The organism is Streptomyces sp. NPDC057900 (assembly GCF_042887885.1).
GTDB lineage: Bacteria > Actinomycetota > Actinomycetes > Streptomycetales > Streptomycetaceae > Streptomyces.
Genome location: NZ_JBHVOI010000007.1, coordinates 1 through 115,343, shown reverse-complemented (window position 1 = coordinate 115,343; position 115,343 = coordinate 1). Strand labels below are relative to the sequence as shown.

Genomic DNA, 115,343 nt, shown 5'->3' with positions numbered 1-115,343 from the left:
GGCCAACCCCGGCCCCGGCGACCTGTTCGACGAGCTCGCCCCGGTCGAACTCCCGGAGGACTGAGGCCGGTTACGCGGGCCGGCAGACGCTGCGCTGCCGGCCCAGGCCTGAGATCTCGACCTCCATCACATCGTCCGGGCCCAGGTAGGGGAAGCGGCCGGACAGCGCCACGCCCTGCGGCGTACCGGTGTTGATGATGTCTCCGGGCTCCAGCACCAGGTACTGCGACAGGTGGTGCACCAGATGCGCCACGCTGAAGATCATGTCCGCGGTGGAGGAGTCCTGCCGGGGCTCCCCGTTGACGTGGCTGGTCAGCCGCAGCCGCTGCGGGTCACCGACCTCGTCGGCCGTCACCAGCACCGGGCCCAGCGGGTTGAACGTGGCGCAGCTCTTGCCCTTGGACCACTGGCCGCCCGACTCCTCCAGCTGGAAGGCGCGCTCCGAGACGTCGTTGCTGACCGCGTAGCCCGCGATGTGCGCGGCCGCGTCGGCGGGGGAGTCCAGGTAGGAGGCGCGGCGGCCGATGACGACGGCCAGCTCCACCTCCCAGTCGGTCTTCTTCGAACCGCGCGGGATGAGCACGTCGTCGTACGGGCCGACGACCGTGTTCGGGGACTTGTAGAACAGGATCGGCTGCTCGGGCGGCTCGGCCCCGGACTCCGCCGCGTGGGCCGCGTAGTTCTGCCCGATGCACAGGAGCGCGGAGGGCCGGGCCACCGGGGCGCCGATCCGCTGCCCGGTGATGTCGGTCTCCGGGAGCTTGGGCTCCGCGGGGATCAGGTGCGGGTTGTCGGCCAGCGCGGTGAGGAACGCGCCGTCGATGTCGTCGGTGACGCCCGACAGGTCGTAGTGGCGGCCCTCGGGACAGACGACGACCGGGCGCTCGTGGCCCGGCTCGCCTATGCGCATCAGTCGCATGACGGGTGGATCTCCTGACGGTACGAATACGGGTACGGGACGGCTTTCGGTACGGGTGGCGGTCAGCGCAGCCGGACGAGCGCCTCGGCGGTGACGGCGTGGACCGGCGGGCGCCCGGCGAGCAGCCGCAGCACCTCGTTGACGGCACTGGTGCCCAGCCGCTGCCGGCACTCGACGCTGCCGGCCGCCTGGTGCGGGGTGAGCAGCACGTTCGGCAGGGCGCGGAAGGGGTGGCCGACGGGCAGCGGCTCGGCGTCGTAGACGTCGATCGCCGCGTCCAGCCGGCCGGTGGACAGCTCGGCCAGCAGCGCGTCCTCGTCGACCAGCCACGAGCGGGCGGTGTTCACCAGGCCCGCCCCGTCCGGCATCAGCGCCAGCTGCTCCGCGCCGATCATCCGGTGGGTCTCCTCGGTGACCGGTGCGTGCACGGCCACGATCCGGCTGCCGGAGAGGAGTGTCTCCAGCGGTACGGACTTCACGCCGAGCGCCTCCGCGTCGGCCTCGGAGAGGAACGGGTCCGTGACGCTGACCCGTGCGCCCATCGCCCGCACCATCCGGATGTAGGCCCGTCCGGTGCGGGAGGCGCCGATCACCCCGATGTCGCTGCCGTGGATCTCGTGGCGCGGCGGTGCCGTGCTCGCCGCCGCCCAGTCCTGCCCGCCGCGCAGGGCGTGGTCGAAGCGCTGGACGCGGTGGAGCAGCGAGAGGGTGAAGGCGAGGGCCACCTCTGCGACCGGGCGGGCCATCTCGTCGCCTGCCTGGGTGACCAGGATGCCCCGCCGGAACACGTCCTCCGTCACATAGGGCGCGACCGCGGAGCCGGTGTGCGCCACCAGCTCAAGCCGGTCCGCGTGGGCGAGGAGTCCGGCGTCCACCTTCGGCGCCCGCCAGGACAGGATCAGCGCGCGGGCGCCGGGCAGCGCCGCCTTGAGCGCTTCCCGGTCGCTGTGGTCGTCGAGGACGGTGAGCGCGGCGGCCCGCTCCAGCTCCTGCCACACCTCCGGGGTGAAGAACTGCTCGCGCAGGTGCGGGGGTACGGCGACGACCACCCGGGAGGAGGAGCGGTCGGCGGTTTCAGGAGAGCCAGGCATCGAGGTGCTCCGCAACGAAGGCGTCATCGGTCAGCCAAGGGTAGGCCGAGGCCACCCGGGTGATCTCCTCGGCTTGTCCGGGGGAGAGCGTCTCGGCCGGGTCCAGGCAGCGGATGTTCGCCAACAGGCCCTGGCGGCGCAGCACTTCGTGCACCCCGGCGATGCAGCCGCGGAACGCGTTGCGTACGTCGAAGACCGCGCTGTTGGCGTCGGTCAGCTCGGAGCGGCGGGCCAGGCAGCGGACCATCGCTCCGTGGTCTCCGGCGCGGGCCAGCCGGACGTCTTCGAGGAGGGTGACCGCGGAGCTCGTCCACACCGCCCACTGGCCGAGCAGCCCGCCCGCGAACCAGCGCCGGGGGCCGTCCGCCGCGCCGTACGGGGTGAGCAGGTCACCGATGATGTCGTCGTCGTTGCCGGTGTACAGCGCCACCTCGCCGGCCCGGTCGGCGGCGGACACCGCCCGTACGACGTCGGCGGTGCGGTAGCGGTCGAAGGGGGCGATCTTGACGGCGGCGGTGTTCGGCAGGTCGGTGAACGCGGACCAGAAGCCGGGCGACAAGTACCGTCCGCCGACGGCCTCCTGGAGGTAGAACCCGATCACCGGAAGGACCTCGCCGACCGCCCGCGCCCGTTCCAGCAGCCCCTTCTCGTCGGCGCCGGGCACGGCCGGGGAGAGCAGCACCGCGTCGTAGCCGAGCTCTGCGGCGGTGGTGGCCTCGGCGACGGCCTGCGCGGTGTAGCCGCAGGCACCGGCGACCTTGACGAACGGGCGGCCGGCCTCGGCGTCGATCGTCTCGGCCGCGAGCTCCAGGACGGGCCGCAGGAGACCGACGCCGGGCTCGCGGATCTCGAACTGCGTGGTGTGTACGGCGACGGCGGCGCCGCCCGCCCCGGACGCCAGGTAGTAGCGGGTCAGCGCGCGCTGGCGGCGCTCGTCGAACGTGCCGTCCGCGTGCAGCGCCAGCGGATGGGCGGGTATCGCCGCACCCCGGGCGAGCAGATCCAGAGCGGGGGTGGCTTGGGGGGAAGTCGGGGTGGACGGGCGGGGGGAAGCGGACATGGAGTGGATCAGAACCTTCCGTCACGTACCTGGAACTTGGTGGGCTTGCCGGACAGCGGGAGTCCGCGCCGCAGCCAGTCGGCCTGCCACTCGACGAGGGTGCGCAGTGCCACGTCCGGGTAGCCGAAGAGGGCGTGGCAGCGGCTCGCGTCGGAGAGCAGCGCGGTGGGCGCCTCGGCCCCGGCGAGGACCGGCTCCTTGGAGAACTCCTCGCCGAACCACTGCGCGATGCGGCGCACCGAAGCGGTCTCGGGGCCGGTGAGGTTGAGGGTGAACGGCTCGCCGTCGGTGGCGTGCAGCAGTGAGCGCAGGGCGACCTCGTTGGCGTACCCCTGCCAGACGACGTTGGCGTGACCGGTCGTCACATCGACGGGTTCGCCCGCCTGTACCCGGTACGCGATGTCGGCGAGGACGCCGTAGCGCAGGTCGACCGCGTAGTTGAGGCGGATGTTGGCGACCCTGGTGCCGAGGGTCAGCGCGGCGTGGCCGAAGATCCGCTCCCGGCCGAGGCACGACATGGCGTACTCCCCGACCGGGCCGACCGGGTCGGTCTCGGTGCAGCCGCCGGAGGAGACCGGCACCAGCGGGTACACGTTGCCGGTGGAGAACGCGGCGATCCGCGATCCGGACCAGCGGCGGGCCACCCGGTCCGGCATCGCGGCGTTCACCGCCCAGGCGAGCGAGGGCGCCCCGGCGGAGCCGAATTTGGCGCCGACCATGAAGACGACGTTACCGGCGTCGGGCAGTTCGGCCAGGTCCGCGGCCGGGTCCATCAGGTCGAAGGCGACCGTACGGACCCCGGCGGCCTCCAGCTCGTCCGCGGCGGCCTTGTCCGACCAGCGGGAGACGGCGTACACGGTCACGTCCGTGCGGCCCGCGGCGTCCAGTGCCCGGCGGGCCAGCCGGCACAGGCTGGGGCCCATCTTGCCGCCCGCGCCGAGGACCAGCAGGTCGCCTTCGAGGCGGCCGAGGTCGGCGACGAGCGCGGGGGAGGGGGTGGCGAGCCGCTCTTCGAGTGCGGCCTCATCGGTGAACATATGGCTGGCTATCCCTTGATTCCGGACGCGGTGACGCCCTCGGTGAAGTAGCGCTGGCCCACCATGTACGCGGCGAAGATGGGCACGAACGCGATGACGGAGCCGGACAGCACCACGTTGAGCGGCACGTTCTGCTGCTGGAGCGAGGCGATGCCGACGGTGAGGGTGCGCATGTCGGTGGACTGGCCGATGACCAGCGGCCACAGGAAGTCGTTCCAGTGCCACAGGAAGACGAAGACCCCGAGCGTGGCGAGGATCGGCTTCAGCAGTGGCAGCACGATCCGGTAGAAGATCTGCCACTCGCTGCACCCGTCGAGCCTGGCGGCCTCGAAGAGTTCGTCGGGCAGTCCCTGGATGAACTGCCGCATCAGGAAAACCGCCTGGGCGTTGGCCAGGGTCGGGATGATCAGTCCCCAGTACGTGTCGACGCCGCCGAGCTTCGCGATCATCGCGAACGTCGGGATCATCGTGACGTGGTACGGGACCATCACCATCGACAGGAACGACCAGAACATGGCCTCCCGGCCGGGGAACCGCTTCTTGGCGAACGCGTATCCGGCGAGCGAGGCGAGCAGCAGCACGCCGACGACCGAGACGACCGAGTACAGCAGCGTGTTCAGCAGCCAGCGCGGCACGTCCTGGGCGCCCATGACGGTGTCGTACGCCTCGCCGGTCAGCGGCCAGGGCAGCAGACTGCCGGGGAAGTCGACCGCGGCGGACGGCTTCAGCGAGAGCACGACCATCGCGTAGAACGGGAAGACCGTCACGAGCGCGGCGACCGTCAGCAGCGCGCCGCGGGCTATCCGGCCGGCCCTGGTCGGGCGCATCCCGTACGGGACGGTGTCCTGCTCGGAGAGCTTGCGCAGCTTGCGTTCGGCCCGGCGCGCGGCCCGGTCGGGGGGAGCCGGGGCCGCCTTGCGGACGGGCGGGGCCTTCGTCTCCTCGGGTGCGGTTGTCATGGTCACTGGTCCTTCCCGATCACGAGCCGCTGGATCACCGCGACGACCACGGTCAGCACGAAGAGCGCGACACCGATGGCGGAGGCGTAACCCAGGTCGAAGTACTTGAAGCCCGCGTCGTAGAGCTGGAAGACGAGCGTGTAGCTGGCGTTGGCGGGTCCGCCGCCCGTCATGGTGTAGACGGCGTCGAACACCTGGAAGGAGGCCGTCGTCTCGATCACGGCGAGGAAGAACAGGGCGGGCTTGAGCTGCGGCAGCACGATGTACCGGAACCGCTGCCAGGGCCCCGCCCCGTCGGTGAGCGCGGCCTCCTCCAGCTCGCGCGGGATGTCCTGCATCCGGGCGAGCAGGATGAGCATCCCGTAGCCGAAGCGGGACCAGATGCCGACGATCGCGAGCGCGGGCAGCACCAGCACGTCGTCGGAGAGCCAGGAGCCTTCCGACAGCCCGAACCAGCCCATCAGGGTGGACCACGGGCCGCCGGTCGAGAAGATCCAGACGAAGACGGTGGCGGCCAGCACCAGTGAGGTGACGACCGGCAGGAAGAACACCGAACGGAAGAACTTGGCGCCGCGGAACGCGCGGCGGGTGATCAGCGCCAGGCACACGGAGGCGGCGAGCGTGCCGGGTACGGCGATCACGGTGTACAGGACGGTGACCTTGAGGGCCTGCCAGAACAGCGGATCGGCCCAGAGGCGGGTGAAGTTGTCGAGCCCGATGAAGCTGCCGCCGCCGGTGAGGGAGTAGTCGGTGAAGCTCATCAGCACACCGGCGACGCCCGGACCGAACCGGAAGGCGAGGAACAGCAGGAAACACGGGAGGACGAAGAGCAGGCCGATCCGGGCCTCGCGGCGCGCCTGCGGCCCGCTGCGACGGCCCCGGCGGGTGGGTTCCGCGACGACTGCCACGGGGATCTCCTTGCGGTACGGGGGAATTGCGGGGGGTTCCGGGGTGCCATCCCCCGGTGGGATCGTGGGGGCCGGAGACCGGCCCCCACGACCGTTGATCAGCGGCCGAGCATCGCCTGCGCGGCCTTCTGCGCGGCGTCCAGCGCGTCCTGCGGGCTCTTCTTGCCGAGCAGCGCGGCCTGGATCTCCGGGGCGAGCACGCCCTGGACCTCACGCGCCTTGTCCTGGAGCGGGCCCACGTCCATGCTCGGCAGCGTGGCGCCGACGGCGGTCTGGAGCTTGTCGTCCGGGTACAGGTCGCCACCGGACTTGCGGGCCGGGAAGTAGCCGGCGGCCTTCTGGAGTCCGGCCGAGTTCTTCGACTCGGCGACGAAGTTCAGCCAGTCGCCGGTGTTCTTCTTGTCGGCGCCCTTCAGCATCGCCAGCGCGCCGACGGTGCCGTAACCGACCGACGCGGTGTCCTTCAGCGGCGGCTGGACGACGATGTTCTCCTTGCCCCAGAAGGGTTCGACGTCCGCCGGGGTGTTCTGCCAGGTGCAGGCCACCTTGCCCTTGGCGGTCGGGGTCTGCTCCAGCTTGGGCGTGGTCGTGACCAGGTCCTTGTCGGTGTAGCCGCCGTCGACCAGCTTCTTGAGGTACGTCAGGGCCTTGACGCCGGCCGCGTCGTTGAAGGTGACGTTCTTGCCGTCCTCGGAGAAGACGTCGCCGCCGGCCTGCCAGAGCAGCGGGTAGAAGGTCATGTTCAGGGTCTGCTGGGTGTCACCGCTGTAGCTGGTGGCGTAGTAGCCCTTCTTCTTCAGCTTCGGTGCCAGCGCGTCGAGGTCCGCCCAGCTTGACGGGTAGCTCTTCTCGCCGATCGCGTCGAACACCCGCTTGTCGCAGATCAGCGGGTTGGCGCTGGTCAGGATCGGGGTGGCGAGCGGCTTGCCGTCCACGGTGACGGACTTCAGCGCGAAGTCGGTGTAGTCCGACTTGGCGGAGGCCGGCATGTAGTCGTCGGCCGGGATGATGCTCTTGGTGTACTTCGGCAGCTGGTCCGGGATCAGGTAGACCGCGTCGGGGCCCTTGCCGGAGGCGATCGCGGTGGCCAGGGCGGTGTCGCGGTTGGCCCAGGGGAAGGTCTCCACCTTCACCTTGACGCCGTCGTGCTTCTTCTCGAACGCCTTGACCAGGCCGTCCCAGTACGCCTTGTTCTTGGCCTCGTCGAAGATGACCGGGTAGGTCCACATGGTCACGGTGTTGCCGTCGTCGCCGCTGCCGGAACAGCCGGCCAGCACTCCGGCGGCGAGCGCGGTGGCCAGGACGGGCGCGGCGAGGGCGCGGACTCTGGAACGGCGGGTGAGGAGACGGGACATGAGGTGGTCCTCCGGGAACCTGAGGGCGGGAAGAGGGGAAGTCACTGCGCCGGGACCGTCTGGACGGTGCCGGTGTGCCGGGCGCGTTCGGCGGCGAACGCCGCGAGGTGGCTGCCGAGCGAGGTGGCGGGACCGGAGCGGACGGCCCCGGAGTCGCCGGTGGCGACGGCGGTGACGAACGCCTCGACGAGTGCGGCGTCCCCGCCGCCGTGCCCGTCGGCCGCGTTCGAACCGGACGCGCCGAGTTCGTGGACGGTGGACTCGCCGGTCCGGAAGTCCTGCACCGTGACCCGCTCACCGTCACCGATGAGCCAGCCGTGAGAGCCGAAGATCCGGGTCTGGCGGTGGGTCTGCTCGGTGAACGCGACCATCTGGAAGGTCGCGGTCACCCCGTCCGTCAACTGCATGGCGAGGACCTGGTGGTCCACCACGTCGTTGTCGCTCCGGTACGCGCAGACCCCGTACGGGCCCTCACGCAGCGCCTGCACGAGTCCGGCTTCGTCGGTCGCCTCTGTGACATGGGTGACCGGCCAGACCGCGCCCTTCTCGCGCAGCGTCGGCATGTACAGCTTCAGCGCGCTGTACGGGCAGTCCGCCTCGACCGCGCAGTCCAGGCACCGCTCGGCGGACCCGGCCGGGGCGTTCTCTGGCCGGAAGTGCTTCAGCCCGCCGAAGCCGGTGACCTGCTCGATCCGGCCGCCCATGATGTACGTGATCCAGTCCAGGTCGTGGCAGGACTTGGCCAGCAGCATCGGGGAGGAGTCCTTCTCACTGCGCCAGGGGCCGCGTACGTAACTGTGCGCGTAGTGCCACCAGCCGACCGGCTCCAGATGGTCGAGCGAGACCAGCTGACCGAGCACTCCGGAGTCCACGACCTCCTTCACCAGGTCGGTGTACGGGGTGTACCGCATGACGTGGCAGACGGCGAACAGCACTCCGGCCCGCTCCACCCCCTCGACGATCCGCCGGGTCTCCTCCTCTGTCGGGGCGAGCGGCTTCTCCGCGAGGATCGCGTAACCGGCCCCGGCCAGGGCCAGCACCGGCTCCACGTGGAAGCGGTCCTGGGTGGCGACGATGACGGCGTCCGCGATGCGGTTCTCCACCAGCGGCCGCCAGTCGTCGAACTCGACGGGTGCGCCCGCGGCCGCCCGCGCCGCGGGGCGCGGATCCGCGACGGCGACGAGTTCGGCGCGCTCCGGGTGCGCCTTGATCCACTCGGCGTACGTCAGACCGCGGTTGCCGGCGCCGACGAGTGCGACGCGTACGGGCCGGCCGGTGATCGGGGTATGCGTGGACACGGGGAATCCCTGGTGCTCGATGGGCGCGGGGGCCCAGATGGTCAGAAGCGCAGCGTGGCCGAGGTGTGGGCGACGCGGTCGCCCTCGTCCGGGAGCGCGGTGCGCTCTGTGCCGTCCTCGACGCAGCCGGTGTGCAGCAGATGGCTGGAGCCGCCGAACGCCGCGGGCCGCAGTTCGAGCCGGCCACCGGTGAAGGTGGATCCGGTGGCCCGGTAGCGGTTGGGCCCCTCGGTGAGCAGCACATGGGCGGTGTCCCCGGACGCGGCCGAGTCGAGTCCGCCGAGCTGCCAGTCGACGGTGCGTCCGGAGCCGGTACGGGCGAGCAGGGCGCCGTCCTTGTTGGTGCCGGACAGCCGCGTGCCGTCGATGCGCAGGCCCTGGTCCTTCGCCGAGGTCAGCTTCAGCCCGGTGTCGCGGAGTTCGCCGCCCAGGACGGTGACGTCGGTGTGGGCGAGCGAGACCGGGGCGGTGTCCTTGGATCCGGTCAGCGTGCACTGGTCGAGGACGAGCGGCCCGGTGCCGTTGAACAGCGCGCCGTCGACGCCCTTCAGGGTGGTGCGCTGGACGGTGAGCGGCGCGGTGACATTGGCCTGGGTGATCTCCGCGCCCGCCGCGAAGGCGAAGGAGGAGTCCGCGATCACGTTGGGGCGGGCGGACAGGTCGGAGGCCCGGGAGACGATCAGCGGGCCCGTCGCCGTACAGCCGCGCATCTGCACGCCGTCCGCGTTGACCCAGAGCATTCCGGAGCCGTCCAGCGACTTCTTGCCGATGACCAGGACGTCCTCAAGGGTCAGATCGGTGATCTTGACGCGGGCCACGAACCAGGAGCAGGCGTGCCGGCGCACGGTGATCCGCTTGGCCCGGCCGCCCCAGGCCGCGCCCGAGTTGGCGAAGGTCATCAGCCCCGAGTTGCCGGTGTACGTGAGGTCGTGCTCGAACTGGCCGTGCGTCACGAACGGGCCTTCGTCGTCACCGTCGCCGTGGCAGTTGGTGACGTAGCAGTAGGCGGAGGCCGTGAAGTCGTTCAGATGGCGGGCGTTGGAGGTGTGGCAGTCCTCCACGTGCCCGTACAGGCAGTAGATCTGCTGGGTGAGGTAGCCCGCGCCGCCGTAGGTGACGGACTTCGGGTTGGTCAGTGAGCACTGCTCCGTGCGGTAGTACGTGCACCAGCGGCGCATCACCACGGGCCAGAACGTGCCGATGGCCTCGATGCCGGAGACGTCGCAGCGCACGGCGTACTCGTAGGCGACCGGGTGCGAGCCGGTCATCTCGTCCTCGCCCCAGCCCTCGAAGACCATGTTGCGCACGTGGGCGCGGTCGACGGGTTCGATCCGGGTCCAGGTCAGGGTGCGTCCGGCGGCCAGGTCCCAGCCGATCTGGTAGTTGACCCGGATGTGCGTGGCGTCGACGACATCCGTGACCTGGACGAGCCGCTGGATCTCCTTCTCGTACTGCCCGGACAGGGCGTTGATCTCCACGGCCCACCACTGGCCGACCGCGAACTTCGCGGAGTCACCGACCTCGAAGAGGTCCGAGAGGTCCGGCATCGCCGAGCTCAGTGTGTGCTTGAGGGTGGTGTCGGTGACGGTGCCGCGGAAGGAGAGGACGGCGCCGAAGGGGTTGTCGTGGGTGTTCTTCTCGATGCCTTCGGTGTGGATGTGGTGTCCGCCGAAGTCGAGTTCGATGTCGGAGCGGTCGAAGAGGTGGCGTTTGGTGAACAGGAGGTCGGTGTGGGCCTCGATGCGGTGGACGCTGGTGTCGTTGACCATGGCGTCGAGTGCGGTGTCGGCGGGGGTCTTGGCGTCGAAGTGGCCGAAGGTGCGGAAGTCGAGCGTTCCGGTGTGGAGCTGGTGCCAGCGGCCGGTCTTCACACCGTCGGGGGCGATGACGGTGCCGCCGTTGTGGGCGGCGGTGGACTTCCTGTCCCAGCGCAGGGCCATCGCGCCGCCGTCACCGGGGGTGCGGTAGCCGGCCAGCAGGATCTGGGCGCCGTCGGCCAGCGGCTTGGTGTTCAGGGCCCGCAGCGCGGCGACCGAGTCCAGACTCAGGACATCACCGGTATGGGCGGGTGCGGCCTGCGCGGACCCGGCGGCCACGGCCGAACCGGCCATGACCAGACCGGCGAGACCCGAAGCCCGCAGCACATTGCGACGGGACGAAGCAGGGGTGGAGTGGTGCGGAACGCTCATGCGGACTTCGCCTTCCAAGAAGCGCGACAAGTGAGGGAGCGTTCCTGCGGTGGACTGCCATGGGGCGGATGGCTGAAAAGGGTCCGGCCGTTGGATGTTCACGACGCGGTGGGCAGGCGTCGGAATCGGACCGGGAGGGGTAAATCGGCGGTGACGGATGAGCGTCACCGGGGTTGGCAGGGAACCTACGGCGGGTTATGCCGATCGGTCAAGGCCTGATTTCGTCGGAATGCGACGTCGCGGTGTCCGAAACGCCGTCCTCCGGGTCGTCGACCCAGCCCAGCGAGACGCTGATCCGGCGCGCCGAGTCCCGCACCTGGCCGCCCAGCTCCTGGTAGCGCCAGGCCGGCAGCCCGGTCTTCAGTCCGGTGATGGAGACGGCCCCGGCGCACACCGAACGGTCGTCGAAGACCGGTGCGCCGATGCAGATGATGCCCTCGGCGTCCTCCTCGTCGTCCAGGGCGTAGCCGACCCTGGCGATGTCGCGGAGGTGGGAAAGGAAGGTCGCCGGGTCGGTGATCGTGCGGGACGTGCGCCGGGGCAGCCCGAACCGCTCGACGACCGAGGCGGCCTCGCTCTGCGGCACGGCGGAGAGCAGCGCCTTGCCCAGGCCCGTGCAGTGCGGCAGCTCGCGCTGGCCCATCCGCAGATCGAGCCGGACGCGCTGGTCGAGCTCGACCTGGTCCACCACGACCGCGTGGCCGTCCTCGGGGACGGCGAGCCTGGAGGCCATGCCGGTGGTGCGGCTGAGCTCGCGCAGGACGGGGTGGGCGACCCCGCGCAGCGAGACCTGGGACCTGGCCCGGTCGCCGAGCCTGGCCAGGCTCATGCCGAGCCGGTAGCGGCGGTTCATGCCCTCGCCGTCGTCCGAGACCAGTCCGTAGGCGCGCAGGGTCTGGAGCATGCCGAACGCGGCGCTCTTGGAGATGGAGCAGACCTGGCCGACCTCGGTGACGCTCAGGCCGTTCCCCTGGGAGGGGGCGGCGAGAGCTTCGAGGATGTCGGCTGCCCTGGCCACGCTCTTGACCCAGTATTTCGGTTCCTCAGGGGCAGCACTGTTCGTCATAGCAGAACAGCCTAGTGCCTATGGGGTCCTGCGGCGTACGCGCAAACCAAGAAAACCCGGAAATCGGGGCCTTGAGTGGCTGGAAGGGGGTTGACCGGCCTCAGGGGCGGACGTAATATCCAGGCACTGTTCTGCTCTACAGAACAGCGTTCTGAAAAAGCGAAACGCAGTACCGAGCACCACGGATCACCTCTTCCTGCGGCGACTGCCGGGCGGATGGCGCCAGGGACTCACGGGCCGGGCAGGGCCCGCGAAAACCGACGACTCTCGACGCAAGGAGCAAGCACCATGAGTTCAGGCCCGGTAGGCAACGAATCCGGAGCCCGACTCGCCGAACGCGCCCGCCAGGTCGTACCCGGCGGCGTGAACAGCGGTCAGCGCAGCGTTCCCGGACTGACCGACCTGGTCGTCACCGGGACCGACGGCGCACGGTTCCGTACCGCCGACGGACGCGAGTACACCGACTTCCACTCGGCGTTCGGCCCGCCGCTGCTCGGCCACAACGACCCCGACGTGGCCGCCGCCACCGCCGAGGCCGGCGCCACCCTCGGCCACATGGGCGTCGGCGTCACCGAGGGCGAGATCCTCCTCGCCGAACAGCTCACCGAGCTGATCCCCTCGATCGAGAAGGTGCTGCTCACCAGCACCGGCAGCGAGGCCACGTTCCACGCGCTGCGCGTCTCCCGCGCCGCGACCGGCCGCCGACTGGTCGTCAAGTTCCAGGGCTGCTACCACGGCTGGCACGACTCGGTCAGCCTCAACGTCATCTCCGCGCCCGAGAAGGTCGGCGGCCACGACCCGATCTCGACCGGCATCCTGCCCGAGGTCCTCGAAGCCACCCTCGTCCTGCCGTTCAACGACAGCGAGGCCGTCCGCCGCACCTTCGCCGAGCACGGCTCCGACATCGCCGCCGTCATCGTCGAACCCGTCCCGCACAACGTCGGCGCGCTCCTGCCCTACCAGGAGTTCCTCACCACGCTGCGCGAGGAGACCACGAAGGCCGGCAGCGTCCTGATCTTCGACGAGGTCATCACCGGCTTCCGCCACGCGCTGGGCGGCTGGCAGCAGATCTCCGGCGTCACCCCCGACCTCACCACCCTCGGCAAGGCCATCGCCAACGGCGCCCCCGTCGGCGCGATCGGCGGCCGCGCCGACCTGATGGACCTCTTCTCCACCAGCCCCGGCGCCCCGGCCTTCTTCGCCGGCACGTACAACGGACACCCGTCCGTCGTCGCCGCCGCCCTCGCCACGCTGCGCAAGCTCCGCGAGGAGCCGGTCCACGACCACGTCTTCCGGCTCGGCGGCCGCGTCCGCACCGAACTGACCGGACTGTACGAGCGCCTCGGCGTCCCCGCCGTCGTCACCGGCTACGGCTCCGTCTTCGTCAGCTACTTCATGCCCGGTGAGGCCCCCCGCACCTATGCGGACCTGCTGAACAACGACGCCTCGCTGTTCGTCGGCTACCGCCGCAAGCTGCTGGAGCACGGCCTGTTCGAGCTGCCGCTCAACCTCAAGCGCAGCCACATCAGCTACGCGCACACCGACGCCGACGTGGACCGCCTGATCGCGGGCACGGAGGCCGCGGTCAAGGCCGTCCTCGCGGACGGCGGCGCCCGAGACCTGGAGAACACCTCGACCATGGGTGGAGCGACCCGCTGATGCTGACCGTCAACCGCACCCGCCCCGTCGGCCCCGCCGGACGGATCACCCGTGTCGAGACCCTGATGCTCGGCACCTCCTGGCGCGACTTCGGCTACGTCCGGGTCCACACCGACGAGGGCCTGTCCGGCATCGGCGAGATCACCCACCCCTACCGGGTCGGCGAGGTCTGCGCGCTCACCGAGGCCATCGCCGGGCGCCACCTGATCGGCGCCGACCCCTTCGACGTCGAGGAAGTCTGGCTCCGCGTCTACCAGGGCGACTTCCTGCGCGGCGGCGACATGGGCGGCGTCGCCCTGTCCGGCCTCGACCAGGCGATGTACGACCTGATGGGCAAGGCGCTCGGCGTCCCCGCCTACCGGCTGACCGGCGGCGCCTGCCGCGACGACGTACGCGTCTACGCCAACGGCTGGTACACCGGGGAACGCGAGCCCGAGACCTTCGCGGCCAAGGCGAAGGAGACCGTCGCCAAGGGCTTCACCGCCCTCAAGTTCGACCCCTTCGGCCCCGGACTGCACGAGCTGGAGCGCGCCGAACTGCGCCGCTCCATCGACCTCGTGGCCGCCGTGCGCGAGGCCATCGGCCCGGACATCGACCTCTTCATCGAGGGCCACGCCCGCTTCGCCATGCCGACCGCCGCCCGCCTGGTGCGCGAGCTGGAACCGTTCGACATCGGCTGGTTCGAGGAGCCGATGCCCTGGACCCACATCGAGCGGTACGCCGAACTGCGCCAGCGCGCCGCCTTCCCCATCTCCGGCGGCGAGCACTTCCACAACCGCTACGAGTACAAGCAGCTCTTCGCGACGAACGCGGTCGACATCATTCAGCCCGACCTGTCCATGGCCGGCGGCTTCACCGAGGTCAGGAAGCTGGCCGCGATCGCCGACACCCACGGCATGCTGGTCGCCCCGCACAACTCCAACTCCCCGCTCTGCACCACCGTCTCGGTGCACGCGGCGCTCGGAATCCCCAACTTCAAGATCCTCGAAACCTTCGACGGGCTCCTGGAGCCGTTCGTCTTCGACGCCCTCAAGGGCACCCTCCCGATGAAGGACGGCCGCATCGGACTGCCGACCGCGCCCGGCCTCGGCGTCGAACTCGTCGACGAGGTCTTCGAGGAGCACCCGCCCAGCCACCGCTTCTGGAACATGTTCGCGGACGGCTGGGAGAAGCGGAACCGCACATGATCACCGACGTCCACTCCCATCTCTTCCGGCACAGCCACGACTTCACCGACCCGTTCAGCTCCGACTCCGCCCGCGCCCACGCGGGCGAGGTCGACCTCACGGTGAAGTGGGAGGAGTACGCCGCCACCGCGCCCGACTCCACCCGCACGATCGTCGTCGGCGGCAAGGCGCGCCGCAGCGGCCTCTGGGTCGACGACGCCGCCGTGGCCGCGTACGTCGGGAAACACCCCGACCGGCTGATCGGCTACCTGGCGCTCGACCCCACCCAGCCCGGCTGGCAGGAGGAACTGCGCTACGGCCACCAGGAGCTCGGCCTGCGCGGCATCAAGCTGATGCCGATGTACGCGGGCTTCGACCCGGCCGCCGAGGAGTACGACGAGCTGTACACGTACGCCGAACGGCACGGTCTTCCGCTCCTGGTGCACACCGGCACGACGTTCGTCTCCCGCGCGCCGCTGGAGTGGGCGATGCCCCGCCACCTGGACGCCGTCGCCATCCGCCATCCCGAGCTGCGGATGGTACTGGCCCACCTCGGCCACCCCTTCGAGGGCGAGTGCATCGCGGTCATCCGCAAGCACCCGCACGTGTACGCCGACCTCAGCGCCCTGCACTACCGGCCCTTCCAGCTCTGGCACAGCCTCCGGCTGGTCCAGGACTACGGGGTCTTCCACAAGGTGCTGTTCGGCAGCGACTACCCGTTCACGACGGTCGACGACTCGGTGAAGGGGCTCCGGGAGATCGCCCGTATCCCCGGCATCCCCGGGCTGCCGCCGCTGGACGCGGACGCGATCGAGGAGATCATCCACCGGCCCTCGCTCGATCTGCTGGGCCTGAACGGCTGAGCCGCCGTTCCCCCCGAACTACCGGTACGGCGCCCCGGTTCATCCCCCTGTCCGGGGGTGCCGGCCGGTAGCAGGGCCGCCGCGCACTCACCCATGTGTCCCCCGCGCGGCGGCCCGCCCCAGCCAGAGGGCAGGGCCCTGTTCCGTATCTCTCCGCATCTCTCCGCCTGGAGGAGCCCCGCCATGACCGCAGCCGTCCCGCCCCGCGGCACCGACCGCTTCGACCTGACCGGCCGCACCGCGCTCGTGACCGGGGCCGCCCGGGGCCTCGGCCGCTCCTTCGCCGTGGGACTGGCGGAGGCGGGTGCCGATCTGGTGCTCGTCGACCTGCCGGGCGCCGAGGGCATCGAGCGGACCCGAGCGGAGGTCGAGGCGCTCGGGCGGCGCTGCCGGGTGTACGGGCAGGACCTCGCGGACATCGAGGCGCTGGCCGGCTTCGCCGACGCGGTGCGCGCAGAGAACGGCCCGCTGCACATCCTGGTCAACAACGCGGGCACGGCGGCGCTGGAACGCTTCAACGAGATCACCCCGGCCGGCTGGTCGCACATCATGCGGGTCAACGTGGACGCGGTGTTCTTCCTCAGCCAGCGCGTCGCCGAACACATGACGGCGGACTCCGTGGCCGGCCGCATCATCACCATCACCTCGAAGAACGCCCTGGTGGCCGAAGCGGGCCTGGCCCACTACAACGCCTCCAAGGCCGCCGCCCAGCTGCTCACCGAGACCCTGGCGGTCGAGCTCGCCCCGCACGGCATCACCGCCAACACGCTTGCGCCCGGCATGGTCGAGACGCCCATCGACGGCGAGTTCCCCTTCGACCGGGAGGCCTTCGAGTCCGCGTACCGCGAGCGCATCCCGCTCGGCCGGTACGCGCGGCCCGACGAGTGTGTGGGCGCGCTGCTGCTGCTCGCCTCGGACGCGGGTGCCTACCTCACCGGGGCGCGGATCGTGGTGGACGGCGGGGTACTGGCCGACCAGATGCCGCGGATGCGCTTCATGCCGCCGTACCGCAACACGATCTGACCGCCGCGCCCTGCGACCCGCAGAGCACGCACGCACCGAGCACGCACGCACCGAGCACGCACGCACCGAGCACGCACGCATCGAGTACGCACCGACAAGCACTGACAACGCGAGGAGCACCTCCGTCATGTCCGCCAACGCTTCGTCCCGCCGGAATCTGCTGCGGGCTTCGGGTCTCGCCGGTCTGGTCATGGCCGGTTCGGCCGTGGCCGCCGGGTCCGCGCAGGCCGCACCCGCCCATACCGGTGATGTCCTGAGTCTGGACTCGGTCGCCGCGCTGCGGGCCCTGAACACCAAGCCGCTGGCCGACGGCGCCCAGATCCTGCTGGCCGGCTACCGCACCCCCGGTGACGGCGGCGCGATGGCCCTGCGCTGGGACAGGAAGTCCACCGCCGCCCACAACGGCGGCACCGTCATCGCCCCCGACGGTGTGAAGACCGGCCGCTGGCACCAGCTCCACACCGGAACGCTCGACTTCCGCACCTTCGGCCACTTCGACGCCAAGACCCCCGCCGACACCGCACTCGACTCCATGGTCAACGACACCGGCGTCCACCGCATCGAGGCCCACACCGACCTCCTGTTCACCAAACGCCACCTCTTCGACCGCTCCGACATCGAACTCGACTTCGGCGGCCACCACATCCACACCGAAGGCATCGAGAAGAACACCCACGACAACCCCTTCGGCGCCGTCCTCTCCTTCCGCGGCACCGTCACCGACACCACCGTCAAGCACCAGCTCTCCGCCAAGGTCATCGAACTCACCGACACCTTCCCGGTTCCCGACGCGAAGGCCTTCGCGGTCGGCCAGTGGTGGTCGGTACAGGTCGACCCGGTCGAGGGCGGCGGCGGTGACGAGCGGGAACTGCAGAAGCTCGTCGAGATCACCGAGATCGTCGACGCGGGCCACATCCGGATCGGCTACCTCAACGGCTGGGAACTCGCCGCCGGCCGCGCCCTGACCTGGACCCGGATCGAGCCGGTCCGCAACGCCCACATCCGCAACATGCTCTTCGAGGGCGCGGGACCCGACGAGTACACCGGCTCGCACCCCGTCAGCTTCGAGTACGCCGTCGGCTGCGACGTCTCCGGCATCCACGCCACCGGCACCTTCTGGCCGGTCGTCATGCGCCGCTGGTGCACCCGCTTCCGTACCGAGAGCTGCTCGCTGAAGAACCCGCCCACCGTCGAGTACGGCGGCGCGGGCTACCTCACCCAGCAGATCTACTGCCTGTACGGACGGGTGGCCGACTGCACCACCAGCAACGTGCGCCACCTCAACGACCTCACCGCCTCCGCCTACTGCACCGTCGTGAACTGCCACGGCGACGGCGACGACGCCGGCGGCAACCCCTTCACCACCCACGGCCAGTACGAGCACGATCTGCTGTTCGACGGCAACTCCGGACTCATGGACATCGCCAACTCAGGTGCCCAGTGGGGTATTTCCGCCAAGCGGATCACCGTACGCAGACACGTCTGCTCCTGGTTCACCGCCAACACGAAGATCACCGATCTGACCCTTGAGGACATCACGATGATCGCCCGCCCCACCTTCGACCAGGCCGGCACCCTCACGGTGAACGCCGACGGGGCCCAGGTGCGCGGCTGCACCGCGAAGACCTTCGCCGTCGCCCAGCGCTCCGAGCGCTCCACCCGGCCGACCACCATCAGTGACTGCTCCTTCGAACCGCCCGCCGGAGCCGTCCTCGTCCAGACCCCCGTCACCGCCCCCGTCCACTTCGTGCGCTGCACGTTCAAGGGCGTCGACGGCGTCGTCCTGCGCGGTGCGGGCCCCGTCTACCTCACCGACTGCACCGTCACCGGCACAGAGGACGCGGCCCCCCTCTCGGTGGGCTCGGCCGATCTGCGGCTGGACGGCGGCACGTTCCACAACACCGGCATCGAACTCAGCGGCGTGCGCGACCAGCGGATCACCGTTACCGGCGGCGCCAGGATCACCGGCGGCAACAAGGCGGGGGCGCTGCTCGGCCGGGCGGCCGGCTCCGGGAGCACCACCTGGGACCTCACCGGCCTCAGCAGCACCGCCGCCGGGGCGGACACCGCGCACATCCGCATCGCCGACGGCGCGAACCACTACGCGGCGACCGGCAGCCGCTTCACCGGCGGCGTCCTCCACCTCGCCCCGGAAGCCATGGACTCGGTCCTGCACACGGGGTGCGTGGAGGACGGCACCCGGCGCGGCGCGATGCCGCAGGACGGCGAACGGGTGCGTACGGGCGGGAACCTGATCCTGTGAGCGCCACCGTCAGCACCGCCACCCCGGCCGACGAGCCGGCTCTGGCCGCCCTGTGGAAGAGGTGCTTCGACTCCCCGCACCTCGCCGCCCTCCACGCGCTCGACCCGGACCGCCACCGGCACACCTTCGTCGCGCGGAACGACGAGGGGGAGGGGATCGACGCGGTCGTCGTCTACGTACCGAGGCTGATCCGGGACGCGGACGGCACCCCGCGCCGGGTCGGCGGCATCGGCAGCGTCGCGACCCGCCCAGAGGCCAGGGGGCAGGGGCTGGTGCGACGGCTGCTGGTGGCGGCCGAGCGCACCATGACCGCCGAACAGTGCGCCTGGTCCCTGCTGTTCACGGGGACGCCCGGCGTCTACCGGAGCTCGGGGTGGCAGGAGTTCGCGAGCGGTTACACCGAGGGGACGCTCGCCACCTCGTCCGCTCCGGAGGCCTTCCCGGTCCGGGCTGCCACGGCCCGTGACGCCGTGGAGGTGGCCGCGCTGCACCACGCGTACAACGCGCGGCGGCCGCTCAGCTCGCTGCGGGCTCCCGAGGACTGGGCGGTGCGGGTGCCCGCCTGGTACGGCGCGCTCGAAGAGTCGCTCGTGGCGCGTGACCCGGTCTCCGGCGCGCTCACCGGCTGGATCGTGGCGCGGCACGCGGGGGACTGCGTGGAGGTCCGCGAGTTCGCGGGCGCGGAGGCGTGTCTGGGGGCGCTGTTCGCCGCCGTCGGCTCGCGGGCCGCCGCGGCGGGGCTGAACCGGGCCCGGGTCAGGATTCCCGTCACCCCCGGGGTTCGGGCCGCGCTGCCGGTCCTGCTGGCGGACGCCGGGCAGGTCACGGAGCACGTGGGGATGGCACGGCCGCTGCACGCCACGGCCGAGTCGGTGCGCGCCACGGTCACGGCGCCCGGCGCGGTCCACTGGTACGGCGACTGCTTCTGAGCCCCGGCGGGGGCCCGTAGGGCGCCCCTTTTCGGCCGCGACGGCGGGAGAGGTCCGAGGCGGCTGCCGACCGCACGGAACCGGCCGGATTGATGTGCGCTTTCCGGCCTTCGGCTGAGGAATTCCAGCCACTCGGAAGAGTTATTGAAAATTCGTGCGGCGGTATGTTCTTCACCAGATCGCGTGTGGAATGCGGCAACACCGCTGAACGTCTGGCGGTTGCATGGTGTGAGTAAAGAATGGGCAAGGGATAACGATCATTTTAGGCGACGTCAGCTTGATTCTTTCGTATCTTGACAGGGGGCGTGGCCGACGCGGTACGATAATGTACTGAGCACTGCACGCATGGACGCCCGGCGTGTCTCATTCTCTCTCATGTTTCTACAGGAAAAGTCGGCCTGAAGGAATTGTGAAGTGTTGATGAATATCGGAGTGTTAGGTCCTCTGTGCGTCTCTCTCGATGACACGGTGAACCAGGTGGAACTGGCGCCGAAACCCCGCACCGTGTTCGCTGTTCTCCTGGCCAATGCCGGCCGGGTCGTCCCTGTCTCGTCCTTGGTGCGCGAGGTCTGGGAGGACGATCCACCGGTGAGCGCGCTGCGCAATATCCAGACCTATATCTTCCAGTCCCGCAAGGTGCTCCAGAGATTCACCGGTCTGTCTGCGCGGTCGGTGGCACGTGAGTTGCTGATGACCAGGCCGGGCGGATACGTATTCAGCGGCAGGCTGGCGCAGTTCGACTACGGCGCCTACCGGAGCATGGTCGTAGACGGTCGCGGGATGATCCGGCAGGGGGACGACCCGAAGGGGTTGACCATTCTCAGCCGTGCCCTCGCGATCTGGCGCGGCCCCGCTTTCGTGGACGTGACGACGAGGGCCGCGCTGGAGGCGCAGCGGCGTGAACTGGAGGAATCGAGACTCGGAGTGATCGAAGATCTCTCCGACGTCAAGATCAGGCTGGGGATGTACCACGAGGCCATAGCCGATCTCGCCGTTCCGGTTTTCGAGCATCCGCTGCATGAAGGGTTGCACTGTCAATACATGCGTGCCCTCAGTATGTCGGGGGACCGGGTCCGCGCGCTCGATGTGTTCGGCAGGCTGCGTCTAAATCTCGTATCGGATCTGGGGATCGAACCTGGTATTCCTGTTCAGGAATTACAGTACGCAATTCTCAATTCAGGATAGCTCCTGCCTGAAGGGCCTGAAGAGCCTTAAGAGTTTGAAGAGGGTGCCGGGAGGCGCTTCTCTCCCGGGAATCGTGGAGGGAATCGCGCGGGACTGTGTATTCCGCTTCAAACGGCACCGTATCCACCGTCGACCGGGAGGATGGCGCCGGTGGTGTAGGAGGCCAGTGGTTCGGCGAAGTTGGCAATCCACCAGGCGACCTCCTCCGCGCTCCCCAGCCGGGCCAGCGGGAGCAGCTCGTGCAGCCGGTGGATGGCGGTCACGGCCCGGTCATCCAGCGCGTTGTTCTCCAGGATCGGTGTCTCGACCGGACCGGGCGCCACGGACACGACGCGGATCCCGCGATCGGCGAGTTCGCCCGCCCATGTTCGGGTGAAGGAGTCGAGGCCGGCCTTGGCGGCGCCGTACAGCGACAGCCCCGGCCATCCGCGCTGCCCGAAGGACGCACTGATGTTGACGACGGTGCCGCGCGACCGGGTCAGCGGCGCTATCGCGGCCTGGGTGAGCAGCAGCGGGGCGCGCAGGTTGACGGCCATGAAGCGGTCGAAGTCGTCGGCGCAGATCGTCCCCAGCGGTGTCTGCCGCAGGCTCCCCGCGCTGTGCACCAGGACATCGATACCGCCGAACGTCTCCAGCGCGGTTTCGATGATGGCGGTGGGCGACGTCTTCCCCGTGACATCCGCGCTCAGCGGCACGATGGAGGACCTGCTGCCGGCCGTGGCGACCAGCTTCTCCCGGGTCCGGCCGACGGCCAGGACGTTGGCGCCGCGGTCGGCGAAGGCGTGTGCGGTCGCCCGCCCGATGCCGCTGCCGGCCCCGGTGACGATCGCTGTCATCCCCGCCAGAGTGTGGGTCAACGCGACGTCTCCTTCTAAGAGGTGAACGAACCCTGCTGCCTGGAAGAACACCTGTCGCGCCATTCGGTTGCATCGCCCGCTCCCCGCTTCCTGCCCGGCCCGCGAGCGGCCGCTTCCCGGTCAGTCGGCGGGTGTCCCGCTGCGGGTGAGCGAGCGGGACGCCGCCCGGTCCGAGAGCAGGACGTGGTCGATGCCGCGCGTCAACTCGCGCCGGTCGGCCGGCGGATCGATGCGGTCCATGATGCGCAGCGCACCGCTGGAGGGATCGCGGACCGCCCGGTCCCGGGTGCAGAACCAGCCCGGTCCGTCTGGATCGCCGTCGGGCAGGAACCGGGCGGGCGTCTCCTGAGGCCCCAGGTACGGGGTGCCCGCCAGGCGGACCTGGAGCTCACCCTCGACGATCCTGATCCGTACCCCTGGAGCGACCATGCCCACCGACCCCGGGGCGAACCAGCCGGTGGGGTCGGCGGCGACGATGCCGGTCTCCGTGGTGCCGTACGCCTGGCCGATGCGTACCCCGAAGCGTTCGGTGAACCGGGCGTGAACGCGTCCGTCCATCCGGTCCCCTCCGGAGACGGCACACCGCAGCGCGGGCAGCCGCACCGAGCGGTCCCCCCGGGCCAGGGCGGCGAAGTGGTCCGGGCGGCCCAGCACGGTGTCCACGGCGGCCCTGATCGCGGTCCGCAGCAGCGCGGGCCGCGAGGACCGGGTCGGGAAGACGCTGACCGCCCCGGCGTCCATGTTGTGCAGGACGCCACCGACGAGGTTGAAGGAGTGGGCGACAGGGCCCAGCAGCATGACGTTCGACCCCGCGCCCGGCATACCGCCCATCCTCCGGAAGGCGGCGAGTTCGGCGAGCAGCGATTGAGGGGTGCGGGCGACCGCCTTGGCGAAGCCGGTGCTGCCGGAGGTGAAGTGGATGAGGCAGGCGTCGGTCACCGCCCGCTGTCCGCCGCGCAGTTTGCGGACGAGGAGTTCGGCCTCGTCATGGAAGATCCGGCCCCGGGGGCCGCTGTCGCCGAAGGCGACGTAGAACTGCGGCCGGCAGTGGTCCAGGAGCCGCTCCAGCTCCCTGCCGCGGATCTCCGGGCCCATGAGCAGGACCTGGGCCCCCCGCGACCACAGCGCGAGGAGCGACCAGAGCTGGGTGAAGCTCTGCGCGCCCTGGATCGCCACGGTGGCTCCGGGGCGCACGCCGTACGCCTCGAAGAGCCGTCGCAGTGAGGAGACCTGTGCACGCAGCCGTTCGTAGGTGACCTCGGAGTCGGCCCGCGCCCACAGCGCGTCGGCGGGATGACGCGCCAGCAGTTCGGAGCCCCACCAGCGTGGCTCGTCGTCGAGTTCGTCGCGCATGTCGGATGTCCCTTCCCGTGCGTCGTGCCGGGCGGTGGGCGACCGCTCTCACCGCACACAGAGCGGAACACCGGCGCGCCGGGAAGGGTTGCCCCTGCGCCGTGTTCCCGCCGTGTTCCCGCCGCACGGCGCGTCGTACCGCCACTGTGCTCACCCGGAGACCGGCCGACAGCTCCGGCAGGCGCGGTAACCGGCGCCCCTGGCCTCGGCCGCGGTGCGGAAGGGCCGCTGGTGGGGAGGGGTGATCCGGCGGGCGTGGGCACAGGTCGGATGGCAGTAGATGTAGGTGGTGTCGCTGCCGAGCAGGACGCCGCCGCGCCTGGACAGCTCCGCCAGCCGCAGCATGTCGATCCCCTCCGCGGATCGCAGCGCCCTGCCGGTGGCCGGGGTGTACGCGCCGTCGCACGGGGTGCCGTCCTCGTAGGTGACCCGGTGGCAGGGGATCAGCAGTGTCAGCGGATTCCGCGCCAGCGTCCTGGCGACGAAGCCGTTGACGTCCGGCATGTCCACGACGTCCGCCTCCCGCGCGATCCAGCCGACCGGACGCAACTGGCCCTTCGGTACGGTTCTGACGGCCTTGAGTACGGCGCGCTCATGGGCGTCGAGGCCGGTGAGGTCGACGGGCAGCGACTTGGCGCGGCCGGTCCGCAGGGCGGGGCGCAGCCCGGGGAAGGGCATGGTGGAGCGGATGGCGGCGCGTCCGGTCCGCTGCCAGTGGATCTCCTCGAACATCTCGGGGCTGACCACCATCGAGTCCAGTGCGGAGCCGGTGACAGCGGTCGGGCTGTACGCCGCGTACAGGCCGCCCGCGCCGGTCTCCAGCAGGACGTAGGCGTCGTAGCGCTCGTGGGAGATCCCGACGTGCCGCAGGATGCGCAGCGCCAGATCCACCGGGCCGGGGGACGTGAGCCCGGCCAGGGCGTCCTCCAGGGAGCTGCCCCGGGGCGCGGGGCCCGTGTTGTCGTTCTGGCTCACTTCAGCGCCTCCCTTGAGGGTGGATCGCCGGCTTTCAGCAGCTCTCGCAGATTACCGACCCCGCGGGAGACCTGCGCCTTGACGGTACCCACTGGACATCCCTGGACCTCGGCGATCTCCCCGTAGCTCATCCCGACGACGTGCCGCAGGACCACCGCGACCCGGGCCTTCTCGGGGAGTTCGGTCAGCGCCGAGACCAGCCGGCCCCGGTCGTCGGCGGTGGAGGCCCGTTCCTCCGGGCCCGGGCTCTCGTCCGCCCAGGTCTCGGCGGTGTTCTCGACCGGGGCCGGCGACACCGGGTGGCGGACGTTGGTGCGGATCTGGTTGCGCCAGACGTTGGCCGCGATGGTCATCAGCCAGGCGCGGCACCGTAAATCCCGGCGACGGGACGGGGAGTAGCCCCGCAGGGCCGTGTAGGCGCGCAGGAAGGTGTCCTGTCCCAGGTCCTCCGCTTCGACGGCTGACCCCGTGACCCGGAACAGGAACGCGTGGACCGCCCTGGCGTGGAGGCGTACCAGCTCCGTGAAGCCGTCGTCGAGATCCACTGCCAGCCGCTCCGTCAGGTGTTCGGCCGTTTCGTCCATCGTCGTTCAGAACACCGGACGGGCGCGGAGGGTTGCGCGGGCTCTCGTCGCCGCCGATCGTGCCGTCACTCCCGCCCCCTCGCCGTCGGGTGCTCCGGAGCGTCGTCACACCGCGCTCCAGGTTCGGCCGCAAGTTCCGGAGTGTCCGGCATCGGTCGAGCTCCTACTTTTGGCACAACCGACGCTTGCCCAGAACGGCGCCGGACAGGCCAGGAAACCGGACATGCCAACGAAGGAGACCGATGAGCCCGCAGGACGCCGTACTCACCAAGTTCCGTGAATACACCCTGGGTCCGCTCAGGTTCATGAACCTGCTCAGCTGTTTCGAACTGGGAATCGTCGATTCACTCAAGGAGGACAGGAGCGGCGGGCTGACCGCGGCCCGGATCGCGGAGAAGGCCGGCGTGACCCCCGCCGCCGCCGAACAGCTGCTGCACCTGATGGTGAAGGAGGACTTCGTCTCCTTCGACGAGACAGCGTCCACCTACACGCTGGACGGCCTGCGGGATCTGACGGACGAGGACCTCGCGCGGGTCATCCCGTGGATGAACATGGTCAAGGAGGTCTGCCTGCGACAGCTCTACCACCTGTCCGACAGCGTCCGGACCGGTACCGTCGTCGGCCTCAAGGAACTCTTCGACTTCGACGGCAACTTCTACGAGGCGAGCACGCGGCACCCCGAACTCCAGTCGTCCTGGGGCGCCATGATGGACCAGGTCACCGACTTCATCGACCCCTGGTTCTACGACCAGCTGGACGTCGCCGAGGACGCGAAGATCCTGGACCTGGCCGGGAACACCGGTCTCGGCGCGATCCTCGCCTACCGCCACAAGGGCGCCAAGGGTGCCAAGAACCTCCAGGTGACGTGCTTCGACTTCCCGGAGAAGGAGGCCGAGGCCCGGGAGAACTTCCGCAAGCACGGCGTGGAGGAGAACTGCTCGTTCATCGGTGGTGACGTGTTCCAGGGTCTTCCCAAGGGATTCGACACCGTCATGATCAAGCACTTCCTGGACATGTTCGACAAGGAGAACGTCTACCGCATCTTCCAGAGCGCCCATGACGCGCTGGAGGTCGGCGGACAGGTCTACGTCCTGGTGCCCATCCATCCCGAGGACGTGAAGGCCTCGTACTCGGTGGACTTCTTCCCGTCGTACATGCTCGGCTGCACCATGGCCCAGGGCGGACCGCAGAAGATCTCCACGTACGAGCAGTGGATGGAAGCCTGCGGCTTCAAGGTCACCAAGGCGATCTCGCAGGACATCAGCACCATGCCGCCGGACGTGATCCCCGTCCACGGGATCATCTGCGGCACCAAGATGGCCTCCTGACCCCCTCGGTCCGGTGGACGCGGACGGGACACGGGAACACCGGGCCCGGTGTTCCCACCGTGCACAACGCAGCGAGGAGAGGGAACATGGCCGTAAGCGCCGGTGAGGTCTACTACAACCCCCCGTGCCGTCAGAAGATCGTCGTCCGTACGGCCGCCGCCGACACCGGCGGTGCCCGGTCGGTACTCGACCTGTACGTCGCCCCCGGTGGCTTCGCCGCCGACTACCACCTCCACCCGGCGAGCGAGGAGCGGTTCACGCTCGTCCGCGGCCGGCTCCGGGTCAGCATGGCCGACCGGGACGTCATCCTGGAGAAGACCGGGCAGACGGTGGCGGTCCCGCCGGGCACGTCGCACCGTTTCTACAGCGCGAGCGACGACGCAGAGACCCTGGCGATAGTCGAGTTCACCAACCGGGCGGAACGGTTCGAGGTCCTGCTGCTCCGCGAGCTCTTCGGCTTGGCGGAGGAGGGCCTGAGCGACGGCCAGGGGAAGCCGAACCTGATGCAGACCTCCCTGACCCTGCGGGAGTTCTCCGACGTGCTGCGGTTCACCGGTCGCCCCTGGCCGCTACAGCGCACCCTGTACGGCGCGGTCGCTCCGCTCGCGCGGCTGCGGGGCTACCACGCCTGCTCGCCCGTCGAGGGGTGGAAGCCCGCACAGCGGGCGGAGCTGGAGGAGCTGCCGCCGGAGGTGGAGCGCCAGGTGGCGGAGCGCCTGCGCGCCGGCCTGCGGCCGCAGGTCTGAGAGCGCCAGGACGTACGCCTCCGCGCCACCGGATCCGGTGGCGCGGAGGCGTACGTCCTGGCAGTGGCGGTCAACGGCGCAGGGCCGGATCGGGGCGTGGCTCGTCGCTCGGTGCGGGGGCCACCGGCCGCGACGGGCGCAGCGCCCACTGCGCGACCACCGCGGCGACGACTGCAGTGGCCGCCAGCGAGGCGGCGACGATGGTGAACGCCGAGACCGCGTCGGCGCGGCCGGCGTGCGGGGCGATGTCCAGGTAGACCGTGCCGAACACGGCGACGCCGAGCGAACCGCCCACCTGGATGGTGGTGTTGAACAACCCGCTGACCTCAGCGGCGTACTCGTCGGTGACGCTGCTGGTCAGCCCGGTCAGGGTGCCGCTGAAGGCCGCGCCGTACCCGAGGCCGCCGATGCCCAGCAGGGCGATCAGCACGGCGTCGTTACCGGCCTGTCCGGCGGCCAGGGTCAGCGCGATACCGGTGAAGGCTGCGCCCAGTACCAGCCGCCCGGCCGGAGCTGCGAGCCGCTTCGCACGCGGTCCGCAGCGGCCCAGGAGCGGTCCCGCGACACCGAACGCGGCGACCCAGGACACCAGGGACAGCCCCGAGAATCCGGCGCTCCTGCCCAGCCCCTGCTGAAGGTAGAGGGCGAGGACGAAGAGCAGCCCGAAGTAGGTGGCCACCGTGGCCGCCTGCGAGATCAGCGCCAGGGCCACCGGCCGCCTGGTCAGCAGCGAGAGGGTGACCAGCGGGTTGCCGCCGCGGGCGGCCTGGCGGCGCTCCACCCGGACGAACAGCACGAAAGCCACCACCGAGACCGCCAGGCTGGCCCAGGTCCACAGCGGCCAGCCGGCCTCCCGGCCCAGCACGATCGGCACCACGAGCAGCAGCATCGCCGCCGACAGGGCCAGCGCGCCCGGGACGTCGAGCCGTTTGCTGCGCTTCGGCGCCACCGCGGGCAGGCAGAACCACGCGACCGCGATCAGTGCGATGCCGACCGGCACGTTGATGAGGAAGGCGGGTCGCCAGGCGGTGCCGAACAGGTCGGCCGAGACCAGCACCCCGCCCAGCACCTGGCCGAGGACGGCGCTGGTGGAGAGCACCGCCGTGTAGAGGCCGAGGGCCCGGGCCCGTTGCCGTCCCTCGAAGTGCAGCTGGATCCCGGTCAGCACCTGCGAGGTGGTCATCGCCGCGCCTGCGCCCTGGACGATCCTCGCCCCGATGAGCACCCCCGCCGTCGGTGCGAGGCCACAGGCGGCCGAGGCGGCGGTGAACACCACGAGCCCGATCAGGTACACCGCGCGGTAGCCGTGCCGGTCCCCCAGCCGGGCGCTGGTGATCAGCAGCATCGCGTAGGTCAGTGTGTAGCCCGAGACGATCAGCTCCAGCTGCCCGCCGGAGGCGCCGAGATGATCCCGGATCGACGGTGTCGCGATATTGACGATCGCGATGTCCACGCTGCCGAGGAACATCCCGCCGAGCAGCGAGACCAGGAGCCGGCCCGAGTGCCGGGCGGGCGGTCGTTCTTCCATGACGCATCTCCGGATGGGTTGCCGTGGGTGTCAGCCGGTGGCGGCATTCGGCCGCCTGCAGGTGAACCCCGTCGGGGCGGGGTCCGTTGCAACGGCCGGACCTTCGGCGGTGTTGTTCCTTCGAAAGGGAGGGTCACCCGGCGGGTGTCCCTCGGCACTTCCAAGGAACGAGACGGAGACATCGACGTGAGTGACCTCGAGAAGACCGGGATCGCGGTGCTGACCACCCGGAGCATCAGCCTGGCCGGTGCGCAGCGGGTCATCGGCGCGGCCCTGGCCAGCGCGGAGGAATCGGACTCCCGGGTCTCGCTCGTGGTGATCGACGCCGGGGGCAACGTGACGGCGATGGCCAGGAGGGACGGTACGGCGGACACCGCCACCACGGTCGCGCTGAACAAGGCCAACACCGCACTGACCATGCGCACGGCCACCGATGTCTTCAGCAGGGCCATCGAGGACAACACCACGCTGGTGAGCAGCCTGGGCAGCCAGCCCGGTATCGCGTTGATCGCCGGCGGGCTGCCGATCACTGAGGGCGACGAGGTGATCGGGGCGATCGGTGTCAGCGGATCGCGCGACGGCAAGGACCTGACCATCGCCCACGCCGGGGCGGACGCGCTGCGGTCGGCGCCCTGAGACCGGCGCATCGGCCGGGCGGCCGTCGGCTCAGCCGGCGCCCGTCACCTGCGCCAGCAGGCGGGCGGCGTCGCGCGGGAGGCGGTCGCCGCGCCACGCCAGGTGCTGGTCGGGCCGGACCAGGGCCAGATCGCGGCCGTACAGCTCACGTCCGACGGGTCCGGGCACGTCCAGCACCGTCAGCGGGACACCACGGTCGGCGGCGGCGGCGCACAGCGCGGCGCCGTCCGGCGGTGCCGCCCCGAGGCGCAGCAGCGTGAAGCCGGCACCGAGCCGGTCGTACAGCGAACTGCCGACGCCGCGCCCGCCGTCCAGCCACAGATGCGGGGCGCGGCCGCCCGGGACGCCGCTCGGCGTGTACGTGGTGAGTGAGTCGGGCGGTGGGGTGTCGGAGTCCTCTGCGCGGATCACGGGGGAGCCGTCGTACCGGGCCCCGAGCTGGACCCCGATGGACGAGAACTGTTCGCCGAGGGTGCCGAGCAGGGCCGCGGCGGCGGCCCGCGCGCTCCGGCCGGCCGCTGAATCGTCCTCCAGGGCGGCCGGACGTTCGATGGCCCCCAGATTCCGGTTGAGGGCCCGTGCCGCAGCGGTGTTGCGGAGTGCGACCGGACGCCGTTCCGCGCTGTAGGAATCCAGCAGCCGCGCGCCGCCCCAGCCCCGCGTCCCGGCGGCCAGCTTCCACGCCAGGTTCGCGACGTCGTCGATCCCGGTGTTCATCCCGAACCCGCCGGTGGGCGTGAACAGGTGGGCCGCGTCCCCGGCGAGGAACACCCGGCCGGTACCGAAGCTCCCGGCCACCAGCGCCACCCCGGGCTTCCACGCCCGGTGGCCGAGCACCTCCACCGGCAGGTCGGTGCCTGCCGCGGACCGCACGATCCGTACGAGCTGCTCCGCGTCGAAGGCGTCCGGGTCCAGGGAACTGGTCAGCAGACAGAACTCGTCCGCGCCGTCCAGGGCGATGAGGTTGACCACCACATCGGCGTTGACGGCCCAGTAGCTCCAGGCGTCCCGCCCGCGGAGCAGGTCCCGGCGCAGGGTGGGCAGCCGCAGATACGCGGCGGTGGCCTTCCGGCCGAGGACGTCCTGGTCGAGCGCCTGCTCCCCGGTGTACTCGATGCCCGCCGAGCGCCGGACGAGGCTGCGCCCGCCGTCGCAGCCGACGACGTAACGCGCCCTGGTCCGGCGGCCCCGGTGGTCCCGGACGGTCACCCCGTCCGCGTCCGGCAGGATCTCGTCGATCCGCACCCCGTACCGCAGGGTGATGTTCGGCCGGGTCCGTGCGTGCCGGACGAGGAACCGCTCCACGTACATCTGGTTGGCGCGGTGCAGCGGCTCGGGGACCTGGCAGTCGGCGGCCGCCGAGGCGACGGCGTTCCGCTTCTGCGTACCGGACGGCATCGGCAGCCGGGCCAGCTCGTGTCCGCTGTAGCGGGTGAAGTAGACGACGTCCGTCGCCTGGTGCTCCGGCAGCCCCAGGGCGCGGACCCGCTCGGCGATGCCCAGCCGCCGGTAGTGCTCCATGGTGCGTGCGTTGTGGGTGTTGCCCCGTGGGTGGTCGAAGGAGGCGTCCCCCTCGTCGTACACCACGCACGCCACGTTCTGGGCGTCCAGCAGGAGGGCGAGGGCCAGACCCACCGGGCCCCCGCCCACGACGACGACGGGGGTCCGTGCGGCGAAGTCTTGTTCCGGCATGCCGACCGTCCTCGAACCGAGTCTGGAAACGCTGACCGGGGCAGGCTACGGACCTCCCCAGCCCGCCACGCTCCGGTTGTTGCGGTCGAATCACCGCTGTCACGTCCATGCAGGTCAGCAGGGTGTGCTGGAGGCTTCCGGGCGGCCGGAGACCGCCGAGCTCCACGTCTGATTCCCGCTAGTGCCGGTCCCGTCCACCGAGCACAGTGGGAAGCGTGACCGGGTCCGGCGTGACCGGGGGCACGGGGGACCGCGAAGCGCCGTGCAACCGATGCGGCGTGGCCGGTGTTCTGTCATCACCGGCTCACACCTGCCAGGACCTCCGGCAGGGGTTTCAAGCAGGAGAAGGGATCGTGGCATGCAGGTGCGGACTACGGCCGGCGCGGACGCTTCGGCGGCCGTGACGGACACGACAGCCGGCGAGGCGGGAACCCGTTGGGCGGGAATCGGGCTCGCGCTCATGCTGTGCGCCCAGTTCATGGTCATGCTCGACGGCTCGATCGTGACCGTCGCCATCCCGGACATCCAGCGGGAGCTCGGCTTCTCGCAGGCGGGGGTGCAGGGCGTCATCACCGCGTACAACGTGGCCTTCGGCGGCGCGCTCATCCTGTGCGGACGCATCGGCGACCTGCTGGGCCGGCGCCGGGTCTTCGTGATTGGCATGGTCGGCTTCGCGCTCACCTCACTGATGTGCGGTCTGGCGCAGAGCGCGGTGATGCTGGTGGCCGGACGTGCTCTCCAGGGCTTCTCGGCCGCGCTGATCGCGCCGACCGCCCTGGCGCTGCTGACCACCTCCGTCCCCGAAGGGCCTCAGCGGGTCAAGGCGATGAGCAAGTTCGGCATCGCGACCGTACTGGGATTCGTCAGCGGACTGGTCCTGAGCGGGGTCCTGGTACGCGAGTGGGGCTGGCAGGGCGTGTTCTACGCGACCGTGCCCGTCGGGTTCCTGGTGGCCGTGCTCGCGCCGAAGTTCATCGCGCGCGCCTCCCGGCAGCCGCACCGCATCGACGTGGTCGGAGCGATCCTGATCACCGTCGGGGTCTCCCTGGTGGTCGCGGCGCCCGCGCAGGGCGTGGCGTCCGGATGGACGTCGGCCGCCTTCCTCATTCCCCTTCTGGCCGGTGCCGCGCTGCTCGCGGTATTTCTCTGGTACGAGACCCGGCACCCCGAGCCGCTTGTCCGGCTCGGGCTCTTCCGTTCCCGGTCGCTGCGTGCGGCCAACGTCGTATCGGTATTCTCCGGTGTCAGTTCCGGTTCCGCCTATCTGCTGACGACCATGTATCTCCAGCAGGTGCTGAATTACTCGCCGTTGAAGGCCGGGCTCATTGTCGCGCCGGTCGGGATCCTGAACATCACCTTCGGTCTCTTCATCGGGCGCCTGATCGGCCGCATCGGGCTGCGCGGCTCCATCACGGCCGCGACGGTGCTCTCCGGCCTGCTCATCGCGCTGGTCGCCTCCCAGGTGTCCGTCGAGCCCCGCATCGTGGTCTTCGCCGTGGTGCTGCTCCCCATGGGGATGGCGTTCATGGCGACCACGATCACCTCCACCCTCGCCGCCACCTCGGGTGTGGTCAACCATGAGCAGGGGCTCGCGGCGGGTGTGCGCCAGACGTCCTTCCAGCTCGGCATCGCCCTGGGTGTGGCCGTACTGGTGCCCATCGCCTCCAGCCGGGCGCACGGCGCGGCCCCGGGCAACGCGGCCGACCTGGCCGACGGGATCCAGCTGACGCTCTATCTGCTCGGCGCCCTGGTGGTGGCGGCCGGACTCTTCGCCTTCCACGGCTTCCGGCCGGCCCGGGAGAAGGCAACGCGCTGACCCGGCCCCGGCCCGGTACGCTGCCCGGCCCCGGCCCGAACGAATTCATTTCAGTCGGCAATTAACGGTTCAACCATTTTGGCGGAGAGGCGGCACGGACCCCAAACCGGGTCCGCGCCGCCTCTCCGCTTTTCGTCATTCCCTGGACCTGATTATTCCGCTTGTCTGTAGCGGCGCTGTGCAATTCCTGGTGTTCTCGGTCGCATGCTATTCGCATGACACGAAGACCTCCTCGGAAAGAGTCTTCCGCCCGATTGGGTGCCACCGAGGTTCCGGAATCGTCGTCCAGCCCCAGGGCGTGTTCGCACGAAGGCCCGGGGCCGCCGTCCTCCAGAACGTGCTGCACAAGGGAGCGCCGATGATGAGAACGACCTCCACGGGAAAACTGCTGCGTCTTACCAGACTGTGCGGACACGGGGACGGCCGGTACCTGTTCGTGCCGCTCGACCACTCCGTCTCGGACGGACCGATCGCCACTGCCGACCGGTTCGAGCAACTGATCCGGGACGTGGCGGCCGGCGGCGCCGACGGCATCGTCGTGCACAAGGGCCGGGCCCGCGTCGTCGACCCCGAACTGCTCGCGGACTGCTCGCTGATCGTTCACCTGAGCGCCAGCACCCCGCACAGCCCGGACGCCGACGCCAAGGTCCTGGTCGGCGACGTCGAGGAAGCCCTTCGGCTCGGCGCCGACGCGGTGAGCGTGCATGTGAACATCGGCTCCGACACCGAGGCGGCCCAACTCGCCGACCTGGGAGCGGTCGCCGCCGCCTGCGACCGCTGGGGTATGCCCCTGCTCGCCATGATCTACCCGCGAGGTCCCCGGGTCACCGACCCCACCGACCCCGTCCTGTTGTCCCATGTCGTCAACATCGCCGCCGACCTCGGGGTCGACATCGTCAAGACGGTGTTCGCCTCCCCGGCCGAGCGGATGGCCGAAGTGATCGACAGCTCACCGCTCCCGATCATCGTGGCGGGCGGCGACCGCGCCGACAGCCTGACCGAATTCGCCACCTCGGCACTGGCCGTCGGGTGCAGCGGGCTCGCTGTCGGACGGCGGGTCTTCGGTGCCGCCGCGCCGCGCGCCACCGTCTTCGAGCTGGCCGGAATCGTCCACGGACACCCCGGCACCCTCCTCTCTTCCCCTTCCCCGCGAATGGCAGGTGCTCTGTGAAGCTCAGCTGGATAGACGTGCGTTCCATCGGATCGGCGAAAGACGCCATCGTCGAAGAGGCGATCCACGCCCGGATCGACGGGATCCTCGCCGCCGACCCGGCGGACTTCGCCGCACTGCCGCCGACCGTGAAGAAGATCCTCTTCCCGCAGGGGGAGAAGCTCCCCGAGGACTTCGGAGCCGCCGACATCGTCATCGTCGAGCCCGCCAAGCACGGTGAGCCCGCCGAACTGGTGCTGCGCCACCCCGAGGTGGAATTCGGCCGCTACGTCGAGATCGTGGACGCCGAGTCGCTGGAGGAGGCGTGCCGCTCCGGCCGTACCGAGAAGTGGAGCGTGCTGGACTTCCGCGACCCCACGAAGATCCCGCTGGAGATCGTGATCGCGGCCGCCGCCAAGGCGGAGGGCAGCCTCATCACCATCGCCCACGACGTCGAGGAGGCGGAGATCATCTACGGCGTCCTCGAACTCGGCTCCGACGGTGTGCTCATGGCGCCGTCCGCAGTGGGTGACGCCACCGGCCTCAAGCGGGCCGGCGAAGGCGGCGTGCCGGACCTGGAGCTGGTCGAGCTGGAGATCACCGCGACCGCGCACGTCGGCATGGGCGACCGGGCCTGCGTGGACACCGCCGCCTACTTCGGCAAGGACGAGGGCATCCTCGTCGGCTCGTCCTCCAAGGGCATGATCCTGTGCGTCAGCGAGACCCATCCGCTGCCGTACATGCCCACCCGCCCCTTCCGGGTCAACGCCGGGGCCATCCACTCGTACACCCTCGGTCAGAACGAGCGCACCAACTACCTGAGTGAGCTGAAGGCGGGCAGCAAGGTCACGGCCGTGGACATCCACGGCAAGACCCGGCTGGTGGTCGTGGGCCGGGTCAAGATCGAGAGCCGCCCGCTCATCTCCGTCGACGCTGCGGGCCCGGACGGCCGCACCGCCAACCTGATCCTCCAGGACGACTGGCACGTGCGGGTGCTCGGCCCCGGCGGCGTCGTGCTCAACAGCACGGAGCTCAAGCCGGGCGACAAGGTGCTCGGGTACCTGCCCGTAGCGGACCGTCATGTCGGCTACCCGATCAACGAGTTCTGCCTGGAGACGTGACACATGCGGGAGCGAGTGTCCGACCCGACGCGCAGAACACGGCCGGCCGGCCGCTCGCGCCCGCCCCAGGGGGGCGTGGCTGCGGGGCCGCCCCGGACCAGGGAGTACCCCGACGACGACGCCCGCTGGCGGGCCGTACTGCGGCGTGACCGGCGGGCGGACGAGGCGTTCTGCTACTCGGTGGTGACGACCGGCACCTACAGTCGGCCGTCCTGCGGGTCACGGCACGCCCGCCGTGCCAACACCGTCTTCTTCCCGGACCCCGAGGCCGCCGAACGCGCGGGCTTCCGGCCCTGCCGGCGCTGCCGGCCCGACCAGGCGGTGTACGACCCGCACACCACCGCGGTCGTCCGGTCGTGCCGGCTGATGGAGGCACCCGGCCCGGCCCCCTCGCTCGGCGAGCTCGCCGAAGCGACCGGCTTCAGCCGATTCCACTTCCACCGGCTGTTCACCGCGCTGACCGGCGTCACCCCCAAGGCGTACGCCGCCGCCTGCCGCGCCGACCGGCTGCGGCAGGAGATCCCCAGGACCGGGACCATCACGGAAGCCATCTACGAGGCCGGGTTCAATTCGAGCGGCAACTTCTACGCACTGGCGCAGAACCTGCTGGGCATGACGCCGAGCAGCTTCAAGAACAGCGGACGCGGCGAGCGGATCAGCTACGCGCTCGCCGAGTGCGAACTGGGCCTGCTCCTGGTCGGCACGGCGTCCGCCGGTATCTGCTCGATCCAGATCGGCAGCGACGCCGAAACCCTCGTCGGGCGCCTGCGCAGCCGGTTCGCCGAATCCGGGCTGACCGCCGCCGACCCCGGCTTCGGCCGCCGGCTGGCCACGGCCCTGCGCGGCGCGGCGCCCCTCACGGGACCCGGCGACCTCCCCTGCGATATCCGCGTCAGGGCGCTGGGGGAGTGGCTGCGGACCGCGCTCAAAGAGCCACGGCCCGGGTCCCCCGCACGGCGGGCAGAACCCGCGCTCCCCCCACCGATGGCACGAGTAGGAGAGGCACACGCATGAACATCCTGGGGACCCACCGGTCCGTCACCCAGCGCCTGCGCCTGACGGCCGACCGGCAGCTCGGCGCCGGCGACTTCTTCTGGCACACCTGGCGGACGGCGCGGGACCGGGACCGGCCGGTCCTGTTCCACCCCGACACCACGTCACCCGACTGGGACGAGGGCGAGATGACGGGGACGTCCCTCAACGACATCCGGATCGCCGCGATCCGGTACGCCCACTGGTACCGCACCCACGGAGTGCGTCCGTCGACCCATGTCGGGGTCTTCACCCGCGACGGGCTGTACGGTCTGATTCACCACATAGCGATCACCGCCCTCGGCGCGGTCGCGGTGCACTGCAATCCCCACATGGCCATCGGCACCGCAGCCGAGTACTTCCGCCGCACCCGCACGACGGTCCTGGTGGGCGACACGGACCTGCTGGCGGGCTGCGCCGAGTCCTGGTCGCTGCCCGAAGCGGCCCCGGACCGGCCGCTCCTGACCAAGGACATCGCGCGGCTCGACGAGACGGCGCCGCTGCCGCCCGCGCCGCTGACCGGGTTCCCCTACCGCCACCGGCCCGACGACCTGGTGATGATCTCGCACTCCTCGGGGACCACCGGGCGGCCCAAGGCCCCGGTCTTCACCCACGCGTCGTTCTTCAACGGCAAGCGCGAACGCCTGTGGACCTTCCCCTCGCTGCGCTCGGACCGGATGCTGACCGCGCTGCCGCACAGCCACTCGGCCGGCATCAGCTATCTCAGCATGGCCCTCATGCTCGGCATCCCGACGCTGCTGCTGGACGCGGCGGACGGCGCCTCGGCCGCGCGGGCCGTCAACCGGTTCCACCCCACCTTCGTCCTGGGGTTCCCGCTGACCCTGGCGGAGATCGACCCCTCCCTGATCACTCCGGAGGCAGCCCGGCACATCCACACCTGGAACGGCATGGGAGACGCCTCCCACGAACGCCACATCCGCCCGCTGACCGCGCTGGGCAGCCGTCGGGACGGCGGAAAGGAACTGGCCGGTTCGGCGTACGTCGACGGGCTGGGCTCCTCCGAGATGGGGATGGTCCTGTTCAAGCAGGTCTTCACCCCGCAGTCGGCGGGCTTCGGACGGCTCATCGGCCGGCCCGTCAAGGCCGTTCAGGACGCCGCGGTCCTCGACGAGCGGGGCCTGCCGCTGCCCGACGGCGAAGCCGGTCTGCTCGGCGTCCGCACGCCCAGCATCACCCCCGGCTACTGGGACGACCCGGCGCTCGGAAAGGAGTCGCTGCGTGGCGGCTACTTCCTGACCGGCGACGTCGTCCGGCGCGAGAGCGACGGCCTGTGGTACCACCTCGACCGCACCCCCGACGTGATCCGCGCCGCCGACGGGCCGGTGTACAGCCTCCCCCTGGAGGAGGTCGTGCTGCTCACCACCGGGGCGCTGGACGCCGCGGTCGTCGCCGTGGACGACCCCGGAGCCCCCGGGGCCCAGCAGCCGGCCGCCGTCGTGCTCTTCGGAGGAGACTCCGGCGCGGCCCCCGGCCACGGTGGCGCCTCCCCGCAGGAGCTGCTGGACCGCTGCAACGACGCGCTGGCCGGACACGGACTCGCACCGCTGAGCGCCCTAGTCATCGCCGCGGACCGCGGCGGCCTGCCGGTCGGACCGACCGGCAAGGTCCTCAAGCGGCAGCTGCGCGAAGCGCACCAGGACCTGCTCGGCCGGCCGGCGGAAGCGGGCACAGCCCATCGCGGGCAGCGGCTGCCCTCGGCGTAGACCGCGCCCGGCAGCGACGCTCCTACAGCGGCCCTCGCGGCCTCACCCACGACGGACGGCGGCGCCGCGGCGCTCCCTGACCCGCCGCGGTCGCGGGTGAGGCCGTAGGCAAGGGCTCGTCCGGCAACTTGGCAGGAAGCCCCACACACCGAAAGGCTCGACGACATGGCCCACGGGCAACCCGCACGCCGCGTGGTGGACCTCCTCACCGGCGCTTGGCAGGCCCAAGCGCTCTACGCGGTCGCGGCACTCGACCTCCCCGACCACATCGCCGCCGGGCACACCAGCGCGGCGAAGATGGCCGCGGCGACCGGCTCCGACCAGGACGGCATCGAACGCCTGCTGCGGCTGGCGACCGCCATGGGCGTCTTCGAGGACACCGCGGACGGCTACCGGCTCACCCCGGTCGGCGAACTGCTGCGCTCGGACGACGAACGGTCGATGCGCGACATGGCGGTGATCTACGGCGAGGAGTTCCACCGGGCCTGGGGAGAGGTGGTCCCCGCTCTGCGCACCGGCACCTCCGGCTTCGCCCTCGCCTTCGGCACCCCGCTGCGCGGCTACCTGGAGACGGAACCGGGCGCGGGGGAGAAGTTCCAGCGGGCGATGAACGCCGGCAACGTGTTCTTCCCCGATGTCCTGGAGGCCTACGACTTCTCAGCCTGCCGCACCGTCGTCGACGTCGCCGGGGGCAGCGGGACGCTGCTGGCCACCGTCCTGCGGGAACACCCGGAACTGCACGGCGTGCTGTTCGACCTGCCGCACGTGGTTCCCGTCGCGCAGGAACACCTGCGGAGCACGGTGGAAACCGGCCGCTGGCGGACGGTCGGCGGCGACGCCTTCCAGCAGGTCCCCGCGGGAGCGGACGTCTACCTCCTCTCCCGGATCCTCCAGGACTGGGACGACCAACGGTGTGTACAACTGCTCTCCGTCATCCGCGAGGCGATGCCCGACACCGGCCGGCTGCTGGTCGTGGAGCGGGTCATCCCCACGGACGGCTCCGGAGTCCTGGCCCTGCTGTGGGACCTGCACCTGCTCGTGGCAGCCGGCGGCCGGGAACGCACCCTCGACGGCTACCGGGACGTCCTGGCCGCCGCCGGGCTGCGGTTGGAATCCGTCACACCGATGGCCCTCGAAACGAGCCTGCTGGTCGCCTCACCGGCCTAGGCCGTGCCCGCGAACCGCCATCTGTCCCGCGTGGTCCGGCCGGCCCGCGACAACGTGAACCGAAGGAAGCGTGATGAACTCATCCCGTCGACCCGATCCGGCCGACCGGAACGTCCCCGTACTCATCGTGGGTGGCGGCGGGTCGGGGCTCACCGCCTCCCTGGCCCTGTCAGGACTGGGAGTCGACTCCCTGCTCGTCGAACGCCACCCCGGCACCTCGACGCTGCCCAAGGCGCACATCCTCAACGCCCGCACCATGGAGGTCTTCGGACAACTGGGCGTGGCCGGTGACATCTACCGCGAAGGCGCGCCGCAGGAGAACTGCGGGGCGATGGTGTGGCTCTCCAGCCTCGGCGGTGACGAGCCCTACGACCGCAAGGTGCTCTACCGGGCCAGCGCGTACGGCGGCGGCGAACTGGCCGAACGCTACGCCCGCGCCTCCGCCTACCCGCACGCCAACCTCGGCCAGCGGTGGCTGGAGCCCCTGCTGCGCCGGCACGCCGAGGAACGGGCCCCCGGGCAGCTGCTCTTCCACCACGAGCTGGTAGGACTCCGGGAGGACGAGGACGGGGTCACGGCCACCGTGCTGGACCGCACGGCCGACCGGACCCTGCGGGTGCGGGCCCGGTACGTCGTCGCGGCCGACGGCGGCAAGACCGTCAGCAGGCTGCGCGGCATCCGCATGGCGGGCACGCCGACGTTCCTGGAGTGGATCAACCTCCATGTGCGCGCCGACTTCTCGGAGTTCATCCCGTACGACGACGCCGTCGTCAACCGCGTGTCGAGCCTGTCGGACGACGGGGCGCTGGAGCACTGCGGAGTGGTGCCCATGGGACCGAAACGCTGGGGGAGGCACTCCGAGGAGTGGACGCTGATGTTCTCCCGGCCGCCGTCCGCCGCCGCACTCGACGACGACACGATCGTCACAATGGTGCGCCGCACCCTGAAACTCCCCGACGACCACGCCATGGACGTCCGCAACGTCAGCCGCTGGCCGGTGGAGGGCACGGTCGCCGAGCACTTCCGCTCCGGCCGGGTCTTCCTCGTGGGGGACGCCGCCCACCGCCACCCGCCGTCCGGCGCCCTCGGCCTCAACACCGGTGTCCAGGACGCCCACAACCTCGCCTGGAAACTCGCCCTCGTCCTGGGCGGGCAGGCCGGCCCCGCGCTGCTCGACAGCTACGAGGCGGAGCGCCGACCGGTGGCCGAACGGGTCGTCGAGCGGGCGCTGTACTCGCTGTTCAACCAGATCGCGTTCACCTCGGGCACCGGGGTGGTGCAGGGAGCCCGGCCGGAGTGGAATCGCGCTCAGCTGACGGCACTGTTCTCCGACACCCCGGACGGCGCGACCCGGCGGGCCGTGCAGCGCGAGTACTTCGCCACCAACCGGATCACCACCGAGCACCTCGGTCTTGAGATGGGGTACGACTACGCCGACGCCGGCTTCGTCGGGGACGACGGCACCGAGCGCCCCGGACAGGACCCGCTCGGCCTCGACCACGTACAGGACGCCCGGCCAGGGTCGCGGCTGCCGCACGCCTGGCTGCGGCACGGCGGGCAGCGCGTCTCCACCCACCATCTGCACGCCGGCTGCGGCTCGTTCCTGCTGCTCTCCGGCGCCGCGGGCGAGCCCTGGCTCGCGGCCGCCGACGAACTGGCGCAGACCCGCGGTGTTCAGGTCACCGCGTACGCCGTCGGGACCGGTGACGGACCCCGGGACGACAACGGCGCCTGGACGGAGCTGCGCGGCCACGACGACGCGGGAGCGGTCCTGGTCCGCCCGGACGGCTATGTCGCGATGCGCTGGCTGACGGGCCGGCCGCGGCCTGCCGAGGCGCTGGGGGCGGCGCTCGACGTCGCGCTGGCGCGCGACGCGTTACGAGCGGGAGGGCGGGACTAGATGTGTGAACCGCTGCGGACCCCCGTCGCCATCGCGGGCGGCGGACCGGTCGCCCTGATGCTCGCCCTCTTCCTCGACCACCACGGCATCCCCTGCACCGTCTTCGGCTCCGGTCGGCCCCGGCGCGACGAGCCGCGCGGCACCACCCACGACGCGCGGACGATGGAGCACTACCGGCGGCTGGGCGTCTCCGGCCCGGTCCGGCGGCTCGGACCGGCCGCCGGCCACCCCACGGACATCGCCTACTTCACCCGGTACAACCGCCCCGAACTGTCCCGGCTGCCACAGCCCGCCCGGACCCAGCGGCTGCGGCAGGTCGCGGCGGCTCCCCGCACCGACCAACTCCCCGAACCCGCCCACCGCGCCGACCAGACGTCCGTCGGGGACCTCCTGTGCGAACACGCCATGACCCGCCCCAACATCACCCTGCTCCGCGGCCGGCAGATCACCGGGCTCGACCAGGACGCCGGGCAGGTGCGCGTCCGCGCCGGGCACCCGGGCCGCCCCGACGAGGAATGGACCGCGCGGTACGCCGTCGTCAGCGACGCGGAACCCGGCTTCGTCCAGAAGGAGCTGGGCATCCGCTACGAAGGACCCGGCACCGGGCCTGCCGGCCGGGCGGACACCGGGCACCGGGCGACAGCCGCGCACCTGCGCCTGCCCACCTTCCGCCGCGAGGTGCTCGGCGGACAGCCCGCCTGGAGCTACTGGGCGGTGAACGCCGACCTCGTGGTGAACCTGATCGCGCTCAACGGCGAGGACGAGTTCTTCCTGCTGACCCGCTCGCTGGACCCCGGCACCGCCGACGCGGCCCGGCTCACCGACCTCGTCCGGCGCGCGGCGGGCACCGATCTGCCCGTCGAGGTGCTCAGCCACAGCTCCCGGGCGCCGGGCGCGGAACGGGTGGCGGAGCGCTTCGTCAAGGGGCGGGTCCTGCTGGCGGGCGACTGCGCCCATCTGTTCACCCCGGACAGCGGGTTCGGCCTGAACACCGGGGTCGACGACGCCGCCAACCTCGCCTGGAAGCTCGCCGCCGTCCTCCGGGGCTGGGGCGGCCCCTCCCTGCTGGCGACGTACGGCGGCGAACGCCGGCCGATCGCCCTGCGCAACACCGCGGCCGCACGCGAACTCCACGCCGCGATGGCGCAGATCGAGCGCCCCGCGGCCCTGGACGCCGACACCCCGGAGGGCGTCGAGGCCCGCGACCGGGTGGGGGGCCTCCTGCGCTGCCACGGCCAGCGCACCGAATCGATCGGGGTCCAACTCGGCGCCCGCTACGACGGATCACCGATCGTCGTCCCCGACGCGGACGCCGAGATCCCGGGCGACCCCTGGGGCATGTACCTCCCGACGAGCGTCCCCGGCGGCCGCGCCCCCCACCTCTGGCTGGACGACTGGCACGGCCCGGGCAGCTCCCTGTTCGACCGCCTCACCCCAGGCTTCACCCTGCTGCGGCTGGGCCCGGAACCACCGAGCGGCAAACCGCTGCTCGCGGCGGCCCAGGCGCACGGCATGCCCCTCCAGATCCTGGACGTCGAGGACCGGCCCGCCCGTGACCTCTACGAACGCGATCTGGTCCTCATCCGGCCGGACCAGCACGTGGCCTGGCGCGGAAACCAACTGCCCACCGACCCGGGCGACCTGGTGGCACGGGTGACCGGGGCCGGACGGGCCCTCACCGGGAGACGGATATGACCGCACAAGACCTGGAAATCTGTGTGGTGGGCGCAGGGCCGCGCGGACTGTCGGTCCTGGAACGCCTCTGTGCCAACGAACGCGCCCGCCCGTCCCACCGGTCCGTCGTCATCCACGTCGTCGACCCCTTCCCACCCGGCCCCGGACGGGTCTGGCGGACCACGCAGTCCGCGCTGCTGCTGATGAACACCGTCGCCTCGCAGGTCACCGCCTTCACGGACGACAGCGTCGAGATGAACGGGCCGGTGGAACACGGACCCAGCCTGTACGAGTGGGCCAAGTCCGCCGTCCTGGGCGGCAGTACGGCCCCGTACGACGACCGCACCCGGGCCGAGGCCCGCGACCTCGCCCCCGACTCCTACCCCACCCGGGCCTTCTACGGCCGCTACCTCGCGGACGTCTACCGGCAGGTGCGGGACCGGGCACCGGACCACTGCACCGTGCGCGAACACCGCACGCGGGCCGTGGCGCTGGAGGACACCGACGGTGTCCACGGCGGCCCGCAGACCCTCACCCTGGCCGACGGCACCCGGCTGCCGCGCCTGGACGCCGTCGTCCTCGCCCAGGGACACCTGCCGTCCCGCCCCACCGCACGCGAGGAGGAGTGGGCCCGCGCCGCCTCCGCCCACGGGCTGACGTACCAGGGCCCCGCCAACCCCGCCGACCTCGACCTGTGCGCCGTCAAGGCCGGCCAGACCGTACTGGTCCGGGGCCTGGGGCTGAACTTCTTCGATCAGATGGCACTGCTCACCCGCGGCCGGGGCGGCACCTTCGAACGCCGGGACGACGGAACCCTCGTCTACCACGCCTCAGGACAGGAGCCGCACATCCGGGCCGGTTCACGGCGCGGCATCCCGTACCACGCGCGCGGCGAGAACGAGAAGGGAGCGCACGGACGGCACATCCCGCGTGTGCTCACCCCGTTGTTGATCGGCGGGCTGCGCCGCCGCGCCGTCGACGCCGAGCGCGTCCACTTCGGGACGGACCTGTGGCCGCTGATCGCCAAGGAGGTCGAGAGCGTCTACTACGAGACGCTGCTGACCGCGCGTGGCCGGGCCTCGGCCGCCAGGGGATTCGTCCCCCGCTACCTGGCGGCGCCGGCCGGTGAGGGCGAACGGCTGCTGCTCGACGACTTCGGTATCGACGAACGCGACCGCTGGAACTGGAAGGCCCTCTCCCGGCCGCTCGCACAGTGCCGGTTCGACGACCGCCACACCTTCCGCGACTGGCTGCTCGACCACCTGGCGCAGGACGTGCGCGACGCCCGGGCCGGCAACCTGAGCGGACCGCTCAAGGCGGCCCTGGACGTGCTGCGGGACCTGCGCAACGAGATCCGGCTGGCGGTCGACCACGGCGGCCTGGAGGGCAATTCCTACCGTGACGACCTCCAGGGCTGGTACACCCCGCTCAACGCCTATCTGTCCATCGGCCCGCCCGTCTCCCGCATCGAGGAACTGCGGGCCCTGATCGAGGCCGGCGTGGTGGAGATCATCGGTCCGGATCTGGAGATCGGCATCGACACCGGCAGCCGCCCCGCGTTCGTCGCCGTCTCCAAGACCCTCGACACTCAACCCGTCCGCTCCTGCGTCCTCATCGAGGCCCGGCTGCCGGAACCCAACCTCCGGCGCACCGGGGACGCCCTGCTGCGCCAGCTGCTCGCCACCGGACAGGCCGTCCCGTACCGGCTGGAGGGGAGCTGCGGCACCGAGTACGAGACCGGCGGCCTGGCGGTCACCGAACGCCCCTACCGGACGGTGGACGTCCACGGCCGTACGCATCCCCGTCGCTTCGCGTACGGCGTCCCCACCGAAGCCGTCCACTGGGTGACGGCGGCCGGCATCCGGCCCGGCGTCAACTCGGTGATCCTCGGCGACTCCGACGCCATCGCGCGCGCGGTCCTGGCGCTCGTCCCCGCGCGGACCGGGCCGGCCGCCGACCGGCACGACGGCGGCCTGGCGGAGGTGGCGTCATGAGCGCGGGCTTCGACGGCGGGGCCGACAGCGGGCTGCTGTCACCGGTACGGGCCGGCGTCCCCGTCGAGGGGGCGGTCTGCGACCGCGCCTGGCTCCAGGCGATGCTCGACGCGGAAGCGGCGCTGGCCCGTGCCCAGGCGGCCCTGGGGACGATGCCCGCCCCGGCCGCCGAGGCGATCACCCGCGCCGCCCGCGCCGAGGGGATGGACCTGCGCTCCCTGGCCCTGGCCTGCCGGGAGACCGCCAACCCCGTCGTCGGTCTCGTCCGGGCCCTCACCGCGGCGGTCGCCGCCACCGACCCCGCCGCGGCCGAGTTCGTCCACCGGGGATCGACCAGCCAGGACGTGCTGGACACCGGCGCCATGCTGGTGTGCCGCGACGCGCTGCGGCTGATCGGCGCCGACCTGGAGCGGACCGCCGCGGACCTGGCCGTCCTCGCCGGACGGCACCGGAGCACCGTCATGGCGGGCCGGACCCTGGCGCTGCACGCGGTGCCCACCACCTTCGGCCTCAAGGCCGCCGGATGGCGGGCGCTGGCCCTGGACGCCGGAGCCCGGCTGCGCGCAGTGGAGCGGACGCTGCCGGTCTCGCTCGGCGGCGCGGCGGGCACCTTGGCCGGCTACCTGGAGTACGCGACGCCCGACGGCCCGCCGGACGACCCCGACCGCTATCTCGACCTGCTCGTGGACAGGTTCGCCGCCGAGACCTCGCTGGCCCGCCCGGTACTGCCCTGGCACGCGCTGCGCACCCCCGTCGCGGACGTGGCGGCGGCGCTGGCCTTCACCGCCGGGGCGCTGGGGAAGATCGCCACCGATGTCCAGGTGCTGACCAGGACCGAGATCGGCGAGGTCACGGAACCCGCCGTCGCCGGGCGCGGCAGCTCCTCGGCGATGCCCCACAAGCGCAACCCCGTGCTCGCCACCCTGATCCGCAGCGCGGCGCTGCAAGTGCCCTTGCTGGCCACCGGACTGACCCAGTGCCTGATCTCGGAGGACGAGCGCTCCGCCGGCCCCTGGCACGCCGAGTGGCTGCTGCTGCGCGAAAGCCTCCGGCTGACCGGCGGCGCCGCCCACACGGCCGCCGAACTCGCCGCCGGGCTGGTCGTCAGCCCCGGCCGGATGCGCGCGAACCTGGCGCTCACCGGCAGCCAGGTGGTGACCGAGCGGCTGGCGGCGGTCCTGGCCCCGTACCTGGGCCGGGCAGCCGCCAGGGAACTGCTCAGCGACGCCTCACAGACCGCGGTCCGGGAGAAACGGCCGCTGTCCGAGGTCCTGCGCGCACACCCGGACGTCGTCCGCTGCCTCGACGACCCGGCCCTGGAGAAGCTGCTCGACCCCACGGCCTACACCGGCGCCGCCGAAGCACTCGTCGACCGGGCCCTGGCCGCGCCGTCCCCGTTCGCCACCGAAGAGACCCCGTCCGGCGTGCGGCCGAACCCGTCCGACGCGGAACCGGCCCCGTGAAGCGCCCGATCCACCCCGTCCGCCCCCGAAACGACCACCCGCTGACCGAAGGGCCCTGCTGATGTCGACACGCCTGTTCACCTCGGAGTCCGTCACCGAGGGACACCCCGACAAGATCGCCGACCAGATCAGCGACACGATCCTGGACGCCCTGCTGAAGGAGGACCCCGCCGCCCGGGTCGCCGTGGAGACACTGATCGCCACCGGCCAGGTGCACATCGCGGGCGAGGTGACCACGTCCGCCTACGTGCCCATCGACCAGCTCGTGCGCAGCAAGATCCTTGAGATCGGCTACGACTCCTCATCGAAGGGATTCGACGGCGCCTCCTGCGGCGTCTCGGTATCCATCGGCGCGCAGTCGCCCGACATCGCCCAGGGCGTCGACAACGCCTACGAACACCGCACCGGCGGCGAGGGCGGGGAACTCGACCAGCAGGGCGCGGGCGACCAGGGCCTGATGTTCGGATACGCCACCGACGAGACCCCCAGCCTGATGCCGCTGCCGATCGAACTCGCCCACCGGCTCTCCCGCCGCCTCTCCCAGGCCCGCAGGGACGGCTCGATCCCCTATCTGCGCCCCGACGGCAAGACCCAGGTCACCATCGAGTACCGGGGCAGCCGGCCGGTACGCCTGGACACCGTCGTCGTCTCCTCCCAGCACGCCGCCGACATCAGCCTGGACGGCCTGCTGACCCCGGACATCCGCGAGTACGTCGTCGACCACGTACTGGCCCAACTCGCGCAGGACGGCATCAAGCTCGACACCGAGGGACACCGGCTGCTCGTCAACCCGACCGGCCGCTTCGAGATCGGCGGCCCGATGGGCGACGCGGGGCTCACCGGGCGCAAGATCATCATCGACACCTACGGCGGGATGGCCCGGCACGGCGGCGGCGCGTTCTCCGGCAAGGACCCGTCCAAGGTGGACCGTTCGGCCGCCTACGCGATGCGCTGGGTCGCCAAGAACGTCGTCGCCGCCGGGCTCGCGGAGCGCTGCGAGGTCCAGATCGCCTACGCGATCGGCAAGGCCGAACCCGTGGGTCTGTTCGTCGAGACCTTCGGCACCGCCAAGGTCGCCGTCGACCGGATCGAGCGCGCCATCACCGCCGTCTTCGACCTCCGCCCGGCCGCGATCATCCGCGACCTGAACCTGCTGCGTCCGATCTACGCCCAGACCGCCACGTACGGCCACTTCGGCCGGGAGCACCCCGACTTCACCTGGGAGCACACCGACCGCGTCCAGGCCCTGCGCCAGGCCGTCGGCCTCTGAACCGGGCGACCGGCCCCCGCCACCCCCGCGGCCGTCCCGGCACCCCAGCGACAGCCGCCCCCGCACAGGACGCCCCCGACACAGGATGAGGAGATGACGTCGTGCGTATCGCCGTCACCGGATCGATCGCCACCGACCATCTGATGGTCTTCCCCGGACGTTTCGCCGACCAGCTGATCCCCGGACACCTCGAACGGGTCTCGCTGTCGTTCCTCGCCGACACGCTGGAGGTGCGGCGCGGGGGAGTCGCCGCCAACATCGCCGTGGGCCTGGCCCGGCTGGGCCTGCGGCCCGTGCTCGCGGGCGCGGCGGGCAAGGACTTCACCGACTACGACGCATGGCTCCGGGAGACCGGGGTGGACACCGGATCCGTCCGCGTCAGCGCGGCCCTGCACACCGCACGGTTCGTATGCACCACCGACGCCGACCAGAACCAGATCGCGACGTTCTACGCCGGCGCCATGTCCGAGGCGAAGCACATCGGCCTCGCCTCGATCGCCGAAGACGGTGAGTCCCCCGGGCTCGTCGTGATCGCCGCCAACGACATCGACGCCATGCTGCGTCACACCGACGAGTGCCGGCTCCTCGGCCTGCCGTTCGCCGCCGACCCCTCCCAGCAACTGGCCCGGCTCGACAGCGACCAGACGCGCCGTCTGGTGGAGGGCGCCGCCTACCTGTTCACCAACGAGTACGAGGCGGCGCTGCTCAAGGAGCGAACCGGCTGGAGCGCGGACGGCGTCCTCCACAGAGCCGGCACCTGGATCACGACTCTGGGCGCCGGCGGTGTGGTCATCGCGCGGGAGGGTCGGCCCTCACTGAGCGTCCCCGCGGTACCCACCCCGGCCCCGGTCGACCCGACCGGCGTGGGCGACGGCTTCCGGGCCGGCTTCCTGGCCGGCACCGGTGCCGGACTGCCCCTCGAAGCGGCGGCCCGGCTCGGCTGCGCACTCGCCACCGTGGTGCTGGAATCGGTCGGCCCCCAGGAGTACAAGCTCGTTCCCGCCGAACTGCTCCACCGGATCGAGCGCGCCTACGGCCCGGCCGCCGCGACCGAGATCGAGCCGGTCCTCGCGGGGCCGTCATGACCGCCCGGGGGCAGGACCTCCGGGCGGCGCTGGCCACGCGGGTGGTGGTGGGCGACGGTGCGATGGGCACGATGCTCCAGGCGCGGGATCCCTCGCTGGACGACTTCGAGAACCTGGAGGGTTGCAACGAGGTCCTCAACGCCACCCGGCCGGACATCGTGCGGTCGGTGCACGAGGAGTACTTCGCGGCGGGAGTGGACTGCGTCGGGACGAACACCTTCGGTACGAATCTGGCGGCACTGGGGGAGTACGGCATACCCGGACGCATCCACGAACTGGCCCTGTCCGGAGCCCGGCTGGCGCGGGAGGTGGCGGACGGTTTCGCCACGCCGGACCGGCCGCGCTGGGTCCTGGGCTCGGTCGGTCCCGGTACCAAGCTGCCGACGCTGGGCCACGCCTCGTACCCGGCCCTGCGGGACGGCTACGAGGAGAACGTCGCCGGTCTCGTGGAAGGCGGTGTGGACGCGATCCTGGTGGAGACCAGTCAGGATCTCCTCCAGACCAAGGCAGCGGTCCTCGGCGCGCACCGTGCCCTGCGGAAGCTGGGGTCCGCACTGCCGATCATCACGCACGTGACCGTCGAGACGACGGGCGCGATGCTGCTGGGTTCGGAAATCGGTGCGGCACTGACGGCGCTGGAGCCGCTCGGTATCGACATGATCGGCCTGAACTGCGCGACGGGACCGGCCGAGATGGGCGAGCACCTGCGCTATCTGGCGCGGCACGCCCGGATCGCCGTGTCCTGCATGCCGAACGCCGGCCTGCCGGTGCTGGGCGGGGACGGGGCGCACTACCCCCTGTCGCCGCGGGAGCTGGCCGACGCGCACGAGACGTTCGTGCGGGAGTACGGGCTGGCGCTGGTGGGCGGCTGCTGCGGGACGACCCCCGAGCACCTGCGCCAGGTGGTGGAGCGGGTGCGGGGCCTGGACCTGTCCCCGCGCGACCCGCGGCCGGAGCCGGGCGCGGCATCGCTCTACCAGACGGTGCCGTTCGAACAGGACGCGTCCTATCTGGCGATCGGGGAACGCACGAACGCCAACGGGTCGAAGAAGTTCCGCGAAGCGATGGTCGAAGGGCGCTGGGACGACTGCGTGGAGATGGCCCGCGACCAGATCCGCGAGGGCGCGCACCTGCTCGACCTCTGTGTCGACTACGTGGGCCGCGATGGCGCTCTTGACATGAGTGAGATCGCGGGCCGCCTCGCGACGGCCTCCACCCTCCCGATCGTGCTGGACTCCACCGAAGTCCCGGTGCTCCGGGCGGGGCTGGAGAAGCTCGGCGGCCGTACGGTCATCAACTCCGTGAACTACGAGGACGGCGACGGACCGGAGTCACGTTTCGCACAGGTCGCCGCACTGGCCCGGGAGCACGGTGCCGCACTGATCGCGCTGACGATCGACGAGCAGGGCCAGGCCCGCACCGCCGAGCACAAGGTCTCGGTCGCCGAGCGGCTGATCGCGGATCTGACGGGCAACTGGGGCATCCAGGAGTCCGACATCCTCGTGGACTGCCTGACCTTCACGATCGCGACCGGCCAGGAGGAGTCCCGCAAGGACGGCATCGCCACCATCGCGGCGATCCGCGAACTCAAGCGCCGCCACCCGCTGGTGCGGACGACTCTCGGCCTGTCGAACATCTCCTTCGGCCTCAACCCGGCCGCCCGCACCGTGCTGAACTCGGTGTTCCTCAACGAGTGCGTGGACGCGGGACTGGATTCGGCCATCGTGCACGCCGCGAAGATCATCCCGGTGGCGCGGATCCCTGAGAAACAGCGAGAGATCGCGTTGGACCTGGTCCACGACCGGCGACGGGAGGGATACGACCCCTTGCAGGCGTTCTTGGAGGCGTTCGAGGGCGTCGACATGAAGTCGGTGAAGAAGGGGCGGGCGCAGGAGCTGGCGGCGCTGCCGCTGGACGAGCGGTTGCAGCGGCGGATCATCGACGGTGAGAAGAAGGGCCTGGAGGCCGATCTCGACGAGGCACTGGGGACCCGCCCGGCCCTGGACATCGTCAATGACACCCTGCTGGAGGGCATGAAGGTCGTCGGTGAGCTGTTCGGCTCAGGGCAGATGCAGCTGCCGTTCGTATTGCAGTCCGCGGAGGTCATGAAGACCGCAGTGGCGTACCTGGAACCGCACATGGAGAAGTCCGACGCCGAGGGCAAGGGCACGATCGTGCTGGCCACCGTGCGTGGCGACGTCCATGACATCGGCAAGAACCTCGTCGACATCATCCTGTCCAACAACGGCTACAACGTCGTCAACCTCGGCATCAAGCAGCCCGTGGCGGCGATCCTGGACGCGGTGACCGAGCACAGGGCCGACGTGATCGGCATGTCGGGTCTCCTGGTGAAGTCCACGGTGATCATGAAGGAGAACCTCCAGGAGCTCAACCAGCGAGGGATGGCCGCGGACTATCCGGTGATCCTGGGAGGCGCCGCGCTGACCCGGGCCTATGTCGAGCAGGACCTGCACGGGATCTACCGGGGCGAGGTCCGCTACGCCCGCGACGCCTTCGAGGGGCTGCGGCTGATGGACGCGCTGATCGCCGTCAAGCGTGGCGTCCCGGGCGCCACGCTCCCCGCGCTCAAGCAGCGCCGCGTCGCGGCCCGGCCGGCCGCCGTCGTCGAGGAGCCGGACGGGGAACGCGGCCCGGCCCGGTCGGACGTGGGCACGGACAACCCGGTGCCCACCCCGCCGTTCCGGGGAACGCGGATCATCAAGGGCACACCGCTCAAGGAATACGCGGCCTGGCTCGACGAGTCCGCGTTGTTCAAGGGGCAATGGGGGCTGAAGTCGGCCCGCGGGAGCGGTCCTTCGTACGAGGAGCTGGTGGAGACCGAGGGCAGGCCGAGGCTGCGGATGTGGCTGGACCGGCTGCACACCGAGAACATGCTGGAAGCGGCGATCGTGTACGGGTACTTCCCGTGTGTCTCCAAGGGCGACGATCTGATCATCCTGGGTGAGGACGGTGGCGAGCGGACGCGCTTCACCTTCCCGCGTCAGCGCCGTGGCCGACGGCTGTGCCTGGCGGACTTCTTCCGTCCGGAGGACTCCGGCGAGACCGATGTCATCGGGATGCAGGTCGTCACGGTCGGCAACCGGGTATCGGTGGCGGCGAACGAGATCTTCGCCGCGGACGCGTACCGCGACTACATGGAACTGCACGGTCTCTCCGTGCAGTTGACCGAGGCGCTGGCGGAGTACTGGCACGGGCGGGTCAGGAGCGAGCTGGGGATCGCGGACGCCGACCCGGACAGCCTGGAGGAGACGTTCCGCACCGGGTACCAGGGCTGCCGCTATTCACTGGGCTACCCCGCGTGCCCGAACCTGGAGGACCGCGCCAAGATCATGAACCTGCTCGAACCGGAACGCATCGGAGTGAACCTCTCCGAGGGATTCCAGCTGCACCCCGAGCAGTCCACCGACGCGATCATCGTCCACCACCCCGGAGCCGGTTACTTCAACGCTCACGGAGGCCCCTCATGAGCACCCTGCGCGAGATCCTGGCCACCGGCAGCCGCTCCTTCTCCTTCGAGTTCTTCCCGCCCAGGACCGACGCCGGAGAACGCACCCTCTGGCGGACGGTCCGGCAGATCGAATCGCTCTCGCCGACCTTCGTGTCCGTCACCTACGGTGCCGGAGGATCGTCCCGGGACCGCACCATCGCGGTGACGGAACGGCTCGCCTCCGAGACCACGCTGCGTCCGGTCGCCCACCTCACCGCGGTCGGCCATTCGACGACGGAGCTGCGGCACATCGTGGGCCGCTACGCCGACGCCGGTATCCGTGACGTTCTCGTGCTGCGTGGCGACCCGCCGGGCGACCCCGGCGGCCCCTGGGCCACCCACCCCGGAGGGCTCGAGTACGCTCACGAGCTCGTCAGCCTCGTCAGGGCCCTGGGCGACTTCAGCATCGGGGTGGCGGCCTTCCCCGAGCGGCACCCGCGTTCGCCGAACTGGGACGACGACATCCGGCACTTCATCGGCAAGTGCCGGGCCGGAGCCGACTACGCCATCACTCAGATGTTCTTCGACGCGGACGACTATCTGCGGCTGCGCGACCGGGTGGCCGCCGCGGGATGCGACACCCCGATCATTCCGGAGATCATGCCCGCGACCGACGCCCGGCAGATCCGGCGGTTCGCCGAACTCAGCAACGCGACGTTCCCGGCGGACCTGGCCGGCCGGCTCGACGCGGCCCGTGACGACCCGGCCGAAGGACACCGCGTCGGGGTCGCCCACGCGACCGGCATGGCGAAGCGGCTGCTCGACGAAGGGGCACCGGGACTGCACTACATCACCCTCAACCACTCGACCGCCGTACTGGAGATCCACAGCAACGTCATCGGGTCCGCAGGCCTCCCGCCCGCTGCTCCCACCACGGCCGCCGTCGGCGTCGGATAGGGCCGGCGGATGCCGAACACCGTGTCCGATTTCCGCCAGCCCCACCGTTCCGGCCAGTGCATGGTGAGGAGGTGAGGACAGCTGCGAAGGGACCGCGATCATGACGCTCCACAGCACGATCGGCAGCCCGCTCGGCGAGCTCCTGCTGATGGGCGAGGAGTCCGCCACGGCCAGGGGCGGCGTCGCGCTGGCGTCCCTGTCGATGCCGTGCCAGAAGGGCGCGGCGGTCGTCCGGCGCGGCGGGCGGCGTGACGACGCGGCGTTCGCCGAGGTGGCGCACCAGCTCAGGGCCTACTTCGACGGTGCGGTGAGAACGTTCGACCTGGAGTTCCTGCCCGCCGGATCGGCATTCCAGCTACGCGTCTGGGACGCGCTGGACGAGATCCCCTACGGCACCACGACCACCTACGGACAGCTCGCGAAGCGACTGGGTGCCGAGCGCGCGGAGGTCCGCGCGGTGGGCGCGGCGATCGGGGCCAATCCGCTGCTGGTGGTGCGGCCGTGCCACCGGGTCGTCGGAGCCGACGGCTCGATGCGCGGCTACGCGGGCGGTGTCTCCCGCAAGCAGGACCTCCTGATCCACGAGGGCGCCCTGCCGCCCGTTCTCATCTGACGCCCACCCCTATCCGGAGCACCGCATGCCTACCGCTTTCACCGCCACCGAGGCCCGCCGCAGGGTGGCCGCAGCCGACTGGACGGCCGTGGCCGCCGAACTCGACGCCCACGGCTGCGCGCTGACCCCGCCGCTGCTCACCCCTGACGAGTGCCGCGCCCTGGCCGGGCTGTACGACGACGCCGACCGATTCCGGTCCACCGTCGACATGGCCCGGCACCGCTTCGGTTCCGGTCAGTACCGCTACTTCACCCATGAGCTGCCGGAGCCGGTACGGCAGTTGCGGCGGGCGCTTTACCCGCGCCTGCTCACCGTCGCGCGTGACTGGGCTGAGCGGCTCGGGCGGCCGGCTCCCTGGCCCGACGAGCTGGAGAAGTGGCTCAAGATGTGCCACGAGGCCGGTCAGGACCGGTCCGCGCAGATCCTGCTCCGCTACGGGCCGGACGACTGGAACGCCCTGCACCGCGACGTCTTCGGCGACATGCTCTTCCCGCTCCAGGTGGTCGTGGGTCTCGACACCCACGGGACGGACTACACCGGTGGGGAGTTCCTGCTGGTCGAGCAGCGGCCCAGGGCCCAGTCGCGGGGCAACGTCACCGTGCTGCCGCAGGGGCACGGCCTGATCTTCACCACCCGGGACCGGCCCGTCCGCACCCTGCGCGGCTGGTCGGCCGGCGGTATGCGGCACGGCGTCAGCACCGTGCGCTCCGGCCGCCGCCACGCACTGGGCCTGGTCTTCCACGATGCCGCATGACGGGGCGCCGGACGCGGGATCTCTCCCGCTCCCCGCTGCTGCCCGCGGCGTCGGCCGCGCGGTACGCCGGGATGCCTCCGCCCGCACCGCACACCGAGGCCGGACTCCGTTCGCTGCTGGCTCGGCTGACGGCGCCCGCCGCCGACATCTCGACCGTCGCGGTGGGGCACAGCAGGGACACGGCCTCACGGACGGCGGCCGAGGTCTTTACCGCCGCGTGGCAGGCCGCCGGCGGTACGGTCGTCGCGGTCGTGGACTGGCCGGAGCGGGCGGCCTCCTGGCTGCGGCCCGCCGTACGTCTCACGGCGCGGAGCCCGGACGCGTGGGTCATCGCCGCAGCCCCGCTCGGCTGGGCCCAGCTGAGCCGCAGGCTCAGCCTCAGCACAGACTGGGACCCGCACCGCACCTTCGCCTTCCCACCCCTGGAACCGGACGCCGATCCGGATTCCGCCCCGCGCCCGTAGACGCACCCGCACGTGCGGCGCCCGGGGTGACCAGCGGTTCCGCGCAGTCCGGAGCCTGCTCAGTCGTTGCTCGCCCGCTGCTCGATCCTCATGTGAGCAGGCGCCAGGGCCCGAAGGGCGTGGTAGCCGGTGATCACGACGATGGTGCCGAGCGCGATCCCGCTCAGCTCGAAGTTGTCGGTGACCTTCAGGCTGACCCCGCCGACGCCGATGATGATGCCCGCCGCGGCCGGCACCAGGTTCAGCGGGTTGCGCAGATCGACCTTGGCGTTCAGCCAGATCTGGGCGCCGAGGAGGCCGATCATGCCGTAGAGGATCACCGTGATGCCGCCGAGGACCCCGCCGGGAATGGCCGCCACGACGGCGCCGAACTTGGGGCACAGGCCGAACAGCAGGGCGAAGCAGGCGGCCGCCCAGTAGGCCGCGGTGGAGTACACCCGGGTCGCGGCCATCACGCCGATGTTCTCGGAGTACGTCGTGTTCGGCGGACCGCCGACCGCGGTCGACAGCATCGAGGCGGCGCCGTCCGCGGCGATCGCGGTGCCGAGCTTGCCGTCCAGCGAGCGGCCCGTCATCTCGCCGACCGCCTTCACATGGCCGGCGTTCTCCGCGATGAGCGCGATGACGACGGGCAGCGCGACCAGGATCGCGGACCATTCGAAGCTCGGGGCGTGGAACGACGGCAGCCCGATCCAGTCGGCCTTCCCCACCCCCGACAGGTCCAGCCGCCAGTGGTCCACGGCCTCGGCGCCCCCGGCGGGGGAGTGGATCCTCCCGAACACCCGGTCCAGGACCCAGGACAGCACATAGCCGAAGACCAGGCCGAGGAAGATCGCGATCCGGGACAGGAAGCCGCGCAGACAGACCACGGCCAGTCCGGTGAACAGCATCACCAGCAGGGCCGTCCACTGGTCCTGCGGCCAGTACGTGGACGCGGTGACCGGTGCCAGGTTGAAGCCGATCAGCATCACGACCGCACCCGTCACCACCGGCGGCATGGCCGCGTGGATGATCCGTGCGCCGAACCGCTGCACCGCGAGGCCGGCGAGGAAGAGCACCACCCCCACCACGAAGACCGCGCCCGTGACCACGGCGCTGCTGCCGCCACTGGCCCGGATGGTCGCGGCAACCCCGACGAACGAGAGCGAACAGCCCAGATAGCTGGGCACCTGCCCGCGCGTGGCCAGCAGGAAGATGGCCGTCGCGACACCCGACATCATGATCGCCAGGTTCGGGTCGAGACCCATGAGCACCGGGGCGACGAACGACGCGCCGAACATCGCGACCACGTGCTGGGCGCCGAGCCCGAACGTCCGCGGCCAGGAGAGCCGCTCGTCGGGGCGGACGACCGCTCCCGGTGCGGGCGTCTTCCCGTCGCCGTGCAAGGTCCAGCGCACGCCGAGGCCGCCCATGGTCGCTCCCTGTGTGTAGATGCGGCGGGCCGGTGCCTCACGGGGCACGGCGCTGACCGCGGAAAAGATCAGCGCCATGTTAATGCCGGTTCGTCACCCGCCCCCGGCCGGGATGCGGGCACGGGGGCCCGGAGCCCCCGGCCGCCGCGCCCGGTGCCCCGAACGGCTCAGGGACGCGGCTCGGCCGGCGCCGCTCCCGGTACCGCGGCGTCCGAGGAGGACACCTTGCGATCGCCCGCCCGCAGCACACCGGCCCCGAGCACCAGCCCGAAGGCCAGCACCGAGACCAGGCCGAATGAGACGACCAGCGAGGTCGCCTCTGCCAGCGAGCCGATCGCGGAGGGGGCGATCAGCCCCGAGGTATACGTGATCGTCGCGACACCCGCGATCGCCCGGCTCGGGTTCGAGCCGCTGCGCCCGGCCGCCGCGAAGGCGAGCGGCACGACCACGGCGATGCCGAGGCCCATCAGTCCGAAGCCGCACAAGGCCAGGACCACGTTGGGCGCGGTGACCACCAGGACCCCGCCGACCGTGGCGAGCACGCCGCCGGTCCGTACGGTCCGCACCGCGCCGAAGCGGTCGACGACCCGGTCACCGGCGATCCGGGCCACCGCCATCGTCAGCGCGAACGCGGTCGTCGACGCGGCCGCCAGACCGGCGGAACTGTCCAGGACATCGCGGAGGTAGACCGCCGACCAGTCCAGGCTGGCGCCCTCCGCGAACACCGCGCAGAAGCCCACCGCACCGATGATCAGGGCCGACCTGGGCGGCAGGGTGAAGCGCGGCGGAGCCTCCGCGTCCGGCTCGCTGTGCAGATCCAGCACCTGCCGGCAGGCGATCAGGCCGAGCGTGGTGAGGACGAGCGCGGCGATGGCGTGGTGCAGTCGCGCGTCGGCCCCCAGATGGGCGGCCACCGTGCCCGCCGCGGAACCGACCAGGGCGCCCACGCTCCACATCCCGTGCAGCCCGGACATGATCGACTTGTTGAGGCGGTTCTCCACCTCGACCCCGAGCGCGTTCATCGCCACGTCCGACATGCCCGCCGACGCCCCGTACACCAGGAGCGCCGCGCACAGCGTCAGCAGGCTGGGCGCTATGGAGGGCAGGATCAGCACCAGGGTCCACAGCATCAGCAGCCCGCGCAGCGCGGTCCGGGCGCCGAAGCGGTGGCTGACCGCGCCGGCCAGCGGCATCGCGAGCGAGGCGCCGATCGCCGGGAACGCCAGGGCTATGCCGAGCTGTCCGGCACTGAGCCCCGCGTGGTCCTGGATCCACGGCACCCGGGTGGCGAAACTGCCGGTCACCGCTCCATGTACCGCGAAGACCGCGGCGATGGCGTACCTGGCGCGCCTCACCTGATCCGTGCTGAAGACCGCTGCCGTGGAATCCGTCGTCATGCCGCCGTGCCCTCCCCTGGGAATTCTCCGATGCCGCGGTTCCGACGCTCCCCGGCGTCCTTCTCCACGATGCGGGCAGTAAACTATCAGGAACCCTGCCTGATAAATAGATCGTGCCGGCGTCGATCGCGGTGACGGTCTGGAAGGATCCCGGCATGCCCGCATCACCGAGCACCGCCAGGGCCATCAACGACCGGCTCGCCCTGCGGCTCCTCCAGCAGGACGGCCCGCTGACGGCCACGCAGTTGAAGACCCTGACGGGACTCTCCCGGCCCACCGTCGCCGACCTGGTCGAACGGCTTCAGGGGGCGGGCCTGATCCGGGTGGTCGGAGAGGCCGGGGCCGAGCGCCGCGGCCCCAACGCCCGGCTCTACGGGATCGTCGCGGATCGCGCCCATCTCGCCGCCCTCGACGTCCGCACCGACAGCCTGGCCGTGGTCGTCGCCGACCTCCTGGGCGCCACGCTTGCCGAGGCCACCCTGCCGATCGGCAGCGAGACCGCCACCGACGACGCCGTCGAGCAGGCCGTGGCCCTTCTCGAACGCACCGCGCGCCGGGCCGGCACCGCGCCGCTGCACAGCGTCGGCATCGGCGCCCCCGGCCTGATCGACCCGGTCACCGGGGAGCTCCGCGACACCACGGGGTTGCCGGCCTGGCACCGCAACCTGGTGCGCGCCCTCCAGCAGCGGCTGCCCGCGACGGTGCTCGTCGAGAACGAGACCAATCTCGCCGCCGTGGCCGAACACCGCGCCGGAGCCGCCCGCGACCACGACACGTTCGTCCTGCTGTGGCTCGGACACGGCGTCGGGGCGGCCGTCATGCTGGACGGGAAGGTGCGCCGCGGTGCCTCCGGCGGCGCGGGCGAGATCGGCTTCCTGCCGGTCCCCGGCACCATCGGCACCCCCTCCGCCGTCAGCTGCGACGGCGGCTTTCACTCGCTGGCGGGCTCGGTGGCCCTGTGCGAACTGGCCGCCGCCCACGGCATCGCCGTCCCGGCCGGCGGCCGGGAGCCGGGCGCGGCGGTCGCCGTCCGCGAGGCGCTCGCGGGGGAGGGCGACGGCGAGGCGTTCCTCGACGCGCTCGCCGACCGGCTGGCGCTCGGCGCGGCAGCCGTCGTCTCGGTCCTGGACCCGGGGTGCGTGCTGCTGTCGGGCGAGATCGGCCTCGCGGGCGGCGACGCGCTGGCCGCCCGGGTCGAGGAACGGCTCGCCATGATGTCCCCCCTGCGCACCGAGGTCAGAGCCGGCCTGCTCGGCGGCACCGCGGTCCTGCGCGGCGCGCTGCTCGCGGCGCGGGAGGCGGCACAGGACGCGCTGTTCGGTGCGGGGTCTCCGGGGCGGGGGGTTCCGTCCTCAATCGCCGGACGGGCTTGAGCGGTGGGGCCCGGCCACCGGACAGAGGCGAACCCCGCACCACGCGGAGCACCCGCGCCCAGGAGCGCAGCGACAAACCGTGGCTGGAAACCGCCTTGTCACGGGCTGTCTGTGAGCCACTCCACAGCGTTCACCCGCATGGCCCACGGCCAGTCGTGGCACACTGATCGTGTACCAGCAGCAGCGCACTCCGGGGTCGGTGCAATTCCGAACCGGCGGTTATAGTCCGCGACCCGTCCGCATCCAGCGGCCGGTTGACCAGGTGGGATTCCTGGACCGACGGTTAAAGTCCGGATGGGAGGCAGTGCGCGGCGGGCCGTTTCGCGGGTACGCCGCCGTCGGCGGATGGTTTTCGGGCGACCGATCCATCCGTTTTTCGGGCATTCGGCGTCCCCGTTCCACGTTCCGCTTCATCTGTCGTCATCGACAGGCCCCGGAGTCCGTGCCCGAAGAGGCAGGAGGACCCGGTGGACACCGCAGCCGACACCACCGCAATGCGCCGAGCCATCGCGCTCGCAGCCCGCGGTCTCGGCTCCACCAGCCCCAATCCGGTCGTCGGATGCGTCGTCCTCGACGCGACGGGCCGGCCGGCCGGTGAGGGCTTCCACCAGCGCGCCGGAGGGCCGCACGCCGAGATCCACGCCCTGCGCGCGGCCGGCGAGAAGGCCCGGGGCGGCACCGCCTACGTCACCCTCGAACCCTGTAACCACACCGGACGCACCGGCCCCTGTGCCCAGGCGCTCATCGAGGCCGGGATCGCCCGCGTCGTGTACGCGGTCGGTGACCCGAACCCGCAGGCCACCGGCGGCGCGGACACCCTGCGCGCAGCCGGGGTCAAGGCCGAGCAGGGCCTCCTCGCCGAGGAGGCCGAGCAGGGCAACGCCGCCTGGCTGACCTCCGTGCGGCTCGGCCGCCCCCACGTCACCTGGAAGTACGCGGCCACCCTGGACGGCCGGATCGCGGCCGCCGACGCCACCAGCCGCTGGATCACCTCCGCCGAGTCCCGCGCCGACGTCCACCGGCTGCGCGCCGAGGCGGACGCCGTGGTGGTCGGCTCCGGAACCGCCCGCACCGACGACCCCCAGCTCGGCGTCAGGGGCATCGACGGCGCGGTCCAGCCGCTGCGGGTCGTCGTGGACACCGCCGCCACCGCCGTCCGGCCCGGCGCCCGGGTCCTCGACGCGGGCGCCCCCACCCTGATCGCCGTGGCCGACGACGCGGACACCCGCCACCTGCCGGAAGGGGCCGTCCTGAGGCTGCCGCGCGCCGCGACCGGCCCCGGCCTCGACCTCTCCGCGCTGCTCGCCGCCCTCCACGGGCGCGGCGTCCGCTCCGTACTCCTCGAAGGCGGCCCGACCCTGGCCGGGGCCTTCGTCGCGGCGGGAGCCGTCGATCGGATCGTCGGCTACCTCGCCCCCGTGCTCCTCGGCGCGGGCCCCGCGGCCCTGGCCGACGCCGGAATCCCCACCATCTCCAAGGCGTTGCGCCTCCAGATGACCGAGACCGTGCGTATCGGCCCCGATCTGCGCATCACCGCCGTCCCCGGCCCCGCTCCGAAGGGAAACTGAGTGTTCACCGGAATTGTCGAAGAACTGGGTGAGGTCACCGCCGTCGAGAACCTCGGCGACTCCTCCCGATTCCGCCTGCGCGGACCCGTGGTCACCGAGGGCGCCAAGCACGGCGACTCGATCGCCGTCAACGGCGTCTGCCTGACCGTCGTCGACCACGGCGGGCAGGAGTTCACCGCGGACGTGATGGCCGAGACGCTGAACAGGTCCAGCCTGGGCGCACTGCGGGCCGGCTCCCGGGTCAACCTGGAGCGGCCCATGGCGGTCGGCGGCCGGCTCGGCGGTCACATCGTGCAGGGCCACGTGGACGGCACGGGCCGCATCGTCGAGCGCAAGCCCTCCGAGAACTGGGAGATCGTGAAGGTCTCCCTCCCCGCCGAGCTCACCCGGTACGTGGTGGAGAAGGGCTCGATCACCGTCGACGGCGTGAGCCTGACCGTCGTGGACGCCGGACCCGACTACTTCACCATCAGCCTCATCCCCACCACCCTCGCGCTGACCACGCTCGGCCACAAGGAGCCCGGCGACCCGGTCAACCTCGAAGTGGACGTCATCGCGAAGTACGTCGAGCGACTGCTCGGCCACCGCGCGCAGGAGCCAGAGGAGCCGGTGAAGTGAGCGCCCTGCACTGGCTGAACTCGGAGGCGTTCAGCGTCTTCGGACAGCACATCATCTGGTCCGACATGATCGGCAATACGATCGGTCTGATCGCCCTCACACTCGGCTGGCTGCGCTCGATCTGGACCTGGCCCGCGCAGTTGCTGTCCGGTGTCGTCCTGGTCGCCGCCAACGTCTCCGTGCACCAGGCGGGCAGCGTCGGCAAGCAGGTCATCGTCATCGCGGTGGCCGTCTGGGGCTGGCAGCAGTGGACCCGGGGCAGGCAGCGGGCCCAGGACGGCTCCATCGCCGTACGGTTCGCCACCTGGCGCGAGCGCGGCTACCTGCTCGGCGGGGCGGCGGTCGGCACCCTCGCGGTCGGCGGCCTGTTCACCGCGTTCCCCTCGCTCTCGTGGAGCCCGTGGGCGGACGCGTACATATTCGCCGGCACGCTCGTGGCGATGCTCGCCCAGGCCCGCGGCATGGTCGAGTTCTGGTTCGCCTGGCTCCTCGTCGACCTGGTCGGCGTACCGCTCAACTTCCACAGCGGTCTCGCCTTCTCCGGTCTCATCTACGTCGTCTACGGGGCGCTCGTCCTGTGGGGCATGCGCGACTGGTGGCTGCGTACGCGGACACCCGCTCTGGAAGGAGCCACGGCATGACTGCCCAGCCCACCTGGTTGCACCGGGAACACCACGCGCCCGCGGAGGACCTCACCCTGGACCCCGTCGAGCAGGCCATCCGCGACATCGCGGCGGGCCGGCCCGTCGTGGTCGTCGACGACGAGGACCGGGAGAACGAGGGCGACCTCGTCATCGCGGCCGAGAAGGCCACCCCCGAGATCGTCGCCTTCATGATGAGCGAGTGCCGCGGACTGATCTGCGCGCCCATGGAGAACGCCGAGCTGGAACGGCTCGAACTCCCGCAGATGGTCGACCACAACACCGAGTCCATGAAGACGGCCTTCACCGTCTCCGTCGACGCCTCGGCCGCGCACGGCGTCACCACCGGCATCTCCGCCGCCGACCGGGCCGCCACGCTCCGGCTGCTCGCGGGCGGCGTCGCGGGCCCCGGTGACTTCGTCCGGCCCGGCCACATCTTCCCGCTCCGGGCCCGCACCGGCGGGGTGCTCGTGCGCAACGGGCACACCGAGGCGGCCGTCGACCTCGCCCGGCTCGCCGGACTGCGGCCCGCCGGGGCGATCGTCGAGATCGCGGGCGAGGACGGCGTCATGCTGCGCCTGCCCCAGCTGGTCCCGTTCGCCCGCAAGCACGGGCTCACGATCATCTCCATCGAAGACCTCATCGCCTACCGGCGCACCTCCGAGCCGACCGTCCGCCGCGAGGCGGAGGTCCGGCTGCCGACGGACTTCGGCGCGTTCACCGCGTACGGCTACCGCTCCACCGTGGACGGGGTCGAGCACGTCGCGCTGGTCCACGGCGACATCGGGGACGGCGACGACGTCCTGGTCCGGGTCCACTCCGAGTGCCTGACCGGCGACATCTTCCAGTCGGAGCGCTGCGACTGCGGCCCCCAGCTGCACGCCTCGATGCGGCGCGTCACGGACGAGGGACGTGGCGTCGTCGTCTATCTGCGCGGCCACGAGGGACGCGGCATCGGCCTGGTCTCCAAGCTGCGCGCGTACGAACTCCAGGAGCGCGGCGTCGACACCCTCGACGCCAACCTGGAGCTCGGACTGCCCGCCGACGCCCGCGACTACGCGGCCGGCGCCCAGATCCTCAAGGACCTCGGCGTCCGCAGCCTGCGCCTGATGACGAACAATCCCGACAAGACCGCCGCGATCCTGCGGCACGGCCTGGCCGTCACCGGACGGGAACCGATGCCCGTCCAGGCCGGCGAGCACAATCTGCGCTACCTGCGCACCAAGCGGGACCGGATGGGCCACGACCTGCCCTGGCTCGACGCCGCCATGGTGTCGACCTGCGGCAACCAGTAGCCGTAACACCAGCACTTCCAGCAGCCATCAAGGAAACGAGCGGTAGGAGAGACATGAGCGGCAAGGGCGCACCCGAACTGTCCGTACGCAACTGCGGTGACCTGCGCGTGGCGGTCATCGCCGCGCAGTGGCACGAGAAGGTCATGGACGGACTCGTCGACGGCGCGCTGCGCGCCCTGCACGAGCTGGGCATCGACGAGCCGACCCTGCTGAGGGTCCCCGGCAGCTTCGAGCTCCCGGTGGTCGCCAAGGTGCTGGCCGGACGCGGGTACGACGCGATCGTCGCGCTCGGCGTGATCATCCGGGGCGGCACCCCGCACTTCGAATACGTGTCCCACGGCGTCACCAACGGCCTCACCCAGGTCGCGGTCGACACCGGTGTACCGGTCGGCTTCGGCGTCCTCACCTGTGACACCGAGGAGCAGGCGCTCGACCGCGCGGGCATCGAGGGGTCCAACGAGGACAAGGGGCACGAAGCGGTCACCGCCGCCGTCGCCACCGCGACCACACTGCGCTCGGTCAGCGAACCCTGGCGCTGAGTGCGCGTCCGGCACCCCGTATTCTAAGGACATCATGGCGAACAAAACCTTCGAAGAGCTCTTCGCCGAGCTGCAGCTCAAGGCCGCCAACGGCGACCCCTCCACCTCCCGTACCGCCGAACTGGTGGACAAGGGCGTGCATGCCATCGGCAAGAAGGTCGTGGAGGAGGCCGCCGAAGTCTGGATGGCCGCCGAGCACGAGAGCAAGGACGCGGCAGCCGAGGAGATCTCCCAGCTGCTCTACCACGTCCAGGTGATGATGGTCGCGCGCGGAATCTCGCTCGACGACGTCTACGCCCATCTCTGAGCACGCCCTCCGCACCCGTCCGAACGCTCCGCACACCCCTTTCGCAAAGGAAACCCGACCTCATGCTGCGCATCGCCGTCCCCAACAAGGGTGCTATCTCCGGGCCTGCGATGGCGATGCTCCATGAGGCGGGCTACAAGCAGCGCAAGGAGTCCAAGGAGCTCGTCCTCGTCGACCCCGAGAACCAGGTGGAGTTCTTCTACCTGCGCCCGCGCGACATCGCGATCTACGTCAGCTCGGGCCGGCTCGACATCGGCATCACCGGCCGTGACCTGCTCCTGGACTCCGGCGCCGAGGCCGAGGAGATCCTCCAGCTCGGCTTCGCCCGCTCCACCTTCCGCTACGCCACCAAGCCCGGCACGGCCGCCGGCCCGCAGGACTTCGACGGGCTGACGATCGCCACCTCCTACGAGGGCATCGTCGCCAAGCACCTGGCCGAGACCGGGGTCAACGCCTCCGTCGTCCACCTGGACGGCGCCGTCGAGACCGCGATCGAGCTCGGTGTCGCGCAGATCATCGCCGACGTCGTCGAGACCGGCACCAGCCTGCGCAACGCGGGACTCGAAGTCATCGGCGAACCGATCATGAAGTCGGAGGCGGTCGTCATCCGCCGCACCGGCGCCCCGGACGACGAGCCCAAGGTGCAGCAGTTCCTGCGCCGCCTCCAGGGCGTCCTGGTCGCCCGCAGCTACGTGATGATGGACTACGACTGCCGCGTCGAGCACCTGGAGCGCGCGGTCGCCCTCACCCCGGGCCTGGAGTCGCCCACCATCTCCCCGCTGCACCACGAGGGCTGGGTCGCCGTCCGCTCCATGGTCGCCTCCAAGGAGGCGCAGCGGATCATGGACGACCTGTACGACCTCGGCGCCCGCGCCATCCTCACCACGGCCATCCACGCCTGCCGGCTCTGACGGGCGGGACACGGAAGAAGACCATGTCAGCCCCCGCACCCTCCCTCCCGGTCACCTTCCGGCCGACCCGCACCCGCGTGGTCCTGCTGAGCGTCGGCGTGATGATGTTCGCCGTCATCACCGTCGTCGCCTTCACCCTGGAGCAGCTCAGCAACGGGGAGCGGGCCAGCTTCGTCTTCACCGCGCTGGTCTTCCTCGGCGTGCTGGCGCTGCTCAGCCGCCCCAAGGTCGTCGCGGACGACAGCGGGGTGACGGTGGTCAATCTCACCCGTACCCGGCGGCTGTCCTGGGCCGAGATCGTCCGCGTCAACCTGCGCGTCGGTGACCCCTGGGTCTTCCTCGACCTCAGTGACGGGACCAGCATGCCCGCCCTCGGCATCCAGCCCGGAATCGCCAAGGAGCAGGCCATTCGCGACGCCCGCGCGCTCCGCGCCCTCGCCGAGAACCACGGCACGGGTACGGACAACGGCTGAGCCCCCTGCCCCGCAGGGCCTCTTGTTGATTACTCTGGGGGGTGGCGGCGCCCTGTGGCGCCGCCGCCCCCACCTAGAGGTCCCCGAGACCCGCGGGGCTTTCCTGCGACCCAAGGAGTGACTCCCTCCAGCAATGGACGGATCTTCCGGTAGTACCTGCGCCGCCCCTTCCGTGGAGGCGGCGGCATGACCACCCCCCTGCTGCTTCTCAGTGCGGCATTCCTTCTCATCCTCGCCAACGGGTTCTTCGTGGCAGCCGAATTCGGGCTCGTCACCGTGGAACGGGCGGACGCCGAGCGCGCCGCCACCGAGGGCGACCGGCGGGCCCGTACCGTCGTCGACGCCCTGCGCGAACTCTCCTTCCAGCTCTCCGGCACCCAGCTCGGCATCACCATCACCTCACTGGTGGTCGGCATGCTCGCCGAGCCGGCCCTCGCCCAGCTGCTGGAGAGCCCCCTCACCCTGACCGGTCTCCCCGACGGTGCCGTCCCCGGCATCAGCGTGGTGATCGGCATGCTTCTCGCGGCCGCCGTCCAGATGGTGATCGGCGAACTCGTACCGAAGAACTGGGCGGTCTCCAAGCCGCTCCAGGTCGCCCGGTTCGTCGCCGGACCCCAGCACCGGTTCACCATGGCCTTCCGGCCCGTGATCGGGCTGCTGAACACCGTCGCCAACCGGCTGGTGCGGCTGCTGGGCGTGGAGCCGACCGACGAACTGGCCTCCGCCCGCACCCCGGGCGAGCTCGTCTCGCTGGCCAGGCACTCCGCGGAGGCCGGCACCCTCGAACAGGACACCGCGGACCTCTTCGTACGGACCCTGTCGCTCGCCGGCCTCACCGCCCAGCACGTCATGACCCCGAGGGTGAAGGTCAGCGCCCTCCAGACGTCCGCCACCGCGGCCGACGTCCTCAACCTCACCCGTGCCACCGGCCTCTCCCGCTTCCCCGTCTACCGGGAGCGCATCGACGAGGTCGTCGGCATGATCCACCTCAAGGACGCGCTCGCCGTTCCCTCCCGGGACCGGCTGCGCACCACGGCCGGCCGGATCGCGGTGCCCCCGCTGCTGGTCCCGGAGACGCTGCCGGTCGAGCAGCTCCTCCAGCGGCTCCGCAAGGAGCAGCCGATCGCGGTCGTGGTCGACGAGTACGGCGGCACCGCCGGTGTCGTCACCCTTGAGGACATCATCGAGGAACTCGTCGGGGAGGTCAGGGACGAGCACGACGCCGAAGGCGCCGACCGCCCGGAACTGGCCCCCGCCGCCCCGGAGGACGGCAGGCCCGCCTGGGACGCGGAGGGCAGCTGCCGAGTCCTCACCCTGCGCCGGATAGGGCTCGACGTACCCGACGGCCCGTACGAGACCGTCGCCGGTCTCGTCGCCGACCTGCTCGGCCGGATCCCCGCCCCGGGCGACCGGGCCGAACTGCCCGGCTGGCGGATCTCGGTCCGTCAGGTCGGCCACTACCGGGCCGAGAAGGTCCGCTTCGTACGGCTGGCCGGGGCCACGGACCAGGCCACCGCGGAACCGGAGGGCCACGGCGTCCTGGAGGCGGCGCGATGAGCCTGGTCCAGTTGCTCTTCGCCGGACTTCTGGTCCTCGCGAACGGCTTCTTCGTCGGCGCCGAGTTCGCACTCGTCTCCGTACGCCGCAGTCAGATCGAACCGCTCGCCGCGACCGGTTCCGGCCGGGCCCGGCAGGTGATGTACGGCCTGGAGAACCTGCCGCAGATGATGGCGGCCGCCCAGTTCGGCATCACCGTCTGCTCGCTGACCCTCGGCGCCGTCGCGGAACCGACCGTCGCCCAGCTGCTGGAGCCGGTCTTCCACGCGGTGCACCTGCCCGAGGGCCTGATCCATCCGCTCGGCTATGTGCTGGCGCTGGTCTTCGTCGTCTTCCTCCACCTCGTCATCGGCGAGATGGTCCCGAAGAACCTGGCGATGGCCGCCCCGGAGAAGACCGCGCTGTGGCTCAGCCCCGGCCTGGTCGGCTTCGCCCGCCTCTGCCGCCCGGTCACCTCCGCGCTGGGCGCCTGCGCCCGGCTGGTGCTCCGGCTCTTCGGCGTCGAACCGAAGGACGAGGTGGAGGCCGTCTTCACCAGCGAGCAGCTCAACCGGCTGGTCGAGGACTCCGGACAGGCCGGGCTCCTGGGGCCGGACGCGCAGGAGCGGCTGGAGGACGCGCTGGAGCTGGGCAGCAGGCCCGTCACCGATGTGCTGCTGAGCCGGGCGAACCTGGTGACGGTCGACCCGTCCGTCACCCCGCACCGGATCGAGGCGCTCACGGTACGGACCGGCTACTCGCGGTTCCCCGTCTGCGCGGAGGGCGGCGGCCCCTTCATGGGCTACCTGCACGTGAAGGACGTCCTCGACCTGGAGGACGGCGAGCGGGCGGTCCCGCAGCACGTGTGGCGCCCGATGGCCACGGTACGGGCCGAACTCCCGCTGGACGACGCCCTGACGGTGATGCGCCGCGCCGCGACGCACCTCGCCCAGGTCGCGGACGCCTCCGGCCGGGTACTCGGCCTGGTCGCCATGGAGGACGTCCTGGAGATGCTGGTCGGTGAGGTGCGGGACCCGGCCCACCGGGTCTCCGAGCCGCGCCGCACCGGGGAGAGACAGACCGGCTCGGACGAACTCACGGCCCTGGTCGGCTGAGGCTCCCGGCTCCGCCGGACGGGTCCCCGACCTGTCCGGCGGAGCCGGGATCACCCCGCCGGCCGCTCCGGGGGGCGGCGCCCCGACAGCACCTCGCCGTACGCCTGCATGAGATCCGGCAGCCGCAGCGTCGCCAGATCGTCCCGCGTCGGCACCGTCGCATAACCGGAGAGCCGCAGATCGCGGTAGGCGCAGCTCTTCTCGTACAGCGTGCGCAGGAACCGCCCGTTGCCCAGCTCGTCGAGCCAGCCCTGGTCGACGACATGGCCGCTGATGGCCCGCAGCTCGTCCAGCGACTCCTCGTCCCACGCGTCCCCGTTCTCCTCCGCCAGGACCTCACCGATCGAGGTGAGCTCCAGCGGGCGGTAGCTGGGGAAGTCCACCCGGGTGGTGAACCGCGAGGACAGCCCGGGGTTGGTGGCGAGCAGCCGGTCCATGCCCTCCGGGTAGCCCGCCAGGATGACGACGAGATGGTCCCGGTTGTCCTCCGCACGCTTGAGGAGCACCTGAAGGGCCTCGTCCCCGTACGCGTCACCCTTGCTGTAGCCCGTGTTGGAGAGGGAGTACGCCTCGTCGACGAACAGCACCCCGCCCAGGGCGGAGTCGATCAGCTCGTTGGCCTTGACCGCCGTCTGGCCCAGGAACTCACCGACCAGGTCCGCCCGCTGGGCCTCCACGAGATGGTCCCCGCCGAGCAGGCCCAGCGCGTAGAACACCCGGCCCAGAATGCGGGCCACCGTGGTCTTGCCGGTGCCGGACGGTCCGGAGAAGACGAAATGCCGCTTCGGCGGCTGTACGGGGAGCCCCTGGCCGGCCCGCAGCCGCGCCATGTTCAGCTGCGCGGACAAGGCCTTGACCTGCCGCTTCACCGGCTCCAGCCCGACCATCCGCTCCAGCTCCGCCAAGGCCTCCGCCAGCAGCACCGGATCGCTCGGTCCGGCCGGGAACAGCGACTGCGCGGACTGGCCCGGTACCGAGGTCTTCTCCCGCGCCCCGCCGGGCGGAGGCGACACCACGACCCCCGGCAGATCCTGCGGCTCCGCGCCGCCGGGGCGCAGATCCCGGCCGTCCACCAGATCGGTGCCCAGGACCGAGTCGCCGTCGGTCTGGGCCTCCACGTACGTGCCGTCGCCGCCCAGGCCGGTCAGCGAGACCGCGGCCAGCCCGGAGAACTCGTCGGAGCCGTCGAGCCCGTCGTAGTCCGCGATCGCCGCCAGCCGCGCCGAGGTGTCCATGAACGCCGGATCGATCCGGTGCACCGCCCGGTACAACGGCAGCGCGGCAGCGCTGCGGCCGGTTCCCTCGTGCGCGCGGGCCAGCCAGTAGCGCAGCTCCTTGCGCTGCGGCTGCTCGCTGCGGCAGCGCATCAGCGCGGTGGCGAGCAGTGGTTCGGCCTGTCCGTACATCTCCAGCCGGACCCGCGCCATGCCGCCGAACAGCCCCGCCTCGATGCCCAGCAGCGGGTCCTCGATCAGCTGCTCCGTGTGGCGTACGAGCTGTTCCCAGTCCTTGACCAGGTAGGACCGGCAGGCATGCAGGAAGCGGACCTGCGCGTCGGCGTCCACCGGCGGCAGCCCGGCCAACGCCCGGTCGAGCTCGGGCACATGGCGGCCGTCCAGCCAGTGCGAGGCGTGCGCCAGCAGCAGATCGCGCGGGCTCTCCAGCACCGGCTGCACCCACCAGCCCAGCCAGTACCAGGAGTTCAGCGTGCGGCGGTGACGGCCGCGCTGTTCCCCGAAGCGGTCACGGTGGCTGTACATATGCAGCAGCGCCGATGTGGTGTCGACCCGCAGCGCGTGGAGGCCCAGCCAGGCGTCCGCCATGCCGGGGTCGAGCTGTACCGCGGCTCTGAATTCCTCTTCCGCCTGCGGATAGGCGCCCATCGTGTAGGCGTCCACGCCGCGCAGCCAGGCGAGGTCGGCCGGGGCCTGTGCGCCCTGCGTGCCGATGTCCATCTGGTCCCCCACAAACCGTGCCCCCAGGATGTCCCGCCGCACGGCTGCCCGCAGAGGCGTGCCGAACCGCTGTGCCGCGAACGGGAATTGACCGCACCGAGAGGCATCGTACCTGCGCAGGGAGTGTCCGACTAAGGGCGCCGCGAGCTGAAGAGGGGCCGTGACCCAGGGTGAGCGCCATGGGGTGAAAGGTGGCCGGGAAGGGACGCCGGGCACAGAACGAAGCCCCCGATCACGGGGGAACAACCGGGGGCTTCGCGTCTGCGGGGGCTCCGAAAAGCCGCACATTGAGAACGTAAGACCTGTACCGCCCCGGGTCAAGCAGAGCCGGGGCACTTACGGACCGATTTCCGACTGCTCGGTATGGCGGTGCCGATTAATCACTTTGGGTGATGGAGTGACTCGCTTTCGCTGTCGCGGCGGATCCCTCCAACCACTCGTACCCCACAGGCAACTGACGCACCAACGTTTCGGCCGAGGGGCGGGAGGGATCGGCCGAGAAGTGAGCTGATTCGGCGATCGTCCAGTCGTCCCAGAACGCCGTGAGGGCCGGACCGTCCCGCCGCCGGCCACGTTCCCAGGACTCGGCGGCGGGCAGATCCATCCACAACAGGTGCGCGAGGAAGGGGCGCAGCGCCCGCCGTCCGGCGCCGACCCCCTCGATCAGGACCACCGGGGCCGGTTCCAGGGTGCGCGGCGGGCCGAAGCGCCGGGCGGTCCAGTCGTACGGCTCGTAGCGTGCGGGCTCCCCGTGCGACAGCGGCTCGACGACCTGGGTCAGGAGCCGGGCCGTCCAGTCGAACATCTCCTCGTGGCTGGCCAGATCGTCCAGGTGGAGTACGGGCGCGCCGTCGAGCGCCGCAGCGAGCCGGGCGGCGAAGGTGCTCTTGCCCGATCCCGCGTGGCCGTCGACGGCGATCAGCCGGACCGGTCCGCAGGACGGTGGCAGGGTGCGCAGCCGCGCGGCGTGCTGCGAGAGGTCGCTCATCCGTCCAGCCTACGAGTCCGTCAGGTCTGCGAGTCCGTTCGGCCGACTAGTCCGCACGGCCTGGAGCCCGGTGCGGAGCCGTCGCAGGTCACGCCAGTGGTCGAGACCAATATTGGTCCGGCGGCACGAGGCGAATCGCTGGCCGAACCGGGGGAGGAGCCGTAATAGTTGGCGCACTGTCGTGCACCTGAAGCCCCATTCCGCTTACGACCGGGGGTCTCGCCCATGCCCAGTCCGACCTCACGCCGAACCGTGCTCGCCGCCGCCATCGCGGCGGCGGCCGGAGCCGGAGCGGTGTCGTCCACCGCTGCCGCGGCCGCCGCCGTCCCCTCTTCCGCCCCGCACCAAGCACCCTCGACGGCGGCAGCTTCCGTGGACAACCACTCCTGGAGTACGTACACCGACTGGCGCTGCGGCTCCGGTGCCGGTACCCGAGCCGTCGCGGGCCGCCGGGCGGGTCTGGTGATCGGCCACCCGCTGGGACGTACCGACTACACCGACCCGCACACGGGTACGACGGCGGCCTGGGAGTACGCGACCTGGACCTCACCCGTCCACCGCTCCTCGGTCCCGGCCACGGAGGCGATCGCCTCCTGGAACGCGCACACGCCCGCCGGGACCTGGATCCAGATCGAACTCAGGGGCAACTACTCGGACGGCACCGAGTCCCCCTGGTACGTCATGGGCCGCTGGGCGGCCGGTGACCGCGACATCCGCCGCACGTCCGTCGACGACCAGAGCGACGGCAAGAGCTCCATCTGGACCGACACCTTCTCGGTGGACGACGCGGCGAGCGGTCTGCGGCTCGTGTCCTACCGGCTGCGGCTGACCCTGTACCGCACCCCGGGCACCCGGCTCACCCCCACGGTGTGGCGCCTGGGCGCGATGGCCTCGGACATCCCCGACCGCTTCACCGTGCCCGCCTCCGTCCCCGGACTGGTCCGGGAGCTGCCGGTGCCGCGCTACTCGCAGAACGTGCACGCGGGCCAGTACCCCGAGTACGACAACGGCGGCGAGGCGTGGTGCAGCCCCACCTCCTCGCAGATGATCATCGAGTACTGGGGCCGCCACCCCAGCGCGGCGGACCTCGCCTGGGTCAAGCCGGGCCTGGCGGACCCGCAGGTCTGCCACGCGGCGCGGTTCACCTACGACAACCAGTACGAGGGCTGCGGCAACTGGCCGTTCAACGCCGCCTACGCCGCCACGTACGAGGACATGAGTGCCGTGGTGACCCGGCTGGGCTCGCTGAAGGACCTGGAGACCCTGATCCGGGCGGGGATCCCGGCCATAACGTCCCAGTCGTTCCTGAAGGAGGAGCTGACGGGCGCGGGCTACGGCACCTCCGGCCACCTGATGACGGTGATCGGCTTCACCGCGGACGGCGACGTGATCGCCAACGACCCCGCGTCCCCGGACGACGAGGCGGTGCGCCGCGTCTACAAGCGGCACGAGTGGGAGACGATCTGGCTCCGCACGAAGCGCTACAACGCGAGCGGCGGTGTGGTGTCCGGCACAGGCGGCGTCTGCTACCTGTACTTCCCCGCGCACCCGAGCCCCGCCCAGCGCCGGGCTCTGGCGGCTGTCGGCATCAGCTGACGTGTTCCGGCGCCCCGGGGCAGTGACGCAGCTCTCTACCCCGGGGGCCGGTCAGGCTGGCACTGTGGTCGGGTCCTCGGGGGTGTCTCGGGGACACCGACTGCCGGCCGACCGAACGAGATGCCATGACCGCGACTGCCGCCGCAACCAGCACCACCGCCCGCCGCCGTACGCGGACCGGCGGGCCCGGGGACCGTTCGAAGCTGCTGGAGAACGTCCTGGGCTGGACGCTCGTCGTCGTCATCGCCATGTTCGTCACGCAGATCGGTCTGATGTGAGCGGCGGGCGGACGTGAGGGAGGGCGGGGAGCCCGCCCGGCCCCCCGCCCACCGTCATGCCCGCCGTGCCGGTGTCAGTTGATCGCCTTGATCAGTTCGCCGTCGGTGGTGTCACCGCTCAGCTCCCAGAAGAACGTGCCGCCGAGGCCCTGCTCGTTCTTGTAGGCCATCTTGGTGCCGATGGTGGCCGGGGTGTCGTAGCTCCACCAGTTGGTGCCGCAGAGCGCGTAGGCGGTGCCGCCCGCGGTGTCGGTGGCGGGGCAGCTGTTCTTGAGGACCTTGTAGTCCTCGATGCCCGCCTCGTACGTACCCGGTGCGGCGCCGGTCGCCGTGCCGCCCGGCTCGGCCTGGGTGACGCCGGTCCAGCCGCGGCCGTAGAAGCCGATGCCGAGCAGCAGCTTGGAGGCGGGGACGCCCTCTGCCTTCAGCTTGGCGATGGTTGCCTCGCTGTTGAAGCCGTCCTTGGGGATGTCCGGGTAGGAGCTCAGCGGGGAGTGCGGAGCCGTCGGGCCCTGGGCGTCCCACGCGCCGAAGTAGTCGTACGTCATCGGGTTGTACCAGTCGACGTACTGCGCCGCGCCGCCGTAGTCGACGGAGTCGAGCTTGCCGCCCTCCGAGGCGTCCGCGCTGATCGCGGAGGTGACCAGGTTGTCCGTGCCGAACTTGGAGCGCAGGGCGGACAGCAGGTTGCCGTAGGCGTCGGGGCCGCTGGTGTCGCAGGTCAGGCCGCAGTCGTTGGGGTACTCCCAGTCGATGTCGATGCCGTCGAAGACATCGGCCCAGCGCGGGTCCTCGACCAGGCTGTAGCAGGAGTCCGCGAACGCCGCCGGGTTCTTCGCGGCCTCGCCGAAGCCGCCGGACCAGGTCCAGCCGCCGAACGACCAGAGGATCTTGAGGTCCGGGTGCAGCTTCTTCAGCTTGCGCAGCTGGTTGAAGTTGCCGGCCAGGTCCTGGTCCCAGGTGTCCGCGACCCCGTCGACCGACTGGTCGGCGGTGTAGGTCTTCTCGTAGTCGGCGTAGGAGTCACCGACCGTGCACTTGCCGCCCTGGACGTTGCCGAAGGCGTAGTTGATGTGCGTGAGCTTGTCGGCCGAGCCCGACGTCTCGATGTTCTTGACGTGGTAATTGCGGTCGTAGACACCCCAGTCGGTGAAGTAGCCGACCACCTTGCCGCCGGCCGCTGTGGGGGCGGCGGGCGCTGCCGCCGGGGCGGCGGACTTCAGGTCTGCGGGGGCCGCGCCTGCTGATCCGGTGCCCGCGACGCCCAGCAGGGCGGCGCCCAGGGCGGCGGTACAGGCGGCAGCGGCGAGTGCCCGGAGGCGGGCTCCCGGGCGATGCAGTCCGATCATCGTTGCTCCTCGTGGGGGAGGGGACTTGTCGGTGGACGACCGGCTCTCCGCGCCCGCATGGAATTGGCATGAACGCGGAAAGTCGGTTCGCGGTGAACCGTAGATGGACTAGACCAGTTGGGTCAATGGTTCGGACCAATTCCGCCGACCGTTCGCCGGGACGGCCCGCGACCGGCCGACGTGGCCGAAGTGCCCTGTCACCCAGTGACGGATACCGTCCTATCGGGCATACTCAAGCCGCCACAGCCGCTGACCGGCACCTCTCGCAATCCGGGAGGGCAACATCGGCTGGACCGCAGTCTTTTCGGGCCCCGCCCGTAGATCCCCCGGCGGCGCCGCACACACCCCGCGCGCGCGACCGCCGCAACGCCCGACAGGGAGGAGAGCGCCGTCATGCCCGACCGTGCCCCGCAGTCAGTGGAACGCCGTCTGCCCACCGAGGAGTCCAGGCAGCTCATCGCGCTCGTCCGCGACATCGCCCAGCGGGAGATCGTGCCCAGGGCGGCAGAGGAGGAGGACGCCGGCCGGTTCCCGCGTGAGGTCTTCACGCTGCTCTCCGAGTCCGGCCTGCTCGGACTGCCGTACGACTCCGCCCATGGCGGCGGTGATCAGCCCTACGAGGTGTACCTCCAGGTCCTCGAAGAGCTCAGCTCCGCCCGGCTCACCGTCGGGCTCGGCGTGAGCGTCCACTCCCTGGCCTGCCACGCGGTCGCCGGATACGGCACCAAGGAGCAGCAGGCCGAACACCTCCCGGCCATGCTCGCGGGCGGCCTGCTGGGTGCCTACTGCCTCTCGGAGCCCGCCTCCGGCTCCGACGCCGCCTCGCTGCGGACGAAGGCCGTGCGGGACGGGGACAGCTGGGTCATCACCGGCACCAAGGCGTGGATCACCCATGGCGGCGTCGCGGACTTCTACACCGTGCTGGCCCGTACCGGCGCCGACGGCGCCCGCGGGATCACCGCCTTCCTCGTTCCCGGCGACGCCGACGGACTGAGCGCCGCCGTCCCCGAGAAGAAGATGGGCATGAAGGGCTCGCCCACCGCCCAGCTCCACTTCGACGGCGTCCGGGTCCCGGACGAGCGCCGGATCGGTGAGGAGGGGCAGGGCTTCGCGATCGCGCTGTCCGCACTCGACTCCGGCCGGCTCGGCATCGCCGCGTGCGCCATCGGCGTCGCCCAGGCGGCGCTGGACGAGGCCGTCGCCTACGCCACCGGGCGCAAGCAGTTCGGCCGCCCCATCGCGGACTTCCAGGGGCTGCGGTTCATGCTCGCGGACATGGCCACCCAGATCGAGGCGGGCCGGGCGCTCTACCTGGAGGCGGCCAGGCTGCGTGACGCGGGCAGCCCGTTCTCGCGGCAGGCGGCCATGGCCAAGCTGTTCTGCACCGACGCCGCGATGCGGGTCACCATCGACGCCGTCCAGGTCCTCGGCGGGTACGGCTACACGCTGGACTTCCCCGTCGAGCGGCTCATGCGCGAGGCCAAGGTGCTGCAGATCGTCGAGGGCACCAACCAGATCCAGCGCATGGTCATCGCCCGCCACCTCGCGGGTCCTGAGACGCACTGACCCGCAGCGGCCGGTCCGACCACACGGGCGTCGTCATGATCCGGTTCCACTCCTGGTCATGGCGGCCCGGCATGGTCCTCCCGGTGCCCTCCCAGTAGCGGAGCATCGCCCGGTAGACGGGGGGATCGGTCGAGTGGGGCACCTGGCGCGGCGGCTCGGACTGCGGCGCCGGTGAGGATTCGGGCTGCGGAACCGATTCTTCGGAGGCCGGAACGGCGAGACGGCGTCGACCGGGGCCGGCCGTGGAATGCAGCAGGGTCATGCCAGGCCAACGCCGGGGGGCCGGGCCTGGTCACTGTCCGGCCGATTCGGGCGCCCGTTCGCCAGGTCCCCGGCGGCTCGGGCGCCGGAACGCTCCGTTCACCGACCGCACCACGCCGGCCGGGCCGTCGTGATGCGGCGCGGTCGTGTCGCGTCAGTCGGTGCGCGATTCCATGGCCGCGGCCGGGGATCAGGCGGCCTCGCGCCGGACCTGGTGCGGCATCCGGAACGGGCGGGAGGCGCTGCCCCCGGCGTGCGAGAACGGCTGCATCCTCCAGTCGAGCCCCTGAGGGAGCGTCAACAGCAGGGCCGTCTCCTGCTCCTGGGCCTCGGGCGACTCGTCGGCGGGCCGCGCCTTCGAGGCCGGGCGGCCGGTGCCGGCACACACCGTCAGGACGAACGGGTTCCACGGAGACGGGCACAGCGCGTGCTCCGGCAGCACGGTCTCGTCCGCCAGGAGCGCGATCGGCTGCGCGCAGTCCGGGCAGGTGACCCGGTACATCTCAAGCGTGTCGTACGCGTCGGGCGTGGCGTCCTCGAACGGATCAACGGGCTCCGGTTCGATACGTCCGGTGACCTTCAGGTTCTGCATGGAAATTCCCCCCTCGGGTGGGCCGACAAGGCGCCGTGGCCTCGGCCAAAGCAAGCACTTCCCGTCGGGGATCGGCCGTAACCGCGAGGTGCTCGGCTACCGACCCGTAAACCTGTGGCATTCATCACATGACCACCATGGGGTGCCCTTCGGCGGCTCCCGCGGCTGTGCCTGGAGGGGCCGGGGGCCATAGATTGATCCATATGGAGGAGCTGGACCGTCAAATCGTGGAGTTGCTCGTCAAGGACGGGCGGATGAGCTACACCGACCTGGGCAAGGCCACCGGCCTGTCCACCTCGGCCGTTCATCAGCGGGTCCGCAGGCTGGAGCAGCGCGGGGTGATCCGGGGCTACGCCGCGGTCGTCGACCCCGAGGCCGTCGGCCTGCCGCTGACCGCGTTCATCTCGGTCAAGCCCTTCGACCCGAGCGCCCCGGACGACATCGCGGAGCGGCTCGCCGGGGTCCCGGAGCTGGAGGCGTGCCACAGCGTCGCGGGTGACGAGAACTACATCCTGAAGGTGCGCGTCGCGACCCCGCTGGAGCTTGAGCACCTGCTGACGCGCATCCGCTCGCTCGCCGGTGTCTCCACCCGCACCACGGTCGTCCTCTCCACGCCCTACGAGGCACGGCCGCCGCAGATCTGAGGGGCCGGGCACGGGGCGGGCCCCGGCAGGCGGGAGACTGGTCACCATGACCGAGAGCACCGCCCCCCAGAGCGACCACCGCACCGTGCTGCTGCGCGGTGGAGACGTCCACAGTCCCGCCGATCCCTTCGCCACCGCCATGGTGGTCGAACGGGGCCATGTCGCCTGGGTGGGCTCGGAAGGGGCCGCCGACGCCTTCGCGGGCGGCGTCGACGAGGTGATCGACCTCGACGGGGCGCTCGTCACCCCCGCGTTCACCGACGCCCACGTCCACACCACCTCGACCGGTCTGGCCCTCACCGGCCTGGACCTCTCCGGCGCCCGCACCCTGGACGAGGCCCTCGCCCTGGTACGGACGTACGTCGCGGCGCACCCCGCCGAGCGGGTGGTCCTCGGGCACGGCTGGGACGCCACGCGCTGGCCGGAGGGCCGTCCGCCCTCGCGCGCCGAGCTGGACGCGGCGGCGGGCGGCCGGGCGGTCTACCTGCCCCGGATCGACGTGCACTCGGCGGTCGCCAGCACCGCGCTGCTGGACCTGGTCCCCGCGATCGCCTCGATGGCGGGCTACCACCCGCAGGAGCCGCTGACCGCCGCCGCCCACCACGCGGTGCGCGCGGCCGCCCACGGCGCCGTCTCACCGCGCCAGCGGGCCGAGGCCCAGCGCGCCGCGCTGGACCGTGCGGCGTCCCTGGGCATCGGCACGGTCCACGAGTGCGGCGGCCCCGACATCTCCGACGAGGAGGACTTCACCGCGCTGCTGAAGCTCGCCGCCGGACATCGCGGACCACGGGTCTTCGGCTACTGGGCCGAGCGGGTCGCCGACGAGAAGGACGCCCGGCGCGTCCGGGAGCTGGGCGCGGTGGGCGCCGCCGGGGACCTCTTCGTCGACGGCTCGCTCGGCTCGCACACCGCCTGCCTGCACGAGCCGTACGCCGACGCCCCGCTGACCGGCGCCGCCCACCTGGACGCCGCGCAGATCGCGGCCCATGTCGCGGCCTGCACCGAAGCCGGGCTGCAAGCGGGCTTCCACGCCATCGGGGACGCCGCGCTCAGCGCCGTCGTCGAGGGCGTCAGGGCGGCCGCAGAGAAGGTGGGCCTGAGCCGGGTACGGGCCGCCAGGCACCGGATCGAGCACGCCGAGATGCTCACCCCCGAGACCGTCGCCGCTTTCGCGGAGCTGGGACTCACCGCCTCCGTCCAGCCCGCTTTCGATGCCGCCTGGGGCGGTGAGGAGGGCATGTACGCCCAGCGGCTGGGTGCCGGGCGGGCGAGGACCCTCAACCCGTACGCGGCCCTCCTGCGGGCCGGTGTGCCCCTCGCGTTCGGCTCCGACAGCCCGGTGACCCCGCTCGACCCGTGGGGGACCGTGCGGGCCGCCGCGTTCCACCGGACGCTTGAGCACCGGATCTCCGTGCGGGCCGGCTTCACCGCCCACACCAGGGGCGGCTGGCGGGCCGTCGGCCGCGACGACGCGGGCACCCTGGTGCCGGGCGCCCCGGCCGACTACGCCGTCTGGCGCACCGAGGAGCTGGTGGTCCAGGCCCCGGACGACCGGGTCGCCCGCTGGTCGACCGACCCCAGGTCGGGGACGCCGGGACTGCCGGACCTCAGCCCGGGGGCCGCACTCCCGGTCTGCCTGCGCACGGTCGTGTTCGGACAAACGGTCTACGTACGGCCGAACGAGTGACGTGCGGACATTTCGTACCGCCGATCGAAGGTGCCCCGGTTCTCCCGCGACCTGGGGATCTTCGGTACTGACCAGGCAAGTTCGGTAAAGGGTGCAGGTCAGGCAACTATTGACAGAATGCGCCCACCGGCCGGTAGGTTCGGCCGAGTCCACCACAGGACGTCCGACCGGTTAAACCTCCACGCAGTCGTCGAACGCCGCTGGGTCGTGGGGGTGGTGTGCCGCACCGGCGCACCACCACTCACAGCCAGGTTCAGCGCCCGCGCCTCGGGGGCGAGGGAAGGTTTCAGCCGGACGGAGGGTGCGACCCGGGTGGGGCCCGGACGTTCAGTAGACAACGGCTCTAGGTCGACCCGCAGCCGGCGGGTCCCAGGTCGGCCCGAAGGACGCCGGGCCCCGATCCGCAGTTCTGTCCGTACTTCCGCTCTTCTGTCCGCCGCCACCGCCGAACCGCCCCGACCGGGTCGGTCTGCGGCCCCGCCACGCTCGATATGGTGTGTGTCTGCGTACGGACTTAAGGGGCAGTTAGTGAACGACGGCGGTCAGAGGCGATACGGCCCGCTCGGCAGAACCTTGGTGATCATTCCGACCTACAACGAGGCCGAGAACATCAAGCCGATCGTCAGCCGGGTGCGCGCCGCCGTACCGGAGGCGGACATCCTGGTCGCCGACGACAACAGCCCCGACGGCACCGGCAAGCTGGCCGACGAGCTGGCCGCCGCCGACGACCAGGTCCATGTGCTGCACCGCAAGGGCAAGGAAGGGCTCGGCGCGGCCTATCTCGCCGGTTTCCACTGGGGGATGGAGCACGACTACGGCGTGCTCGTCGAGATGGACGCGGACGGCTCCCACCAGCCGGAGGAGCTGCCCCGGCTGCTCACCGCCCTCAAGAGCGCCGACCTGGTACTGGGCTCCCGCTGGGTGCCGGGCGGGCGCGTGGTCAACTGGCCCAAGTCCCGCGAGATGATCTCCCGCGGCGGCAGCACCTACTCGCGGCTGATGCTCGGGCTCCGGACCAGGGACGTCACGGGCGGCTACCGGGCCTTCCGCACGGAGACCCTGAAGGGGATCGGCCTCGACGAGGTCGCCTCGCAGGGCTACTGCTTCCAGGTGGACCTGGCACGCCGCTCGATCGAGGCCGGCTACCACGTCGTCGAGGTCCCGATCACCTTCGTGGACCGGGAGGTCGGTGACTCCAAGATGAGCCGGGACATCCTCGTCGAGGCGCTCTGGCGGGTGACCGCCTGGGGCGTCACCACCCGCACGAACCGGGTGCTCGGGCGCCGGACGCCCTGACGCGTAGGTCCGGATGATCTTCACCCCCTTACCGCGCCCGGACGCGCGGCCAGGCACACTGGGGGCATGACGACCGGCACACCGCCCCCGACCGCCCGTCGGCGCTCACGCGCCCGGACCTTCGTACCTCTCGCCATCGCCGCCTGGGCGGTGCTGGAGATCTGGCTGCTCATCGTGGTGGGGGAGGCGGCGGGCGGGTTCACCGTCCTGCTGCTCCTGGCCGCGGGTGTGGTGCTCGGTGCCGTGGTGATGAAGGCGGCGGGCCGCCGGGCCTTCCGCAATCTCGCCGAGACGCTCCAGCAGATGCCGGGGCAGCCGGGCGCGAGCGGCTCCTCGCCCGCACCTCCGAGCAGCAGGGGCAACGGCTTCCTCATGCTCGGCGGGCTGCTGATCATGATCCCGGGGATGATCTCGGACGTCGCCGGACTCCTGCTCCTGGTGCCGCCGGTCCGCTCCGCGCTCAGCAAGTACGCGGAGCGCTCGCTGGAGCGGCGGATGCGGAGGGCGGCCCCCGGTGGCCTCTCGGACGCCTTCCAGCAGGCCCGGATGCACCGGCCGGACGGAAAGGTCGTCCAGGGCGAGGTGATCCGCGAGGACCCCTCCCACCCGGACGAGAACCCCCGCCCGCCCCTGACGCCGTAACACCCCGGTGCGTCTTGACGCTCGTCAAGGCGCACCGGGCAGATCCCATGCGTGCGGACAGAGCTGCGGGCCGCGACACACAAGGTGTCGCGGCCCGCAGCTCTGTCTCAGTGCTGTGCTACGCGGTCAAGCAGACTTCCTGCTGTCCCGCGGATGCACGGCGATATTCATGGCTCCGGAGCGCAGAACCGCCAGCCTCTCGGCCAGCACCTCCTCCAGCTCCTCGCGTGTGCGCCGCTCCATGAGCATGTCCCAGTGCGTACGCGCAGGCTTGCCCTTCTTCTCCTCGGGGCCATCCCCGTCCACCAGGAGTGCCTGGGCGCCACACGCCTTGCACTCCCACTCCGGCGGAATTTCCGCCTCTACCGAGAACGGCATCTCAAATCGATGTCCGTTCTGGCATGCGTACTCCACCGCCTGGCGCGGGGCCAGATCGATGCCGCGGTCCGTCTCGTAGCTGGTAACCACAAGTCGCGTGCCGCGGAGAGCTCGCTCACTCATGAATCGTGCCTCCCGGGCTTGTCGCCCACAGGACAGGTGTCGCTGTCGTCGTCATCCGGCTCAACGTCCGGTCGGCGGCAAAGATTCCCGTTGCCGGTCATGCGTCGCCCGTCGTGCCGCTGAGTATTCAGGTTTGCCAGGGTTCAAGTACCCGCCAATGCCCGGTTTGTCACATCTGGCAGAAGTTGTCACCCAACGGTTTGGATTCTTCCACTGGCAGTAACGGTCCTCCGGGCAGGCCAAAGGCGTACACTACCGGCCTTTTACTTCAACGTCTAAATCCGTTCGGGAACGGGATTCCCCGCCGCCGCCACGGCCCGCCGGACCGGCACCCTCGCGAGCAGTACGGAACCGGCCACGAAGAAGATCACCAACGAGATGATCGCGTCCCGGTAACTGCCGGTCAGCTGGTACGCGAGACCGAACACCAGTGGCCCCAGCCAGCTCAGTCCGCGGTCGCTCATCTCGTACGCCGAGAAGTACTCGGCCTCCTTGCCGTGCGGCACCAGATGCGAGTAGAGCGAACGCGACAGGGCCTGGCTGCCGCCGAGGACCAGACCGATCGCCGCGGCCAGCGCGTAGAAGAACACCGGCGCGTCGGCCGGCAGGAAGTATCCGGCGACCAGGATCAGCGTCCAGACGACCAGGGACGCGAGGATCGTGCGCTTCGCGCCGTACACCCGGGCCAGCCGGCCCATGCCCAGCGCTCCCGCCACCGCGAGGATCTGGACCAGCAGGACGGCGGTGATCAGCGTCGTCTGGTCGAGGCCCAGCTCCTCCGAGCCGTACACGGAGGCCTGGGAGATCACCGTCTGCACGCCGTCGTTGTAGACGAGGTACGCCAGCAGGAAGGAGAGGGTGAGCGGATGGCGGCGCATATCGCGCAGGGTCGCCAGCAGCTGCCCCCAACCGGACCCGACCGCCCCGTGCCCCGGCGCCACCTGCCGGTCGCGCAGCCGGCGCAGCGGTACGACGGTGAAGGCGCCCCACCAGACACCGGCCGATGCCAGGCAGATCCGGACGGCGTCCGACTCGGACAGGCCGAAGGAGTCGTGGCCCGTATAGAGGATCAGGTTGAGGACCAGGACCAGCGCCCCTGAGGTGTAGCCGAAGGCCCAGCCGCGTGAGGAGACCGCGTCGCGTTCGTCGGGCTCCGAGATCTGCGGCAGATAGGCGTTGTAGAGGACCATCGACACGGATATCGCGGCATTCGCCACGATGAGCAGGAACGCGCCGAGCAGATAACGGGTGCCGTCCAGGAAGAACATCGCGGCGGTGGCGGTGGCGCCCACATAGGCGGCCGCCGCCAGCAGCGGCTTCTTGCGGCCCGTACGGTCGGCGGCCGCGCCCACGATCGGCATCAGGATCACCGCGACGACGAGGGACGCCGAGATCGTGTACGCGAACAGCGACCCGGCACGGATCGGGATGCCGAGCGGCCGGACATAGCCGTCGGCGTCGGCGGCGGCCTTGGCGACCGAGGTCAGATACGGGCCGAGGAACACCGTGACGACGCTCGTCGAGTAGACGGAGCAGGCGAAGTCGTAGAAGTACCAGCCCCGCTGCTCGCGCCGGCGTTCACCGGGGTCGGCCCCGGGCGTGCCCCGGGTCGGTTCGGCGGCATCGGTCGTCTCGGCGCTCATCGCGCACCCCTCGTCTCTCCCCGTGGAGACGTCACCGGGCCGGCGTCAGGCCCAGGCCCCCCGCTCGCTCAGCACCGTGCGCAGCGTCTCGATGTGATCGGTCATGATGCCATCCACGCCGAGGTCCAGGAGCGCTGCCATCCGCTCCGGTTCGTTGACCGTCCAGACGTGCACCTGGAGCCCCCGCGCGTGGGCCTCCCGCACGAAGCGCCGGTCCACGACCCGGATGCCGCCCTGGCTCTCCGGAACCTGGGCGCACACCGCGCCGGCGCGCAGCGCCGCCGGAATCCCGTACGAGCGCAGCCGCAGGGCCAGTACCCCGCGCACTCCGTAGGAGGTGGCCAGCCGGGGCCCCGCGAGCCGGTGCGCCCTGGCGACCCTGGCCTCGGAGAACGAGCCGACGCAGACGCGGTCCCAGGCGTCCGCACGGCGGATCAGGTCCACCAGTGGCTCAAGGGCGGGGCCGGCCTTGATGTCCACGTTCCAGTGGGCCCGCGGGAACGCCTCCAGCAACTCCTCGAACAGCGGCAGCGGTTCCCGGCCCGCCACCCGGGCCCGCCGTATCTCGCTCCACGGCAGCTCCGATATCCGGCCCCCGGCATCCGTCACCCGGTCCAGAGTGGCGTCGTGGAAGGCCACCAGGCGGCCGTCGGCCGAGGCGTGCACATCGGTCTCGAAGTAGCGGTACCCGGCCTCTTCGGCCCGGCGGAACGCCGCCGCGGTGTTCTCGATGCCGTCCGCGGAACCGCCCCGGTGGGCGAACGCGAGCGGGGCGGGGTGGTCCAGATAGGGATGGCGTACGGAAGTCACCGCCGCAGTATCGCCTGCCCGGACGGCGGGGTGGTGGCCGTGGGGCGGCCGTTGTCCGGGATCGCGAAGAAGCGCAGGAAGAACTGGGCGAGCGGGCCGATCGCCAGGGCGTAGAGGACCGTCCCGATGCCCAGGGAACCGCCGAGCAGGAACCCGGTCACCACGACCGCGGCCTCGATCGCCGTGCGGACGAGCCGGATGGAGCGGCCGGTGCGCAGGTGCAGCCCGGTCATGAGCCCGTCGCGCGGCCCGGGACCGAACCGGGCGGCGATGTACAGCCCCGTCGCCACACCGTTCAGGACGATGCCCGCCACCATCACCCCGGCCCGCGCGGCGAGGCCGTGCACATCGGGGACGAGGGCCAGCGTGCCGTCCATCGCGATCCCGACGGCGAAGACGTTCGAGACGGTGCCCAGCCCCGGCCGCTGCCGGAGCGGGATCCACAGCAGCAGCACGATCGCGCCGATGATGATCGAGACGACCCCGATCGTGATCCCGGTGCGCTCGGCGAGCCCTTGGTGCAGCACTCCCCACGGCTCCAGACCGAGACCGGCGACGACCAGCAGCGCCGAGCTCGCCCCGTACAGCGCCAGGCCCGCGTACAGCTGGATGAGCCGGCGGGTGAGGTGCGTTCCCCGCCGGACGGCGGTGGTGGTGGACAAAGGGGCCCCCTGGTCTAGTGGTAGTGGACTGCTGCGTGTCACTCTGTGGCAGCGGATTGGCTGCCAACCATGGCCAATCCGAGGAAGGTGGACTGATTCTCATGGCCCAGTGGACATCGGCGGTCGGTGCCGCTCAGCTCGCCCGGCAGCTCCACGCCCAGCAGCCCAGGCCGACGGGCCCCGGCAACCGCAGGCCACCGGCCTACCGCGCGCTCGCCGACGGCATCCGGCTGCTCGTCCTGGAGGGGCGGGTCCCGGTCGCCGCCCGGCTGCCCGCGGAACGGGAACTGGCGCTCGCCCTGGCCGTCAGCCGTACGACGGTCGCCGCCGCCTACGAGGCGCTGCGGGCCGAGGGATTCCTGGAGTCCCGGCGCGGGGCCGGCAGCTGGACGGCGGTGCCGGCCGGCAACCCGCTGCCCGCGCGGGGCCTGGAGCCGCTGCCCCCGGAGGCGCTCGGCTCGATGATCGACCTGGGCTGCGCCTCGCTGCCCGCCCCCGAACCGTGGCTGACCCGAGCCGTCCAGGGGGCGCTGGAGGAGCTGGCCCCGTACGCCCACACGCACGGCGACTACCCGGCCGGGCTGCCCGCGCTCCGGCAGATGATCGCCGACCGCTACACCGCCGACGGCATCCCCACGATGCCCGAGCAGATCATGGTCACCACCGGTGCGATGGGCGCGATCGACGCCATCTGCCACCTCTTCGCGGGCCGCGGGGAACGGATCGCGGTGGAGTCCCCGAGCTACGCCAACATCCTCCAGCTGATGCGGGAGGCGGGTGCCCGGCTGGTGCCGGTGGCCATGGAGGAGGGGCTCGGCGGCTGGGACATGAACCGCTGGCGCCAGGTGCTGCGGGACGCGGCTCCCCGGCTCGCGTACGTCGTCGCGGACTTCCACAACCCCACCGGGGCACTGGCCGACGAGGACCGGCGGCGCGCGCTGGTGGACGCCGCCCGCTCGGCCGGTACGGTCCTGGTCGTCGACGAGACGATGAACGAGCTGCACCTGGACGAGGACGTGCGGATGCCGCGCCGGGTCTGCGCCTTCGACCCGGCGGGCAGCACCGTGCTCACCGTCGGTTCGGCCAGCAAGGCGTTCTGGGCGGGCATGCGGATCGGCTGGGTACGCGCCGCCCCGGACGTCATCCGCAGCCTGGTGGCGGCCCGCGCCTACGCCGACATGGGCACCCCGGTCCTTGAGCAGCTGGCCGTCAACTGGCTGATGCGCACCGGAGGCTGGGAGGAGGCCGTGCGGATCCGCCGGGAGCAGGCGCGGGGCAACCGGGACGCGCTGGTCACGGCCGTGCGCCGGGAGCTGCCCGACTGGGAGTTCGTCGTACCGCGCGGCGGCCTGACGCTCTGGGTGCGCACCGGCGGCCTCTCCGGATCGCGGCTCGCGGTGGCCGGGGAACGGGTCGGGGTGCGGGTGCCGTCCGGGCCCCGGTTCGGGGTCGACGGCGCCTTCGAGGGGTACGTACGGCTGCCGTTCACGGTCGGGGGGCCGGTCGCGGACGAGGCGGCCCTGCGGCTCGCGGCCGCCGCCGAGCTCGTCGGTTCCGGGGCGGGAGCGGGCGCGGAGGCACCCCGGACGTTCGTCGCCTGATCCGTCCCGCGAGACGTACGGGAGGGCCCGCTGATCATCTGATCCGCGGGCCCTCCACGTCTCGGCCGACGGGGTTCTCAGTCGCTGACGGCCACTGACTCCATGGCGACGGGAACGGCCGCGGTGCGCGCCGGTTCCGGTTCGGGAGCGGCGGTGGTCCGCGCCGGTTCCGGGTCGGGCGCGTTCGCCTCGATCGCGGTCCGCCGTTCGGGCAGCAGGCCCAGGACCGTCTGCCGCTGTGCCTCGCCGGTCGTGTCGTCGTACGGATCGGGCGTGGCCGGAACCTGGACGCGCAGCACCGGGCCGGTGCCGAGCCGGGCGTACCCGCGGCCGGGCGGGACGTCCGGGGTCGGGGTGGTGTGCGGCTCAACTCCCAGGACGGATTCGATCTGGGCGGGGGAGCAGTCGCCGAGGACCACCCTGGCCCGGGTGTGGCTGCGCACGGTGTCGCTCAGGCCGTCCAGGCCGTCGAACTGCTCGGCCATCACCACGGTGACGTTGGCGGCCCTGCCGTGCCGCAGTGGGACCTGGAGCAGTTCCTGCGGGTCGGGTCCGCCGCCGGCGGCGGCCAGGTGGCCGAGCACGCTGGGCCGGTCCAGCAGGATCCAGAGCGGGCGCCTGGTGTCCTCGGGGACGGCGTCGCCGGACTGCCGGGCCCGGTTGGCCTCGAACAGCCGGCGCTCGGTCTCCTGCGCCGCCCATTCCAGGGTGGCCAGCGCCCCGGCGGCCCCGCACTCCACGGCCAGCACGCCCTCGCGGCCGTTGAAGCAGGCGTACTCGCCGATGCCGCTGCCCTCGATGATCAGGATGTCGCCCTGCTGGAGTGCCTGGAGGGCGATGGAGCGCATCAGTGTGGTGGTGCCGCTGCCGGGCTGGCCGACGGCGAGCAGATGCGGCTCGGTGGTGCGTGCGCCGGTCCGCCAGACGACGCCCGGCGCGTCCCTGGTCTCCTCCCCGTCGGTCACCGGGACGGTGCGCTGCACCGCGTCCTCGTCCGTGAAGCCGAGGACGGTCTCGCCGGGGGCGGTGACGAAGCGCTGGGCGGTGATCGAGGTGGGCAGGGCGTCGAGCACGCTCATGACGAGCCGGTTGCCCTCCTCGTCCCAGCTGAAGCGGTACTCCCGGCCCCGGCCCGACTTGGCGTGCAGCAGCTGCTCGATCCGGGCGCGGGAGGCGGCCTCGCTGTCGGTGAAGTACGCCGGGTAGGCCACCACGAGCCGGGAGATCCGGCCGTCGGTGTCGAACGCGTAGTCGCTGAATACCTGGTCCCAGTCGCCGCCGTGGGCGAACAGCGGACTGGGGTCCTCGGCCGTGGAGAAGTACGGTACGAGCGCCTCGTACAGGGACCGCAGGCGCCCGGTCTCCGCCTCGTCCGGGCCGGTCCTGACGGGAGTGCGCTGACGTCCCTTCCACGCGGCGGCGCCCATCACCGTGACCAGGGCCATGACGGACCCGTAGGGGACGAGCGCGACCACGAGTACGCAGGCCGCGACGAGGAACAGCGTGGGACCACGCCGGTCCTTGGGCGTCGCGGCCCACTTCTGCCGTCCTGCACCTGCCAGCAGCCGCAGACCACGAGTGATCATGATCAGCGGATGGAGGACATCGGTGGCGCTGTCGGCGGCCGTGCGCGCGAACTCGCGACTGCGAGTGATCGAAGCGCTGCCGCTGCTCAGAATGCGGGGGAGTGGTCGCCGGGCCACGTCTGTCTCCTGATGGGGGTGGGAGCGGGAGCGGAACGTCAGAACTTGATCCCGCCCAGGAGTCCGGCCAGGCTCGCGCCGCCCGCGGTGATGCTCGGTGCGATGGCGGTGCCGGCCAGGTAGAAGCCGAACAGGGCGGTGACGAGGGCGTGCGAAGCCTTGAGGCCGTCCTTCCTGAAGAACAGGAAGACGATGATGCCGAGGATGACGACGCCTGACATGGAAAGGATCATGAGTGGTTCTCCTGGTTGGGGGGACAGTCACCATGAGTCCTTCCAGGCTCACCGGAAGTATCTATAGGATAAAAGGTGCAAGTGGGTGAAAAGTGGGGTTTTTCACTGGACTGGCGGATGGCGAAGCGCGGGCCGGGGCGGTTTTCGGTGCCGCGCACCGCTCCGTCGTCACCCGACGTGATCTTCTGCCATGGGCGACCCGGCTCCGCCGCGCGTCCGGGCAGTACCCTGTCGATTCACTCGTACGGCCTCAAGACGCATCCCCCCGCAGGCCGGCGGCGGAGCGAACGGTTATAGGAAGGGCGGCCCCCCGATGAGCGAAACCCCTGATCCCGAGGTGGTTGAGCTGGCGACCAAGGTCTTCGACCTGGCGCGCCGCGGCGACACCGACGCGCTCGCGGCCTACGTCGACGCCGGAGTCCCGGTGAACCTCACCAACGACCGGGGCGACTCGCTGCTGATGCTCGCCGCCTATCACGGACACGCCCCCGCGGTCACGGCACTGACCGGACGCGGCGCGGATCCGGACCGGGCCAACGACCGGGGGCAGACACCGCTCGCCGGAGCCGTCTTCAAGGGCGAGGACGCGGTGATCGCGGCACTGCTCGCCGCAGGGGCCGATCCGGCGGCCGGAACCCCCTCCGCCCTGGACACCGCACGCATGTTCGGCAAGGCCGACCTGCTGGAACTCTTCGGTTCCCGCTGACCGGGTCCGTCGTAAATGTGGTCGCGGTGGCGAAATGGGTGGGTCATCATGACGTCGCGGGCCCGATTCGGGCCACCGACGAGAGGCGGGAAGATGGTCTGCACCAGGCAGAAGACGGCGGTCGGCCGATCATGTTGCTGCGCGATGTAGTGCCCCACCCCGGCACGGCACCTGCACATGAAACTGCACAGTCCCCGGTTGCGTCGACAGCTTGATGTGAGGCTTTCCCCATGTTTGATCCGTTCATAGCGCCGAGCGGCACCCTGCTCGGCCTGCTGCAGAGGGGCCGCGGCGACGGCACGCTCCACGCGCTCGCCGCACCGCGCCCCGAGGCCCTGGCGGCTCTCAACCACTGCGTCCTGAGCGATCCGCGTCACGACTGGCAGGTGGAGAACCGCTCCCTCTACTACGCCCGTCTCTATCTCGACCTCGACGGCGGCATCGAGGAGATCGAGCGCCACCTCGATGATCCCGACGACCACCTCGACACCGACGAGTCACGGACCGGCCTCGCCCTCGCAGTACTCGGCCACCTCGCCTCCTACGGACGCGACGACGCCCTCGCCCTGCTGCGGCGCTACGCCGCGACCGGCTCCAACTGGGCGTGGGCCCTGGACGAGCTGGCCCTGCGCGACGACGACGCCGGACTGCGTTCCCTCGCCGTGCCCGTGCTCGCCCGCTTCGGCACCGACGCGGAGGGCTCCGCCGAGCTGGCCGCCGCCGTGCGCGACGCCTTCGAACCCCGGCCCTGGCGGCTCTGGGCCGACGATCCGCGCGAAGCGGTCGGCGCCCGGGTCAGGGCCGCCTCGGAACAGGGCTCGTTCGACCGCTGGCAGCGGCAGATGCGGCCCGGAGGGCCCCGCCCCGGCTGGAGCGTCCAGGCCGTCTTCGACTGGGCCCAACAGGGGCTCGACCGGGGCAGCGAACTCCACGTACCGGCCGCCCGCTGCCTCTCCGCGGTCGCGGGACCGGAGGACCGGCCCGAGATCGTCGAGGCCGCCCGCAGCGGTCCGGAAGGCGCCCGGTGCGCCGCCCTGCACTATCTGGCCGAGGCCCAGGACCCGGTCGTGCTCGACCTGATCGAGGCGGCGGCGGTCAGCTCCTCGCGCACCGTCGCCGACGCGGCCGTCGCCGCCTTCGAGCGGATGTGCGGCGAAGCGGCCGTCGACCGCGCCCGGCGCTGGGCCCGCAGGCCCGACGCGCTCGGTGCCTCCGCGGCCGGGGTGCTGGCCGGCCGGGGCGGCGCACAGGACGCCTCACTGGTCCTCGGCGCCCTGCGCGAAGCCGTACGCGGCGACGGACCGGACGCGCTGCGCCTGTGGACCCTGGTCGACGGCACCGGACGGCTGGGCATCGCCTGCGCCGCCCCCGTCCTGCGCCACGTCTACCGGGAGACGTCCTCCTCCCACCTGCGGGGCAGGGCCGCCCGCGCACTGGCCGTCACCGATCCCACCTTCGCCACCGGCTTCGCCGTCGAGTGCCTGTGGGACTGCGAGGAGACGACCCGGGAGGTCGCCGCACGCCACGCGGAGACCGGCGACATCAGGGTGGCCGAGCGGCTGCGCCGGCTGGCCGCCGACCCGGCGGAGGAGGCCGAGGTGCAGACCGCGGTACGCAGCAGGATCGGTCCTGACGCCTCCGCCGTCTGACCGGTACGAACAGCCCGATCGGATGCGAGCGGTCCGATCGGACAAGAACAAGTGGGCGTTGCGCGTCGGGGGCGCGCGGCGCGACACCGCCGGGGTCCCGTGGAGTGTCCGGGCCCTGTGAGCCGCCGGGTTCCGCGCACCGACCGGCAGGCGTGACCGACTCCGGGGCAACCAGCCGCTTCTGCGCCGTTTCGACCGTTGTCAGTGCGAGGACCTAATCTGTGCAGCGTGACTTCGCCTGCCTATACGGAAAACGCTGCGCCGCAGCTCAGCGCGGGGCCCCGGCCCGCACCGGGCCCGGCCGCCGACGAGGGGCTCTCGCGGCGGCTGCGCGCCCTCGCCTGCACGGCGCCGCTGCACGACCTCGACGTGCGCAAGGCGAACCTGGCCGGTGAGTACACGGTGTACGCGATGGCCGAGGTCGCGCTCGCCGCGATCGACCACGTCACGCTCAACATGGACTTCGACACCGGCGCGGACCACGACCAGATAGTGGCCAGACTCCTCCCGCGCGTCGCCGCGCAGGCCCCGTACCGCCCGACCGCGGAGCACGAACGCGTCGCGCGCTGGGTGCTGGAGAACCTGATCAACGTCGGCAGCGTCGACCGGGGCTTCCGGGCCGTCTACGGAACCTTCGGGCCGGACGGCACATACGTCCGCCGGGACTACGACTTCAAGCTGATCGAGGAAGTCCCCGGCTACGGCGGCAGCGTCTATCTGCGGGCCACCGACGAGGCGGTCAACGTCCTGGTCGGCGCCCTCGACACGGACGTCACCAGTGCGCAGATCGCCGCGGAGGTGAAGCTGGAGGTCCTGATCAGCCGGGGCCGCCTCGCCGACGCGCAACTCGCCGCCGAGCAGGCCCGCTACCGGACCGTGCAGTACGCGGAGACCCTCCGTAAGACGCTCGACGCGACCCGGCGCAACGTCCGCGCGGTCGACTGGCTCAACGCCGTGCCCGACATGATCGCGGAGGCACTGGACCACGTCGCCGACCGCTACCGCCACGAGAACGCCATTCTCACCAACATCCGCAGGGCCCGTGACGAGGCGGAGGAGCCCGAGCACAAGCGCCGTGCCGCCGAGCTCGTCGACATCGTCAAGGACTGCATCCGCCGCCACACCCAGCTCCAGTCCCGGCTGCTGGAGGCCGGACCGCTGTTCCGCGCCGAGCAGGACCGGCAGGCGTTCGCCGCACCGGCCGCCCGGACCGGCCTCGACCTCTACGGGCAGCTGCTGGCGCCCCTGCTGCCGCTCCCCGTCGAGCAGTCGATCCGCGCCACCGACGCGTTCTTCGCCCACGGCACGGGACTGCGCACCCCCACCTCGGTACGGGTGGGCGACCTGGTCGACATGCTGCTCACCCCGCCCCTTGAGCGCGAGCACCTGGGCGCCGAGATGCCGGAGCCCGACCTGATCGCCACCCCGGCCGACAGCCGGTTCAGTGAGGAGCAGCTGGCGAGCGCCATGGAGCTGCTGGACCTGGAGCCCGACGCACCGCGCCGCCTCTCCGGGCTGCTGGCCGAAGCCAGACGGCGCGACGCGGAGCTGCCGTACCTGGTCGCCCTGCTCGCGGTGCACGCGGCGAGCCCGCCGGTCGGCACCGCCTACCGGCAGGGCGAGCGCCGCCTGCTCTTCTCCGTCGACGACGGGACCCAGCTCGAAGACCCCGAATTCGGCGGGGCCGACCTGATCGTGGGCACGGCGCTGCTGGACGCGGCGGGCATGGCCGCGGATCGCACGGAGGCGGCGTGAGGGCACCGGTCCCCGCCCACCCCGTACCCGGCCCCGCCCGCCCGGCGCCCGAGCCCGCGCGCTCCGTACCGAAGTCCGCGCATCTCGTACCGAAGCCCGTGCGTTCCGTGCCGGGGCCCGCGCGTCTCGTACCGAAGCCCGTGCGTTCCGTGCCGGGGCCCGCGCGTCTCGTCCTGAAGTCCGTCCATCCCGTACCGAAGTCCGTCCGGAGCAAGGAGCGCCCGTCGTGAGCGACCACCGCGCAGAGCACGCCGACGCGTGGAGCGAGCAGAGCGCCGCGCACCCCATGGACCGGGGCGCGTCCGCGCCGCAGGCCACCCCCGCCCCGGTCACCCCGGCCGATGCCGCCGACGCCGCCCGGCTCGTGGCGTTCGGGCTCCAGCCCAAGCTGCTGCCCGCCCGCGACGCCGAGTACGCCGAACTGCTGCGCCGCTACCGGGAGGAGCCCGCCTTCGGCCGTCTCGCGGACGCCGTCGCCACCGGGCTCGGCCTCATCGTGCTGGAGGTCTCCACCCGGGCGGGCATGGCCGTCACGGCGGGCGAGGACTCGGTCTTCGCGGTGCGCATGGGCGACTACGCCCGCCGGGCCTCGCCGGACTCCGCCGACCGCTTCCTGCACGGCCTCGCCCACCTGGCCGTCGCCGCGATGGCCTTCCCGCGCCCGGAGGATCTCGCCGACGACGCCTACATCGGCCGGATCACCGTCAACGGCGTCGACGCCTTCGTACGCCAGGCGTGCCAACGCCTGGAGGAGCGCGCCGACGAGCACGGCGACAACACCGACCCGGCCAGCGACGCCCCCGGCCTGGAGGCCGGCTGGCGGATCTACGCCCGGCGCAGCTCCACCGGAGCGACCAAGGACGCCCGGCGGCTGGCCGGATCCACCACCGGCATCGTCGGCAAGGCCGTCGCCTTCCTCACCGACTCCGGATTCCTCCAGCGCACCGGGGACGACGCCGGGGGCGCCTTCCGCACCACCGCCCGCTACCAGCTCCAGGTCCGCGACATGGCGGGCGGCGCCGCCATGGCCGAACTGCTGGAACTGGGAGTGGTACCGGTCACCGACGGATCGGCGACGCTGCTGCCGCCACCCGACCCGGACGACCTGGAGCTGGCGGCCGACGCCGGACTGCCCTTCCACGGCTGACCGCCTCCACCGCCGACGCCGGCCACCGCACGGCCGGCCCCGCCACCGACGTCCCTTTCCCGCCTTTCCCGCCGCCTGAACGACGAGAGTCCGCCGCCATGTACGAGCTGTCCCGGGTCCGCCTCTACTCCATCGGGCCTGCCGGTGCGCGCTACGCCGACACCGTGCTTGACCTGCGCGGGGTCGGCGAACCAGTGCCCCACCCCGCGCCGGCGCAGGCGGAGTTCTTCGAGGAGGAGCCGGTCGGCCCGCCGCGCCGCCCCGCCCCCGCCGGAGTGCTCTTCCTGGAGAACGGCGGCGGCAAGTCCGTCCTGCTGAAGCTGATCTTCTCGGTGATGCTGCCCGGTCACCGCAACACCCTCGGCGGCGCCAGCTCCGGTGTACTGCGCAAGTTCCTGCTCGCCGAGGACTGCGGGCACGTCGCCCTGGAGTGGCAGCACACCCTGACCGGCGAATGCGTCGTCGTCGGCAAGGTCAGTGAGTGGCGCGGGCGCCAGGTCTCCAACGACCCCAGGAAGTTCGCCGAGGCCTGGTACTCCTTCCGGCCCGGTCCCGGACTCAGCCTCGACTCACTGCCGGTGGCGGAGGCGACCTCGGTGGGCCGCCCCGCCGAAGGCGTCTCCGGTGCCCGGGGCAGGCGCCGCACCATGAAGGGCTTCCGCGACGCGCTCACCGAGGCGGGAAAGTTCTACCAGCACCTCGACGTGCACTGGGAGGAGATCCACGACCGCTGGAACGAGCACCTCGGAGACCTCGGGCTCGACCCCGAACTCTTCCGCTACCAGCGCGAGATGAACGCCGACGAAGGAGAGGCAGCCGGACTCTTCGCCGTCAAGAAGGACTCCGACTTCACCGACCTCCTGCTGCGCGCTGTCACCGACACCCGCGACACCGACGGTCTGGCCGACCTGGTCAGCGGCTTCGGCAACAAGCTGGGCCGCCGCGCCGAACTCACCGCCGAGCGGGACTTCACCGCCGGCTCGGTCGAACTGCTCGGCCGCATCGTGGAAGCCGCCGGAACGCGCTCGCGGACCCGCGACATCCACGCCGGCGCCGAGCGCCGCACCCGCACACTGGCCCGCAGGCTCTCCGCCCGCGCCGGCCTGGAGCGCGGCCGGACCGCGGAGCTGGCCCAGCAGGTCACCGGCGCCGCCCACACTGTCACCGGCGCGGAGGAGACCCGTGGCCGGGCCTCGTTGATCGCCGCCGAACTCGCCTACCGGCACGCCTCGCTGGCCCTCACCGCCGCAGAGAAGAGTGCCTCGGCCCAGCGCAAGGAGCTGGGCGACGCCCGCACCCTGCACTCCGCCTGGCAGGCGGCGGAGGCCGTCCTGCGCCATCGCGCCGCCGCCGACCGGGCCGCCCGGGTCGCCGTCGCGATCCGCGAGGCCGAGCGCGACGCCGCCCCGGCCCTGGCCGCACGCGCCACCGCCGCGGCCGATCTCGTACGGGCCCTGCACACCGCCGCCGAGACGGGCGAGAGCCTGGCCAACGAGGAGGAGGAGCGCTCCGAGACCCTCCAGACCACGGGCGAGGCCGCACACCGCGACGCCACCACGGCCGCCACAGAGGCCCAGCGCGCCCGCAGCGAGGCCGGCCACCTCCGCCAGCGCCTCGCCGAGGTCGAGCAGGAGACCGCCGAAGCGGTACGGGCGGGCTGGCTCGACGACACCGCGCCGAACGCGGACCCCGCCCGCGCCGCCCTCGCGGCGAACGACGCGGAGCAGTCAGCCGTGGCCGCCTGGGACGCCGCACGCGAGGCCGCCGGCTCCGCGGCGGACCGCTCCCGGCAGGCGGCGGCCACCGAGAGCCGCGCCGAACTCGCCGCCGCCCGGGCCGCCGACGGCGCGCGGGCCGCCGAGCAGGCCTACGAGGCCGAGCTCAGGGCCGCCGAGTCGATCGCCGCCGAGCACCGCCTCGCTGACCTGCTCGGCCTGCCCTCCGCGCAGGGCAGCGGCGTACCCCGGCCCCGGCGGGGCGCGGCCGGGCCCGAAGCAGGCGCGGAGACCGGTGCGGGGGACCCGAGCCCGCGGCAGGAGGCGCCGGACGCCGAGGCGGCCGCCGCCCCCGGCGCCGACGGAACCGAACCGGCGGCGCACGGCACCCACACCGTCACCGCCGGACGGCCCCGCGCGGCTGAACAGCCGCTCACCGCAGCCGAGTTCGACCGCAACGCCGAAGACCTGCGCGAGCTCCTCGACCAGGCCGTCGGCTCCGCGGAACGGCGCCTCTTCGAGCTGCGCACCGCGGCGGCCGACGACTCCCGCATCCTGGGCGCGCTCGGTGACGGCGGGCTGCTGCCGCCCGGCCCCGACGTCCTCGCCACCGTCGAGTACCTCGGCGAGCACGGCATCCCCGCCCTGCCCGGCTGGCGCTACCTCGCCCAGGCCGTCGACCCGGCCGACCACGCGGCCGTGCTCGCGGCCCGGCCCGAGCTCGTCGACGGCGTCGTGATCACCGATCCGGACGCGCACGCCCGCGCCCGTGACGTGCTCGGCGCCGCCGCCCTGCTGCCGCGCTCGGCCGTCGCCGTCGGCACCGCCGCCGCGCTGCTCGCCCCCGTCCCGGAGCCCGGCACCGGCTCCGGAGCGGACGGCGGGGCGGCTTCCGGGGTGTTCCTCGTCCCGCCGAACCCGGCCATGCACGACGAGCACGCCGCCGACGAGGAGCGGCACGCGCTCCGGAGCCGTGCCGCCGCCCGCGACGAGGACATCCGCACCCTTGCCGCCCGGCTCACCGCGGACCGCTCGCTCGCCGCCCGGATCGGCTCCTGGCGGGTGGACTGCCCGCCGGGCACCCTCGCCGAACTCGCCGAGGCCGCCGGGACCGCCCGCACCGCCGCCGAGACGGCCGAGGCCGCGCTCGCGGAGGCCCGTACCGTCCGCGCCGAGGCCGACGAGGCCGCCTCTGACACCGCCCGGGTCCGGGACGAGCGCCAGGAAGCGGCCCAGCGGGCCCGCCGGGCCGCCGACGCACTCGCCGGACTCGCCTTCCGCCTCCGTGAACGGGCGGGCTGGCAGGCCAAGCTGCGCGAACTGGCCGACGAGGCGGCGGAGTCCGAGGCCCGCGCCACCGTCTGCCTGGACCGCGCCAGAGCCGCCGACGAGGACCGCAGGGCCGCCCAGCGCGCCGCCGACGACGCCCGCCGCACCGCCCGCGCCCTGCGCGCGGAACGGGCCGAGATCGCCGGCGCGCCCGAGCACCTCCCGGAGCCCGAGGCGGACGCTCCGCGCCGCTCGCTGCCCGCCCTGCGCGAGGCGTACCGGGCGGCCTCCCAGCTCTACGAGAAGGTGGGCGTCGGCGCGGACCTGCGCGCCGAACAGGCCCGCGCGGAGAGCGACGAGAGCGCCGCGCTGGCCGAGCTGGACCGGCTCACCAACAAGGTCCGCACCAGGGCCGCCCAGCTCCTGGAAGGGACGGACGGCGCGGACGGCCCGTCCCGGCAGGCGGCCGTGGCCCGCGCCGAGTCGCTGGTCCAGCTCCTGGAGACCCGTGCCTCCGCCGCCAGCGAGCAGCTCGGCAGGCTGCGCGGCGAGGCCGAGCGCCTCGCTCCCGCCGACGGCGAGACCCTCCACACCGAACTCCCCGAAGCGCAGGTCCCCGCCGACGCCGAGCAGGCCCAGACCCTGCTGCGTACCGCCACCGCCGAACTGGCCTCCGCCACCGCGTCGCTGGACACCGCGAGGGCCGCCCACGCCGAGCTGCTGCACGCCCACCGCACCGCAGAGGACTCGGCAGGCGGTTTCGACGAGACCGCCGCCCTGCTGAGCGACCTCCTCAGGGACCACGGCGACGACGAGCCCGAGACCCCCGAGCCGTACCCCGGAAGCCTCGAAGAGGCCCGGCAGTCCGCCGCGGAGGCCCGCCGCTCACTGCGCGGCTGCGCCACCGACCTGTCCACCGCGGAAGCGGCCGTCCGGGAGGCGAGCGACGTACTGGTCCGGCACGCCAACTCCACCCGCTACGAACAGGTCCGCACCCCGGCGCGCCAGCAGATCCGTGAACTCCCCGCCGCCGCACTGCCGGAGCACGCGGAGAAGTGGGCCACCGCCTTCGCCCCCAGGCTGCGGGTCCTCACCGACGAACTGACCCAGCTGGAGCGCAACCGGGACTCCATCGTCGACCGGCTGCGCGGCCTGGTGGATTCCGCGCTCACCACCCTCCGCTCCGCCCAGCGGCTCTCCCGGCTCCCCGAGGGACTGGGGGAGTGGTCAGGGCAGGAGTTCCTCCGGATCCGGTTCGAGGAGCCGGATCAGGCCACCCTGACCGAACGGCTCGGCGAGGTCATCGACGAGGCCACCAAGGCGGCCCTGAAGAAGAACTCCGACCTGCGCCGGGACGGCATGTCCCTGCTGCTGCGAGGTGTGCAGGCGGCGCTGGAGCCCAAGGGCATCGCCGTGGAGATCCTCAAGCCGGACGCGGTGCTGCGCGCCGAGCGCGTACCCGTCGGGCAGATGGGCGACGTCTTCTCCGGCGGCCAGCTGCTGACCGCCGCCATCGCGCTGTACTGCACGATGGCCGCCCTGCGAAGCAACGACCGGGGCCGCGACCGGCACCAGCACCAGCACGCGGGCACGCTCTTCCTCGACAACCCCATCGGCCGCGCCAACGCCACCTATCTGCTGGAGCTCCAGCGGGCTGTTTCTGACGCGCTCGGCGTCCAGCTGCTGTACACGACGGGCCTGTTCGACACGACGGCGCTCGCCGAATTCCCGCTCGTGATCAGGTTGCGCAACGACGCGGACCTGCGGGCCGGGCTGAAGTACATCAGCGTGGAGGAGCATCTGCGCCCCGGACTGCCGCAGCAGGATCCCGGCGCGGAGACGGTGCACGGAGAGATCACCGCCACCCGCATGTTCAAGCGCACCGCGGCGGCGCCCGAAGCGCTCCCGGCCGGGACCGGGGCGGAAGGCGGCGAAGAGACCGGCTGAGACGGTGGGCGCGGACCACCGGGACGGCGCCCGCACCCGCCCGCGGGCCCGTCCCGGCGCGTCCAGGCCCCGGAGCGCGCCTTCAGGCCAGGGAGAAGCCCCTTCAGGCCAGGGAGAGCGCCGTCAGGCCCGGGAGAGGCCGCGGTCCTGGGAGGGGTGGCCTATCCGTGCACCGTCCCGCTGCCCGGTCCGGGCGGCCCGCCTCGCCCTGCGCCGCTCGCGGCGCAGCTGCCGGGCGGAACTGCTCGGCATCGAGACCACGCCGTTGCGCTGATTCCACACCTGGCGGGTGACCCACACGTCCAGCACCGACCAGGTGGCGGCCACCGTGCTGGCCACGCTGCTCAGCACCATCGGGAAGGCCAGCCAGGACCCTGTCAGCGTGGACAGGAAGGCCACCATCGCCTGGATGATCGTCAGCGACAGAATCAGAACGGCCCGTACGGCCGCCGTGCGCACCGGGTCGGGCATCCGCCGCCGCGGCGCCGGCTCCTCGACCCAGAGCTGTTGCTGCCGCGGAATCACCGGCCGGCCCCGCGCCGACTCCGTCACGCCACGACGCTCTTGCGTGTCCAAGGACCTTCAACTCCCCACCACTGTCCGACTTCAGGGTTGCTGCCCGGCATGGGTGGTTTCTACGCGGAAGGACCGCCCTCACCTGCCGAATACGCCCCTGCGGTCCCCCTACCCCCGTACAGACAGACGAGTACCCGGCTGTGAAGATTCCCCCGAACCGTCACGGAACGAAAAATTCCAGCCAACTGGCAGGGGGAGGAATGTGGGGCTCTGGCTGGTCTCTTCTGTCGCTTTCACGAATTCCATCTCCTGGAATACCGGGACAACTCATGGTCAACTCCCAGTAAGGCGGCCGAAAATCGCCCGGACACGCCTTCGAGTTGTCCGGGCGTCGGTAGTAGGCTCGCGCCGTTTGTTGACGGAACACCATCACCGCCCTGCGGGGACGAGCTGGGGGAGGCCATGCGCTTTCGCGGGAAGTCCATCCGCAGGAAGATCGTGGCCTTGCTGCTGGTGCCGCTCGTCTCCCTCACCGCGCTATGGGGATTCGCCACCTATCTGACCGGTCGCGAGGCCGGCCAGCTGATGAGCGCGAGCACAGTGGTGGAGAAGATCGGCCACCCCCTGGAGGACACCGTCCGGGCCGTCCAGAACGAGCGCCGGCAGACCCTCCTCTACCTCGCGGACCCGCGCGCCTCCGACGCCCTGCCGGTCCTGCGCCGCCAGCGCGCCGCCACCGACCGGGTCGTGGACCAGGTCAACAGCAGCGCGCGGCAGAAGGACATCCGCGACGCGCTGCGCCCCGACGCCGAGACCCAGCTCAGCTCGATCCTGGGCGCCGTCGAGGGACTGCGCTCGCTCCGTGACTCCGTTGACAGACGCACCATCAGCCGGGCCAAGGCGATGGAGTACTACAACGGCCTCATCGACCCCTGCTACCGCTTCCTGACCGGCCTCCACGTCATGGAGAACGTGTCGATGGACAAGCAGGTACGCGCCCTGGCCGGAATCTCCCGGGCCCGGGAAATGCTCTCCCAGGAGGACGCGCTCGCGGCCTCCGGTCTCCTCGCCGGACGGCTGACGGCCCCCGAACTCCGTCAGATATCCGACCTCATCGCCAAGCGCGGCCTGCTGTACGAGGTCAACCTCGACGCGCTCCCCGCCTCCGAGCGCCGCCGCGTCGAGCAGTACTGGGCGAGCCCGGACAGCGAGCCCCTGCGCTCCGCGGAGGACAAGCTCATCGCCCAGGGGCCCACCCACGATCCCCGTGAGGTGGACGCCGCCCGCTGGCAGGAGGTCGCCCCGCCGGTCCTGGACCGGCTGGCCAACGACTCGACCGAGATGAACAACCGCTTCCAGGACCGGGGCAGGCCGGAAGGCTACGGCGTCCTGATCAAGGCGGGCATCGCGGGCGTCCTGGGATTCCTGGCCCTGCTCGTCTCGGTCTTCGTCTCCGTGCGCATCGGCCGCGAACTCGTCCGCGACCTCTCCCGGCTGCGCAAGGACGCCCACGAGGTCTCCGGAGTGCGGCTGCCCAGTGTGATGCGCCGTCTCGCCGCGGGCGAGCACATCGACGTCGAGACCGAGTCCCCGCACCTCAACTACGAACGTGACGAGATCGGCCAGGTCGGACAGGCCCTCAACATCCTGCAGCGGGCCGCCGTCGAGGCCGCCGTCCGGCAGGCGGACATGCGCCGCGGCGTGTCCGAGGTGTTCGTCAACCTCGCCCGCCGCAACCAGGTGCTGCTGCACCGTCAGCTGACGCTCCTGGACACGATGGAGCGCCGCACCGAGAACACCGAGGAACTCGCGGACCTGTTCCGCCTCGACCACCTCACCACGCGCATGCGGCGCCACGCCGAGGGCCTGGTGATCCTCTCCGGAGCCGCACCCTCGCGGCAGTGGCGCAAGCCCATCCAGCTGATGGACGTGGTGCGCGCCGCGGTCGCGGAGGTGGAGGACTACGAACGGATCGAGGTCCGCAGGCTGCCGAGGATCGGAGTGGGCGGACCGGCCGTCGCCGACCTCACCCACCTGATCGCCGAACTCCTGGAGAACGCCACGGTGTTCTCGCCCCCGCACACGGCGGTCCAGGTGCACGGTGAGCGCGTCGCCAACGGCTTCACCCTCGAAATCCACGACCGGGGGCTCGGCATGCCCCCTGAACTCCTCCTGGACGCCAACCTCAGGCTCGCGGAGACACCGGAGTTCGAGCTGTCCGACACCGACCGGCTCGGCCTCTTCGTGGTCAGCCGGCTGGCCCAGCGGCAGAACGTCCGCGTCTCGCTCCAGACCTCCCCCTACGGCGGTACCACCGCGGTCGTCTTCATCCCGGCCGCGCTGCTCACCGACGCACCGGAGGCGCACGGCACCGGATTCCGCCTCGACCGCAGGTCGGAGAAGGCCATCGCCAGCAGCAGGCCGGGCGGCGACGCGGCAGTCGGCGCTACCGGACGTGGCCCGGGCACCGGCGAGAACGGCGACGCGTTCGACCGCCCCGACGGCGACCGCTCCAGAGGCGGCAGGACCGGCGGCCTCGCACCGGTGCCCACCGGACTGTCGGACCGGGCACCGCTGGACGGACCGGTCGAGCTCGAAGGCCCGCTCGGCCCGATCGACTTCAGCCGCGACCCGGTGCTCGAAGCAGTCGCCGGACCCGGACTCGACCCGCTGCTCGACGGGGTGTCCGACCTGGAGGACACCGAGAGCGAGCGCGGCGGCATCTTCCGGGCCCGTGAGCTCCGGCGCGAAGGCGACCGCGACCAGCACCAGCAGGCCGCCGACCAGATCGCGGACCCCGACGGGGTACGGGAACTGCGCCCGGACGGCGTCAGGCCGCTTCCCCGCCGCAAACCGCCGACCCTGGTCACCGACCGGGGCCGCCGGATCGACGAGGCGGGCCGGGCCCACCCCACGGCCACCGACCCGGAGGCCGCCGCGCGCCCGGCGTCAGGACAGGCCACCGCGCGCCCGGCATCCGGACCCGTCCGGTCCGCGGAGACCCGGCTGAACAACGGCTTCCGCCCCCGCGCCGAGCCCGCCACGCGTCCTGCGGCCGTGCCGCCGGTGCCGGCGCCCCGCTCACCGTCACCCGCCCGGACCGCCGCGCCCGGCGCCGGGACGATCGGCGGGCTGCCCCGCAGGGTCCGCCAGGCCAGTCTCGCCCCGCAGCTCCGCGAGGGATCCACGGGAAGCACGGCGGAGCCGGACCCGGTGGAGAGCGTGGAGGACATCGAGCGCGACGCGGACGAGGTACGCAGCCGCATGGCGTCGCTCCAGCGCGGCTGGCAGCGCGGACGCCGGCAGAACGCCGAGGACGTGACCGGCCCCGGCGACACAGCACAAGGAACCACTCCGGGAGGGGACGGTCCATGACCGCACCGAACGCCGCAGCACTCAACTCAGCACCCCAGGGGTCCGGGGAACTCAACTGGCTCCTCGACGAACTCGTCGAACGGGTCGCCAGCATCCGCAAGGCGCTGGTGCTCTCCAGCGACGGACTCCCCACCGGCGCGTCCAAGGACCTGACCAGGGAGGACGGCGAGCACCTGGCGGCCGTGGCCTCCGGGTTCCACAGCCTCGCCAAGGGGGTCGGGCGGCACTTCGACGCGGGCAGGGTCCGCCAGACCGTCGTCGAGCTCGACGAGGCGTTCCTCTTCGTCACGGCGGCCGGCGACGGCAGCTGTCTGGCCGTGCTCGCCGACTCCGACTCGGACGTCGGGCAGGTGGCGTACGAGATGACGCTGATGGTCAAGCGCGTCGGCGCCCACCTGGCCAACTCCCCACGTACGACCGGTCCGACCTCTGGAGGGTGAGTGGATGGCATGAACGCGGACTCCTCCCGGTCCCCGGCCGCCCCCGGCGGTCCGCAGTCCTCGCGCTGGTACGACGCCGAGGCGGGGCCGGTCGTCCGTCCGTACGCGATGACGCGGGGACGTACCAGCAGTGCGTCCCGTCACCGTCTCGACCTGATCGCGATCGTCGTCCCCGAACCCGCCGCCGACGATCCCGGCCGGGACCAGATGCTCTCCCCGGAACACGTGGAGATCGTCGAACTGTGCAGCGGCATGCCCCAGTCGATCGCCGAGCTCGCGGCCGGTCTGGACCTCCCTGTCGGGGTGGTCCGGGTCCTGGTCGGTGATCTCGTCGAGGACGAGCTGGTGCATGTGACCCGTCCCGTTCCGCCGGCCGAGCTGCCGGACGTGAACATTCTTCGCGAGGTGATCAATGGCCTTCGGGCGCTCTAGCCGCAGCAGGCGGCCCGTGGAGCCCGTTACCCTGAAAATCCTGGTGGCGGGCGGCTTCGGAGTGGGCAAGACGACCATGGTGGGAGCGGTCAGTGAGATCAGGCCGCTGCGTACGGAGGAGAGGCTGACCGAGGCGGGACGCCCGGTGGACGACCTGGCGGGGGTCGAGGCGAAGACCACCACGACGGTGGCGATGGATTTCGGGCGGATCACGCTCCGCGAGGACCTGGTGCTGTACCTCTTCGGCACCCCGGGACAGGACCGGTTCTGGTTCCTCTGGGACGAACTCGCCCAGGGCGCGCTCGGCGCGGTCGTCCTCGCGGACACCCGGCGCCTGGAGGACTCCTTCGCGGCGGTCGACTACTTCGAGCGCCGGGAGATCCCGTTCGCCGTCGCCGTCAACTGCTTCGAGGGAGCGGACCGGTTCCCCGCCGAGACGGTACGGGCTGCGCTCGACCTGGATCCGGAGGTACCGCTGCTCCAGTGCGACGCGCGGGACCGCTCGTCCGTCCGGGACGTGCTGGTGGCCGTCGTCGAACACGCGCTGGCCCGTGCCGACGCACTCCGCGAACCGGCCACGACGTAACGGACCACTCCCGCCGACAGCGGCACGCACCCCCGCCGGCAGGGGGCGCGTGCCGCTGTTGGCCCCGTCAGCGGACCGCGACGACCGCGGAGCCGTGGCCGAACAGCCCCTGGTTCGCGGTGATCCCGGCCCGCGCCCCCGCAACCTGTCGGTCTCCCGCCGTGCCGCGCAACTGCCAGGTCAGCTCGCAGACCTGGGCGATCGCCTGCGCGGGCACGGCCTCCCCGAAGGACGCCAGACCGCCGCTCGGGTTCACCGGGACCCGCCCGCCGAGCGCCGTCGCCCCCGTACGCAGGAGCGCCGCGCCCTCACCCGGCGGGCACAGCCCGATGTCCTCGTACCACTCCAGCTCCAGCGCCGTGGACAGGTCGTACACCTCGGCCAGGGAGAGATCACCGGGCCCGATCCCGGCCTCCTCGTACGCCGCACGTGCGATCGAGGCCCGGAACCCCTCCGCGGCGGGCTCCACGGCGACCGCCGAATCCGTGGCGATGTCCGGCAGATCGAGCACCGCCCTGGGATACGTCGGCGTCACCGTCGAGACGGCACGGATACGGACCGGGTCCGCGGCCCCGTGCCGCCGGGCGAACTCCATGCTGGACAGGACGAGCGCCGCCGCCCCGTCGGAGGTGGCGCAGATGTCCAGCAGCCGCAGCGGATCGGCGACCACCCCGGACGCCGCGACCTGCTCGGCGGTCACGGGCGCCCGGTACCGGGCGTTACGGTTCAGCGCGCCGGCCGCCGCGTTCTTCACCTTGACCAGCGCGAAGTCCTCCGGGGTGTCTCCGTGCACCGCCATCCGGCGCCGGGCGTACAGGGCGAAGTACGCGGGGTTCGTGGCCCCGAGCACCCGGAACCGCAGCCAGTCGGGATCGTCCGGCCGCTCGCCGCCCGCCGGGGCGAAGAACCCCTTGGGCGCCGCGTCAGCCCCCACCACCAGCACCACATCGGCCATCCCGGCCAGGATCTGCGCCCTGGCGGTGTTCACCGCCTGGGCGCCGGACGCGCAGGCCGCGTACACGCTGGTGACCCGGGCGCCCTGCCAGCCCAGCGCCTGCGCGAACGTCGCCCCGGCCACGTACCCCGGATAGCCGCCGCGCACGGTGTCCGCGCCGACCACGGACCGTACGTCCTGCCAGTCGACACCCGCGTCCGCGAGAGCCTCCCGGGCGGCCACCCTGCCGTATTCGACGAAGCTTCGCCCCCACTTGCCCCAGGGATGCATCCCGGCCCCGAGGACGGCCACGTCCCCGCTCATCGCGCACCGTCCCCGGAGCCGGTGTCCACCGGCCGCCAGTGCCAGGTCGTCCACACCGTGCCGTCCTCGTTCCCGCCGGCGCCGGAGTCCGCGCCCAGCACCCCCGGCACGACCTCGACCGTCATCCCGACCGCGAGATCCGCTACACCGACCCCCGGCGCGGCCTGCCCGAGCACCACCATCCGCTCGGCGGCGAGCTCCACGGCCACCAGCGTGTACGGCTCCCAGGGCACATCCGGGTCGGACAGGTACGGCGGCGGGGGCCGGTAGCGGCCGTCGGTGTACGACCAGACCGTGCCGCGCCTGGACAGCGGGACCTCGACCGGCTCGCCGCCCGTACAGCCCGGATTGCGGCAGAAGCCGTCCTGGCGGGGGAAGAAGACCGACGCGCAGAGCGGGCAGCGGGTGCCCAGCAGCCGGAATTCCTCCTCTGCGCCGTCCTCGGTGAACCACCCGGCCACCACGGGTATGCGTTTGCGCGGCAAAGGCCCTCCCCAGCACTGGATCTGACGGAACGTCAGAAGTGTGCCACGGTCAGCTGTCGTCGGCGAGCCACTTGGCGGCGGTCTCCGCGAGCTCCCGGTCCCGGCCGGCCAGCATCATCCGGATCATCTGCACGTCGCCGCGCAGCGACCAGGCCGGATGCCCGAAGGAGGCCGGGTTGTTCTTCTCGATCAGGAAATGGGCGGGCCAGGCGGTCCCGTACCCGATCAGCGGCAGCGCCGCCGCGTACCGCTTGCGGCCGCGTGCCAGGCCGTAGGCGGTGATCGCGAGGCCGGTCAGGGTGCCGGTCAGATGGACCCAGCGGGTCGCGGCCCTGGAGTGCATCGCGACGTAATAGGGCCAGAATTCCTCGTACGAATCGAACGTCTGTTGTGACATAGGGGCACGGTAGTGGCTGGAACGGCAACCGGATAAGGCCCGTTCGCGTCCGAGAAGAAGAACGGGCGGCTGGAACCCACGGGGGTGGTCCCAGTCGCCCGCTCGTCCCCGCGGTCTCAGTGGCCGGCGACCGACCGCCGGGCCACCGGGAAGTCGAAGTAGGTGTCCGGGAACAGCTCGGGCGTAAAGGTGTAGTGCCACCATTCCTCGGCCAGATTGACGAATCCGGCGTCGGTGAGCGTCCTCTTCAGGAACTGCCGGTTGGCGCGCTGAACTCCCTGGATCCTCGGATCGTCCGTGTGCGAGAGCGTGTCGAAGCAGTCGAATCCGGTGCCCATGTCGATCGAGTTGTCCGGGAAGCGCTCGGACTGCGGCGCGTAACAGGGCACCAGTCGCTGACCCGGCCGGTACGGCGCGGTGGGCCGGGCCGGCAGCCTCACCAGCGTCAGGTCCACGGTGCTGCCGCGGCTGTGCCCGGACTTCTCCGCGATGTAACCGTCGGCGAACAGCCGGGTCTTGTCGACCCGAGGGTAGAACTCGCCCTTCATGGTCTCGTCGTCCAGGTCCTTCGCCCACCGTACGAAGTGGTCGACGGCCCGCTGCGGCCGGTAGCAGTCGTACACCTTCAGCGAGTAGCCCTGGCGCAGCAGCCGCAGCTGGGCCCGGTGCAGCGCCCGGGCGGCGGGCCGGGTCAGGACGCAGAGGGGGTCGCGGTAGCCGTCCACCGGTTCGCCCATGAAGTCGTGCCCGGTGGGGTAACGCATCTCCTGGATGATCGTGGGATCGACCGCGCGCAGCGAGACGAACTCCGGGGGAGCTTTCGGCTCGGGCTTCGCCTGCGCCACCGGGGCGGCGGCGGTGACGGCGAGCAGGGTGGCGGCAGTGGCTGCCAGGGCACGGAAAGCGGAAGCAAGACCTGTCATGAGCACATCGTCCAACACCGCGGCCGCGCCGGTCAGGAGATCGGATACAGTCCGCGCGTGTCCGCGACGACGAACTACCCCGACCAGCCCGTGAATCCCGTGCGGGACTCGCACTGCGGCAGCTGCGGAGCCCCGTACACCGCCCTCGCGTCCCCGGACGCCTGGCCCCGAACCTGCGCGGTCTGCGGCGCCACCGCCTACCGCAACCCCCTCCCGGTCGCGGTCGCCCTGCTTCCCGTCACCGACGCGGACGGCACCGGACTGGTCGTCATCACCCGCACCATCGAACCCCGCCTCGGCGGACGCGCACTCCCCGGCGGCTTCATCGACCACGCGGAGGACTGGAAGGGCGCGGTCGTCCGCGAACTCCGCGAGGAGACCGGCATCGAGGCCCACCGCGACGACGTCCGCCTCGCCGACGCGCTCAGCTCACCCGACGGTCACCTGCTCCTGTTCGGCCTGCTCCCGACGCGCCCGGCCGCCACCCTTCCCGCGTCCGCACCCACCGACGAAACCTCCGGATACGACATCCTGCGCACCCCGGAAGAGCTTGCCTTCCCCCTCCATACGGAGGCCGTCCGCTCCTGGTTCGCCGGCCGGTACCGCTAGGGCGTGTCCGCGAAGTCCCGCCTGCCCGGCGACGCCTGGCACGCACTCTCGCCGCACCGGGCGAAGGCCCGAGTGCGTCCAGTACGAGGGCCTGCGCCCGGCACGCCGAGAGCACGCACCGGACGCCGCCGGGCCCGCCCTCCGGGCGGACGACGCGACTTCGCGGACACGCCCCAGGGCGTGTCCGCAGCCCGCTCACAGCCCCCGCACCCGCACCGGGCAGTCCACCAGCCCCTCCGCACCCTCCCGCTCCACCACGACCCGCCCGCCCACCAGCCGGCTCGTGTACCGCTCCACCACCGCCTCCTCCCAGCCGTCCCCCGGATCACGGACCACGAAGCCGCCACCGCCACGCCCCTCCACCGGAGCCCACACCTCCAGCTCAAGACCGCCGTCCGCACCCCGTACCGGAATCACGGACCCGGCCCGCGCCAGCACCGGCACCCGTGACAACGGCGCCTCGACCACCACCTGACCCGGCCCCTCGTACACCGCACCGCTCACCGTGTCGTACCACCGCCCCGGCGGCAGCCGCACCGCCCGCTCACGGAGCCCCGGCCCCAGCACCGGCGCCACCAGCAGCGCGTCCCCGAGCAGGAACGCGTCCTCGCACTCCCGCAGCGCCCGGTCGCCGGGCGACCCCCACCACAACGGACGCACATACGGCGCACCCGTCAGCCGGGCCAGCCGCGCCAGCGTCACCCAGTACGGACGCAGCCGCTCCCGCTCCACCAGCACCTCCCGCGCCGCTTCGAGCACCCTCGGCCCGAACTCCCACGGCTCCCTGCGCCCCGCACCGATCGCCGCATGCGTACGGAACAACGGCAGATACGCCCCCAGCTGGAACCACCGCAGATACATCTCCGGCGACGGTGATCCGTCGAAACCGCCGACATCCGGACCCGAGTACGGCACCCCGCACAGCCCCAGACCCAGCACCAGCGACAGCGAGGCCCGCAACCCCGGCCAGCCCGTCGACACATCACCGGACCAGGTGCCCCCGTACCGCTGCATCCCCGCCCAGCCGGAACGCGAGAACAGGAACGGCCGCTCCTCCGGACGCAGCCGGGCCAGCCCCTCGTACCCGGCACGCGCCATCGCCAGGCCGTACACGTTGTGCGCCTCACGGTGATCACCGCCGCGCCCCTCCAGCACGTGCCGCGCCGAACGGGGCAGCGTCGGGTCACCGAACGCCGCGAACGAGACCGGCTCGTTCATGTCGTGCCAGACACCGGAGAACCCCTGCGCCAGCCGCTCCGCGTACAGACCGCCCCACCACTCGCGCACCCGCGGATCGGTGAAGTCCGGATACACGCACTCACCCGGCCACACCTCACCCCGCACGATCCGCCCACCGGCGTCCCGCACGAACGCACCCGAGTCACCCACCGCCCGGCCGGCGTCGAACACCGCGTCACCCGGCGTGGCCGGCACCGCCGGGTCCACGATCGACACCAGCCGCACCCCGTCCGCGCGCAGCTCCCGCGCCAGCCCCGGCAGATCGGGGAACCGCTCCCGGTCCACCGTGAACACCCGGTGCCCGTCGTAGTGGTCGATGTCCAGATGCAGCACGGACAGCGGCAGCCCGCGCTCCTGGTACCCCGCCACGATCCGCCGCACCTCCCGCTCACCCCCGAAACCCCAGCGGGCGTGCTGCGGACCCAGCGCCCAGGACGGCGGCAGCGCCGGCGCACCCGTCAGGGCCGTCCAGCCCTGCAACACCCGCGCCGGGGTGCCCGCCACCACCCAGCAGCGCAGCGGCCCGCCCTCCACCCGCACCTCCGACATGCCGGGCCGGTCATGACCGGAACCGGCACCCTCCGCCCCCTCGCGCAGCGTCACCCGGCCCGCCCAGGAGTTGTCGTGGAACGCCAGATGCGTCCCCGCGTCCGAGACCACCAGCTGAACCGGCATCGTCACGTACAGCGGATCGTCGCCCGGCCCGAACCGGCCGCCCGGATCGGTGTTCCACAGCCCGTACTCCCCGTCCCTCAGCCGAGGACCGGCCGCCCGCCCGCCGAGCCCGAAGAACCGCGCGTCAGCCGGGACCTCGGACCGCTGCACCCACCGCGCGGACCCGCCCGCCACCGGCTCCCACCACCTCGGCGGCAGCTCACGACGGAGCACCACACCACCGGGGGTCCGCAGCTCCACCGCCCCGTGCCGGGACACCGCGACGGTCAGCCGCTCCGACACCACCTGCCACCCGCCGTCCTTGTCCGGCTCCAGCACGGCCCGCGGATCGGCGTCCGGAGCAGGCCCCGGCAGCGCGTACGACGGCAGCGGCTCCGCCCCGTCCCACCCCCAGAAGACCGCGCCCCCCACCGCGACCCGGACCCGCAACTCCGACCGCGCGAACCGCACCACGCCCCCGCCCGGCCCCGGCTCCGCCCCCACCACGAGCCCCGGCACCCGCGCCCGCTCCGGCCCGCGCGACGGCAGCGCCCGCGCGTCCAGCCGCGAGCGCCGCCACGCCGAGCGCACCGCACGCAGCCCCTGCTTGGAACCCACCGACTTCACCGAGCGCACCAGGTCACGACCGTCCATGCGGCACACCCTGCCATCCGCCGCGACGGCAGCGGGTTCCGTTCAACTTCCGTTCACTCACGGTCCGCCGCACGGCCCGACGCGGCGAAGCGTGCCCGGACCACACATCCGGACACGCGATCATGGGCGGACGGCCCTGGTGCGAAGGACGATCACATGGCATCGTCCGTGAAAGCCGCCTCACGCGCACACCCCAGCACGTGCGCGCGACCCACGCCGACCCGCGCACCCGTACAGCCCAGGAGCCGACCCATGACCTCAGCAGCCGACGAAGCCCCCCTCTGGCAGCCCGGCCCGGACCGCGTCGCGACCGCGGCCGTCACCCGCTTCCAGAACTGGGCGGCCGAGCGCCACGGAGCACCGGCCGGCGGCGGATACCCAGCGCTGCACCGCTGGTCGGTCGACGAGCTGGACACCTTCTGGCAGGCCGTCGCCGAATGGTTCGACGTACGGTTCTCCACCCCGTACGAGACCGTCATCGGCGACCGCGCCATGCCCGGCGCCCAGTGGTTCCCCGGCGCCACCCTCAACTACGCGGAACACGCGCTGCGCGCCGCGGAGGACCCCCTGCGCGCCGAGGCGCCGGCCCTGCTCCACGTCGACGAGACCCACACCCAGACCCCGACCTCCTGGTCCGAGCTGCGCCGCCGGGTCGGCTCGCTCGCCGCCGAACTCCGCGCACTCGGCGTCAACCCCGGCGACCGCGTCAGCGGCTACCTCCCCAACATCCCCGAGGCGGTCGTCGCCTTCCTCGCCACCGCGGCCGTCGGAGCCGTCTGGACCTCCTGCGCCCCCGACTTCGGCGCCCGCAGCGTCCTCGACCGCTTCCAGCAGGTCGAACCCGTCGTCCTGTTCACCGTCGACGGCTACCGTTACGGCGGCAAGGAACACCACCGCGCCGACACCGTCGCGGAGCTGCGCCGCGAACTCCCCACCCTGCGCGCCGTCGTCCACATCCCGCTGCTGGGCACCGAAGCGCCGGACGGCGCCCTCGAATGGTCCGCGCTCACCGCCGGGGACACCGAACCCGTCTTCGAGCAGGTCCCCTTCGACCATCCGCTGTGGGTCCTCTACTCCTCCGGCACCACCGGCCTCCCCAAGGCCATCGTCCAGTCCCAGGGCGGCATCCTGCTCGAACACTTCAAGCAGATCGGCCTGCACTGCGACCTCGGCCCGGAGGACCGCTTCTTCTGGTACACCTCCACCGGCTGGATGATGTGGAACTTCCTCGTCTCCGGCCTCCTCACCGGCACCACCCTCGTGCTGTACGACGGAAGCCCCGGCTACCCGGACGTCAGCGCCCAATGGCGGGTGGCCGAACAGACGGGCGCCACGCTCTTCGGCACCTCCGCCGCCTACGTCATGGCCTGCCGCAAGGCCGGCATCCACCCGGGACGCGACTTCGACCTCTCCCGCGTCCAGTGCGTCGCCACGACCGGCTCCCCGCTCCCGCCCGATGGCTTCCGCTGGCTCCACGACGAAGTGGCCGACGACCTGTGGATCGCGTCCGTCAGCGGCGGCACCGACGTCTGCAGCTGCTTCGCCGGTGCGGTCCCCACCCTCCCCGTCCACATCGGAGAACTCCAGGCGCCCGGCCTCGGTACGGACCTCCAGTCCTGGGACGCCGCGGGCAAGCCGGTCATCGGCGAGGTCGGAGAGCTCGTCGTCACCCAGCCCATGCCGTCCATGCCGATCCACTTCTGGAACGACCCCGACGGCAGCCGCTACCACGACAGTTACTTCGACGTGTACCCCGGAGTCTGGCGCCACGGGGACTGGATCACGATCACCGAGCGCGGCTCCGTCGTCATCCACGGCCGCTCCGACTCCACCCTCAACAGGCAGGGCGTCCGCATGGGCTCCGCCGACATCTACGAAGCGGTCGAACGGCTCCCGCAGATCCGCGAATCGCTCGTCATCGGCCTTGAGGAGCCGGACGGCGGATACTGGATGCCGCTCTTCGTCCACCTCGCGCAGGGCGCCACTCTCGACGACGAGCTGCGCGCCGCGATCAAGCACACCATCCGCGAGAACCTCTCGCCGCGCCACGTCCCGGACGAGGTCATCGAGGTCCCCGCCATCCCGCACACCCTCACCGGCAAGCGCATCGAGGTTCCGGTCAAACGCCTGCTCCAGGGAACGGCCCTGGCCAAGGCCGTCAACCCCGGCTCGATCGACAATCCGGAACTCCTCCACTTCTATGCGGAGCTGGCGCGCGAGCGCCGCTGACGGACGCCACTGTCAGTGCCCGTGATTACTCTGAGTGAGCAATGATCGACAGCGCACTGGGGGAATCATGGCGCAGACCGGAAACAAGCCCGCCGGAAACAAGCAGACCAGGAAGCAGCAGGCCGGGAACAGGCGGACCAAACCCGACGGCCGGACCGGCATCACCATGCGACGCTCGCTGCGCCGCGAAGCACCGAGCACCATCGGCCTCCTGACCGATGAGCAGGACTTCGCGGCGATGCGGCGCTACGGCACCTTCACCTTCGACGACCACTCCGTCTACCTCCAGCAGGTGGAAGGCCTGCTCAAAGCCCTGGCCGCGCAGGGCGTGCACACAACGGTCGCCCTCTTCGACCCGGAGGAGTACGCCGAGTTCTGCGCCGAATCGGAGATCACACCCGACTCCCCGGCCAGCCGCAGCCGCTTCACCGCGGAGATCGCGGCCATCGGAGCCACCGTCGCCTACGCGGGACAGCCACTCGCCGCCCTGATCCCGCTCCTCGTCGACCGCTCGGTCCGCCGGGCCACCTGGGAGTACGCCACGATGCTCCTGGCCGGCCTGGGGGAGTGCGCCGACTGCGGCCAGGACATCGGCCGCGCGGCATTCGACCGGGCGTCCCATCTCCTGCTGCGCACCCTGGAGTCGGCTGGCCCCGGCACCCACCACCTGGTCTGCAGCACCCCCACGGAGGACGAGCAGCTGCTCGCGGCGCTGCACACGGAGTGCGAGGGGGCGGGACCGGAGGCCCGCCTCGACTCGGCGGAGGGAGCGGAGTTCGTGACCGTGCTCGCCGTCGGCATCGCCCTCGAACGCCGCGGGGGAGTCGTGCTGCGGACGACCGCACCCGGCACCCCGGACCGGGTGCACGGCTGGCGGCTGACCCGGGGCTGCCTCGCCCCGCTCACAGCGGGCGAGGTCTTCAGCGCCTACTGCACCGACGCCGACACCGGGGAGCCGGTCTCCCCGGAATCCGGCGTGGAGTACTGCGCCGGATTCGACATCGGCGCCGACGAACCTGATCCCCACCACTGACAGGCCGAAGGGGCTCCCCGCCACCATCGGCGGGAAGCCCCTTCCCCTCATCGTCCGGATCGTCCGGGCGGCGCGGTCCTACTCGCCGGACAGCACCGCCTGCGCGGCGACCCGCGCCTCCTCTGCGGAGTCCGCCGCACGAGCGGCGGACGCGGCCCGCTCGCACTGCGCGAACGTGTACTTCGCCAACGTGGTGCGCACATAAGGAATGGAGGCTGCGCCCATCGAGAGCGACGTGACGCCCAGTCCGGTCAGAACACAGGCGAGCAGCGGATCGGCGGCAGCCTCGCCACACACCCCACAGCTCTTGCCCTCCGCCTTGGCCGCGTCGGCGGACATCGCCACCAGATCCAGCAGCGCGGGCTGCCACGGGTCCTGCAGCCGGGACACCGCACCCACCTGACGGTCGGCCGCGAAGGTGTACTGCGCCAGGTCGTTGGTGCCCAGCGACAGGAACTCCACCTCCTGAAGCACCGAACGGGCCCGCAGCGCGGCCGAAGGGATCTCGACCATCGCGCCGAACTTCGCGTTCAGCCCGGCCTCGCGGCACGCGTCGGCGAACGCCTTGGCGTCCGCACGGTCCGCGACCATCGGCGCCATGACCTCAAGGTAGACGGGCAGTCCCTCGGCGGCCTTGGACAGCGCGGTCAGCTGGGTCCGCAGCACATCGGGGTGGTCCAGCAGACTGCGCAGCCCGCGCACACCCAGTGCGGGGTTCGGCTCGTCCGCCGGGGTCAGGAAGTCGAGCGGCTTGTCCGCCCCGGCGTCCAGTACCCGCACCACGACACGTCCCTCGGGGAACGCCTCAAGCACCGCGCGGTAGGCCGCGACCTGCTTCTCCTCCGACGGCGCCTGCTTGCTGTCGTCGAGGAAGAGGAATTCGGTACGGAACAGGCCCACGCCCTCTGCGCCCGCCTCGATGGCCGCCGGCACATCGCCGGGACCGCCGACGTTGGCGAGCAGCGGCACCTTGTGGCCGTCGGACGTCGCACCGGGACCGGTCGACTTGGACAGCGCGGCCTTCCGGGCGGCGGCGGCGCTCTCCATCTCCGAGCGCTTCTCCTCGCTCGGCTCGACGAAGATCTCGCCGGTGCTGCCGTCCACCGCGATGACGGTGCCCTCGGCCAGCTCGCCGGCGCCGGGGAGCGCCACGACGGCGGGCACACCGAGCGCCCGCGCCAGGATGGCGCTGTGGCTGGTAGGCCCGCCCTCCTCGGTGACGAAACCGAGCACCAGGGCCGGGTCCAGGAGGGCCGTGTCGGCAGGAGCCAGGTCCCGCGCGATGAGCACGTACGGCTCGTCGCTGTCCGGCACACCCGGCATCGGCACACCGAGCAGCCGGGCCACGATCCGGTTGCGCACATCGTCGAGGTCGGCGACCCGGCCCGCCAGGTACTCCCCGGCACCGGCCAGCAGCGCGCGGTACGAGGCGAACGCGTCGTACACGCCGCGCTCAGCGGTGCTGCCGACGGCGATGCGCCGGTCGACATCGGCCATGAGCTCGGGGTCCTGGGCCATCATGGCCTGGGCCTCCAGCACGTGCTGGGCCTCGCCACCGGCCAGGTTGCCGCGAGCGACGAGGTCGGCCGCCACTGCCTCCACGGCCTGCCGCGCCCGTCCCTGCTCGCGCTCCGCCTCTTCGGCCGGGATCTGCTTGGCCGGCGGTTCGAGCACTGCCGTGCCCATGTGCCGTACCTCGCCGATCGCCACACCGTGGCTCACGCCTACGCCCCGCAGCGTTGTCTCCATTTCACCTGTCTCCGATTGTGCGGCGGCCCATGCCTCCGCGGTGGTTGTCCCGTCGGCTGTCACTGCGCCGAACGCGTTACTGCCAGCCGAAAAGTGCGTCGCCGACCTTCACGTCGCCGTCCTCGAGGACCGAGGACAGCGAGTCGGGGGTTGCCTCCAGTGCCACGATGGGGCAGATGGGCGACTTGCCCGCCGTCTCGACGGCGGCGGGGTCCCAGCGCACGATGCTCTGGCCGCGAGTGACGGTGTCACCCTTGTTCACCAGGAGCTCGAAGCCCTCGCCGTTCAGCTGGACGGTGTCGATGCCGAGGTGGGTGAGAACGCCGTGTCCCTCGCCATCCACGACGACGAACGCGTGCGGGTGCAGGGAGACGACGATTCCGTCGACCGGCGACACGGCCTCCGACGGCTCGCGCACCGGGTCGATGGCGGTACCGGGACCGACCATCGCGCCGGAGAAGACCGGGTCGGGTACCGCAGCGAGCCCGATGGCACGTCCGGCAAGAGGGGACGTCACAGTGGTCATGGGTGCCTCCCAGAGTGGAGCTTCAGTAGTGGGCCGCCGCGGTCTGTAGGAGGGCGGCGTACTGCTCAGCAGAGTAAGTCATATGAAGTCCCGGTTCCGCCTGAGTCCTGCCGGTTCGAGGACCTAGGGGTGCACCGGAAAGGATTTGCCTCGTCTCCCGGCAACCTGTACTGTCGTACTCCTGCCTGACCCCAACGCGACATTGAGTCGGGGGTCGGCGGCGACTATTAAGCCCAAACCCTAACCCGAGATCGGCACCGGCATGCCTGCTGGGGCCTGGTCAATGGGACAGGAAAGGCCTGATAGAGTCGGACTCGCCGGAAAGGGAAACGCGAAAGCGAATTCCTGGAAAGCGAAATTGCGAGGCCCGCTTCGACCGGGAATCGGACACGAAAGAGTCTGATAGAGTCGGAAACGCAAGACCGAAGGGAAGCGCCCGGAGGAAAGCCCCAGAAAATGTTCTGAGGGTGAGTACAAAGGAAGCGTCCGTTCCTTGAGAACTCAACAGCGTGCCAAAAGTCAACGCCAGATACGTTGATACCCCGACCTGCTTCGGC

General features: G+C 71.7%; 97 protein-coding genes and 1 riboswitch (1 of these 98 running past the window's edge). Of the genes, 60 read left to right on the top strand and 37 right to left on the bottom strand.

What is annotated here, in order from left to right; translation table 11 throughout:
* On the top strand, positions 1-64 hold the 3' end of the coding sequence (locus ACFVQ0_RS25080; RefSeq protein ID WP_390091468.1) for a flavin monoamine oxidase family protein. 1,637 nt of this gene lie to the left of the window's left edge; 64 of the gene's 1,701 nt are visible here — the last part of the coding sequence; the start codon falls outside the window, past its left edge; its stop codon occupies positions 62-64.
* A 6-nt stretch (positions 65-70) separates the two neighbouring features.
* Here the strand turns inward: ACFVQ0_RS25080 and ACFVQ0_RS25075 are convergent, their stop codons facing one another.
* From ACFVQ0_RS25075 to ACFVQ0_RS25030, 10 genes are all read right to left on the bottom strand, one after another.
* Positions 71-919 (bottom strand): fumarylacetoacetate hydrolase family protein, encoded by an 849-nt coding sequence (locus tag ACFVQ0_RS25075; RefSeq protein WP_390091466.1) that lies wholly within the window; start codon positions 917-919, stop codon positions 71-73.
* A 62-nt stretch (positions 920-981) separates the two neighbouring features.
* The gene (locus ACFVQ0_RS25070) at positions 982-2,010 is read right to left on the bottom strand and encodes a hydroxyacid dehydrogenase (protein ID WP_390091464.1); all 1,029 of its coding nucleotides are present in this window, start codon (positions 2,008-2,010) and stop codon (positions 982-984) included.
* Positions 1,994-3,070, bottom strand: coding sequence for a dihydrodipicolinate synthase family protein (locus tag ACFVQ0_RS25065; RefSeq protein ID WP_390091463.1), 1,077 nt, complete (start codon positions 3,068-3,070; stop codon positions 1,994-1,996). Before ACFVQ0_RS25065 ends, ACFVQ0_RS25070 begins: the two co-directional genes overlap by 17 nt.
* Positions 3,071-3,078: 8 nt before the next feature.
* Positions 3,079-4,107 (bottom strand): NAD-dependent epimerase/dehydratase family protein, encoded by a 1,029-nt coding sequence (locus tag ACFVQ0_RS25060; RefSeq protein WP_390091462.1) that lies wholly within the window; start codon positions 4,105-4,107, stop codon positions 3,079-3,081.
* 8 nt (positions 4,108-4,115) lie between these two features.
* Positions 4,116-5,066 (bottom strand): carbohydrate ABC transporter permease, encoded by a 951-nt coding sequence (locus ACFVQ0_RS25055; RefSeq protein WP_390091461.1) that lies wholly within the window; start codon positions 5,064-5,066, stop codon positions 4,116-4,118.
* 2 nt (positions 5,067-5,068) lie between these two features.
* Positions 5,069-5,974 carry a carbohydrate ABC transporter permease gene (locus tag ACFVQ0_RS25050; RefSeq protein ID WP_073739466.1) on the bottom strand — a complete coding sequence of 302 codons (906 nt, stop codon included), beginning with the start codon at positions 5,972-5,974 and terminating at the stop codon, positions 5,069-5,071.
* 98 nt (positions 5,975-6,072) lie between these two features.
* Positions 6,073-7,329 carry an ABC transporter substrate-binding protein gene (locus ACFVQ0_RS25045; protein WP_390091459.1) on the bottom strand — a complete coding sequence of 419 codons (1,257 nt, stop codon included), beginning with the start codon at positions 7,327-7,329 and terminating at the stop codon, positions 6,073-6,075.
* Positions 7,330-7,370: 41 nt separating this feature from the next.
* Positions 7,371-8,627: a Gfo/Idh/MocA family protein gene (locus ACFVQ0_RS25040; protein ID WP_390091457.1), complete on the bottom strand. Its 1,257-nt coding sequence runs from the start codon at positions 8,625-8,627 to the stop codon at positions 7,371-7,373.
* A 41-nt stretch (positions 8,628-8,668) separates the two neighbouring features.
* The gene (locus tag ACFVQ0_RS25035) at positions 8,669-10,816 is read right to left on the bottom strand and encodes a peptidase C14 (RefSeq protein WP_390091456.1); all 2,148 of its coding nucleotides are present in this window, start codon (positions 10,814-10,816) and stop codon (positions 8,669-8,671) included.
* A 208-nt stretch (positions 10,817-11,024) separates the two neighbouring features.
* Positions 11,025-11,882, bottom strand: coding sequence for an IclR family transcriptional regulator (locus ACFVQ0_RS25030; protein ID WP_390091455.1), 858 nt, complete (start codon positions 11,880-11,882; stop codon positions 11,025-11,027).
* A gap of 288 nt (positions 11,883-12,170) precedes the next feature.
* On the opposite strand from ACFVQ0_RS25030, the gene ACFVQ0_RS25025 reads away from it, so the two are divergent.
* The 7 genes from ACFVQ0_RS25025 to ACFVQ0_RS24995 all read left to right on the top strand — a co-directional run bounded on the left by ACFVQ0_RS25025 (position 12,171) and on the right by ACFVQ0_RS24995 (position 20,970).
* Positions 12,171-13,541 (top strand): aspartate aminotransferase family protein, encoded by a 1,371-nt coding sequence (locus ACFVQ0_RS25025; protein ID WP_390091454.1) that lies wholly within the window; start codon positions 12,171-12,173, stop codon positions 13,539-13,541.
* Positions 13,541-14,728: a mandelate racemase/muconate lactonizing enzyme family protein gene (locus ACFVQ0_RS25020; protein WP_390091453.1), complete on the top strand. Its 1,188-nt coding sequence runs from the start codon at positions 13,541-13,543 to the stop codon at positions 14,726-14,728. Before ACFVQ0_RS25025 ends, ACFVQ0_RS25020 begins: the two co-directional genes overlap by 1 nt.
* Positions 14,725-15,570, top strand: a complete 846-nt coding sequence (locus ACFVQ0_RS25015; protein WP_390091452.1) for an amidohydrolase family protein — start codon at positions 14,725-14,727, stop codon at positions 15,568-15,570. The genes ACFVQ0_RS25020 and ACFVQ0_RS25015 overlap by 4 nt, the downstream gene beginning before the upstream one ends.
* Before the next feature lie 183 nt (positions 15,571-15,753).
* Positions 15,754-16,593 (top strand): SDR family NAD(P)-dependent oxidoreductase, encoded by an 840-nt coding sequence (locus tag ACFVQ0_RS25010; RefSeq protein ID WP_390091450.1) that lies wholly within the window; start codon positions 15,754-15,756, stop codon positions 16,591-16,593.
* A gap of 127 nt (positions 16,594-16,720) precedes the next feature.
* Positions 16,721-18,856 carry a peptidase C14 gene (locus ACFVQ0_RS25005; RefSeq protein ID WP_390091449.1) on the top strand — a complete coding sequence of 712 codons (2,136 nt, stop codon included), beginning with the start codon at positions 16,721-16,723 and terminating at the stop codon, positions 18,854-18,856.
* Positions 18,853-19,785: a GNAT family N-acetyltransferase gene (locus ACFVQ0_RS25000; RefSeq protein WP_390091448.1), complete on the top strand. Its 933-nt coding sequence runs from the start codon at positions 18,853-18,855 to the stop codon at positions 19,783-19,785. Before ACFVQ0_RS25005 ends, ACFVQ0_RS25000 begins: the two co-directional genes overlap by 4 nt.
* 420 nt (positions 19,786-20,205) lie before the next feature.
* The gene (locus ACFVQ0_RS24995) at positions 20,206-20,970 is read left to right on the top strand and encodes a BTAD domain-containing putative transcriptional regulator (protein ID WP_390091639.1); all 765 of its coding nucleotides are present in this window, start codon (positions 20,206-20,208) and stop codon (positions 20,968-20,970) included.
* 107 nt (positions 20,971-21,077) lie between these two features.
* Here ACFVQ0_RS24995 and ACFVQ0_RS24990 read toward each other — a convergent pair whose 3' ends face one another.
* The 4 genes from ACFVQ0_RS24990 to ACFVQ0_RS24975 form a co-directional block, all read right to left on the bottom strand.
* On the bottom strand, positions 21,078-21,827 hold the full coding sequence (locus tag ACFVQ0_RS24990; RefSeq protein WP_390091446.1) for an SDR family NAD(P)-dependent oxidoreductase: 750 nt from the start codon (positions 21,825-21,827) through the stop codon (positions 21,078-21,080).
* A 120-nt stretch (positions 21,828-21,947) separates the two neighbouring features.
* Positions 21,948-23,180, bottom strand: coding sequence for a class I adenylate-forming enzyme family protein (locus ACFVQ0_RS24985; RefSeq protein ID WP_390091444.1), 1,233 nt, complete (start codon positions 23,178-23,180; stop codon positions 21,948-21,950).
* Positions 23,181-23,330: 150 nt separating this feature from the next.
* Positions 23,331-24,155, bottom strand: a complete 825-nt coding sequence (locus tag ACFVQ0_RS24980; protein WP_390091443.1) for an MGMT family protein — start codon at positions 24,153-24,155, stop codon at positions 23,331-23,333.
* Complete coding sequence (locus ACFVQ0_RS24975) at positions 24,152-24,739, bottom strand: RNA polymerase sigma factor (protein WP_390091442.1); 588 nt, start codon at positions 24,737-24,739, stop codon at positions 24,152-24,154. Before ACFVQ0_RS24975 ends, ACFVQ0_RS24980 begins: the two co-directional genes overlap by 4 nt.
* A gap of 242 nt (positions 24,740-24,981) precedes the next feature.
* Between ACFVQ0_RS24975 and ACFVQ0_RS24970 the strand changes: the two genes are divergently transcribed.
* Positions 24,982-26,067, top strand: a complete 1,086-nt coding sequence (locus ACFVQ0_RS24970) for a methyltransferase (RefSeq protein WP_390091441.1) — start codon at positions 24,982-24,984, stop codon at positions 26,065-26,067.
* A gap of 86 nt (positions 26,068-26,153) precedes the next feature.
* Entirely contained in the window at positions 26,154-26,813 is a 660-nt protein-coding gene (locus ACFVQ0_RS24965) for a cupin domain-containing protein (RefSeq protein WP_390091439.1), read from the top strand.
* Positions 26,814-26,883: 70 nt separating this feature from the next.
* On the opposite strand, the gene ACFVQ0_RS24960 is transcribed toward ACFVQ0_RS24965, so the two are convergent.
* Positions 26,884-28,341, bottom strand: a complete 1,458-nt coding sequence (locus ACFVQ0_RS24960; RefSeq protein WP_390091438.1) for an MFS transporter — start codon at positions 28,339-28,341, stop codon at positions 26,884-26,886.
* Between the two features lie 186 nt (positions 28,342-28,527).
* Between ACFVQ0_RS24960 and ACFVQ0_RS24955 the strand changes: the two genes are divergently transcribed.
* A complete protein-coding gene (locus ACFVQ0_RS24955; RefSeq protein ID WP_390091437.1) occupies positions 28,528-28,977 on the top strand; it encodes a heme-binding protein in 450 nt (149 codons plus the stop codon).
* Between the two features lie 30 nt (positions 28,978-29,007).
* Here the strand turns inward: ACFVQ0_RS24955 and ACFVQ0_RS24950 are convergent, their stop codons facing one another.
* Positions 29,008-30,669: an FAD-dependent monooxygenase gene (locus tag ACFVQ0_RS24950; protein ID WP_390091436.1), complete on the bottom strand. Its 1,662-nt coding sequence runs from the start codon at positions 30,667-30,669 to the stop codon at positions 29,008-29,010.
* Between the two features lie 400 nt (positions 30,670-31,069).
* Between ACFVQ0_RS24950 and ACFVQ0_RS24945 the strand changes: the two genes are divergently transcribed.
* The 17 genes from ACFVQ0_RS24945 (at position 31,070) to ACFVQ0_RS24865 (ending at position 54,301) form a co-directional block, all read left to right on the top strand.
* Positions 31,070-32,485 carry an MFS transporter gene (locus ACFVQ0_RS24945; RefSeq protein ID WP_390091434.1) on the top strand — a complete coding sequence of 472 codons (1,416 nt, stop codon included), beginning with the start codon at positions 31,070-31,072 and terminating at the stop codon, positions 32,483-32,485.
* A 361-nt stretch (positions 32,486-32,846) separates the two neighbouring features.
* Positions 32,847-33,656, top strand: coding sequence for a 2-amino-3,7-dideoxy-D-threo-hept-6-ulosonate synthase (locus ACFVQ0_RS24940; RefSeq protein WP_390091638.1), 810 nt, complete (start codon positions 32,847-32,849; stop codon positions 33,654-33,656).
* Positions 33,653-34,756: a 3-dehydroquinate synthase II family protein gene (locus tag ACFVQ0_RS24935; RefSeq protein WP_390091433.1), complete on the top strand. Its 1,104-nt coding sequence runs from the start codon at positions 33,653-33,655 to the stop codon at positions 34,754-34,756. The genes ACFVQ0_RS24940 and ACFVQ0_RS24935 overlap by 4 nt, the downstream gene beginning before the upstream one ends.
* Before the next feature lie 75 nt (positions 34,757-34,831).
* On the top strand, positions 34,832-35,770 hold the full coding sequence (locus ACFVQ0_RS24930) for a bifunctional transcriptional activator/DNA repair enzyme AdaA (RefSeq protein WP_390091432.1): 939 nt from the start codon (positions 34,832-34,834) through the stop codon (positions 35,768-35,770).
* On the top strand, positions 35,767-37,512 hold the full coding sequence (locus ACFVQ0_RS24925; protein WP_390091431.1) for a class I adenylate-forming enzyme family protein: 1,746 nt from the start codon (positions 35,767-35,769) through the stop codon (positions 37,510-37,512). Before ACFVQ0_RS24930 ends, ACFVQ0_RS24925 begins: the two co-directional genes overlap by 4 nt.
* A gap of 165 nt (positions 37,513-37,677) precedes the next feature.
* Positions 37,678-38,679 carry a methyltransferase gene (locus tag ACFVQ0_RS24920; protein WP_390091430.1) on the top strand — a complete coding sequence of 334 codons (1,002 nt, stop codon included), beginning with the start codon at positions 37,678-37,680 and terminating at the stop codon, positions 38,677-38,679.
* A gap of 73 nt (positions 38,680-38,752) precedes the next feature.
* Complete coding sequence (locus ACFVQ0_RS24915; RefSeq protein WP_390091429.1) at positions 38,753-40,579, top strand: FAD-dependent monooxygenase; 1,827 nt, start codon at positions 38,753-38,755, stop codon at positions 40,577-40,579.
* The gene (locus tag ACFVQ0_RS24910; protein ID WP_390091427.1) at positions 40,580-42,274 is read left to right on the top strand and encodes an FAD-dependent monooxygenase; all 1,695 of its coding nucleotides are present in this window, start codon (positions 40,580-40,582) and stop codon (positions 42,272-42,274) included.
* Positions 42,271-44,247 carry an FAD/NAD(P)-binding protein gene (locus ACFVQ0_RS24905; RefSeq protein ID WP_390091425.1) on the top strand — a complete coding sequence of 659 codons (1,977 nt, stop codon included), beginning with the start codon at positions 42,271-42,273 and terminating at the stop codon, positions 44,245-44,247. Before ACFVQ0_RS24910 ends, ACFVQ0_RS24905 begins: the two co-directional genes overlap by 4 nt.
* Entirely contained in the window at positions 44,244-45,710 is a 1,467-nt protein-coding gene (locus tag ACFVQ0_RS24900; protein ID WP_390091424.1) for an adenylosuccinate lyase family protein, read from the top strand. The genes ACFVQ0_RS24905 and ACFVQ0_RS24900 overlap by 4 nt, the downstream gene beginning before the upstream one ends.
* A gap of 61 nt (positions 45,711-45,771) precedes the next feature.
* Entirely contained in the window at positions 45,772-46,980 is a 1,209-nt protein-coding gene (gene metK, locus ACFVQ0_RS24895) for a methionine adenosyltransferase (protein WP_390091423.1), read from the top strand.
* 101 nt (positions 46,981-47,081) lie between these two features.
* Entirely contained in the window at positions 47,082-48,065 is a 984-nt protein-coding gene (locus ACFVQ0_RS24890; protein WP_390091422.1) for a carbohydrate kinase family protein, read from the top strand.
* Positions 48,062-51,553 carry a methionine synthase gene (metH, locus tag ACFVQ0_RS24885; protein WP_390091421.1) on the top strand — a complete coding sequence of 1,164 codons (3,492 nt, stop codon included), beginning with the start codon at positions 48,062-48,064 and terminating at the stop codon, positions 51,551-51,553. Before ACFVQ0_RS24890 ends, metH begins: the two co-directional genes overlap by 4 nt.
* Entirely contained in the window at positions 51,550-52,470 is a 921-nt protein-coding gene (metF, locus tag ACFVQ0_RS24880; RefSeq protein ID WP_390091419.1) for a methylenetetrahydrofolate reductase [NAD(P)H], read from the top strand. Before metH ends, metF begins: the two co-directional genes overlap by 4 nt.
* Positions 52,471-52,570: 100 nt before the next feature.
* Positions 52,571-53,083, top strand: coding sequence for a methylated-DNA--[protein]-cysteine S-methyltransferase (locus ACFVQ0_RS24875; RefSeq protein ID WP_390091418.1), 513 nt, complete (start codon positions 52,571-52,573; stop codon positions 53,081-53,083).
* Between the two features lie 25 nt (positions 53,084-53,108).
* Positions 53,109-53,837, top strand: a complete 729-nt coding sequence (locus tag ACFVQ0_RS24870; protein WP_390091416.1) for a 2OG-Fe(II) oxygenase — start codon at positions 53,109-53,111, stop codon at positions 53,835-53,837.
* A complete protein-coding gene (locus ACFVQ0_RS24865) occupies positions 53,834-54,301 on the top strand; it encodes a hypothetical protein (RefSeq protein WP_390091415.1) in 468 nt (155 codons plus the stop codon). The genes ACFVQ0_RS24870 and ACFVQ0_RS24865 overlap by 4 nt, the downstream gene beginning before the upstream one ends.
* A gap of 59 nt (positions 54,302-54,360) precedes the next feature.
* Here the strand turns inward: ACFVQ0_RS24865 and ACFVQ0_RS24860 are convergent, their stop codons facing one another.
* Both ACFVQ0_RS24860 and ACFVQ0_RS24855 read right to left on the bottom strand, forming a co-directional pair.
* Positions 54,361-55,713 carry a uracil-xanthine permease family protein gene (locus ACFVQ0_RS24860; RefSeq protein ID WP_390091637.1) on the bottom strand — a complete coding sequence of 451 codons (1,353 nt, stop codon included), beginning with the start codon at positions 55,711-55,713 and terminating at the stop codon, positions 54,361-54,363.
* A 167-nt stretch (positions 55,714-55,880) separates the two neighbouring features.
* Positions 55,881-57,110 carry an MFS transporter gene (locus ACFVQ0_RS24855; RefSeq protein WP_390091413.1) on the bottom strand — a complete coding sequence of 410 codons (1,230 nt, stop codon included), beginning with the start codon at positions 57,108-57,110 and terminating at the stop codon, positions 55,881-55,883.
* Between the two features lie 155 nt (positions 57,111-57,265).
* Here ACFVQ0_RS24855 and ACFVQ0_RS24850 point away from each other — a divergent pair, with 155 nt between their 5' ends.
* The 11 genes from ACFVQ0_RS24850 (at position 57,266) to ACFVQ0_RS24800 (ending at position 67,486) form a co-directional block, all read left to right on the top strand.
* A complete protein-coding gene (locus ACFVQ0_RS24850) occupies positions 57,266-58,483 on the top strand; it encodes an ROK family protein (RefSeq protein ID WP_390091412.1) in 1,218 nt (405 codons plus the stop codon).
* Positions 58,484-58,664: 181 nt separating this feature from the next.
* Positions 58,665-58,795: riboswitch (FMN riboswitch) on the top strand.
* Between the two features lie 155 nt (positions 58,796-58,950).
* Complete coding sequence (ribD, locus tag ACFVQ0_RS24845) at positions 58,951-60,051, top strand: bifunctional diaminohydroxyphosphoribosylaminopyrimidine deaminase/5-amino-6-(5-phosphoribosylamino)uracil reductase RibD (protein ID WP_390091411.1); 1,101 nt, start codon at positions 58,951-58,953, stop codon at positions 60,049-60,051.
* Positions 60,052-60,669 (top strand): riboflavin synthase, encoded by a 618-nt coding sequence (locus ACFVQ0_RS24840; protein ID WP_073739440.1) that lies wholly within the window; start codon positions 60,052-60,054, stop codon positions 60,667-60,669. It abuts the gene before it with no gap.
* Entirely contained in the window at positions 60,666-61,310 is a 645-nt protein-coding gene (locus ACFVQ0_RS24835; RefSeq protein WP_389220122.1) for a nicotinamide riboside transporter PnuC, read from the top strand. The genes ACFVQ0_RS24840 and ACFVQ0_RS24835 overlap by 4 nt, the downstream gene beginning before the upstream one ends.
* Positions 61,307-62,605: a bifunctional 3,4-dihydroxy-2-butanone-4-phosphate synthase/GTP cyclohydrolase II gene (locus ACFVQ0_RS24830; protein WP_390091409.1), complete on the top strand. Its 1,299-nt coding sequence runs from the start codon at positions 61,307-61,309 to the stop codon at positions 62,603-62,605. The genes ACFVQ0_RS24835 and ACFVQ0_RS24830 overlap by 4 nt, the downstream gene beginning before the upstream one ends.
* A gap of 53 nt (positions 62,606-62,658) precedes the next feature.
* Entirely contained in the window at positions 62,659-63,144 is a 486-nt protein-coding gene (ribH, locus tag ACFVQ0_RS24825) for a 6,7-dimethyl-8-ribityllumazine synthase (RefSeq protein ID WP_024493156.1), read from the top strand.
* 34 nt (positions 63,145-63,178) lie between these two features.
* Positions 63,179-63,451, top strand: a complete 273-nt coding sequence (locus tag ACFVQ0_RS24820) for a phosphoribosyl-ATP diphosphatase (RefSeq protein WP_018524273.1) — start codon at positions 63,179-63,181, stop codon at positions 63,449-63,451.
* Positions 63,452-63,513: 62 nt separating this feature from the next.
* Positions 63,514-64,362 carry an ATP phosphoribosyltransferase gene (gene hisG, locus ACFVQ0_RS24815; protein WP_123528369.1) on the top strand — a complete coding sequence of 283 codons (849 nt, stop codon included), beginning with the start codon at positions 63,514-63,516 and terminating at the stop codon, positions 64,360-64,362.
* Between the two features lie 23 nt (positions 64,363-64,385).
* Positions 64,386-64,835, top strand: a complete 450-nt coding sequence (locus ACFVQ0_RS24810) for a PH domain-containing protein (RefSeq protein WP_311306820.1) — start codon at positions 64,386-64,388, stop codon at positions 64,833-64,835.
* 186 nt (positions 64,836-65,021) lie between these two features.
* The gene (locus ACFVQ0_RS24805) at positions 65,022-66,392 is read left to right on the top strand and encodes a hemolysin family protein (protein WP_390091408.1); all 1,371 of its coding nucleotides are present in this window, start codon (positions 65,022-65,024) and stop codon (positions 66,390-66,392) included.
* Positions 66,389-67,486 carry a hemolysin family protein gene (locus tag ACFVQ0_RS24800; protein ID WP_390091407.1) on the top strand — a complete coding sequence of 366 codons (1,098 nt, stop codon included), beginning with the start codon at positions 66,389-66,391 and terminating at the stop codon, positions 67,484-67,486. Before ACFVQ0_RS24805 ends, ACFVQ0_RS24800 begins: the two co-directional genes overlap by 4 nt.
* Positions 67,487-67,536: 50 nt before the next feature.
* Here ACFVQ0_RS24800 and ACFVQ0_RS24795 read toward each other — a convergent pair whose 3' ends face one another.
* Both ACFVQ0_RS24795 and ACFVQ0_RS24790 read right to left on the bottom strand, forming a co-directional pair.
* Positions 67,537-69,441: an AAA family ATPase gene (locus ACFVQ0_RS24795; RefSeq protein ID WP_390091405.1), complete on the bottom strand. Its 1,905-nt coding sequence runs from the start codon at positions 69,439-69,441 to the stop codon at positions 67,537-67,539.
* 376 nt (positions 69,442-69,817) lie between these two features.
* A complete protein-coding gene (locus ACFVQ0_RS24790; RefSeq protein WP_390091404.1) occupies positions 69,818-70,429 on the bottom strand; it encodes a uridine kinase in 612 nt (203 codons plus the stop codon).
* A gap of 225 nt (positions 70,430-70,654) precedes the next feature.
* Here ACFVQ0_RS24790 and ACFVQ0_RS24785 point away from each other — a divergent pair, with 225 nt between their 5' ends.
* Positions 70,655-72,025 (top strand): peptidase C39 family protein, encoded by a 1,371-nt coding sequence (locus tag ACFVQ0_RS24785; RefSeq protein ID WP_390091402.1) that lies wholly within the window; start codon positions 70,655-70,657, stop codon positions 72,023-72,025.
* Positions 72,026-72,150: 125 nt separating this feature from the next.
* Complete coding sequence (locus ACFVQ0_RS24780) at positions 72,151-72,303, top strand: SCO1431 family membrane protein (protein WP_390091401.1); 153 nt, start codon at positions 72,151-72,153, stop codon at positions 72,301-72,303.
* A gap of 74 nt (positions 72,304-72,377) precedes the next feature.
* On the opposite strand, the gene ACFVQ0_RS24775 is transcribed toward ACFVQ0_RS24780, so the two are convergent.
* Entirely contained in the window at positions 72,378-73,652 is a 1,275-nt protein-coding gene (locus ACFVQ0_RS24775; protein WP_390091400.1) for a glycoside hydrolase family 18 protein, read from the bottom strand.
* 393 nt (positions 73,653-74,045) lie between these two features.
* Between ACFVQ0_RS24775 and ACFVQ0_RS24770 the strand changes: the two genes are divergently transcribed.
* Positions 74,046-75,218: an acyl-CoA dehydrogenase family protein gene (locus ACFVQ0_RS24770; protein ID WP_390091399.1), complete on the top strand. Its 1,173-nt coding sequence runs from the start codon at positions 74,046-74,048 to the stop codon at positions 75,216-75,218.
* Between the two features lie 451 nt (positions 75,219-75,669).
* On the opposite strand, the gene ACFVQ0_RS24765 is transcribed toward ACFVQ0_RS24770, so the two are convergent.
* Positions 75,670-76,071, bottom strand: a complete 402-nt coding sequence (locus ACFVQ0_RS24765) for a hypothetical protein (RefSeq protein ID WP_390091398.1) — start codon at positions 76,069-76,071, stop codon at positions 75,670-75,672.
* Between the two features lie 203 nt (positions 76,072-76,274).
* Between ACFVQ0_RS24765 and ACFVQ0_RS24760 the strand changes: the two genes are divergently transcribed.
* The 4 genes from ACFVQ0_RS24760 (at position 76,275) to fxsA (ending at position 80,340) form a co-directional block, all read left to right on the top strand.
* Positions 76,275-76,715 (top strand): Lrp/AsnC family transcriptional regulator, encoded by a 441-nt coding sequence (locus tag ACFVQ0_RS24760; RefSeq protein ID WP_024493538.1) that lies wholly within the window; start codon positions 76,275-76,277, stop codon positions 76,713-76,715.
* 46 nt (positions 76,716-76,761) lie between these two features.
* A complete protein-coding gene (locus tag ACFVQ0_RS24755) occupies positions 76,762-78,402 on the top strand; it encodes an amidohydrolase (RefSeq protein WP_390091397.1) in 1,641 nt (546 codons plus the stop codon).
* Positions 78,403-78,930: 528 nt separating this feature from the next.
* Entirely contained in the window at positions 78,931-79,698 is a 768-nt protein-coding gene (locus ACFVQ0_RS24750; RefSeq protein ID WP_390091396.1) for a polyprenol monophosphomannose synthase, read from the top strand.
* Positions 79,699-79,764: 66 nt separating this feature from the next.
* Positions 79,765-80,340 (top strand): FxsA family membrane protein, encoded by a 576-nt coding sequence (gene fxsA, locus ACFVQ0_RS24745; RefSeq protein ID WP_390091395.1) that lies wholly within the window; start codon positions 79,765-79,767, stop codon positions 80,338-80,340.
* A gap of 126 nt (positions 80,341-80,466) precedes the next feature.
* Here the strand turns inward: fxsA and ACFVQ0_RS24740 are convergent, their stop codons facing one another.
* From ACFVQ0_RS24740 to ACFVQ0_RS24725, 4 genes are all read right to left on the bottom strand, one after another.
* Positions 80,467-80,841 (bottom strand): RNA polymerase-binding protein RbpA, encoded by a 375-nt coding sequence (locus tag ACFVQ0_RS24740; protein ID WP_003959706.1) that lies wholly within the window; start codon positions 80,839-80,841, stop codon positions 80,467-80,469.
* Positions 80,842-81,116: 275 nt separating this feature from the next.
* The gene (locus ACFVQ0_RS24735) at positions 81,117-82,484 is read right to left on the bottom strand and encodes an MFS transporter (protein ID WP_390091394.1); all 1,368 of its coding nucleotides are present in this window, start codon (positions 82,482-82,484) and stop codon (positions 81,117-81,119) included.
* 45 nt (positions 82,485-82,529) lie between these two features.
* Positions 82,530-83,294, bottom strand: coding sequence for a glycerophosphodiester phosphodiesterase (locus ACFVQ0_RS24730; protein WP_390091393.1), 765 nt, complete (start codon positions 83,292-83,294; stop codon positions 82,530-82,532).
* The gene (locus ACFVQ0_RS24725) at positions 83,291-83,956 is read right to left on the bottom strand and encodes a YitT family protein (RefSeq protein WP_390091392.1); all 666 of its coding nucleotides are present in this window, start codon (positions 83,954-83,956) and stop codon (positions 83,291-83,293) included. Before ACFVQ0_RS24725 ends, ACFVQ0_RS24730 begins: the two co-directional genes overlap by 4 nt.
* A gap of 101 nt (positions 83,957-84,057) precedes the next feature.
* Between ACFVQ0_RS24725 and ACFVQ0_RS24720 the strand changes: the two genes are divergently transcribed.
* Positions 84,058-85,557 (top strand): PLP-dependent aminotransferase family protein, encoded by a 1,500-nt coding sequence (locus ACFVQ0_RS24720; protein WP_390091391.1) that lies wholly within the window; start codon positions 84,058-84,060, stop codon positions 85,555-85,557.
* Positions 85,558-85,634: 77 nt separating this feature from the next.
* Here ACFVQ0_RS24720 and ACFVQ0_RS24715 read toward each other — a convergent pair whose 3' ends face one another.
* Positions 85,635-87,260, bottom strand: a complete 1,626-nt coding sequence (locus ACFVQ0_RS24715; RefSeq protein ID WP_390091390.1) for a hypothetical protein — start codon at positions 87,258-87,260, stop codon at positions 85,635-85,637.
* 38 nt (positions 87,261-87,298) lie between these two features.
* Complete coding sequence (locus ACFVQ0_RS24710; RefSeq protein WP_018103962.1) at positions 87,299-87,493, bottom strand: hypothetical protein; 195 nt, start codon at positions 87,491-87,493, stop codon at positions 87,299-87,301.
* A gap of 313 nt (positions 87,494-87,806) precedes the next feature.
* Between ACFVQ0_RS24710 and ACFVQ0_RS24705 the strand changes: the two genes are divergently transcribed.
* From ACFVQ0_RS24705 to ACFVQ0_RS24680, 6 genes are all read left to right on the top strand, one after another.
* The gene (locus ACFVQ0_RS24705) at positions 87,807-88,199 is read left to right on the top strand and encodes an ankyrin repeat domain-containing protein (RefSeq protein ID WP_371774293.1); all 393 of its coding nucleotides are present in this window, start codon (positions 87,807-87,809) and stop codon (positions 88,197-88,199) included.
* A 230-nt stretch (positions 88,200-88,429) separates the two neighbouring features.
* Positions 88,430-89,848: a HEAT repeat domain-containing protein gene (locus ACFVQ0_RS24700; RefSeq protein WP_390091389.1), complete on the top strand. Its 1,419-nt coding sequence runs from the start codon at positions 88,430-88,432 to the stop codon at positions 89,846-89,848.
* A gap of 228 nt (positions 89,849-90,076) precedes the next feature.
* Positions 90,077-91,603, top strand: a complete 1,527-nt coding sequence (locus ACFVQ0_RS24695; protein WP_390091388.1) for a hypothetical protein — start codon at positions 90,077-90,079, stop codon at positions 91,601-91,603.
* Positions 91,600-91,833 (top strand): hypothetical protein, encoded by a 234-nt coding sequence (locus ACFVQ0_RS24690; RefSeq protein ID WP_390091387.1) that lies wholly within the window; start codon positions 91,600-91,602, stop codon positions 91,831-91,833. The genes ACFVQ0_RS24695 and ACFVQ0_RS24690 overlap by 4 nt, the downstream gene beginning before the upstream one ends.
* Positions 91,830-92,750, top strand: coding sequence for a hypothetical protein (locus ACFVQ0_RS24685; protein ID WP_390091386.1), 921 nt, complete (start codon positions 91,830-91,832; stop codon positions 92,748-92,750). The genes ACFVQ0_RS24690 and ACFVQ0_RS24685 overlap by 4 nt, the downstream gene beginning before the upstream one ends.
* A gap of 98 nt (positions 92,751-92,848) precedes the next feature.
* Positions 92,849-97,681: a hypothetical protein gene (locus ACFVQ0_RS24680; RefSeq protein WP_390091385.1), complete on the top strand. Its 4,833-nt coding sequence runs from the start codon at positions 92,849-92,851 to the stop codon at positions 97,679-97,681.
* A gap of 123 nt (positions 97,682-97,804) precedes the next feature.
* Here the strand turns inward: ACFVQ0_RS24680 and ACFVQ0_RS24675 are convergent, their stop codons facing one another.
* Positions 97,805-98,152, bottom strand: coding sequence for a hypothetical protein (locus ACFVQ0_RS24675; protein WP_390091636.1), 348 nt, complete (start codon positions 98,150-98,152; stop codon positions 97,805-97,807).
* A 507-nt stretch (positions 98,153-98,659) separates the two neighbouring features.
* Between ACFVQ0_RS24675 and ACFVQ0_RS24670 the strand changes: the two genes are divergently transcribed.
* From ACFVQ0_RS24670 to ACFVQ0_RS24655, 4 genes are read left to right on the top strand one after another with little or no spacing between them, the layout of a single operon-like run.
* Complete coding sequence (locus ACFVQ0_RS24670; protein WP_390091384.1) at positions 98,660-101,572, top strand: nitrate- and nitrite sensing domain-containing protein; 2,913 nt, start codon at positions 98,660-98,662, stop codon at positions 101,570-101,572.
* The gene (locus ACFVQ0_RS24665; protein ID WP_390091383.1) at positions 101,569-102,012 is read left to right on the top strand and encodes a roadblock/LC7 domain-containing protein; all 444 of its coding nucleotides are present in this window, start codon (positions 101,569-101,571) and stop codon (positions 102,010-102,012) included. Before ACFVQ0_RS24670 ends, ACFVQ0_RS24665 begins: the two co-directional genes overlap by 4 nt.
* 9 nt (positions 102,013-102,021) lie before the next feature.
* Entirely contained in the window at positions 102,022-102,444 is a 423-nt protein-coding gene (locus ACFVQ0_RS24660) for a DUF742 domain-containing protein (protein WP_390091382.1), read from the top strand.
* On the top strand, positions 102,425-103,030 hold the full coding sequence (locus ACFVQ0_RS24655) for an ATP/GTP-binding protein (protein ID WP_390091381.1): 606 nt from the start codon (positions 102,425-102,427) through the stop codon (positions 103,028-103,030). The genes ACFVQ0_RS24660 and ACFVQ0_RS24655 overlap by 20 nt, the downstream gene beginning before the upstream one ends.
* 67 nt (positions 103,031-103,097) lie before the next feature.
* On the opposite strand, the gene ACFVQ0_RS24650 is transcribed toward ACFVQ0_RS24655, so the two are convergent.
* The 4 genes from ACFVQ0_RS24650 to ACFVQ0_RS24635 form a co-directional block, all read right to left on the bottom strand.
* On the bottom strand, positions 103,098-104,288 hold the full coding sequence (locus ACFVQ0_RS24650; RefSeq protein ID WP_390091380.1) for a lipid-transfer protein: 1,191 nt from the start codon (positions 104,286-104,288) through the stop codon (positions 103,098-103,100).
* Positions 104,285-104,773: a Zn-ribbon domain-containing OB-fold protein gene (locus ACFVQ0_RS24645; protein WP_390091379.1), complete on the bottom strand. Its 489-nt coding sequence runs from the start codon at positions 104,771-104,773 to the stop codon at positions 104,285-104,287. The genes ACFVQ0_RS24650 and ACFVQ0_RS24645 overlap by 4 nt, the downstream gene beginning before the upstream one ends.
* A gap of 49 nt (positions 104,774-104,822) precedes the next feature.
* Entirely contained in the window at positions 104,823-105,170 is a 348-nt protein-coding gene (locus ACFVQ0_RS24640; protein WP_390091378.1) for an Mpo1-like protein, read from the bottom strand.
* Between the two features lie 116 nt (positions 105,171-105,286).
* Positions 105,287-106,093, bottom strand: coding sequence for a M15 family metallopeptidase (locus ACFVQ0_RS24635; protein WP_390091377.1), 807 nt, complete (start codon positions 106,091-106,093; stop codon positions 105,287-105,289).
* A 57-nt stretch (positions 106,094-106,150) separates the two neighbouring features.
* Between ACFVQ0_RS24635 and ACFVQ0_RS24630 the strand changes: the two genes are divergently transcribed.
* Entirely contained in the window at positions 106,151-106,702 is a 552-nt protein-coding gene (locus ACFVQ0_RS24630; RefSeq protein ID WP_390091376.1) for an NUDIX domain-containing protein, read from the top strand.
* Between the two features lie 195 nt (positions 106,703-106,897).
* On the opposite strand, the gene ACFVQ0_RS24625 is transcribed toward ACFVQ0_RS24630, so the two are convergent.
* Positions 106,898-109,249, bottom strand: coding sequence for a glycoside hydrolase family 31 protein (locus ACFVQ0_RS24625; RefSeq protein WP_390091375.1), 2,352 nt, complete (start codon positions 109,247-109,249; stop codon positions 106,898-106,900).
* 252 nt (positions 109,250-109,501) lie between these two features.
* Here ACFVQ0_RS24625 and ACFVQ0_RS24620 point away from each other — a divergent pair, with 252 nt between their 5' ends.
* Positions 109,502-111,478: an acetoacetate--CoA ligase gene (locus ACFVQ0_RS24620; RefSeq protein ID WP_390091374.1), complete on the top strand. Its 1,977-nt coding sequence runs from the start codon at positions 109,502-109,504 to the stop codon at positions 111,476-111,478.
* A 67-nt stretch (positions 111,479-111,545) separates the two neighbouring features.
* Positions 111,546-112,511 (top strand): hypothetical protein, encoded by a 966-nt coding sequence (locus ACFVQ0_RS24615; protein WP_390091373.1) that lies wholly within the window; start codon positions 111,546-111,548, stop codon positions 112,509-112,511.
* A gap of 78 nt (positions 112,512-112,589) precedes the next feature.
* On the opposite strand, the gene ptsP is transcribed toward ACFVQ0_RS24615, so the two are convergent.
* From ptsP to ACFVQ0_RS24600, 3 genes are all read right to left on the bottom strand, one after another.
* Positions 112,590-114,260 (bottom strand): phosphoenolpyruvate--protein phosphotransferase, encoded by a 1,671-nt coding sequence (gene ptsP / locus ACFVQ0_RS24610; RefSeq protein WP_390091372.1) that lies wholly within the window; start codon positions 114,258-114,260, stop codon positions 112,590-112,592.
* A gap of 76 nt (positions 114,261-114,336) precedes the next feature.
* Positions 114,337-114,786: a PTS glucose transporter subunit IIA gene (locus ACFVQ0_RS24605; protein WP_390091371.1), complete on the bottom strand. Its 450-nt coding sequence runs from the start codon at positions 114,784-114,786 to the stop codon at positions 114,337-114,339.
* Between the two features lie 280 nt (positions 114,787-115,066).
* A partial coding sequence (locus ACFVQ0_RS24600; RefSeq protein WP_390091370.1) for a hypothetical protein occupies positions 115,067-115,343 on the bottom strand: 277 nt, incomplete at its 5' end.

Bases quoted from the DNA above. Each gene is read 5' to 3' on its own strand.
- ACFVQ0_RS25075 (WP_390091466.1), bottom strand. From the start codon at position 919: ATGCGACTGATGCGCATAGGCGAGCCGGGCCACGAGCGCCCGGTCGTC.
- ACFVQ0_RS25070 (WP_390091464.1), bottom strand. From the start codon at position 2,010: ATGCCTGGCTCTCCTGAAACCGCCGACCGCTCCTCCTCCCGGGTGGTC.
- ACFVQ0_RS25065 (WP_390091463.1), bottom strand. From the start codon at position 3,070: ATGTCCGCTTCCCCCCGCCCGTCCACCCCGACTTCCCCCCAAGCCACC.
- ACFVQ0_RS25060 (WP_390091462.1), bottom strand. From the start codon at position 4,107: ATGTTCACCGATGAGGCCGCACTCGAAGAGCGGCTCGCCACCCCCTCC.
- ACFVQ0_RS25055 (WP_390091461.1), bottom strand. From the start codon at position 5,066: ATGACAACCGCACCCGAGGAGACGAAGGCCCCGCCCGTCCGCAAGGCG.
- ACFVQ0_RS25045 (WP_390091459.1), bottom strand. From the start codon at position 7,329: ATGTCCCGTCTCCTCACCCGCCGTTCCAGAGTCCGCGCCCTCGCCGCG.
- ACFVQ0_RS25035 (WP_390091456.1), bottom strand. From the start codon at position 10,816: ATGAGCGTTCCGCACCACTCCACCCCTGCTTCGTCCCGTCGCAATGTG.
- ACFVQ0_RS25030 (WP_390091455.1), bottom strand. From the start codon at position 11,882: ATGACGAACAGTGCTGCCCCTGAGGAACCGAAATACTGGGTCAAGAGC.
- ACFVQ0_RS25025 (WP_390091454.1), top strand. From the start codon at position 12,171: ATGAGTTCAGGCCCGGTAGGCAACGAATCCGGAGCCCGACTCGCCGAA.
- ACFVQ0_RS25020 (WP_390091453.1), top strand. From the start codon at position 13,541: ATGCTGACCGTCAACCGCACCCGCCCCGTCGGCCCCGCCGGACGGATC.
- ACFVQ0_RS25015 (WP_390091452.1), top strand. From the start codon at position 14,725: ATGATCACCGACGTCCACTCCCATCTCTTCCGGCACAGCCACGACTTC.
- ACFVQ0_RS25010 (WP_390091450.1), top strand. From the start codon at position 15,754: ATGACCGCAGCCGTCCCGCCCCGCGGCACCGACCGCTTCGACCTGACC.
- ACFVQ0_RS25005 (WP_390091449.1), top strand. From the start codon at position 16,721: ATGTCCGCCAACGCTTCGTCCCGCCGGAATCTGCTGCGGGCTTCGGGT.
- ACFVQ0_RS24995 (WP_390091639.1), top strand. From the start codon at position 20,206: ATGAATATCGGAGTGTTAGGTCCTCTGTGCGTCTCTCTCGATGACACG.
- ACFVQ0_RS24985 (WP_390091444.1), bottom strand. From the start codon at position 23,180: ATGCGCGACGAACTCGACGACGAGCCACGCTGGTGGGGCTCCGAACTG.
- ACFVQ0_RS24975 (WP_390091442.1), bottom strand. From the start codon at position 24,739: ATGGACGAAACGGCCGAACACCTGACGGAGCGGCTGGCAGTGGATCTC.
- ACFVQ0_RS24970 (WP_390091441.1), top strand. From the start codon at position 24,982: ATGAGCCCGCAGGACGCCGTACTCACCAAGTTCCGTGAATACACCCTG.
- ACFVQ0_RS24965 (WP_390091439.1), top strand. From the start codon at position 26,154: ATGGCCGTAAGCGCCGGTGAGGTCTACTACAACCCCCCGTGCCGTCAG.
- ACFVQ0_RS24960 (WP_390091438.1), bottom strand. From the start codon at position 28,341: ATGGAAGAACGACCGCCCGCCCGGCACTCGGGCCGGCTCCTGGTCTCG.
- ACFVQ0_RS24950 (WP_390091436.1), bottom strand. From the start codon at position 30,669: ATGCCGGAACAAGACTTCGCCGCACGGACCCCCGTCGTCGTCGTGGGC.
- ACFVQ0_RS24940 (WP_390091638.1), top strand. From the start codon at position 32,847: ATGAGAACGACCTCCACGGGAAAACTGCTGCGTCTTACCAGACTGTGC.
- ACFVQ0_RS24925 (WP_390091431.1), top strand. From the start codon at position 35,767: ATGAACATCCTGGGGACCCACCGGTCCGTCACCCAGCGCCTGCGCCTG.
- ACFVQ0_RS24920 (WP_390091430.1), top strand. From the start codon at position 37,678: ATGGCCCACGGGCAACCCGCACGCCGCGTGGTGGACCTCCTCACCGGC.
- ACFVQ0_RS24915 (WP_390091429.1), top strand. From the start codon at position 38,753: ATGAACTCATCCCGTCGACCCGATCCGGCCGACCGGAACGTCCCCGTA.
- ACFVQ0_RS24910 (WP_390091427.1), top strand. From the start codon at position 40,580: ATGTGTGAACCGCTGCGGACCCCCGTCGCCATCGCGGGCGGCGGACCG.
- ACFVQ0_RS24905 (WP_390091425.1), top strand. From the start codon at position 42,271: ATGACCGCACAAGACCTGGAAATCTGTGTGGTGGGCGCAGGGCCGCGC.
- ACFVQ0_RS24900 (WP_390091424.1), top strand. From the start codon at position 44,244: ATGAGCGCGGGCTTCGACGGCGGGGCCGACAGCGGGCTGCTGTCACCG.
- metK (WP_390091423.1), top strand. From the start codon at position 45,772: ATGTCGACACGCCTGTTCACCTCGGAGTCCGTCACCGAGGGACACCCC.
- metH (WP_390091421.1), top strand. From the start codon at position 48,062: ATGACCGCCCGGGGGCAGGACCTCCGGGCGGCGCTGGCCACGCGGGTG.
- metF (WP_390091419.1), top strand. From the start codon at position 51,550: ATGAGCACCCTGCGCGAGATCCTGGCCACCGGCAGCCGCTCCTTCTCC.
- ACFVQ0_RS24875 (WP_390091418.1), top strand. From the start codon at position 52,571: ATGACGCTCCACAGCACGATCGGCAGCCCGCTCGGCGAGCTCCTGCTG.
- ACFVQ0_RS24870 (WP_390091416.1), top strand. From the start codon at position 53,109: ATGCCTACCGCTTTCACCGCCACCGAGGCCCGCCGCAGGGTGGCCGCA.
- ACFVQ0_RS24865 (WP_390091415.1), top strand. From the start codon at position 53,834: ATGACGGGGCGCCGGACGCGGGATCTCTCCCGCTCCCCGCTGCTGCCC.
- ACFVQ0_RS24860 (WP_390091637.1), bottom strand. From the start codon at position 55,713: ATGGGCGGCCTCGGCGTGCGCTGGACCTTGCACGGCGACGGGAAGACG.
- ACFVQ0_RS24855 (WP_390091413.1), bottom strand. From the start codon at position 57,110: ATGACGACGGATTCCACGGCAGCGGTCTTCAGCACGGATCAGGTGAGG.
- ACFVQ0_RS24850 (WP_390091412.1), top strand. From the start codon at position 57,266: ATGCCCGCATCACCGAGCACCGCCAGGGCCATCAACGACCGGCTCGCC.
- ACFVQ0_RS24830 (WP_390091409.1), top strand. From the start codon at position 61,307: ATGACTGCCCAGCCCACCTGGTTGCACCGGGAACACCACGCGCCCGCG.
- ribH (WP_024493156.1), top strand. From the start codon at position 62,659: ATGAGCGGCAAGGGCGCACCCGAACTGTCCGTACGCAACTGCGGTGAC.
- ACFVQ0_RS24820 (WP_018524273.1), top strand. From the start codon at position 63,179: ATGGCGAACAAAACCTTCGAAGAGCTCTTCGCCGAGCTGCAGCTCAAG.
- hisG (WP_123528369.1), top strand. From the start codon at position 63,514: ATGCTGCGCATCGCCGTCCCCAACAAGGGTGCTATCTCCGGGCCTGCG.
- ACFVQ0_RS24810 (WP_311306820.1), top strand. From the start codon at position 64,386: ATGTCAGCCCCCGCACCCTCCCTCCCGGTCACCTTCCGGCCGACCCGC.
- ACFVQ0_RS24805 (WP_390091408.1), top strand. From the start codon at position 65,022: ATGACCACCCCCCTGCTGCTTCTCAGTGCGGCATTCCTTCTCATCCTC.
- ACFVQ0_RS24800 (WP_390091407.1), top strand. From the start codon at position 66,389: ATGAGCCTGGTCCAGTTGCTCTTCGCCGGACTTCTGGTCCTCGCGAAC.
- ACFVQ0_RS24795 (WP_390091405.1), bottom strand. From the start codon at position 69,441: ATGGACATCGGCACGCAGGGCGCACAGGCCCCGGCCGACCTCGCCTGG.
- ACFVQ0_RS24790 (WP_390091404.1), bottom strand. From the start codon at position 70,429: ATGAGCGACCTCTCGCAGCACGCCGCGCGGCTGCGCACCCTGCCACCG.
- ACFVQ0_RS24785 (WP_390091402.1), top strand. From the start codon at position 70,655: ATGCCCAGTCCGACCTCACGCCGAACCGTGCTCGCCGCCGCCATCGCG.
- ACFVQ0_RS24780 (WP_390091401.1), top strand. From the start codon at position 72,151: ATGACCGCGACTGCCGCCGCAACCAGCACCACCGCCCGCCGCCGTACG.
- ACFVQ0_RS24775 (WP_390091400.1), bottom strand. From the start codon at position 73,652: ATGATCGGACTGCATCGCCCGGGAGCCCGCCTCCGGGCACTCGCCGCT.
- ACFVQ0_RS24770 (WP_390091399.1), top strand. From the start codon at position 74,046: ATGCCCGACCGTGCCCCGCAGTCAGTGGAACGCCGTCTGCCCACCGAG.
- ACFVQ0_RS24765 (WP_390091398.1), bottom strand. From the start codon at position 76,071: ATGCAGAACCTGAAGGTCACCGGACGTATCGAACCGGAGCCCGTTGAT.
- ACFVQ0_RS24760 (WP_024493538.1), top strand. From the start codon at position 76,275: ATGGAGGAGCTGGACCGTCAAATCGTGGAGTTGCTCGTCAAGGACGGG.
- ACFVQ0_RS24755 (WP_390091397.1), top strand. From the start codon at position 76,762: ATGACCGAGAGCACCGCCCCCCAGAGCGACCACCGCACCGTGCTGCTG.
- fxsA (WP_390091395.1), top strand. From the start codon at position 79,765: ATGACGACCGGCACACCGCCCCCGACCGCCCGTCGGCGCTCACGCGCC.
- ACFVQ0_RS24740 (WP_003959706.1), bottom strand. From the start codon at position 80,841: ATGAGTGAGCGAGCTCTCCGCGGCACGCGACTTGTGGTTACCAGCTAC.
- ACFVQ0_RS24735 (WP_390091394.1), bottom strand. From the start codon at position 82,484: ATGAGCGCCGAGACGACCGATGCCGCCGAACCGACCCGGGGCACGCCC.
- ACFVQ0_RS24720 (WP_390091391.1), top strand. From the start codon at position 84,058: ATGGCCCAGTGGACATCGGCGGTCGGTGCCGCTCAGCTCGCCCGGCAG.
- ACFVQ0_RS24710 (WP_018103962.1), bottom strand. From the start codon at position 87,493: ATGATCCTTTCCATGTCAGGCGTCGTCATCCTCGGCATCATCGTCTTC.
- ACFVQ0_RS24705 (WP_371774293.1), top strand. From the start codon at position 87,807: ATGAGCGAAACCCCTGATCCCGAGGTGGTTGAGCTGGCGACCAAGGTC.
- ACFVQ0_RS24700 (WP_390091389.1), top strand. From the start codon at position 88,430: ATGTTTGATCCGTTCATAGCGCCGAGCGGCACCCTGCTCGGCCTGCTG.
- ACFVQ0_RS24680 (WP_390091385.1), top strand. From the start codon at position 92,849: ATGTACGAGCTGTCCCGGGTCCGCCTCTACTCCATCGGGCCTGCCGGT.
- ACFVQ0_RS24675 (WP_390091636.1), bottom strand. From the start codon at position 98,152: ATGCCCGACCCGGTGCGCACGGCGGCCGTACGGGCCGTTCTGATTCTG.
- ACFVQ0_RS24670 (WP_390091384.1), top strand. From the start codon at position 98,660: ATGCGCTTTCGCGGGAAGTCCATCCGCAGGAAGATCGTGGCCTTGCTG.
- ACFVQ0_RS24665 (WP_390091383.1), top strand. From the start codon at position 101,569: ATGACCGCACCGAACGCCGCAGCACTCAACTCAGCACCCCAGGGGTCC.
- ACFVQ0_RS24660 (WP_390091382.1), top strand. From the start codon at position 102,022: ATGAACGCGGACTCCTCCCGGTCCCCGGCCGCCCCCGGCGGTCCGCAG.
- ACFVQ0_RS24655 (WP_390091381.1), top strand. From the start codon at position 102,425: ATGGCCTTCGGGCGCTCTAGCCGCAGCAGGCGGCCCGTGGAGCCCGTT.
- ACFVQ0_RS24650 (WP_390091380.1), bottom strand. From the start codon at position 104,288: ATGAGCGGGGACGTGGCCGTCCTCGGGGCCGGGATGCATCCCTGGGGC.
- ACFVQ0_RS24640 (WP_390091378.1), bottom strand. From the start codon at position 105,170: ATGTCACAACAGACGTTCGATTCGTACGAGGAATTCTGGCCCTATTAC.
- ACFVQ0_RS24635 (WP_390091377.1), bottom strand. From the start codon at position 106,093: ATGACAGGTCTTGCTTCCGCTTTCCGTGCCCTGGCAGCCACTGCCGCC.
- ACFVQ0_RS24625 (WP_390091375.1), bottom strand. From the start codon at position 109,249: ATGGACGGTCGTGACCTGGTGCGCTCGGTGAAGTCGGTGGGTTCCAAG.
- ACFVQ0_RS24620 (WP_390091374.1), top strand. From the start codon at position 109,502: ATGACCTCAGCAGCCGACGAAGCCCCCCTCTGGCAGCCCGGCCCGGAC.
- ACFVQ0_RS24615 (WP_390091373.1), top strand. From the start codon at position 111,546: ATGGCGCAGACCGGAAACAAGCCCGCCGGAAACAAGCAGACCAGGAAG.
- ptsP (WP_390091372.1), bottom strand. From the start codon at position 114,260: ATGGAGACAACGCTGCGGGGCGTAGGCGTGAGCCACGGTGTGGCGATC.
- ACFVQ0_RS24605 (WP_390091371.1), bottom strand. From the start codon at position 114,786: ATGACCACTGTGACGTCCCCTCTTGCCGGACGTGCCATCGGGCTCGCT.